Source organism: Vibrio sp. C8 (assembly GCF_054051265.1).
Map to the genome: position 1 here is coordinate 1 of NZ_JBPAOE010000049.1, position 115343 is coordinate 115343.

Consider the following 115343-nt stretch of genomic DNA (forward strand, 5'->3'; position numbering starts at 1 on the left):
GATTAAACAAATCTCTGTCCCAGAGACATCCTCAATCTTTTATCCATCTGTCAAGCTCATGTAACCGGAGAAGAACCCTTGAATTACGTTCATTATTCATAATATTACATGAGTTCACGGAGCGATTTGTCTATCTGAAGACAGCGCTATTGTTTATTACGCTGTTTATTGGTGTAAAAATGCTATTGGTGGATTCTTAATGGGTAATTCTGACTAATATACCCCTGATTGTTCTTTCACTGACAATCACTATGGCAGTGCTGTGTTCGGTCATAAAACAAAATCCGTCAGGGGAAAATGAATTAATTCATGTAAAATCAGTGGAATAGGGTTTTATCTTACAGAGTGTCAGTTGCAGAGAAGTTCTGGGGTAGGGTTGGAAAATATTTAAAATTTCATTTGTTAATAAGCTGTATAAACTTATTGGCCCATAATTATTTGCGGAATAATTAGTCACACTTTAGTTGGTTTGATGGTTTTTTAGTCATGTAATTTGATTTTATATTTTTTGGTATGTAAACAACTTGTTTCATTAGAATATCTAATTCGAATATCCAAATTTTGTCATTTTTTAACGGACAAATTATTACCTATCATTGTTGCAAATACAGAAAGTTACCGGATTTATTAAGAGAGGCTATCATGGCACAAGCAATGTATATGGGTAGTGTAACAACGACCACCTCTATGGATAAAAAAACCTATGCGGTTAACTTCAAAGGATTGATTGCTCATCTGATTGATATTTTGTTTGTAGACAACAAACCAGCAGCTAATTACTACAGTGCTGATTTGTCTAGCCATATTCAACGTGATATTGGACTACAACGTTAATCAAATGCGTACGAATTAAAAAGCCGAAAACTCTAAGAGTCTTCGGCTTTTTTTGATCTCTGCGGTTCGTGGCTTGTGAAATGGCTGCATTAATATCAGCGATTTCACAAGCAACATCAGGCATTATTTTTTACGGCAGTACTCAGCAATAATGTACATTGACTGACCGTTAGCTTTACCAGAAATAAGTTTAGGATCATCAGCTAAGCTAATACCACGTACCACGGTACCTTGCTTAATCACTTGAGATGAACCTTTAATAGGCAGGTCTTTAATGATTGTTACGTTGTCACCTTTCTTAAGTTCTACACCGTTAACATCGCGTGGTTTCTCTGCGTCATCGTCCATGCCGATTGCAGCCCAGTTTGCGATTTCTTCTTCCATGTACATCATGTCTAGAAGATCTTGTGCCCAGCCTTCAGTCGCCGTTAGACGTTTAAGCTGACGCCATGCAAGCACTTGTACAGGTGGTACTTGGCTCCACATACTGTCATTCAGACAACGCCAGTGATTTGCATCTGCCGTATCTGGATCTTCGATTTGACTCTTACAAGTGTCACAAAGCATCGCAGAGTGATCTACGGTAACTTGTGTATGTGGCGCAACCACAAACGGAGTTAAAGAAGTTTCAGCAGAGCATAGCTCACATTTAGATTCGCAGCGTTCAAGCAAAGTTGCTTCAGTAGACATATTACCCACCTTTATAAATTTCGTGAGGGCGTATTATCCACTTTATGCACAGGATTTAAAGGGTTATTGATTCAATCTACAAATATCAGAGACATATAACCTATAGTTTTACGTTTATCTTACAAATGGCATAATCGCGCTCCAAGTTAAACTAAGAGTAGAACAGATTTGTGGAACTATTAAACACGGAATTACTCGGTCACCCTCTTCGTCTTGAAGGCTCTATGGCCGGATGGCAGCAATTGTTTTGGAACAATACCTTGGTCTCACAACGGGAAGCCCAAGTCGATGATTCGACTACAATCAATCATAACTTTAAGCTGCAAAGAGGCGAGCAGGTCATTGAATGTCGACTCGAAGTGGATTTAACATGGCAACCTTTTAGTTTTACCTATCGAATGTTGGTTGATGAACAACTTGTTGAAGAGAGCGTCAGAACGGAAAAGGACATAGAGCGACAGGTTCCCTTTACTACGCCACCTGCCGAAAAGCGTTTTAGTCTGATTGGTATTGTATCGCTTGGTATGAAAGCTCTGAAAAGTGCCAAGCTGATTAAAGTTGTGCTCGCTTCAGCAAGTCTTGCTGCATATTCGTGGTTATTTTCTTATCAGTTTGCTTTAGCTTTAATCCTTTGCTTAGTGTTTCATGAATATGGGCATGTAAAGGCAATGAAGTATTTCGGTATGCGTACCAAAGGGATTTATTTAGTTCCGTTTTTGGGTGGACTTGCATTGAGTGACGAAAAGATAAACACGCGCTGGCAAGATGTGGTTATCTCAATTATGGGGCCTTGTTTTGGTTTCGTACTGTCGCTGATTTTGTTAGTCATCTATTGGATAACAGGAAGTCAGCTCTGGGCTGCTCTTGCGGTGTTTAACGCGTTCTTAAACCTGTTTAATCTGTTGCCTATATTACCCTTAGATGGTGGGCACGTATTAAAGAGCATCAGCTTTTCGATGAACAGCCGAGTGGGGATGCTGATCTGTATCGTAGCCATTATAGGCGGTATTGCGCTTAGCTATGCATTGGGACTGACCCTACTGGGATTCCTGCTTATCATGGGGTCACTGGATTTAGTTTTCGAGTGGAAACACAGGCATCACAGCCATCTATTACCTTTAGATAGATATGGACAGATTGTTTCTTCAGTTTGGTATATAGGATTATTGATAGGCTTAATCAGTATTATTGTGGGCTTTGCGTCTACCGGTGACACCTTGCTCAGCTTACCACTATTGATACTTGGTACATAAAGCCTGGGGAAGAGAATCTAAAACTTATATTATCAAGGGAGCATGTGCTCCCTTTTCTATATTTGGCAATTTGGACGCTTAGCGCTGCTTGCGGGTAAAGTTTGGATTTTATTCGTCAACTCTTGAATCCGAGTGCTGTGAGATGGGTGAGTAGACAACAATTCTGGAGGAGCGTTTCCTCCTGAAGCTTTTGCCATGTTTTTCCACAAATCAATACTCTGTTTCGGATCAAAACCAGCTTTAGACATCAATTCTAAACCAACAACGTCGGCTTCTGATTCTTGCGTTCTTCCATAAGGAAGCAAAACGCCATATTGAACGCCGACACCAAGCGCAGCCATAGTTAATCCACGGTATTGAGAGTACTCAGAAGTACCAAGTGCAATATCAGTAATTTGCAGTCCTGCATTGGCGATCTGTGATTGTGATAGGCGCTCATTGCTATGATCGGCGAGGACGTGGGCAACTTCATGACCTATAACAGTAGCCAGCTGATCCTGATTAACAGCTACTTTTAATAACCCTGTGTAGACACCTATTTTGCCTCCAGGTAGCGCAAAAGCATTGACTTGGTCACTGTCAAAAACCACCACTTCCCATTGAGAAAAGTTTGGTTGTTTCGGCACATAAGCGGTAATGGTATTCGCCACACACTGCACATAAGCATTGGTTTTGGCATCTTTGCTTATAGGTGTATCGTTTTTCATCTGTTCAAATGACTTTGCTCCCAAACTGCTCATATCTTGATCAGAAAAAAGGATCAATTGATTTCGTCCTGTAGGAGACGAGCTGCAAGCGGCTAAACCGAGCGAGGTAAAGAGCAAGGAAGCTTTTATTATCTTATTCATCGTTCGTTCCCAGTCATAAATAATAGGGTTATAGTATCAATCCAAATCTTTACCACTACAATACTAAATCTTTAAATCGATTCAGGGCGTTACGATGGAAATATGGAAGAAACCAATAAGCTTAGAGATCCTCAATGCAAGCAACAAAAATACGCTAATGGAACATCTCAACATTGTGTATACCGCTTTTACTGAGAATACAGTTACCGCAACCATGCCCGTTTGTCATTTTACTCATCAACCTTTAGGCATGTTGCACGGTGGCGCTTCAGTTGTCTTAGCTGAAACTTTGGGTTCAGTTGCGGCAAACTTCGCTGTGGACGATGAGAGTTATTGCGTTGGTTTAGACATCAACGCAAACCATATTCGTTCGATGCGTTCAGGACTCGTTATCGGTACTGCTCATCCAGTGCATATTGGCGTTTCAACCCAAGTCTGGCAAATCAATATTACAGATGATCGCGAACGTTTAGTTTGTACAAGCCGCCTGACTATTGCGGTAAAGAAAAAGCGCAATGAACGCCAGCAATTGCGTACAGAGGAATAAATGGTTATTGAATTCAAATTCGGTAAAATTATCGCAACTCAGCACGAAATTGTGATTCGTCTCGACGGTGAACATCGTGTCACGCTGCAGGCGAGCGCGGATGCGGTTCAACTGCTGGGCAATGGCGCAAATGTGATTGTGGTTAATTGCAGTGAAGCTAAATGGTCAATGAAACTGGATAATCAAACACAGTTGGAACAACTAGCTGAATGTTTAGGTTGTTCTATTCACTAAAATTATTATCAACTCACTTGCATCAATAAATGAAAATAGGGAAACTCACTACAAGATTGAGTTATGTGAGATTTCCTCTTTATGAGCAGCCCCCGCTTAAGAGTTCAGTTCGAAACGTTGTTTGAGCACTTCCATGGTCAAGATGCTGATGCTCAGCTAGAAGATGTCGTTGATATTCTGTTTTGTACACGCCGAAATGCGCGAATTGTACTTAATAAAATGGAAGAGGAAGGCTGGATAGAATGGCATCCAGCAGCAGGACGAGGAAAGCTATCCAAGCTCATATTTAAGCGAAGTAGGGCTGACGTCAGTGAAAATCTTGCTCGTCGATATCTTGATGAAGGTAAAATAGCTCAGGCTTTCTCTGTGCTTGACCATGATGCCAGCAAGTTAACTCAAGTTATTCAAAGCTATCTTGGCGTTCAACACCAAGAGGGGCTGCAAGTCGTTCGTCTTCCTTACTATCGTCCGCTTTCGGTGCTTAATCCATTAAAACCGATGCGTCGTTCAGAACAACATATTGTTCGACAAATATACAGTGGCTTAACTCGCTTTGACGAAGAAGAACAGTTACAACCAGATTTGGCACATGCATGGCAACCGATTACTCCTCAGCATTGGCGGTTTTACTTGCGTCCGGGTATCCGTTTCCACAATGGAAATCTTTTGACGACAGAAATGGTTGTTGAAAGCTTATGGAATCTTCGCTTCGTTAATTTATTTTCACACATCGATAAAGTTGAATCGCCGGCGGACTGCATCGTCGATATCTGGTTACAGAAACCTGATACTCGCATGCCGTTGCTGTTAGCAGAATGTTGTGCAAAGGTGCTTATACCTGAATCGGAACGTGGTGAAACCTTTGATTTGCTGCCGATTGGTACTGGTCCGTACAAAGTGGTGTTGAATGATGATAAACGACTTGTTCTGCAAGCGTTTGACAACTATTTCGGCTTTCGTCCCTTGCTTGACCGAGTTGAGGTGTGGGTCATTGATGAAGCACATTCGTCGATGGTCTTTCCCAGCCTTTCTAATCCCGTTAAAAATAAAAGGGGCTCATCGACTGAAGATGTGGACTTAGACCCTGGCTGTACTTATTTGCTACTTAACCGTCGCGATGGTATTGCCGCAGATGAAACATGGGCTGAATACTTGTGTCACAAGTTAAGTGCAATGAACCTGTTTAAGTTGATGCCTGAACAAAATATTGTAGAGCTAGGGGTTTTGCCTGCTCACGGTCTGAAACCCGGCTGGTATCATCAAGTCCCTGTAAGTCACAGTGTCACACCTACGGAACCTAAGCGACTTACCGTTGCTTATCATGCTCAGCACCCTACGTTTCCTATGATTGCTAAAGCGATCGAGCAACTTCTTAAGGAAGACGGTATCGGCGTTGATTTTATTAAATATGAACTTACGGTTGAAAATGCCAGAGAAGTGGATATTTGGATTAAGCCTATGGGGATTGCTAGTCATAGAGATGATGCCTTAGCCGGGTGGCTTCTCAATGATTCTGATATTGAACATTTGAGCCGACCAGAGGATTTCCGCAGATGGTCTGGTTTAATTGACCAATGGCGAGCTGAATCGCAAGCAAACTTTCCGGGTAAAGAGATCGGTAAGTCTCTTGTAGAATCACGACAGGTTATTCCGATGTTTCACTGTTGGTTAGGCGTCAGCAAAGACCAATGTGGTTCCTTACAGAACGCTAAATGTAATGCTTTAGGTTGGTTCGATTTTAGTCAGGTATGGGTCAAGCCTGAATTTGAATCAGGTTTTGCCGAGTAGACTTAGTAATGGCAAAACCTAACAAAAAACAACCAGAAAAAAGTATCGATATCTACTGCAGAAAATGTCGCACACAACTATTTAAGTACAAGAAAGGCGGCAAAGGTGCACTAGTAAAATGCTTCAAAGAGCGGATTGTACAAAACTACGTACAAGAAGCGTGTAAATGTCCAAGTTGTGCCAGTGAATTTGCTCGGGAATGTATCATAAGAGGCGCTCCCGCCTACAAAATTGTCGGTGGGAAAGTCACGACAAAGTAGTTCTTTCGCATTATTTCATGTTGCTAAAAAGGTTAAGTAAGCGAATGAAAAATTAAATTTTTTAACAGGAATGTACGGAAATTGATCAAGGTCGATAAAATCGTTAATTTTTGTTCTTAAGGGTAGCTTAAGTTCATATAAGTGTTAGTATTGCGCCGTTAAATTTATTAGGCCAAATCATTTTCAATTTCTTGGAGTTGTCATGGAATTAGCGCTTATCATCACTTTTATCGTCGCGGCTTTAGTCATGGTGAAAAAAGAGATGGCAGAAAACAAATAATTTATCGCATTTACTTCATTTATCTATACCTTTTTGAATGCAATAAATCACTATCATGAAGCCAGCTTTTGCTGGCTTCATTCGTTTTAGCCTCAGTAAAACAACTTCTTAAGTATAATTTCTTAGCAAATGTCGCTAATATCGAATTCTCATTCATTTATGTAATCTATAAGAGATTTGCAAACTTATCTGCGAATTGACTTTGAGTGTTACTTTTAGAATAAGGATATCGTTTTGCACAGCCCGATTACTCTTGAAGCACTGCATATTCTCGATGCAATTGATAGAAGAGGTAGCTTCGCATCTGCTGCCAATGAACTGAATAGAGCGCCTAGTTCTTTGAGTTATCAGATTCAAAAGCTTGAGCAAGATCTCGATATCATGATTTTTGACCGTTCAGGGCATAAAGCCAATTTCACTGAAGCAGGCAAGTTGCTTTTAGAGCGCGGTAGGGCAATTCTATCCGCAACTGAAAAACTGGTTAATGATGCGACTTTGTTGGCCAACGGATGGGAGCTCGATATTACTGTCGCTTTCGATGGCATTATTCCGGTGGCTTGTTTTTTCCCTATGGTTGAAGAGTTGGGCAATGTAAGTAAGACACGCATTAGGCTACAAGAAGAAATTCTTGCCGGTTGTTGGGAGTCTCTAGCAACTGATCGTTCCGATTTACTCGTTTGTCCAAAAGTGGATACGCTACCTCAAGATGTTAAATCTGAAACGCTGGGAACTATGTCGATGGTTTGGGTTGCCGCAACTAATCACTATGTTCACAAACGAAGTGGTGAGTTTAATGAAGAAGCAAGACAAAAATATCGAGTTATCGCTATTGCCGACACAGCTAGAGATCAGCCTGCAATGAGTGTAAATATTCTTCAGAAGCAACCTCGTCTAACGGTGACAAATTTTAATGCTAAATGTCAGGCTCTAGTAGAAGGTCTGGGTATTGGGTCTTTGCCAAAACATGTCGCAGAACCTTTGATTAAAGAAGGTAAACTTAAAATCATCAACGGTACTCAAGCATGGGATATGGAACTGATCATGGCGTGGCGAAGAAATAAGATTGGCGAAGCGAAATCTTGGTGTATTAAATACCTCAAGAAAAATTGGAAGCTCGTTTAAGATCGAAGCAAGGCAATAGGATCTTAATGAACTTATTGCCCTGTTCATGATTATTAAGGGTTGAGAGGCAATACCATGTCAGCTGTACCATCTTCAAAGTGCACATCAATCTCAAAACCTAATCTTTGAGCTAGTGTTAACATTCCCCGATTGGTTGGCATTGTCATGCCAGACATTTGCTTAGTGCCTTTAGCCTTACAGTAATCGATGATTCTACTCATCAATATTTTGCCAAGACCTTTTCCTTTTACATCGGTACGAATGAGTATTGCAAACTCCGCATCGGTATTTTCTGGGTTAATCAACGCTCTTGATACGCCAATAATTTCTTCTTTGGTACCGTTTTTGGTTACGGCGACAAAAGCCATCTCTCTGTCGTAATCAATTTGAGTTAAATTTGCTAAAGCTTCATGGTTGAACTCGCCAACATCGGAGAAGAATCGTTTATATAAATCTTCTTTGCTTACTTTTTTGATGAACTCAGCGTGATGCGGTTCATCTTCCGGAAGAATCGGCCTCACGGTGATGAGCTCTCCATCTTTAGCCATGCATTCCTCAACCAGTTCTGTGGGGTAAGGGCGTATAGCTAGTCGGCTTTGTGCATCACCTTTAAATTTTTTCAAAGTTAAGTCGGCGTCAAGTATGGTGAATTGGTCACCGTTTACCAGTACAGGATGAATGTCCAATTCAAAGACTTGAGGACATTCAACTACCATCTGTGAGATACGTACAAGGAACTCAGAAAGCCCGTTAATATCAATCGGCACAGGAAGTTTTTGCAGACGAATTTTCCCGCTGCGAATAGCTCGCACGATAAGGTAACGTGCAAGAGTCATGTTTAGAGGAGGAAGTGCTGCCGCAGCATCCGTAGCTTCGTTCCATTCTGAACCACCCTGACCAAGCAAAATGACAGGGCCAAAAGTACTATCGTGTTTTACTTTGATTCTTAACTCTTCACCGCCAGCAAGCTTAGCCATGCCTTGAACGAGTAGACCGTGGATATTAGCTGAAGGGTAGTGAAGCTGCGCACGGTCAAATATAGCATCAGCCGCGCTGGATACCTCGTGCGATGTTCTTAGATTCAACATCACTCCTTGAACATCTGACTTATGTGCGATGTCCGGAGATCTTAATTTTACTGCTACGGGATATCCGATCGTTTCTGCAATATGTACAGCTTCACTGGCGTCACTTGCTATCCATGTCGGCAGCAAGTTGAAGTTGAAACACTTCAGAAAGCTACCTATCTGATGAGTATCTAGATGTAGCTTATCGTTATTGTCTAGATGTTCATCAATCCACAATTTCGCCGTATTGATTTCGGACACGTGCACAGCTTCAGAGGTTGTTGGTGTCTCCATCAGTTGTTTTTGGTTTCTTCGATATTCAACCAGGTGCATGAATGCCACTACAGCGCTTTCAGGCGTTCTGTATGTTGGAATGCCCGCTTGGTTAAATAATTGCCTTGCTGGTCTCGCAGTCAGTTCACCGGACCAGTTCGTTAGAATGTTAAACCGTCTTGCTCTTGGATGAGATTTAACTAGGTCTATGACCGCTTGTGCGGTTTGTTCTGACTGAGCAATGGCTGAAGGGCTGTGCATGATCAATATGGCGTCGGCGTTATCACTATCCAGCACCGCTTTTAACGCATTGATATAGCGATTATGATCTGCGTCACCAACGATATCGATGGGATTTCCGTGTGACCAACTTTGCGGAAGACATTGGTTCAATACATCGTATACAGAGTCTTCCAACTCGGCTAAACGTCCACCGTGGTCTAACAAAGTGTCGGTTGCCATGATTGCAGGACCACCACCGTTGGTGATAATAGCAAGTCGTTCACCGCGTAATGGAACTGAGTGGGTCAAGGTTTCTACAGCAGCAAATAATTCATGGGTATTGTTTACTCTCAGCATACCTGTACGGCGAATTGCAGAATCGTAAATGATATCGAGCGTATCATCTCCACCCGTGTGCATTTGTGCCGCTTTCTTGCCTGCTTTCGTTCGCCCGCCTTTTAAAACAAGTATTCTTCTATTACGCGACGCAGCTCGTGCTGCAGACATAAACCTTCTGGCGTCTCTGATCGTATCGACATACAACAAAATTGCGTCTGTATGTTTATCTGTACTCAGGCAATCGAGTAAGTCTGAGAAATCTATGTCTGTTGCGTTCCCCAAAGATACAAATGCAGAGAAGCCAATTTGTTTGTCGTTGGCCCAGTCAAGAATCGTTGTACAGACAGCGGCAGATTGAGAAATAAAAGAAATATTGCCCTTAGTTGCCGTGACGGGTGAAAAAGATCCGTTGAAATTTGCCCAAGGTAAAATCATGCCTAGGCTATTAGGTCCTAAGATTCGCATACCTGACTGCTTTGCTATTTCATTACATTGAGCTTGTATCTCAAAACCTTGAGCATCCAAAGTGTACATATCGGACGACAACACAATGACATTGGCAACGCCAAGGTCAGCTAATTGCCTAATTATGGTCACATTTCGGCTGGCATGAGTGCATAGAATGGCGATGTCTGGTACTAAGGGCAGTGAAGCAATAGTTTTGTAGGCCAGTACACCACACACAGAAGGATAGTAGGGAGTAACTGGCATAATGGCTCCGTCAAAACCGCCCTGAAGAAGGTTCTTCATAACGATGTTGCCCGAGCGAAATGGGCGAATAGAAGCACCAATTACAGCGACTGATTGAGGTTTAAGTAACTGACTCAAATTGTTCATAATGATCACGCCATAAATTGACAGTGCTTACATCCTAACCAATTAATGATGTATCTGTTTGCGTATTTAGTATCACTGTGATCATAACAACACAGTTCAAAGGCTACTTTGTGTTCTAAATCACACGTTACAGTTATATATTAGTGGCCTAAGCTTGATTCTAAGCGCCTCAATCGGCATGATTTAATTAATTACAATCAGAGCGTTAATAATTCCATGAAAAAAATTTCAATAGTAGGCTTGTCAGCAGTTTTAGCTGCATGTTCATCAGGTTCATATACCACCGATGTTACTTCAGAAAGTCACCGTGAAGATTACAATGTCGCTACAGTTCAACAGCCTGTTGTCTCTGATTCAGGCATGGCGACAGGTATCACAGAGTCAAACGTAGAACCTCAGGTCATTCAAACTGCTCCACAGCCAGTGGAGAAAAAAGTAGTTAAGATGAGCCCTAAAGCTGCTACGGTTTCTATTACTCCACCTACGGCAAAACAAGTTGCGATGAATCCTCGTTATGGATATACAATTCAAGTTGTTGCTGTTGGTAGCCAAAACAAAGTTGACCAATTTGCCAGCAAGTTGCCAAAAGATGGCCAGCCAATTTGGGAAAACTACAAAGTGGTTAATGGTACAAAGTGGTACACGATTCTTTTTGGTGACTATGCAACACGTAAAGACGCTGTAAAGGCAATCTCTGAGTTGCCTGCAGACTTTCAATCTTTGAAACCGTTTGCTAAAAGTATCGACTCTATCAAGAATTCAGAATTTCCAACACTTAACAAATTAAATTAAGCATCGGTGATTCAATAGAAGGGGCAATTTTGCCCCTTTTGGCTGTTATATAAGCAGTTAAAACAAACAATCGCTAATAACGGTGTAAGTTCCACATGAATTTACTATGATAGACGGGCAATTTACATCAAAGATGTCACGGATATATCAATGACAAAGACAAAAATCCTTCTTTTATGCGGCGGCGGATCTTCAGAGCATGCTGTATCTCTTGTTTCTGCTAATTATTTGCAGCAGCAATTAGCATTAACTCCTGAGTTCGAAGTCATTCGTGTCGAAATGAATCAAGATGGTTGGTTCGCAGATAACAACGAACTTGTCTATTTAGATACCAATACGGCTACAATAAATAGCGACAGCTTTGTGAAGAAAGTAGATTTTGTCGTTCCATGTATTCATGGATATCCGGGCGAGACGGGTGATATTCAGTCAATGTTAGAATTGGCAGGAATTCCTTACCTAGGTTGTGCTCCCGAATCAAGCAGTAATAGCTTTAACAAAATCACATCTAAGTTGTGGTACGACGCTTTAGGTATTCCAAATACGCCTTATTTGTTCTTAACGGAGAACACTCAAGAGTCCTATGAGCTCGCAAAAAAAGCGTTCAATAAATGGGGTAAAGTGTTTATCAAAGCAGCGAGGCAGGGTTCATCTGTTGGCTGTTACAAGGTCACAAGTGTTGAAGGTGTCGCTGAGGCCGTTGATTCTGCATTTGGATATTCTGAGCAGGTTCTAGTAGAAAAAGCAGTGAAACCTCGTGAACTTGAAGTGGCAGCATATGAGATTAATGGTGAACTACACATATCTAAACCTGGTGAAATCATCGCTCCAGAGGATGCTTTCTATACCTATGAAGAAAAATACAGTGCAGAAAGCCACTCAACTACAGAAGTAGAAGCTAAAAACCTAACAGAGAAACAACGACAAGTTATTCATGAAAGTGCTGTGAAAGTGTTTAAACATATGAAGTTAAGACACCTTTCACGTATCGACTTTTTCCTTACTTCAGAAGGGGAAGTGTATTTAAATGAAGTTAACACCTTCCCAGGAATGACTCCAATTTCTATGTTCCCTAAAATGCTTGAGCACAACGGACATAAGTTTTCCGACTTTTTGGCCCAGTGTGTAAAGAGTTCTATTACTCCCAAGGCTTAAATGAGAAAAATTTAAGCTTCTCTTGTTCAGCTGTGCCTTTGTTACCTACATATTGGTAAGGCATAGCTGGACTAAGCCATCTTCCAAACTCCTGTATTTCTTTTATTTTATAGCCTTGTTCAGACAATTCCTGAACAGCACCAACTCTCGCCGATTGGCCAGAAAATTTAAGTTCAGGTTTGCCTAGCAAAGTGCCAGCATTTCTTAGAATTCTAAATATTGACGAGTCATTGAGAATATTGTTTGCAACATTACCGTGTTTATCAATCGAACGAAAAACATAATGACAATCACGCGTGACTAATCGTAACCATTTATTCAAACAATTTGTTGCATTAAGTGAAAGTTGGTAATGAGATTCCCCAAACGATAGAACCAAATATTCACCATTGGTGTTAATTTGATTAAATGTAAGATTTTTTAATTCAGAACGCTTCAACGCACATTCAAACATCACATGATAAATCGCTAAGTCTCGAATTTCTTTTACCGATTTGCTCGTTGAGTATTTTGAATATAGTGTCTGTAAGTGAACACTGGTAAAGCTTGTTGCCTGTTCTTCATCGCCCTTTTTATTGAGACGAAGAGACATAAGTGATTGTCTTACTTTGGGATTATTTGTAGGGTCTTTAAGAGACAATAAGCGATGAATAAGGCTAATAGTGACACTGTAGCGTCTAATAGAGCTATATTTACGCGTCTTGGCTTCAGATTCGAGGAACAAGCGAGTAGCTGTCACTGAAGCGGGGAGTGCCGAAACAGACTTACTTAGGCAGAAGCTGACAAACAGATTCCAGTCATTTTTAAGGGCTAATAGCGAGTTATGTGCATAAGAGTGTTGTGTTAAGTCATCCATTTGCTCTAGACTTATTGTCTTACTAAACTCAGTAACCTTATGTTTTAGAATGTTTTGATCTGTGACGTAAGTTAGCTTTTTTCTCATTCTGAGGCACTATAACTTATCATTTTTCTAAATAATATACTTGATAACCATGCATATACAATTATTATTTAGTTAATACATTAATATGAGCAGATTAAAGTATGGCTAATGCAAGTTATCGAGGTTTCACACTTCAAACAGCTAAACAATCCGCAGATATATGGCAGGTTCGAATTAAGAATCACGTATTGTCGGGTAACTTAGCCGCAGTTAAAAAAAGCATCGACTGGTGGTGTGATACTGCATCATTAATTGACCCTAGTGAATTTGAGTCTGTAGGTAAGACAAGAGAAGTTCAGGGCTCAAAAGAAGAGAACTTTAATGGATTTACCTTAAAGAACGATACTGGACAAGCTAACGGCTGGTACTGCTTTTTTAATGGACGTTTGATTAAAGGCTCTAAATTGGCGTTACAAAAACATATTGAAGCACACTTATTGGCAAAACAAAGAGCAGCCGCTCAGCAGAGAAAGTAGTATGACTCTAGTATATTCGACCGAGATTGGTCGTATTAAGAACGAACCTGAAAAAGTTGAAAAACCTAAAGGGGATGGCATTGTTCGAATTCACCGTGAAACAAAAGGCCGGAAAGGAAAAGGAGTAAGCATTGTTAAAGGGTTAGATCTAGATGATGCGCCTTTAAAATTGTTAGCTGCAGAGCTTAAGAAAATATGCGGATGTGGCGGTGCTGTCAAAGATGGTGAAATAGAAATTCAAGGTGATATGCGCGATAAAATCAAAGCACATCTTGAGAAAAAAGGTATGAAAGTAAAACTTGCTGGTAGTTAATTTTTACCTCTTTAAATCTAGTAAAGAAAACTTCATGGTTAAATTCTTTACTAGATTTCACTAAATCAGGAAGCTTAAACTTTCGTCAATAATTTTTTCCATCCGTTTAAGTCCCCGTAATACTGCTCATGTGGCAACTTAATAAGAGAACCTTCATGCTCTGCAATTAGGGTGGGGTATCCCGACACAGCTAAGGTTTGCATTAATGAATGAGTATGAACAATATTCTCATCAAGTGACGTATTGCTCGAATCTGAGTTCATGAGTTCAAGCCAGACAGACATATCAATATCGAACTGACTCAATATGTTTTGTAGTTCTTCAAGCTTATAAACTTCCGATCCTTGGACATAATGAGCATGTTGAATTGCCTTCAATGTATTAAAGCAACTTACGCCAAGAGATTCTGCAACTAGAATCGCCTTAGTAGTTAAGTAGGAATCAACAATAAATTCTTCTCTATCCCTTAGACGAGAAATGTAGCTTTCACCAAACTCGACCCCCGTCAAAGCAGCAATTCGAGGGTCTGCTGTCATGATGTGTTGCTTAAATTGTTCAGAAATACTTCTTTTTTCAATCATTCCACCTGGATGAAAAATTAATTTCATCGATGGATTTTCTTCTATTGCTTGAATTAAAGCTGTAGCTCCGTAACACCAACCGCACATAGGGTCATAGAAATAGTGAATATTAGTCATGTTGTCGTTCCCAAATGATGTTTTCATTAATACGCTAGCTAATATATTAAATTGATAAGTTCAGAAAAATATCTAATTATAGACATCAGTGTTTCATAAAACGTACTAATCATATGGATAGATTAAAAGCCGCAAGAGTGTTTATCGATGTCGCACAATCAGGTAACTTCACTGTTACAGCGGACAGGCTGAGTATGTCACGACCTATGGTTACCCGTTATATAGAGTCGATGGAAGAGTGGCTAAACGTTCGGTTGCTACATCGCACAACGAGAAAGGTGACTTTAACGTCAGCAGGTAAAAACTGTTTAACACAGGTGGAAAACTGGCTGCTTGCAGGTGAAGCTCTTGCCGATCTCACTCATTCTGGGTCAAAGGATTCACTAAAAGGCAGAATAAAAGTTTCAACCAGTATGTCTTTTGGATTTTCCCAGTTAGTACCAGCCACAAAGCTCTTTATGGACAATTATCCAGATATAGTTGTAGATATTAATGTCGAAGATACTGTCACTGATCTGGTTGAGCAGCAAATAGACTTAGCGATAAGAATCTCTTCAAACCCTGATCCTTCCTTGATTGGTAAACCAATTGGCGATTGCCAATCTGTTTTGGTCGCTTCACCAGAGTATATCGCTGAGCATACGACAATTAATAACCCTAAAGATTTGTTGAATCATAAATGTCTTGGTTATAAACACTTCGAACAACATGTATGGCATTTGAGCTATCGTGAGCAGCATGAGTCTATTGAAATTGAACCTTGCTTATCTGCAAATGAGGCTACAGTACTATTACATGCTGCAAAGTGTGGAATGGGGGTGACGCTTCAACCTACGTATCTAGTTTCTTCAGAGATCGAATCTGGTTCACTGGTTCATGTTTTACCTGATTGGCAACCAAGCGAACTCAAGATTTATGCTTTATATTCATCAAGAAAATACCTATCTCAAGCTGTCAGGGCTTATATCGATTTTATCTCTAAGTATTTTTCAAAGCGTCGTTGGTAGGAAGAACAGTGGAGGCGATAAAGACGAATACCTAAAGCCTTTTGCTTAAACCGATGCGCATCAATGAAATCTCATCAGTTATAGAAAGGCTTTCAGCCTAATAACTACATTTTTAATCACAGATGATAAATGTAGTTATTAGGTATTTTATGGTAAATGATAATTATGTAAAACGCAGAGGGAACAGAGTAGTTATCCGCACAATACAGGTATGATGTTCGAATCTAGAAAGTGTTATTTAACATAATACATATAATGCGCACTCATTAATAGATTGTTGAATCACACCATATCCCATAACAATTGCTCCGTAACTCATTGATATTAAATTATGTATTTTTCCAACATGACAATGTAATGATTGTTGAGCTTCAAGTCTATTAATGTAAAGCAGCCTTTCTTTCGCTTCCCCATTTCGGTAACTAGCTAAACGGGGTTTTTATCCATATCAAGTAAAGTGTTTAATAAAACCATCAAAGGTTATCCATGGTTGAGCAATTGCTTCCAATTCAATTAGACCTTGGATGTGGCTAACTTTCGGAGTAGATATCAGAAATATATTAGTATTTCCTCAAGTAATTATGGCAAAAGTACGCATATAACCCATACTTTTTCCATGGATTAAGCCCTTATCTGGGCATTCTTTTTTGTTAAGGAAGCCAATTATGATTAAAACCATTTTTCATCAACAAATGGCAGACAATGCAAACCTTAGAATTGATTCTCTGGGAGAAATACCTTCTCCACGCCCCATTTATGAACAGAACAATAGTAGCTTAAATATTGGCTTCCAAGCTTTAGATTGTCATTTGAACGAGCCTATCAGAAATAAACTGGCATTACGTTGGATCAGTAAAAACGATGAAATTATCGATTACAGTTACCTTGAATTAAGCCAACAAACCAGCCGATTTTCCGACATGTTGTCGCAACTTGGCCTTCCTCAAGGTAGCCGTGTGTACAGTCTCGCTGGGCGTCGACCTGAACTTTATATCGCAGCTTTGGGTACGTTAAAAGCCGGTTGTGTTTTTACTCCGCTGTTTTCAGCATTTGGTCCGGAACCCATTCGTTCCAGAATGGAAATAGGCGATGCTAACCTTATTATCACTACTCACAGTTTGTATCGTAAAAAGCTCAAAAATTGGTGGCGAGAGTTACCAAGCATGAAAGCAGTGTTGCTTATCGACGGTAATCCAGATGATGAACCCGGTTGCTACGACTATGTGAGTTTGATGTCGGATGCAGACCCTGAACGCACAAGTGAATACACTCAAGCTGAAGATATGGCGTTACTTCACTTCACCAGCGGAACAACGGGTAAACCTAAAGGTGTCATTCATGTACATGAAGCCGTGAAACATCACATCAGTTCATCCTTTTATGCGCTGGATTTAAAACCTGACGATATCTATTGGTGTACTGCGGATCCCGGTTGGGTAACAGGAACGACCTATGGAATTATTGCACCGCTTTGTCACGGTGTAACAATGATTGTTGACGAAGCGGAGTTTGATGCTGAACGTTGGTATCGGATTCTACAAGATCAACAAGTGACCGTCTGGTATACCGCTCCAACGGCTATCCGGATGCTAATGAAGGTTGGCGAGACGCTTCCAACACAATTTGATCTTTCTCACCTACGATTCATGGCCAGTGTCGGTGAACCTCTAAATCCTGAAGCGGTTGAATGGAGTGAAAAAGTTCTAGGTATGCCCTTCCATGATAATTGGTGGCAAACCGAGACGGGCGGAATAATGATTGCCAATGTACCCAGTAGACCAGTTAAGCCAGGTTCGATGGGTAAACCACTTCCAGGTATTGAGGCGGGAATTTTAAATTCCGATAGTAATGGTGTCCTTCAAGTTGAAACCAAACCCATGACGGTCGGTGAGCTGGCTGTCAAACCGGGTTGGCCTTCAATGTTTCGTGGTTACTTGAATCAACCAGAAAAGTACCAGTCGTGTTTTACAGATGATTGGTATCTCAGTGGCGATTTAGCAATGAAAGATGAAGATGGTTATTTCTGGTTTGTTGGTCGAAAAGACGATCTGATCAAATCTTCGGGTCATTTAATTGGTCCTTTTGAAGTTGAAAGTGTTCTGATGGAACATCCCGCTGTCAGTGAAGCAGGCGTTATCGGCATCCCCGACCCTGTAGCTGGCCAAATAGTCAAAGCGTTCGTCGCCCTTAAACCAAATTTTGCCGCGGATGATGACCTACTACAGTCTCTTCTAGCATTGGCGCGAAAACGTCTTGGTGCCGCTGTCGCACCGAAAGAAATTGTGTTCCGTAACAATCTGCCTAAAACTCGTAGCGGCAAGATCATGCGCCGCTTACTCAAAGCAAGAGAACTTGGTCTGCCGGAAGGTGACATTTCTACCTTGGAGAGCGATGAACGATGAAACAAAGAATCCATATCAATCGTCAGCACTTACTTGGTCAACTAGAGCAAATGCTACGAATTCGCCGTTTTGAAGAAAAATGTGCCGAGCTCTACGCTCAGGAAAAAATACGCGGATTTCTTCATCTTTATATTGGTGAGGAAGCAATAGCGGTTGGCGTTATGTCTACGCTAAGTAAACAAGATCAGATCGTTGCGACTTATCGAGAACACGGGCATGCATTAGCGCGTGGTATGAACATGGGCAGCATATTGGCTGAGATGTATGGGCGCACTAATGGCTGTAGTCATGGTCGTGGTGGTTCGATGCATTTGTTTGATAAAAACCTGCGTTTTTATGGAGGTAATGCCATAGTCGGTGGTGGTCTTCCGCTTGCTACTGGGCTGGCGATGTCTAACAAGAAAATGGAACGAGATGCTATCGCCGTCTGTTTTTTCGGTGAAGGTGCTGTTGCTGAGGGAGAGTTTCATGAAAGTCTGAATTTAGCGGCATTATGGAATCTTCCTGTACTTTTTGTCTGCGAGAACAATCAATACGCGATGGGTACTGCCCTTGCCTTTTCTGAATCAGAGATCAATATCTCTAAAAAGGCGCAGAGTTACGGCATAAAATCTGTACAGGTTGATGGCATGAATGTTGTCGATGTTGAGGCAGCAGCATCAGAGGCTGTAGAATTTATTCGAGAGAATAAACGCCCTTATTTCATTGAATGTAAGACCTATCGTTTCCGCGGGCATTCCAGCTTTGATACTCAGCTATATCGCGACAAACAAGAGATTGCACAGTGGGAAGAAAAAGGTCCAGTCAAACAACTGATCAAATGGTTACAAGACAATTCACATTTCCAATCTCAGGAACTATCTGACATTGAAGAAAGAGTTGCTCTGGAAATTAGTGATGCCATAGCGTTTGCGGAAGCTGGAGAATGGGAACCAGTTGAACAATTAACTCGTTTTGTACATAGCCCTCAACTTAGTTCGTCTTTGAGTATCGAAAAGTCACATCAACCACCAGTGAACATGACATACCGTGAAGCACTGCGTGAAGGTATCCGCGAAGCGCTAGAGACAGATTCACGTGTATATCTTATGGGTGAAGATGTCGGGCGATACGGGGGCTGCTATGCCGTGAGTAAAGGCTTGCTCGATCAGTTTGGCTCAGAAAGGATCATTGATACACCCCTTAGCGAATCGGGTTTTGTCGGGATTGGTGTGGGGACGGCGTTGGGTGACATGCGGCCTATTATTGAAGTGATGACCGTTAACTTTAGCCTGCTTGCCATGGATCAAATCATTAATACCGCGGCTACCATACTGCATATGTCCGGTGGTCAATTCAATGTTCCTGTTGTGGTGAGAATGGCTTGCGGTGCTGGTAAACAATTGGCTGCCCAACATTCACATAGCTGGGAAAATTTCTATGCTCATGTTCCGGGGCTAAAAGTCCTTAGCCCGGCAACGCACAACGATGCCCGCCATATGTTGAGTCAGGCGTTAGCCGATCCTGATCCTGTCCTTATTTTTGAACACGTTATGTTACTTAATGAGCAAGGAGATGTTTTGGATACGCCAGACGCGCCAATGGATAAAGCTTTGGTGCGCCGAGATGGAAATGACATCACATTAATTACCTATGGAGGGAGTTTGAATAAAACGCTTCAAGCCGCTACTCAGCTTGAAAGCGACGGTATCTCAGCTGAGGTTATTGATCTTCGATCACTAAGGCCACTAGATAAAGACACTATTATTTCGAGCGTTAATAAAACGCATCGAGCCGTGGTTATTGATGAAGGTTGGTATACCGGAAGTTTGGCTGGAGAGATCAGTGCAATCATTATGGAACAGGCTTTCTGGCAACTGGATGCACCTGTTGCAAGGGTTTGCACACAAGAAGTTCCGATTCCTTATCCTCAACATCTTGAGCAAGCTGCCATTCCTCAGTGTGACAAAATTGTACGCGCTGTTAAGGCAACACTACAGGCCCCAGATTGGCAAACTGAGGGAGGTAAAGATAAAAATGGATAACAATAAAAAACCAGATACCGTTATTGATATCACGATGCCTGCCCTCGGTGCCGATATGAGCGAAGGAACACTGGTCGAATGGCTAGTTAAACCTAATGACTTTGTAGACAAAGGCGCCATTATCGCAGTGATAGAAACCAGTAAAGGTGCAATAGATATGGAGTCTTACTATCAGGGTACGATTCTTGAGCTATTGGTTGCCCCCGGAACTAAGCTTGCTGTCGGCAGTGTGATGGCTCATATGGATAGTAACGAAAAGCTAGCAAAGGTGAGGTCTGTCGCCCCTGCTTCTCCTACGCCTATTCTGGAAGCACCCGTTGAAATTAAACCGGAATCACCGATTGAGCAAGCCGCCGTTGTTAATGGGGAACACAACACTTCGTTCAACGAGACGAAACGAACTCTTGCGTCGCCACTGGTTCGTAAAACGGCTCACTTATCAGGAATTAATTTGAGTGGCTTAACAGGTAGTGGTCCACAAGGAGCGATCGTATATCGAGATCTAACCAATGTTGCTAGTTTGCGAGAAGCTAAAGAGCCAGAACCAAATTTACAATCCGATTCATCGAATATGTCTCCGATGCGTCAGGCGATCAGTGATGCAATGAGCCGTTCTAAACGAGAGATACCTCATTATTACATCTCGCTAGAGATTGATTTAACCAAAGCACAAGAATGGTTGGGTGAACAAAACCAGCAGAGAGAACCTGAGCAAAGGTTATTGCTTCCAGCCCTGTTGCTAAGGGCAATTGCTGATCAACTCACTCACTTCCCTGAACTCAATGGTTTTTATGTTGATGGACGTTTCACGCCTTCGCCATCCGTTAACATTGGTAATACGATAAGTTTACGAGAAGGTGGACTTGTTATCCCTGCAATTATCAATGCCGACCAATTACCGCTAGACCAATTGATGGAGGCATTACGAGATCTTGCTGAACGTAGTCGTCGTGGGCGGCTACGCAGTTCCGAAATTAGTGAAGGCACAATTACAGTGACGAGTATTGGTGATCGTGGAGCAGACAGTATTACCGGAGTCATTTATCCGCCTCAGGTTGCGATAATTGGCTTGGGACGGCTTCGTCAGTCTGCAATTGTCAAAGACGACCACCTAGACATTGGCGAAATGATGACGGTAACGCTCGCTGCTGACCATCGTGTTAGTGATGGTATTACCGGTGCACGTTTTTTAAGAGCACTCGCTAAACAACTTCAACATCCGGAGGCTTTATGAACAGCAATAACGTTGCGTCTCTTATCGCAGAGGCGATAACACACATCGCACCAGAAATTGAGATAGACGACATCGATCATGATGAAGACCTCAGAGAAGAATGCGATCTCGATTCAATGGATTTTTTGAATTTACTCACTTCACTTAAAAAAAGTACGCAAGTCAGTATTCCTGAAAGTGACTACAACAAAGTTCGTAGTTTTAACCAACTGTTGAACTATATCCAGGAGCGCCGTACTTAGGATAGAGCTGAGTGCTTTCAAATGGACGTACTTTGATATAAATGCGTGGGTTGTTCATCGCGCTAAGTATTGTTATGGACTTAGCGCATGTTATTGATCAATCCTTTTTATCGAACCTTAATGTTCAAGTAACACTGCCAACTAAATGTGACAATGTCACCACCCCAGAATACCTGCTATTTGCTTGACGTCATAGTAACGCTATCTATTTTTCGCCTACCAACACTTTTTCATTCTAGATTTCCGACCTATTGACCTCACTTTACTTTGATTTAAATGATCAACCTATTGGTTATATCACTTATAGCAGTAGTAAGTAATCACACCGTAACGTCACAACATAAAACACCACGACAAATCTTGTGTTGTAATTTGACTTGTAATTAAATTACAACCAGAAAAAATAACAAGCCATTGCAGATGAATATTCTGCTACAACTTATTGAAATATATATTATTAGGTGAAGATTTATGTGTTCGGAATGTTTTTAGAGGTATTTGAGAGCTGGTAATGAGATACAAAAAAAGGCACTTACGTGCCCTATTTGATTACTGTTCGTTTTGTTGGCTTTTCTCTTGCCTTATTTGCTGTGCAATAATCTTTATTGCCTCTGCGGTACTTATGCCCTGCGCCATGAGAGCTTGTATTTTTTCAACTGCCTCTTGTTGTTCGGCATGGCTAAGTTGTGGAATATCATCAAACATAAAAAAGGCTCCTGAATAAGGAGCCCTACTATAGAGAGTTGACTAGTAACTCGCAAGGAAGTTGATGTATGCACCCATGGCATTTTCATTAGTGTAACTTGCTGCCAAATCTAACTGGAACAAATTCAATGGTGAAATACCAACACCAGCGGTTATTGTCCCCTCGCTATTGTCGTAAGCAAGATTCTTGTAATAACCAGCTCTAAGTTTTAGTTGTCGAAGGATATCAATTTCGCCACCAACCCGAATCATCTGCGTGTTGTCATTAAAATCTACGTAGCGTTCTTTTTCATTGAGATCGTAATCAACACTCAGTGTAAAGTAATCAGCAACGATACCTGCACCCACTGTATATTGAGGTCGCATTTCGTATTGGTAGCTAATGGAAGGATTACCTGACACTGTAGATGGTATGGTCAGTGTTTGTACGTCACGACTAACCATGTCACTTGCAGCTATACCAACTCGAAATGGTCCATAAAACCAAAGTGCACCGGCATCAAGGTTAAACATAGTTTCACCATTGCCGTTGTCTGCAACATCTGCCAAATCGTAATTTGACATGCTTGCTTCATAAACATAAGTATAGATACGTTGTAACTTTGGAGTTACGCCAAACGCAATATGTTGTCCAAGAAAGGTTTGGTATTTGGCTAATGATATCCCTACTTCTGTAACTGCTACTGATACTGCATTTACAGTACTGCGTTGCGCTCGGTCAACTGTACATTGCTCAGTTGTAAGTGACGGAGCACAAGAACTCGCGATCGCTATTTTCGGGTTAGAGAATGTTTCTGAGTATGCTTTACCGTATAAGTTCGCAGCTATGAATTGGTTTGGAATAGCAAATGCCACCACACCACCTAACTCGGCATTAAGAATACTGCCGTTGATATGATCCAACGTAGAGTTGAGTTCATCAATACGTGATGCGTCTGGATTATCGAGAATATCTGAAATGGTGTCTAAATCATCAATCATTCCATCTTGGTCATCATAAGAAAAACCAATACTAGGGAGGATCATACCTACATCGTCATTGCGGCGATATATTGCAACTAATGCAGGGTTATAAAATGGGCCAGTAAGAAAGTTTCCGGATACGACACCGACACCACCCATTGCGTCACCGCGAGCTTCGATTGCATAGTTAGCTGCAAACGCCGTAGGAGCGCTTAGCATAATAGAAAGTGTGAGAAGTTTAATTTTATTATTCATGACGATATAAAGCGTTAGTTCCTTTTCGTTTATAACGGCATATTGTGGACTAACTTTAGTTATTCCTCTACGGAAATATCATATGTCTTACTGATAACCTGAGATTGCTCAATAGAAATTGGACCTTGCCAGCGAAGGTGTGTCATTGATACCGCTAAAATGTATCTATCGGGAGACAGATCGGTTGCTTCCAAAGTTGTCGGATAATCGGACTCGTACTCTTTTGACCACACTTCTTTATATTTTCCATCAATGTAGTCATAGACATTAATGTCTAGCTTAGGTAAAGGACAAAAACGATTAAGTAATGCGTTCTTATCTACGGTCCATTGATCTTTGGAAGCCCAACGAACGGTCTGTTTTGCTCTACTCTCGGTAAAAATAACCCAAGTACTCCATGACTCGTTTTCTGACGTTGAAATGTCCAAACGATATAAGCCCATATCTGGCTTATTGTTCAAGTTATAGCGTTTGATAAATGAGGTTGAGCCTAGAGTGACGTTGTCACGGTTTATTTTACTGAACGTTGTATCACCAGATAATGGCTTATCCACCCATTGTGTTAGTTCAATGGATTTGAGTTCTTTAGGACTTTTTGCGTCAACCAATACTTGGTAGGCATCTCTACCCGGGCTTCTAATATCGAGACGTCTAATATTGATTGATGAGATCCAGCTAGGTAAAGGGTTGGCATCTAGTCCTTTGCCGCAATCAACAGTTAAGGCTTGGAGCAGTAAGTCATTAAGGTGATTTTTGATATTTTTGTTATGTTCGAGCTGCCACACTTCTACAAGTGAAACGAACATATTTTCGAGGTCATTATTTAGAAGGCGCTGATGCGCTTGCGTCAGCGGCGAATTACTTTCAAACCACTCTACACTATTTGCAGTTAATGGCACGCAACATAGCGTGCCAACGATGAATGCTATTTTGGGCATTGATTACGCTTTCATCTTATACCCTACGCCGCGTAATGTTTCGATCTCAAGACCTGGCAATTTTTGGCGTAGTTGAAGAACGTGTGTATCTACGGTTCGCGTAGTTGGGAAATGGTTGTAACCCCAAACATGATCCAATAGTTCATCACGCGTAAATACTCGACCTAAGTTGCTCGCTAAGAAAAGCAACAAATCAAACTCAGTACGTGTAAGTGTTACAGATTCACCTTTGTAAAACACGTCACGAGTTGCTTTATCTATTGTTAATTCTGGCAACACAACTTTAGTGTCGTCTTGACCATCTGATTCCGGAGAACGTAACTGAGCGCGAATGCGTGCGAACAATTCTGCTTCAGCAAAAGGTTTTGTCAGATAGTCGTTAGCACCTGCATCTAGGCCTGCTACTTTATCTTTTACTGTTACTAACGCGGTTAATAAGATGACGGGTACATCTTTTAACTTTTTCCAATCTGGCAAATGTTGAACAGAATCACCATCTGGAAGCTGGCGATCTAGAATCACTAAATCAGCTTTTTCCCAATGCTGCTTAACATCTGCGATTGTTTCTGCATGTAAACAGTCATATCCTGCTTGCTCTAAGCTTACTAAAAGACCATCAGCTAGGTTTTTGTCATCTTCAACAAGAAGCAACGTCTGTTTCACAGGGTATCTCCAATATAAAAGTAGTTGGTGGGCCAATAAGGGTCATTCTGCCGCCCATTCTATCGACCATCGATTCTACTATAGTTAAGCCAAGTCCTAAGCCACTCTTACTTACAAATGGCTTACGTAGGTGACGCCAATCCTTGTTTGTTAGTGTCCCTTGATCGGTTACTTTAATTGTAACTGAGTCAGATTTTGTTATTACTTCTAACGTCACAGGTGCAACACCGTACTTCACGGCATTACGTATTAAATTGTCTATGCATGTGCCTAGCCAATATACATTTAATTTCGCAGCAATATCATCATTAATGACGAGTTCAATACCATTATTAAACTCTTCTTCTACTTTATACTGCAACCATTCTTGCACCGATGGAACCCAATCAGTTGCAAGTGGTTTATTGTCTGATTGCAAATAGTCTTTGCTTGCTTCCGCCAACTGTCTTAAACGTCTTGAGTCTTCACACAATCGGCGAAATTCATCGTATAAGGAATCGGGTAACCGTTCGAACTCTCGCCTAAAACCTTCAACAGTAAGAGACAGACTCGCTATCGGAGTTCTTAGTTCATGCGTCAATATTTGCAGTACCAGCATACGACTTTTCATTTCTTGTCGTTTACTGTTCCAACGATAAATAGACCAACCGATCACCAAAAAAATGTTGGCAATAACAAGTCCGATCATACTCATACGTAAAAGATCGGAATGATCTTCAACGTTCCAGCAAATATTTCCTCGTTGAACAAAACAAGTATTGTCGAGAGAAGCAATACTGTATGTTAATCCCGCCTGAGTTGAATTCGCATCCCACGTATCTTTATCGAAAATGTAATACTCGTCGCCTTTTCTAAGCCAAAGCTCCTCTCCTTGTGCGAACATCATCGCTCCAGAGATCAATGCTGTTATAGATTCTTCATCCATCGCTTGTAAGCGCCCTAACAAAGTATTAGGTTCCGCTTTTGCTCGTTCCTGAATATGCATGTATTGTTCAAGCTCATTGAGCTTTTCAGGATACTTTTTTACATAACGTTCAGCATAGGTGCCTCCCCCCGGGTGAATCAGACCACTTCGAGCAAACCAACGTGAAGACAATTGAGTGCCTTTACATGTTGCTCTGGTGAAAACAAGTGGTTCGGTTACTAATGGATTTAGCGGAAGGTTCCCTGCACAATTCAATGCCAGCTTATACAACATTTGAATATCTTTTATTGGATATTGAGCTGTTTGAGGAAGCATGCTTTCAGGAGTAAGTAAACGAGTTGGGTAATCGGTTTGTATTCCTCTGATATCGTAAAAATCGACGGCGGAATCATAATCAAATAGCGACACAAACAGATCAATACGCTCTGGGAGCGAATCTGCAAGAGTAGTAGCCGAAAAAGTCGTCACAATTAGGGCTAATGTTAATTTTATCGCTTTTATCAATTTGATTGTTCGTTAAATCATAAGTTTAAAAAACTATAACGTATTATGCTTAAAATGAACATCTAGCATGTTATATCGATGTCAATAATACTTATTTACGGTTTTATTGATTGCAATATGTAAAATGTCAGATTTTGCTGAAACTATACTTTTGTACCAAGTTTGTTTCAGAGTACGGACTACTCCAAGCAAAAAAAGAGAGCAACATAAGTTGCTCTCTTTCGTTTCAATAAAGGTCAGCCAATTAGATGTGGCTCAAAATATCATTACAGCTCTGTTTTGCATCGCCGAACAACATTTGTGTATTCTCTTTAAAGAACAATGGATTCTGAACACCTGCATAGCCTGTATTCATTGAACGTTTAAACACGATAACGTTTTGTGCATTCCAAACCTCAAGTACAGGCATTCCTGCAATTGGGCTGTTTGGATCTTCTAGAGCTGCAGGGTTAACAGTATCGTTTGCGCCGATAACCAACACAGTATCTGTGTCAGAGAAGTCATCGTTGATTTCATCCATTTCCAGAACGATATCGTACGGTACTTTTGCTTCGGCCAATAACACGTTCATGTGCCCCGGGAGGCGTCCCGCAACTGGGTGAATACCAAAGCGAACCGTGACACCTAGTGCTCTTAGTTTCTCAGTAATCTCATAAACAGGGTATTGAGCTTGCGCTACCGCCATTCCATATCCAGGAGTAATGATGACAGACTTAGAGTTTTTAAGCATATCGGCAACATCTTCCGCATTTGTTTCACGGTGCTCCCCTTGCTCTTCATCTTCACTGATTACGACTTCTTGACCAAAGCCGCCTGCGATAACACTGACGAAAGAGCGGTTCATCGCTTTACACATAATGTATGAAAGGATTGCACCCGAAGAACCTACTAATGCGCCCGTAACAATCAATAGATCATTTGCTAACATGAAACCAGCTGCTGCTGCTGCCCAGCCAGAATATGAGTTCAGCATAGAAACGACTACTGGCATATCGGCACCGCCGATGGATGCAACCAAGTGGTAACCAAAAGCAAAAGCGATAAGTGTCATCACGATCATGGCAAACATGCTGCCATCAACATTAATGAAATAAATCATTAGCAGTGTCGAGATAACAATTGCAGCCAAGTTCAGCTTATGTTTGTGTGGCAAGTTTAGCGGAGAAGATTTAATGATCCCGCGAAGCTTAGCGAACGCAACGATAGAACCAGTAAATGTTACTGCACCGATGAACACACCAACGAAAACTTCAACCATATGGATAACGTGTTCAGCATGCGTTGCCACTTCTGGAGCATCTAAAAAGCTGTTGTAACCAACTAGTACTGCCGCCATACCCACGAAGCTATGAAGAATTGCCACTAGCTCCGGCATTTCTGTCATTTCAACTTTCTTGGCGAAATGGATACCAATTCCACCACCAATCACCATTGCGATGATGACCCAAGTAGTTCCTTCAGCATTAGGGCTAAAGATAGTCGCAATCAATGCGATTGCCATGCCCGTGATACCGTAGTAGTTACCTGCTCTAGCCGATTGTTGTTTCGACAACCCAGCCAAACTCATAATAAAGAATAAAGCAGCAACAATATAAGCTGCTTGTACCAATCCTGCAGACATTGCTTACTCCTTTAGTCTTTACGGAACATTTCAAGCATACGTTTGGTTACAGTAAAGCCACCAAAGATGTTAATGCTTGCGATAAGAATGGCGATAAATGCCAAGAAGCTTACAAAGCCATTGCCTTGCCCGATTTGTAGCAATGCGCCCACAACGATAATGCCTGAAATTGCGTTGGTTACTGACATTAGAGGAGTGTGCAGAGAGTGAGTAACGTTCCATACAACGTAGTAACCCACCACACATGCAAGTACAAACACAGTGAAATGACCTAAGAAAGCAGCAGGAGCAACACTTGCAACCCATGCAAACGCACCAAGAGCGGAGGCTAAACCAACAATTTTCTTAACCGGAGATGTCGGCTCTTCCACTTTTGCTTGCTTAATTTCTACTTGTGGTTTCGCTTTAGGTTGTGCGGAAACTTGAATTGGTGGAGCCGGCCATGTGATTTCACCGTCTTTAACAACAGTAACGCCACGCAGTACTACGTCTTCAAAATCGATGTCGATGTTGCCGTCTTTTTCTTTGCACAACAGTTTTAATAAATTCACTAAGTTAGTTGCGTAAAGTTGCGAAGACTGAGTTGGTAATCTACCGACCATATCGGTATAACCGATAACTTTTACGCCATTCGGAGTGGTAATCACTTGGTCTTTCACTGTGTATTCACAGTTACCGCCATTCGCTGCTGCTAAATCGACAATAACACTACCCGCTTTCATTGAGTCAACCATCTCTTTGGTGACTAATTTTGGCGCTGGACGTCCTGGAATAAGCGCAGTAGTAATAATGATATCTACATCTTTAGCTTGCTCTGCATAAAGTTCTGCTGCTTTTTTATTAAACTCATCAGACATTTCTTTTGCATAGCCGTCACCTGAGCCCGAGTTCTCTTGGTAATCAACTTCCAAGAACTCTGCACCCATTGACTGAACTTGCTCTTTTACTTCTGGGCGTACGTCAAATGCTCGAACAATCGCACCAAGGCTACCAGCGGCGCCAATAGCAGCCAAGCCTGCAACGCCTGCACCAGCAACAAAGACTTTAGCTGGTGGAACTTTACCTGCAGCGGTAATTTGTCCAGTGAAGAATCGACCAAACTCGTGTGCCGCTTCAACGACAGCGCGATAACCCGCGATGTTAGCCATTGAAGACAAAGCATCTAAAGACTGAGCACGAGAGATACGAGGCACAGAGTCCATAGCCAGCACGTTAATGCTTTTTGTGGATAGTTTTTCCATTAACTCTGGATTTTGTGCTGGCCAGATAAAGCTAACTAATGTTGCGCCTTGTTTAATAAGAGCAATTTCATCAGATTCATCATTAGATAGCGGTGCATTAACTTTCAGAATGAGATCCGAATTCCACACTTCATCTTTTGAAACGATTTTGGCTCCAGCCTGTTCGTAAGATGCGTTATCGAAACTAGCTAGATCACCGGCATGAGATTCGATTGAAACCTCAAAGCCCAGTTTAACAAGCTGCTGAACCGATGAAGGAGAAGCAGCGACCCGCGTTTCGCCCGCGAGTATTTCTTTTGGTACACCAATCTGCATAGCGATTCCTTGACTATTGGCACTGTGAATAATCTTTTTTATCTAACGCCTAATTCAAACTCAAGATATTTATAACAATATTTTAGTCTTGTTAGTTATAACGTTAAGTTGCGACTGTTTATCAATTTTGCTGAAATTACAAAGCGTTTATTTGAAGTAAGAGCTCAAACCAGTATAGGCAAGTCTTGAAATTTCGTAGTGCCAAAATAAATAAAGAGCTACAAGACTATACACTTGTAGCTCTTAAATTCATGATTTCTGTCAACGACTTGATGGGTAACTAAAAGATCCGACCAGACATTTGATCTATGAACATTTGTGCTTTCTTTAGCATGAGTTCTTCTGCATCAGCTTTGTTAGACAGTACATCTGAACGAATGAAACGGTGAGTTTTAAGTTCTCCGTCTTCTTCTTTGGTTATTCTGCCTGCAACTCGATACTGCCCACCCTCAGAAATCACTTCTTGGTAAATTAAAAACTCTTTGTACTCTACGGGTTCAACCGGCGCTTCTTTTGCTTCAGCATTACTGCCGAAAAAACGAGAAAAAAATCCCACAATTACTCCTTAGGATAAGTTGTGCTGCTTGTGGCCAAGAATAGGTTTTTCATACCACTCTAACTCTGCATCTTCATCAAACTGTGTTTGAGACATTACAATAGGTATATCTGCATCTCGATCCTTACGTCTATCATCAATGATCATACTTTCTGCCGCTTCTATTGCTGTCTGAGCATGTTCTTTTAAAATGACGAGACGCTCTTCGGGTAAAGCAGAGAGAAAATCAATGTCAAATCGAATATAGATTGGACGAAGTTGACTGAGAGCCAAGCACGCGAGATCTGCTAACTGATCATGATTATATGTCGTAGCATACTTGTCTTGTGCTATCACTTGTCCAACGAGTGTTTCCATATAATTATGCACTTCAACATTCAGTTGCATACAAATTCTCCTATACCGAGGTGTCGGTTTGATACGTTCAAGTAAAGTTATTGCATCAATGATCTTTAATCAAACGAAGATCGAGCTTACTTGAGTATTCTTTGCTCAAGCGCGCGCTTTTATAACTAAAGTTTAGCAAAAAGCTTGGAAATTCATTAAATAAAGTTATTCTTAGTTTATTAATCATAAACACAATTAGTAGTTATTCTGTTGGCTAGTTTATAAGCATGTCGTCGAGTTTAGTTACGTCGCCTTGGTTTCGTTTTACATTCCCTTTGATGCTCTTGGCAGCTATATGGTATGGAATGAACAACGTTATTGTTCTTACCCGATCCAATAGTGGTTTAGCGGGTGGTTTACCTTACGCGTTATTTCTCAGTTCGATTGCTATTGCATTTATCTTTAAACAAAGCCGAATGGCAATGGTCGCTTGCGCCATGCTTATCAGTTATTGGGTTATTCAGTGCCGTTTACAATCGCCTCTTTATACGGGGTCTACCCTGCTTGAACTCTCAATTCTCAGCTTTGTATTACCAGTCGCCTGCTTACTAAGTTATGCATTTAAAAATGGCGATTTAGTTAGTAGAACATTTTTTGTTTACTTATTACTATTGGCATGCTTTGGGCTTTGGGCGTATGTAACGGTTGATTACTATGTCTCTGGTGGGTACGGCAGCCTCAAAGATACCTTCTTGTTTTCTGTTCCTGAAATATCAAAGCTTCCATTTATATTGGTACTCTACTTGCTCGCAATGGTTGGTATTACTGGTATCTTTGTTTTGACAAAGAACCGAATTATGGATGTATTCATCTATACCGCCATTTTAATGTCTTCGACCACTTTTATATTTTTTCAACTTCAGTTTGTTTCCAGCACGATGTTTTCGTTGTCTGGTGCTCTGATGATGCTCTACTTAATCTCAGCGAGCCACGAGATGGCGTTTAACGATCAATTGACGCAGCTACCCGGACGACACGCACTCGAAATCGACTTACGAAGCCCTGGACGCAAGTTCGCCATCGCTATGGTTGATATTGACCATTTCAAATCATTCAATGATTCCTATGGGCATGATATTGGTGATGATGTATTGAAACTTGTTGCAAGTCGCATTCGTCTTGTTAAAGGAAAGGCGAAGATCTATCGCTACGGTGGTGAGGAGTTTACGATTCTGTTCAAAGGGAAAACAGCAGACCAAGCTAAGGAATATCTAGAGCATATCAGGCAAGATATTGAACAGTATGACCTAGTGATTCGAGATTCAGATAGTCGTCCGAAAGATGATAAATATGGTGCGACTAAGCGTTCAGATAATCGCAGCCAATCCGTGAACATTACGATCAGTGTTGGTGTGTGTGATAGCTCTTTAGAAAAAAGAGCAAAAGAAGCAATTAAGCGAGCAGACGAAGCACTTTATCAAGCCAAAAAAGCTGGCAGAAACAGAATCAAAATTGCTTCTTAATCTTGATTGAAGAACAACACCAAGCTCCCGCCTTTAAAAGCGCTTCCGTAGTTGAATGTTAATCCTAAACCTATATTGTCTACAAAACTGATCTCAAATGGTGGCGTCATCAACCATCCGACCGTTGCTTCGTAATAGAAAGTAGTACCAAGAGGTCGTGCCACATCACTGCCTACATCAACCCTTCGGATAGTACTATAGACCGATTGAATAGAACGCCCTATTTGCTCTATATCGTATACGAGCGTAGCGCTGTTAACGATATACCATCCTTCAGTATTGCCGATTTCGCCTTGGTTTGCTTCACCCCATCCGTAGCCATAGAAATAGTGTCCGGCAGAGGAAACTTGCCATTTGCCCCAATCTTCATTTTTCTTATAGCTGAGCTTTAAATGGGGTTCGTAGATGTTGGCCCAAGCTGTGGTGTTAAACAACACCCCATCCAAAATGGGAGCGTATGATTTACCTGTGGCACTGTTGTAGTCCATGGTATTTTCATAACGCATTAAATGCGTACCTATCCCCGGGGTAATCGTCCAGTGTTCGTCGAACTTGTACTCATATCGATAAGCGGTATACACATCTAAGATGACTTGACGGAAATCGTCAAAGACAGTTTCGTTGCCCCATTTAACATTTTCATCTGTCGCTAGACCTGACATTCGGAAAAAGAGTTCATGCTTGTTTTTCTCTTCTTCGTCATTTAGGCGAAAATACATTGGTAACGTAGATATTCCATATTTCTTGCGATTGGCAACTGAATCTTCAGTCCCCAACTCTGGATTGTCAGTATTGAAGAGCTCGTTTGGATTGAAATCCTTAATCCCAACGGTGAAAACATCGCTATCACTCAGTACCACTGTATAGGCAAAACTCTGCTCTAAAAAATTTTCAATGACATCAAACCCTTTTGCATGAACATCGCAGGCAAAGGCAAGAGAACAAAGTGAAAACAGTGTGGTTCTTTTAACAAACACTTATTACAGATCCTTTGTGATTGGAAATCAAACTAAACTTTACTGGAAGTATGCATCTATAGTAATAATTTAGCAGTATAAATCTCATTTACTGCCTTAAGTGTCAGTAAAAGTGGCGATATTTGAAACCTAAAGCTAATCTTGGAATGGTACAACTCAATAATTAAATAAATTCGTTAAATTTTAGAACAATAGAGTGCTTTCCCCAAAAAAACTAAAAGCAAATATAAAGGACGTAAAGGGATGGAAGGATCTTGCCCAGAAAGACATTCAAGGTTTGGAAATAAGTGGTTTAATACGATATCTAAACCTGTACTCATTACAGTAGCTTGGATATTACTGTGGCGAGCGGCAGCACTTATGGAATATGCACCGCACGCGAGTATATGGTTTCCACCCTCTGGAGTCACATACGCTGTATTTCTTATTTTCGGCTGGCGCGCCATTCCAATCGTTCTATTTGCTTCGATCACAACCACATTCTGGGAAGACAGCATCTATCAAGGCCATCAAAGCAGTTCCACTTTATTACTGACCGGACTGCTCTTTGCTACTTCACATTGCGTTTCTTATTGGCTTGGTGCCACCATTTTACGAAAGCTTAGCCGCACAGGAAAACAATTCCGAATCCCCTACTTAATTTTGATGTTTCTCATCATTGCAGCAACCTCATCGCTAATTGCGGCGATTGGTGGATCGAATGTTCTGGCTATTACAGGCATCATTTTACCTAGTGAAATCATGTCACTTTGGGGCCCTTGGTGGGTGGGAGATCTAGTCGGTGTCGTAGTTATAGCTCCCATCACGGTTGCGATATTGTCAAATTACTACCCCAAAGAAAGCCATTGGTTGGTTGAAAATTTTAAATCTGTGTATGAGCAGTCGTCATTGTCGCACTACCTGTATAAGCAGGCCATAGCGATTGTTGTGCTGGCTCTCATTAGTGTTTTAGTTTCTATATATCCTGCATCCAGCGTAGTGTTTTGTGTTTTCTTTTTAGGCATAGCTCAAATGTGGATTGTATTTACAGAAAGTGCTGGTCGCGCCTTTCTAAGTTTGGGAATACTGAGTACAACGACTGCTATCTTAGTCTCGTGGTTACAGTTAGGAGATCACGCGATGGTTTATCAATTTACGATATCTCTACTTGCTGCAAACACCTATTTTGGTTTATGGGTCCCCCACATATTGCTCGATAACCGAAACCTGCGAATTCTTGCTGAGAGAGACGTACTGACTGGAGCTCAGACAAGGCAATATTTTATTAAAAATGTGAAGAATGAAATTAGCCGCTGTCGTCGGATTAACCAACCACTGTCTTTGGCTCTATTTGATATTGATGGCTTCAAACAAATCAACGATACCTTTGGTCACACAATTGGAGACAAAGTGCTAACCACAATTTCGGAGCATGTAAGGAAAGAGATTCGACCTGCCGATCTGATTGGGCGATTTGGTGGTGATGAGTTTATGCTGCTATTACCAAGTGATGATTTACCCCATGCGGTTCAAGCAGCAGAACGTATCCGAAATGGTATTGAGTGTTTGAGGATACCCTCTTTAGAAAGAACCATCACATGCAGCTTTGGGGTTGTGGAAATTGCATCAAACGATACTTTTGTCTCTGCTTTTGAGCGTGCAGATAACTTCCTGCTAGAAGCTAAAAAATGCGGAAAAAACCAAGTAAAGCCTATTTTACAATAAGTTAGGTTTCTAAAAATGGTGCGACTCATTTTGTGACACTGTAGCAAAACGAGTTGCACCATTAGTCACTTCTTAAATCCAAGACTTAACTTTCTCTTCAGAGGGAACACCACCTGCGTGAATGACTTGCTCATTCAAAACAACCGCCGGTGTTGACATAACACCGTAGTTCATAATGGTTTCCATATCCGTGACTTTTTCTACCTTCACTTCAACCCCTACCGCTTCTGCCACATTCTCAATCAGTTTTGCTGTGTTGATGCAATTTGCGCAGCCAGAACCAAGCACTTTAAAAACTTTCATATACAACCTCTTCAAATTTCCCAACTAATTAAATTAAACATCCACCCGATGATCGTGAATGCGCTAAGTAATAGAGCAAAAAGAATCCCTAGCAAACGCCATTGCATAACCTGTTTCAACATCACAAACTCAGGAATGCTTGCAGCGACCGTACTCATACAAAACGCTAGCGTTGTGCCGACGGGCAACCCGTTACGTAGCAGGCTTTCCATAATTGGAATAACACCCGTCGCATTTGAGTAGAGAGGTATACCAATGAGTACCGAAGCAGGAACAGACCACCACTGCCTGCTCCCTAAATGGCTTTCAATCCAACCGTCTGGTACGTAACCATGTAATGCAGCACCAACACCAACACCTATCAAAACCCACTTCCACACTCGACTGAAAATTTCGTGTGTTTCATTTTTCGCAAATTCATTACGTTGTTTGAATGTCATCGGGCTGGTTTCGTTTTGATTAACGGCTCCAGAATCAACATTAGGTGCATTGTTCATCGCTTTAGCTGCAAAAGGTTGAAGCCAACGTTCAGCACCTAGCAAATCAAGTAACCAACCACTGAACATGCCAATAACCATACCGGCGAATACATACAGAAGAGTAAACTTCCACCCCAAGAGACTGATGAGGAGTAATACTGCTATTTCGTTCACCAAGGGAGAAGTAATAAGAAAAGCCATGGTGATACCTAGTGGTATGCCCGCTGTCGTAAAACCAAGAAATACCGGAATACTTGAACATGAACAAAATGGAGTAATAGCACCAAAAACACTCCCCATAAAATAACCAACAACGCGTTTTTTACCAGAGAGATAATCTCTCACTTTTTCCACATTGAGAGAGGCGCGCAAAAGAGCTATCAAATAAATCATTACAGCCAATAAAACGAGGATCTTACTGGTGTCTTCAACAAAAAAATGGACCGCTTGTCCTAACCGAGTCTCGGCGTCTAATCCCAATAGTTGGTAAGTAAACCAATCAGCTAATGACGTAAAAACCCAGAACATCTCGCACTCTCCTTACATTAAACATTAAAAAGCCAACGGCTCTTTGCTTGTTTATTAAGACGAAGTCAGCGCTGAAAAGACGCAATAAATCTGCCTGTAGATATGAAAATAATGAGATTAAGGCTTACTAAGAGCGTTTAGGTGTGAAGCAACAGACTTTATGCTGTTCATCAAAGGTAATGTGACAGTTTACTTTTAGTTGTGCGCGAAGTTTTGGTCGCGCTCTCTGAATACGAGATTTTACTGCCGTTAAAGTTAAATGGTGGAGTTTCGCAAATTCTTGCTGACTGTGTCCTTGTAAATCACAAAACTCGATAACAGAACGGTCTTCTTCACTCAAACATGCCAGAGCTTTAGGAAGACATTGAGCAAGACTGTCAATTGGCTCCCGCTCTGCTCTAAAGTCCAACGTGTATAGATCATTACTCTCTGAAATAGATTCTAGCCTTCCCGATTTCCGCCATTCATCAATAAGTAAGTTTTTCGCAACCGTGAACAACCAAGCTTTTTGATTTTCAATATCACAAAATGCTCGCTCTCTTTGTAAAGCTCGAAGAAAGGTTTCTTGCAACAAGTCATACGCTAAATCTTGGCAGGAACAATGCTGAGTTAGCCATCTATACAGAGCGGTTTCGTTTGTCGCCCAAGTATCTAATAGACAAGGAACTGGTGAATGTTGAGTTGAGTTCATAGTTCAAACATGCTCCAAAGCTTTCTGTGACGACCTGAGTTACGCATTCAGTATTTAAATCATAGGTCCTATTTCAGCCCTTTTATGGGATCTGGCGCATTATCTGGTAATAAGCTTGTGGTGTTTAAGTTAATCACTGGTGTTGCGTGGTTTGAGGATGTGAGATGTTCGCTTATCCATTTATAACTTAACAAACTAAGATTAAGTTATAGTGCATTAAAGGTGTTAAAAATAGCCGGATGCTAACTTGCATCCGGCTTAGTTCAATATGTTATGCGTCAGGTCTTAAAGCGTACTTACCTGAACCCAAGAACAACGTCGCTATACCTGCAAACAGATATACAGCAATTCCCTCAACGGCCCAACCGCCAAACTTGTTTAAACTGAAAAAGTCATTCATGTGCAATAGGTAAATTACCACCAAACAGGTACCGATAACGAATATTGACGACAAACGAGTAAAAACACCGACGATAATTAGAAGCGGAGCAAGAACCTCCCCTAGGTAAACACCATAAGCGATAAAGGCTGGTAAACCGTGTCCAACCAGTAATCCTTGAATGGAATCTGTCCCACCGTAGATTTTGTGAATACCGTGCAGTAAAAACATAAGTGCGAAGCTAACACGTAATACAAGCTTACCAATATCCGGTTTTGCTAACTGCTTATCTAGTTGATTTAAAATGTCTAGCATGACAACCATCCTTTTAGGTCTAATAATCTTAACTATAGAAGGCTATAGCGCACTGTATCACCTAAAAGTATTAACCATCTTCATCAATTTTTCTGAATAATATCATTGATATAAATCAATATCTTATCTTAACGTGTACAGTATAAATAAACCGCCACATATCATATATTGATTAATTGAATATCAACTTTAGTTCATCGAATAACCAACTGAAAACAGGTCCTTTATCTTTACCTTTACTGCAAACTAAATCTACTGGCACGTTCCAGGCTTTGTGGTCAAAAGCGATGCTCACTTTCTGAAGTTCCCCTGTTGCCAGTAGCTCTTCAACCAAAAATAAGGGTAAGTAAGCCCAACCAACTTGTTGTTTTACCAATTCCAACACATTGTAGTGGCTTGAACTCCACCAAACTTTAGGACTTATACTGGTTAAGTTGTGAGACTCTTGTTTCAACCTTCCTCGTACAGCAATCTGACGATATGAAGACAAATCGGATGGAAGTTTCACTTCTATTTGGGAAAGCGGATAAAGAGGATGACAAACAGCAATGTAATCGACACTGCCGACATAACAGAAGTCTACTTCTTTTGTCATATCTAGCTCAGTAAACATCACGCCTAGATCGACATTGTTAGACGCAATTTCCTGACAAATATCCGTAGACGCTATGGTTAAAACATCGATCTGAGTTGAAGGAAACTTATCATCTAAGCGCTTAAACAGCTCAGCCAGTTTCTTATTCATCACACCATCATCAATAGCTATGGTTAATGCACCTTCCTCTTTTTTCTCTATCGATTGAGCGATTTTCTCAAACTCATCCGCTTGTGCGAGCAAATTTCTTGCGCTTCGAATCAAGCGTTCACCGGCAACGGTTAGTTTGGGATTTCGAGAAGAGCGGTCAAAAAGCTCTACCCCTAAATCTATTTCTAAAGAGCTTATGCCATGACTTACCGCAGACTGCACCTTTCCCATTTTGCGCGCACTGGCAGAAAACGAACCGAGTTCCGCTGCGAGTACCATCATTTTGATTTGTTCAAGACTCAACATATGAATTTATTAGATAGGTATTAACTTTTATCTATCATAGATACGGATACCATTAGCCGCAAATCATGTTTGTTAAATTGAGAGCGTATTGTTTATGAGTTGGTTGTATTTGGTTTTGGCTGGGATAACAGAAATCGGCTGGCCAGTTGGCCTAAAGCTTGCGCAAAGCGGACAATACAAATGGCTGGGGATTATTATGGCCATTAGCTTTATGGCAATCAGTGGAACACTGTTATTTCTGGCACAAAGAGTAATACCTATGGGCACTGCCTACGCGGTTTGGACAGGTATCGGCGCAGCTGGCACCTTCCTCGTTGGTGTATTTGTCTATGGGGATGCTTCTTCACTGGTTCGCTATCTTGGTGTGTTCTTGATTTTATCAGGGGTTGTTTTACTGAAAGTTGGGCATTAATTGAAATAAAGATCCTTAAGGATGAGGATTCAAAAAACTGAATATCTATTCACAACCAATCATTATCTTTTCGATAAAAAATTTTTAGTTTTATCAGGATATTTTTTATTGCGTGAGAAAAAGTATGACCTTATTATCGCCCTGCTTCTTGATGATAGCCAATCCGAGTACATCACAGCAGTTTTGTGGCAAGGCGATAGAGCAACTATCCAAGAGTGACTTTGACGGTGCAAACGCGCTTTTATTGACGCTCCACTTTTCATCATCCAAGACCATGAAAAGTGCCTTGTTATTTTGGAGAATTGCTATGGCTAATTCAGCTTCTGTATTGGATTTTCAATCTTTTTCTTCTCAAGCTTTGTCTGCAGAAAATATCGACTTAATCGAAACCTCTGTTGCACAGTTTGGTGCTCCTCTACTGATTCTTGATTGCGATATTATTCGCTCTCAATATCGTGCGCTAAGCAATGCATTACCAAATGTCGCACTGCACTTTGCTCTTAAGCCTCTACCTCATCCAAATGTTGTTAAAACACTTTTGGAAGAAGGTGCATGCTTCGATTTAGCTACTACTGGTGAAGTTGAACTTGTTCAGCAACAAGGTGTACCTGCTGAGCGCACAATCCACACACACCCAATCAAGCGTGACCGCGATATTCGCGACGCACTAGCCTACGGTTGCAATGTGTTTGTGGTAGATAACCTTAATGAGTTAGAAAAGTTCAAACCGTATAAAGATCAAGTTGAACTACTTGTTCGCCTGAGCTTCCGTAACACTGAAGCTTTTGCTGATCTATCTAAAAAGTTTGGTTGTTCTGCTGAGCAGGCGTTAGTGATCATTGAAACCGCAAAAGAGTGGAACATTCACATTAAAGGTCTGTCATTCCATGTCGGTTCTCAAACAACTAACCCACAAAAATACGTAGATGCAATTCGCAGCTGTAAACAAGTGATGGATCAAGTGTTTGAACGCGGTCTTCCAGCGTTAAGCACACTCGACATTGGTGGTGGTTTCCCTGTTACTTACACAAAACAGGTGATGCCTATCGACCAATTCTGCAAGCCGATTAACGAAGCGTTAAACGAGTTACCAGAAACAGTACAAGTAATTGCTGAACCTGGTCGTTTCATTGTTGCTCCTGCAGTAACCAGCGTTGCGTCAGTAATGGGACAAGCAGAACGTGAAGGCCAGATTTGGTACTACCTAGACGATGGTGTATACGGCTCTTTCAGTGGTTTGATATTTGATCACTCTGAATACCCTATCGTGACGTTAAAGCAAGACGGTGAATTTGTACCTAGCGTATTGTCAGGCCCAACCTGTGACAGCATTGATGTGATTGCAGAAAACATCATGCTACCTAAACTGGAAAATGGCGATTTGATTATCGGTCGCGTGATGGGTGCATACACAAGTGCAACTGCAACAGATTTTAACTTCTTCAAACGCGCTCAAACTATTGTGATTAATGAGAGTGAAGCAAGCAGCCAACGCATGATTGGCTAACATTGAAAAGAATCCACAAAGCTCCCTTGAAGGGAGCTTTTTCGTTTTTGCTTTGTTTAAGCATTGTGCCAACGATGTCCATAAGCGGCGCTATAATCAGGCGTTTCTACAACATCACTTAACTCATCAACCGCTTTTAGTGGCCCAACCACGGTTCGATAAGGCAAATAACCAGCCCATACAGGCAGATCCAAATCCTCTTTATCGTCATTAACCACCCCTTTACTGACTTTAACCGATGCTTCGGTTAGCGGAATGCGCAGTAACATGGTTGCACTAAGTTCTCTATCGTTGCTCAAACGCACTTCTTGCGTACGCCCAGGAGCAATGTGTTCTACAAAATGATTCAGCAAACGATCTTTTTCTCTGTTGTCATCTACGACTGTAAAGTGACCAAAGACAACAGCAGAGCGATAATGAGCGCTGTGATGAAAAGCAGACCGAGCCAGTATCCATCCGTCAAACAAGGTGAAAGTTAAACAGGTTTGCACCCCGTTTTTCAGTGAACGTAGCAAGCGGCTGTTATTGGCACCATGGATATAGACATGATCGTCCACCCGCCAAGCTAACATCGGAATAACCACCGGTCCCTGTTCATTATTAATCGCAATATGTGTGATTAGGCTTTCATCAATAATTTGGTGAAGACTCTCCAAATCAAACTGAGCTTTGTGTACTGCTTTTTTAATCTGCGTTCTCGGTGTAATTGAAAGCATCATCTATCCCTATCTAAATCTGACTCCATGGTTGCAATGTAGCAACACACTGGTACCTTAAGAAGTACCACTTTTGGATTAAGGACAGATCCACTTTGCAACCCATCGACTCAGGTGATTTAGTACTTCAAAACGACAAATCATCGAAACAGGAAAGCCTGTTCCACGCTATACGCGAAAAAATAGTAAAGCAGCTTTGGCATAAAGGAGGAAGGCTTCCTTCAACACGTAAGCTTGCCGAAGAACTTCAACTCAGCAGAAATACTGTTACTGCGGCCTATGAACAGCTCGCAGCAGAAGGATACATTGAAGCACGCTCCGGTTCTGGCTTCTACGTTATGGTTGAACTGCCTGATCACTACTTGCCATGTGCAGACATCGTCAAATCAACCGAGACCAACAAAAGCATACCTTCTATTAACAGCGCTTTTGCTCCGGGTGTTCCAGATCTGCATCAGTTCCCTATTGCCAAATGGCACAAGTATGTTCAGCTACACTCCACCCGCCAACACTTACTTGGCAATAATGGTATTCAAGGTGATAGTGCTCTTAGAATGGCCTTGAGAGATTATCTTGCTACCAGTCGCTCTGTACATTGCGATGCCAGCCAAATCATTATTACGTCGGGCGCACAACAAGCGTTAATGATAGCTCTGATGGCAGTAATGGAGAGCCATGATTCAGTATTGATGGAACAACCGGGCTATTCCAAAATGCGCAAAATTATTGAGCTTTTAAACTACCGGTTTGAGCCTGTCCATGTCGAAGAGTATGTGGGTTTTAACTTGGAGGATATTCTCAACAGTAAAGCCCGCGCTATATACATTACGCCAAGTAACCAATACCCAATGGGCACAACGTTAAATACGGAGCAACGTTTAAAGCTGATTGAATGGGCAACTCATGGTAATCACTGGATTATTGAAGACGACTATGACAGTGAGTTTCAGTTCGCACATCGTCCTTACACCAGTCTGCAAGGTCTATCGTCTGAAATCGGCCACGATTCGCGAGTTATCTATATCGGGTCGTTGAGCAAAACTATGTTCAACAGTTTGAGAATGGGCTATCTCATCGTTCCTTCCGCTTTGGTTGAGAAATGCTTAGCAATAAAAGATGCATTGACCGGAGACTCCCCTGCACACATCCAAGCCGCCCTTGCTGATTTCATAAGTTCAGGCGATTTTCTGCGCCATATCAGAAAGATGCGTAGACTTTATAAAGAAAAACATCATCAGATGATTCTCTCCATAAACCAGCATTTTGGTGATGATGCTGAGGTTATCAGCCAAGCCGCGGGCCTTCACGTTACGCTTAAGTGGCTAAAAGATGTTAATGAGGTGACATTGTCACAAAATGCGTTCAAAAAAGGAATTATCATAAGGCCATTAAGTTACTACGAGCATCCAGGTTTCAAGCTGCGCAACTGGCAAGGTGCAGTTCTCGGATTTGGTAATATTTCAGTGGACGATATCGACAATAAAATCAAACAGATTGCCGATCTGTTTTACAACTTAGATAGCCAACTGTGACCCATAGGAACCTTTTTGTTACACTCCGTTCACCCACATGGATTTGGACCTTTTATGTCGCAAAGCAATAAAAAGATAACCATTACAGACGTTGCTCAACACGCCAATGTTTCGGTTACCACCGTATCACTTGTACTGAGTCAAAAAGGTCGAATTTCAGCCCAGACAATCGCTCGTGTTCAAAAAGCCATTGATGAGTTGGGGTTTGTTCGAAATCAGACTGCAGCAAACTTACGTACCCAATCAACCAAAACGGTTGGTTTGATGGTCAACAACAAAAATGACTTTTTGACTTATCGTATGGTGGCTGGAATTAGCGACGTTCTTGAGCAAAATGGATACATGCTCTATCTGACACAATGCGGCCAAAATGCAGAGGTCTATGATCAAAAGCTTCTCACCCTATATCAGCAAGGGGTCGAAGGGATCATTATGTCTCCTATCGATGATCAGCATCTGCTATCACTTCGAAAACCAGAAAGCTTTCAAATACCGTTAGTGTGTCTATCTTCAGCAAAACTCGATAGCGATATTGATTACATCACTCCAGACAATACACATAGCGCAAAATTGGCGACAGAGCACCTGATTCGCCAAGGCCATAGACGTATCGCTTATGTTGGTGGAACAACAGGATCTCCATGCAGAGATGAACGCATCGCTAGCTACCGTTACACGCTAAGCCAATATGGATTACCTTCGAAACAAGAATGGATTTTAGACGGAGATTTCATCTCCGAAGATTTGGTTCAAGCCGTGAATATGCTACTTACAGAGCAAACTCAAATTACAGCAATACTCTGTCACGATGCTTCCAGCGCTCTAAGCTGCGTTAACGGTGTTCGAAAAAGTGGTCGAGAGATAGGAAAAGAACTGTTTATTGATGAGCGTCTAGCCTTAATCAGCTTTGATGATTCTGAACAGCTTATGCTTAATCACCCCTCTTTGACTTGTGTCTACACAGATCCTTATTCTGTTGGGGAATCTGCGGCACTGCGTTTGCTAGACAGTATTCGCAACCCTTCCGATTCCGATCATAAAAGCATGCTACTGCCAGCTAAGTTCATTCATCGGAACTCCGCATAGAAAAAGCGATAGGATAACCCATCGCTTTGCATTATGTTACCGTGTCACTATGCCATTTGCTGTTGCAGTGACTCTATTTGGTCAGAAAGGAACTGTGCTCGTGCACCAAATATGATTTGAATACCCGTATCGCCAACATAAACCACGCCTTTCGCGCCCAAGTCGCTCAACGCATCGCGATTCACTTTATCCTTATCTTTCACTTGCAAACGTAGGCGCGTAATACACGCGGTTGAGCTTGCAATATTGTCCATTCCACCAATGGCTAACAAAATTTGTGTCGTGAGTTCTTCATCAGTAATTTCATCCAGATTGTTAGAAACATCCGTTCTACCCGGCGTTTTTACATCTAGCTTACGGATCACTACTCGGAAGACTCCGTAATAGATCATCGCCATAGGGATACCAATGAAGATTACTTTGACCCAATTGGTTTCAAAACCATTTAGTGAAGGCATGATGCCAAAAGAAATATAGTCTATCAGCCCAGCCGAGAATGACTTGGCGATATGTGCATCAAGCGCATACATGGTCATGTATGACAAACCCGCCATTACGGCATTAAACACATACAAAATTGGCGCAACAAATATAAAGGTAAACTCAACAGGCTCCGTAATTCCAGTGATGAAACAGGTCAACGCTGCCGAAAACAAAATACCCGCTGCTATTTTTTTGTTCTTCGTGTGTGCTTCGTGATACATCGCCAAACATGCGGCAGGTAATGCAAAAAGCATCAGAGGGAATTCCCCTTGCATAAACTTGCCTGCATCGTTGTACGTATCAGAGCTGAATGATTTCACACCGTCTGTCAGCATCTTAAACCAGATAGTTTGGTCACCATTAATAACAGCGCCTGTTGGTGTCACATACTCACCAAAAGTGAACCAGAATGATGGATACCATACATGGTGTAAACCCAATGGAATCAGTGCCCTTTCTGTCAGTCCAAATATGAAGGTTGATAGCATTTGGTTGTCGCCATTAACCACGGTTGATAAAGCATCAATGCCATTCTGAACGTATTGCCAAACGTAGGGTAAAACTAAACCTAATAGAAAAGAGTAAAACGCACATGAAATGGCTACGAATCGTTTGCCAGAAAAAAAGCCTAAAAATTCAGGCAATCGAATGTCGTGATAACGCTTATAGCAGTAGGCCGCTAAGATACCTGAAATCAGGCCTCCAAATACGCCCATTTGTAGCGAAGGAATACCAAGCACTAATGCGTATTTACCACCTGCACTTGCCATTTCCGGAGTAATGCCAAGTAAGGCGCTAATTGTTGAGTTGATAATCAGAATTGAAACGGCTGCTGATAGTGCAGCGATCCCGGATTCTGAAGCCAAACCTACCGCAGAACCAATAGCAAAAAGTAACGGCAAGTTGTCAAATACCACACCACCAGCATGCATCATTAATGGCATGCCAAACTTATCACCAAACGCAAGTAATAATCCTGCGGCTGGGAGTAATGATATTGGCAACATCAGTGCGCGCCCTATGAGCGATAACTGAGATAGAGGGGATGCCAAAGCCCGCAAATATTTCGTCATATTCATTCCTTAAATTTATAGCTACCATGGGAAACACCATGTTTCATCTATAATATGACTTGCTAACAAACTGATTTACAAAGCAATCGAATCAAGTAAAACGTTTTACCTCGCAAACAATGGTTATAGATAAAACGTTTTACTAACTTAATTGGTTATATACAAAAGTTTATCGAAGGTAGTTTCGAATATGACCATAACAGTCGAACTAAGCGTTTCATTCCCCGTTTTATACCATTCGCGACGGACAATAAAGACACTATTGAAACTCTGCTTTTATAGCGAGCCGATCCAAATATAAAAAAGAGATGGAGTCGCCATCTCTTATTCATTACCGAGAAGTGCTTTCGTTCTGGCTACAATGACAATCCTTTAACTGATTCAGAAACCAGATTTGCTTCCATTACAATTTCGTCGATAACCGCTTTGATCTCGACAGCCTGAGTTTCACCGTAGTTGGTTTTCTCCAGCGCAGCTTGAATGTGTGTGTCGATGCTTTGGGTGATCGTGGTGTTCTTTGTAATCACTTCAGCAATTTCAGCTGTTGATTGAGATGTTCGGGCGGCTAACTTGCGAACTTCATCAGCGACTACGGCAAAACCTCTCCCTTGATCGCCAGCTCTAGCAGCCTCAATAGCAGCGTTAAGTGCAAGTAAATTGGTTTGCTCGGCAATGGCCGTAATGGTTGAAATGATCGCATTTACACTCTGTGCTTGTTCATTAAGTTGCGCAATTAACGCGCCTACCCCTTGAACAGAACCATTAATATCTTCTGAGTTAGAAAGTAGAATCTCAACTCTCTCCTTACCCTTTTGTGAAATATTGACGGTTTCCTGAGCAGTATTACATGCGATTAATGCGGCCTCTTTCACCTTCATCGCCTTTTCAACTCGTTCAGTAATATCACTCGCCAACTTAATGATTTTAACGACCTGATTGGCATGGTTATAAATAGGATTATAAGTGGCTTCAAGCCAGATGGTTCGCCCATGCTTATCAATGCGTTTAAAAAGACCTCTTTTGATATTTCCTGTGGTGAGATCTTTCCAGAAATTAGGATTTTCTCGATAGAACTCTTCATCACAGAACTGTCGGTGGTGTTTGCCCACTACCTCATTCAATGAATATCCAAGGCAATTAAGAAAGTTTTTGTTCGCTCCCAGCACAATGCCGTCCGGTGAAAAATCAATCACAGCCAGAGACTTATCCAACGCCTTCAACAGGGCTTGGTTTCTTTCTAGTTCAGCTTGCTCGGTCGTCACATCAGAAGCAACTTTAGCGACAGATTCCACTTTGCCATTTTTGATAATCGGGAAATAGGTGGCTTCTAGCCATACCGCATTACCAGCTTTATCTTTGCGGATAAATGTTCCATTGGTAGGCTCACCTTTCGCCAAAGACTGCCATAGCTCTTTATACTCCCGCTTTTCCACATCTTCTGGAAAACACAGCACGCTATGATGTTTGTTGAGAACCTCTTCCAGTTGATAGCCGAATGAATTCAGTAAAAGATCGTTGGCATATAAGACGTTCCCTGTAGGGGTAAATTCGATATAGGGAACCGTTTTTTTGAGGGAATCTCTAAAAGCGCTTGTTGAAGCGGATTGATCCTTTAAATCTGCAACAATCTTTTTGTGATAATTGCTTGAGACAAACATTGTTCACTCCTGTTAAACAACACATCGTTATGTTTAGCCTATAGTTATGCGAGTATCAACGTGAATTCAATCTTTTTCGTGACTTACGAATCATTGGTGAAACTGAATTTGAGCTTGAGTCAGAAAACGGTATCAACCTAAAGTAATTAGTTGCCTATTCTATAAAGCTAGTGAACCTAAATTTCTCATCTGCTTTAGTACCCACTGAACTCGCTGCTGCACGTAAGGAGTCATGGGTACAGGCTGAATTCTGTAGGGATTTGGTAATACAACCGCCAATTGTGCGGCTTGATAAGGCGTTAACTGATGCGCCGAAACACCAAAATAATGCTCACTTGCCGCCTGAACGCCATAAATACCAGGTCCAAACTCAACAACGTTCAAATACATTTCCATGATTCGTTCTTTGCCCCAGACTAACTCGAGCAGCAACGCGATATAAAGTTCGTAAGCTTTGCGCAGATAAGTATGGCTTGGGAACAGGAAGATATTCTTTGCTGTCTGCTGGGTAATTGTGCTGGCTCCCCTTTTAGGTCCTTGGTCTCCACTGCTACTGATCACAGACAGTAATGCCGAAACATCGACGCCCCAATGATAGGGAAATCTCTGGTCTTCCGATGCCATAATCGCTAAAGACAACGACGGAGATGTGGAATCTATCGATACCCATTGGTGATGAATCTGCTCTGGGTATCCCTTGGGAGGAAACAAGGTACGGGATACCTGCCAGCCCCAAGTCGGCGGGTTCACAAACTTCAAGATAACAACCAGCACCAAAGGCAGACAGAAAGCCACAGTGATCAATGTGACCAATAATCTTCCAATTCGTCTCTTCAATTTTCGGGCAATACCTTTCAAATCTGTACCTTTATATAGAATTGCAATGCTAAGTCATTCACGATCCTTACTTTTCCTAACACTGTAATTGGTTAAGCTATATTGAGGTCCAATCTCGCGCGCTAGGTTACACGAGATCACCAAACACAATGTTCAGCGCATGTAAATTTCATCACTCATTTGTTTTTTGCATGTTTACTATTGAGCAGCAACAGCCCCTGATTTAGTGCTATCCTCGCCTTGCAACGGCAAAGCTCTCTAATAAATAAGGAATGTTTAATGGTCTTAACCCCTGCCATCTGGATATGGTTACCTCTGATTGCAGCAATCTTCAGCGGGTTCACTCGCCATAAACTCATTACCTTTGTTTTATTGGCGGTAGCATTAGTATGCGCGCTTATCTTTGAGCGTATAGAACCGTTGGCAATAGGTATTTCCACCGTTTTACTTTTGGTTGCTTATTGCATTCCTACTTTAGTGAATCAAAAGCACAGTAAGCTGCTTATCTACCTTTGTTGGACAATTGTTCTCCTGACTTGTGGCCTTCTATTCTTGCATCGCCTACCCGGATTTAACAATTTACTGGTTTTGGATCATGTCTATGCGGGTCCGCAAAGTCTGCCATTTACGATGTACTTAAATTTGGACAAACCAATTGCGTTTTTCGTCCTGCTGTTAGCTTATCCGCAGCTTGTGGGTAATAAACAGAACCTTCATTTCAAAGGTATCTTGCTAGCTCCAGTTTTGCTAGTAAGCTTGCTCCCTTTAGCCTCTTTAACTGAAGCCTTAAAAGTAGAACTTAGCCTTCCTGACTGGTGGTGGCTTTTTGCACTCAACAACTTGATGATTACCTGTGTCGCGGAAGAAGCGTTATTTCGCGGGTTAATTCAACAGTCTCTTTCTCGCCGCTACGCTTGGTGGATCGGTCTGGTTACCGCCAGCGTGTTGTTTGGGTTGGCTCATATTGGTGGTGGAATGTTACTTCCGCTGTTCGCGACGTTCGCAGGTTTAGGATATGGACTGATATTCCATTTCACCGGACGACTTTGGTGCTCAGTACTTGCCCACTTTGCATTTAACTTTGCTCATCTTGTTTTCTTTACTTATCCTGCATTGGCACATTGAGTGGCGTTTGTAGTAACTATGCACTCAACGAGTTCAGGCAGAATTCTAAGTAACTGGTTTATTCTGCACTTATCATTTGTTTCGATACGTTGTATCGTACGCAGTCTTAACAGGATTAACGTCTTAATTTCCGTAGCCAAACGCATTCAAACAAGAGAATTCAATATATGTCACAACGTAACATAAAATTTATTGCAACCGATATGGACGGAACACTTCTCAACAGCCGCGGACAGCTTGACCCTGAATTTTTTACGCTTCACCCAAAACTCGTCGAGAAAAATATCATATTTGCCGCGGCTTCAGGCCGTCAGTACTACAGCTTGCTGGATACCTTTTCAGATGTGAAAGACCAGATCATGTTTATTGCTGAGAACGGCACCTTGGTGATGCATAAAGGCCAAGAGCTTTACAGTCTGCCTTTAGACTCAGTAGTCATTAATGATTTGATTGCAGCTGCACGCTCGATTGACGGCGCACATATTGTTCTTTGTGGTAAACGTTCGGCCTACATAGAAACGGAAGATCAACGTGCTCGAGAGGAAGTGCAGAAATACTACCACCGCTGTGAAATCGTTGAAGATTTAACGACTATCAAAGACGATTTCTTGAAAGTTGCAATTTGTCACTTTGAAGGTTCAGAAAAACATGTTTTCCCTGTGATTAACCCTGCTTTCAGTGATACTCAAAAGGTCGTGGTCAGTGCAAAAATCTGGCTAGATGTAATGAACCCTGCCGCTTCCAAGGGCGACGCCATTGCCTATCTGCAAAATCAACTTGGCTTTACTTCCCAAGAAACCATGAGCTTCGGTGACTACTTTAATGATGTGGAGATGCTACAAGCCAGCTACCACTCTTATGCTGTAGAAAACGCCCATGAAGAGGTTAAATCTTTTGCTCGCTTCAGCGCACCGAGCAACGACGACAGTGGCGTCCTAGTGGTGCTAAAAGAATTATTAAAAGAACTCGACTAACGATAACTAGCAAGTAAAGGGCAAGAAGAGAGCCATACAGTCTTAAAGCTCATTTTCATCTCGTGCTAAACGGGCTTGTGCAATAGTACAGCCCGTTTTGTCCATCAATTCTGCCAGAGTAATATTTTCATTTTTTGAAATCAGAGCGGCTAACCGTTCAGGAAGAGAAGCTTGCTCATAAGGTTTCAGAGCCTCACTGATTTTTTCAACGATGAATGGCGTATCTGTAACTATGCCAGCGACTTTAAGCTGTTGGTTGTATTCAGATAGTTGCTCGAAAAAACCTGATATCTGCCAGTTCCTGGAACGTCGGATTCTTTTAAGCTCACATTTGTGCTTAGACGCAATTGCTTTTAACTCTTTCGCTTTTTCGCCGCCGATACGTCGAACTAAAGAAGGAAAAAAGATCGTTATTTTTTCGCGCTCAGCACTCAAGGTTTTCAAAACCACAACCAACACCTTTAAAACACATTGCGCCAATTATCCCGTCACTCATCTCCAAACACAACTTTGTTTACCTTCTCCGATTACTAGCACTTTGCTTGTGTATATTGGCTCAACGGCTCAACGGCTCAACTACCCAACTCATTATCAAGCCAACGTTTTCCTCACACATCCTTGCCAAGTCGCACTGGTCACACATTAAACTGCAATGGGTGAAATATTGTTCTATTTATGAAACAAGTACATATTCCACAACACCAATAACAACAAGCCGATAATATGAACATATGTTTGATAGACGGACATATGTTTGTGACACCTAGAGAGCAGCAGATACTCGCCATATTGCGCGAGAACCCAATGATTCAACAACAGGAACTGGCGGATCAACTGATGATCAGTCGCAGTGCGATTGCCGGACACATCATGAACTTAACCAATAAAGGACTAATTAAAGGCAAAGGTTATATTCTCGCCTCGCAAAAAACTGCGATTGTTATTGGCGGTGCCAATATGGATCTTTGTGGCAAAGCTTCTGTACCTTTGCTCAATGGTGATTCTAATCCGGGCACACTTCACTACAGCCCTGGAGGTGTTGCTCGTAACATTGCGGACAACCTAGCTCGACTTGGTAGTAAAGTCGAATTGATCAGCAGCATTGGCAACGACCAGTGGGGAGAGCAACTAGTCTCTGCCTGCATAGATGCAGGGGTTGGTGTTAGCCACCTTCTACGCTGCCAACAAGGTAGAACGGCGACCTATCTCTCTATTCATGACAATGAAGGTGAAATGCAAATTGCACTGAATGACATGAAAGTATTAGAGCAACTCAATGCTGAACAACTGACCAAGCATAAGTCTCTTATCTCACACAGTGATTTAGTTGTAATCGATGCCAACCTGAGTGAAGACGCGCTCTCGTACCTGTTTAACTGTATCGACAATACACTTATCTATGTCGATCCTGTTTCTGCAAACAAAGCGTTAAAACTTAAACCCTATTTATCTCAAATCGATTTATTAAAACCCAATCTTATTGAGGCCGAGCTTCTTTCCGGTATCCAAGTGACTTCTGAAGATGATTTCCCTCGAATTTGCGATGCGCTACATCATCTTGGTGTAAAAGAAGTGGTTCTCAGCCTTGGTTCAAAAGGCATCTTTGCTAGCAACCAAAAAGAGAGCCTTAGACTCAAACCAAGAACCACCAGCGTAACTAACGTTACAGGTGCTGGCGATGCATTAATGGCTGGGCTAGCACACGCCACTTTAGAGATGTGGTCTTGGAAAAAGAGTATTGAATTTGCTTTTAGTTGCGCTGAACTTGCAACGCAATCTTATGACACTATCAACCCGCGCATGTCAGACCGCGCAGTCCAACGTTTAATGGAGATGAACCATGCTGAATGATTTTCTTGATATCCACCCTGAAGTACGCGCTGCATTAGACAATAATCAGCCTGTGGTTGCCCTAGAATCAACCATCATTTCTCATGGTATGCCTTACCCACAAAACGTAGAAACTGCATTAAAGGTTTCGAATACCGTACGAGAAGCTGGTGCAACACCAGCGACAATCGCAATCATCAACGGTCGTCTTAAGGTCGGTTTAACTCCGGAAGAAATTGAACTGCTGGGTAAAGCGGGTCAAAGCGTGGCTAAGGTAAGCCGTCGAGATATCCCATTTATTGTAGCAGCAGGAAAACACGGAGCAACAACGGTGGCCGCGACCATGATCTTAGCGGATATGGCTGGCGTTCGTGTATTTGCTACTGGCGGTATCGGTGGCGTGCATCGTGGCGCAGAAACCACCTTTGATGTATCCGCTGATCTTCAAGAACTTGCTCAAACCAATGTAGCCGTTATTTGTGCTGGCGCTAAATCGATACTCGATCTTGGTCTGACTCTAGAGTACTTAGAAACTCATGGCGTACCTGTGATTGGATATCAAACTGAAAGTTTGCCTGCGTTTTATACTCAATCAAGTGACTTCAAAGTTGACTACCGATTAGATTCAGCGAGCGATATTGCTTCTGTACTAAAAGCCAAGCAGAAATTGGGTTTAAAAGGCGGAGCCGTCATTACCAATCCAATTCCTACTGAATTTGCAATGCCTAAGGATGTGATTGATAGTGCAATCGAACAAGCATTGCGCGAAGCTGACGAGCAAGGTATTCAAGGCAAAGCATCAACACCTTTCCTACTCGCACGTGTATGTGAACTCACTGGTGGAGACAGCTTAAACAGCAATATTCAACTTGTGCTTAACAATGCAAGACTGGCATCCGCTATCGCTATCGCTTATTGCGCATAGACTGGATAAATACCACCCCAAATTGGTGCCCACTTATTGAGTGGGCATTACCATATTTTTAGCAGCCTCAAATACCAGACATACTGTTTAAAATGATCTTCGATTTGATCATTTGGGAACAACTAATCAAGATTCCTTGTCGGTTCAGGAATGAAACGATTCAGTCGGTCAACTTTACGATTTTTTGAAAAGAAAGCTTCAAACTCAACAAAAATACCTGGGTTAAGTTTGTAATCATATTCTCGGGGCACTTCTAATTGAGGCGTTACGGTCAAAAATAGCCAATTCTTGTAGAGCTTTTGTATCCATGAGGCTGATAACCAAATATTGCTCACTTCATCTTCATCGTAAGGCAAAATGCTGATACCTAATGAATACTGCAAAAGTTGCTTTTCATTAAGACGATCAAAGTATTGAGCTTGATGAAGAACTTCCCATTTGTCATCATCGTAAAGATATTGAGCGCTAGTCCCGATCGTGAAAATCTGCCCCGCAGCTTTATCCACATCGTAGTAAAAATTCAGAGCACTGAATGAACCCAACCCTTTGGAATTAAAGTAGAAAAATTCTTGACTCACCTTGGTTGTCCAGAATTCAGAAAACTGTGCCACCCTGTAAATTTCTGTCCTAGCAAATGGATCTAAAGGCAGTCTTATCTTTATGCCGATGTCAAAACTGGTTCTCCAGTGACTGATTTGCTCATCTTGAAGACGAATACCACCAAACGCGCCTTTAGAATCAGGACTGGACGTATTCAGACCACGCTGTTTACTCTCTAAATCATCATAATCATCAGGGTCAGTTTCAAATATAATTTTCCAGTTATGTTCGGTATGAGGTAAATCGATACGAACCGCAATACTCTCATCGGTATCCAAATCTCCACGATATGAGTACTTTCCGGCCGAAATAATCTTGATATAACTTTTGTTCGGGAAAGGTTCTTCATCCTCTGCCTTAGCGAGGCCATGATCGATGAACTCACTAAAATCCAGTACCAATTCAGACAGGAACTCGTTAGTTTCATCAACCCACGAGAACTCTTCTTCAGTAAGCGGTACTGAATAACGCAAGTCTGAGTTCGATCGCTCGAAATCAGTGGTATCTGGAACGGCTCCAGTTGGTATTGCTAGCGCACAAAATGGCAGAGCTGCAAGTATGGCAATATAAGCGTGTCGAACTATTGCTTTGCAAATTTTTCTTCCCCAAAAAACCTGAACAATCTCTGAATTTTGATGCCTAATACCTGTACGTTTACAAATATTTATATGCAACATAAGTCCTTATTATTTTTTGTATCAGTTAGGACAATTTCATTAATTCGTATAGATTTATAAATATGGTTGTAGCTTAGCCAGCCTTTAAATGTGGGTCTTATGATAACTAAACATTTATCTATTTTATTACTGCTTTCCTTTGTTACTCTCACTAGCCGCGCGCAAGCTGTTGAGGGTGTAAATGGCGAATTTTCTGTTGATATTGGCCCTGTTAACTTAGGTCAGGTAGTCATGTCATCTACTTGTAAAGATAGCACCTGTTTTTATAAGTCGCGTGCTTATGGTGCTTTTTTATTTATCAAAGCGAATGTGATTGAACTGGGTTCATATCAAGAACTTGATGGCCAAATTGTTCCTCTTTCGTCCAATTACTCTGAGCGAATAGGTTCGGACAGAGAGGCATATACCTACAATTTTAGTTCCCTTGAGATAACCGACCAAGACAGCAAAGCAAAGGTATCTGAGTTGGATAAAAATGCTTATCCATTTATTCCATTGCTAAACCAAGTAACGCTTGATTTAGCGCACGGAGCGCTGAAGAAGTCATATCAATATGTACTTAAAGAGAAGGTTAAAGATATTGAAGTCGAATCCTATTCCACGACTCAAACGGACAAAGGAATGCTCCATCGCATCACAGTAAAAAACAAAAATCGTGAGATGGAGTTCTTATTTGTAAACAACGGACAAAAACTTCAGTTTGAGGAATTCAATTATCGTGGCTTCAAAATGTCGCGGATCAAATGAACTCAGTGAGTAAATACGTTTACAAAACAACTCTTCAAAGAAAAAGCCGCTGATCAGCAGCGGCTTTTACAATAGCTTTCACACTCAAAAATCGACTAATCGAATTTCTTGTTTTTGAAATAGAATTCTTTATCGCGCTCGCCAATCTCGCGCAGCACTTTGCATGGGTTGCCCACCGCGATAACATTGGCGGGAATATCTTTTGTGACGACACTGCCCGCACCAATCACGCTGTTTTCACCAATAGTGATACCCGGTAATACAACAGAGTTCGCACCAATCCAGACATTGTCTCCAATAATTACTGGGATATTAAATTGTGCAACTTTTCTTCGCATTTCTGGGTCAACTGGGTGACCTGCCGTCGCAATGGTGACATTTGGGCCAATCATCACATAGTCACCAATATAGATATGAGTATCGTCCACCAGCGTTAGATTGAAATTGGCGTATACATTTTTACCCAAATGAGTATGAACCCCCCAATTGGCACGCAAAGGAGGTTCGATGTAGCAACCTTCGCCAACTTCGGCAAACAACTTCTCCATGATGGCTTTACGCTTTTCAACTTCACTCGGACGTGTCTGGTTGAAATCGTAAAGAACTTCAAGGCACTGCATTTGCGCCTTAGCAAGCTCTTCATCATCACAGAAGTAGACCTTCTGACTATGCATTATGTGGGAATTATCCATAAGAGACCTTTGCTTCAAAAAGAAATCAAAGCACGTAAGTTACTAAATTGATTTTACGATTAATCAGAACTATCTCTCACCTAGGTGATTCAGCTTACTTTTAGTGGTAGAAACTAATAGGTTTAAGGATCAAATATTTAATGATCATTGAATTTGTCTTTCACTTCTAAAATAGCGGGAAGCTGTTCTACAAAAAGCGTTACCAGCTGTGGATCAAAGTGTTTCTCGGACTGACATTTCAAGAACTCAAACGCATCATCTATGGACCATGCTTTTTTATACGGTCGCTCACTGGTTAACGCATCAAATACATCCGCAATTGCCGCTATCCGTCCTTCGACAGGAATGGCTTCACCAACTAAGCCATTGGGATACCCTGAACCATCCCATTTTTCATGGTGAGAGGTAGCAACAATATAGGCCAACGAAATCAACGAGGAACGCGGATTAGAGAGAATATTTCCGCCGATTTGTACATGCTTTTTCATTTCGACAAACTCTAGTTCGTCAAGTTTGCCCGGCTTGAGTAAAATGTTATCGGGAATACCTATCTTGCCAATATCATGCATAGTGGTCGCCATTCGTAACTCTTCGGCTTGTTCTTCTGCCATCCCCGCTGCCATAGCAAGAATTTTGGTGTAGTGACTCATGCGCTGAACATGCATACCTGTTTCGTTATCTTTGTATTCTGCTGCGCGCCCTAGCCTTTGAATTAAGTCAATTTGAGTTTCACGCAAGACTTCAATTTTAACTAAAGACAAATGTGTTTTTACCCGAGCCCGAACAATCGCAGGAATAATCGGTTTAACGATATAGTCAACGCCGCCGAGAGCAAAACCTTTCTCTTCATCGATTGAGTCTCGAAGTGCAGTCACAAATATCACAGGAATACAGGCTGTACTTGGATTATCTTTAAGCAACTTACATAGCTCAAACCCTGTCATTTCGGGCATCATGACATCCAGAAGAATTAAATCGACGCTCTCTTGTTCTAAACGCGCTAGCGCTTCTTGACCAGAACGAGCGAATGTCAGTCGGTAATCCTCTTGCAGCACTTGGCGAATCACTTTGAGGTTGGCGGGTTCGTCATCAACAACAAGAACTCGAGGTAATTGTTTGGCAAACAAAGTCATGAATTATCCTTCTTGCTGTAACGCTTCTATTGCGTTTTTAATGACTTTTTCTGCGGAGGCAAAGTCAAATTCTTCAATAGCATTGGCTGCATCATTAATATCTTTCTTGATTACATCTGGCGATCCTTGCTTAAGTTTAGCCACAATCTCATCTCGCAGTTCACCGGATTTGGTTGCAGCTAGCCAATCTTCAAGTAGATCCTGTAAATTTGTTTTATCTAATACTAATTCTGACTCAGCTACCTCTGCCTTTGGATAGATGCTTTGCAATTGCTCTATATCGTGAATCAAATCTTTCCAGATTTTTTCAATTTGCACGACTGCTGATTGGGCTTGCGCAAGCATATGAGAATCAACAGCTCTCTCTAGGTCAGCAAATGCATGGGAAAGAGAAATAAGAGCCAGATTACCTGTTAAACCTTTCAGCGCATGAGCTTGTTCACCCAGTGCAGACCAATTTTGTTCAGCGACTAACTGTTTGAGCGCGCTATTTAACATTTCATGTTTATTAGTTAAACGAATAAGCTCTGCCAGATATAAGTGTTCATCTCCCCAAAGTTTCAACGCTTTACTCAAGCTAACAACTTTATAATTACCAAAGGTAATATCTGTTATTGAAGTAGCGTCGTGTTCGTCCTGAAATTTTGCTTCAAAACGCAGTACTCGTGCCATTTCTTGGGTTAGAAGAGCAAAATCTACAGGTTTGTTTGCAAACCCCTCCATACCAGATTCACGAGCTTCCACTCGATCTTCAGCAAGGACACTGGCGGTTAAAGCAATGATTGGTGTACCTACCAAGTTGTGCTGCTTTTCCCACTCACGAATATGTTTGCTTGCACCCAAGCCATCTAAGTTAGGCATTTGAATATCCATTAAGATGATATCTGGATGCACGGCTTTAAATTGAGCAACAGCTTCATGCCCATCTTGAGCGGTGAATACTATGTGATTTTGACGTTCGAGAAGAATTCTCAGCAAGTTAATGTTTTGCTCTATATCATCACACACCAACACTTTCAGTGTCGGTAACGCGACGACATGAGAAAAGCTCGTTATGGTTTCAGCTTCACTTTTTTCCAACGGTAACTCAATGCTAAAACAACTCCCTTTCCCCAATTCGCTGGAAGCCTCAATCGTGCCACCCATTAACTCAACCAGTTGTTGGGAAATTGTGGTCCCCAACCCTGTTCCTCCAAAGCGCCGGCTCATTGATGCATCAGCCTGCGTGAATGGTTCAAATATGGATTTGAGATGAGAAGGATCGATCCCTATACCTGTATCAACCACACTAAAACGAATCCAATCAGCTTTGTGTTCGACCGTAGAGACCGTTAGGGATACACCACCACTTTCAGTAAATTTGATGCCATTGCCGAGAAGGTTCATTAACACTTGGCGAATACGGTCTTCGGCACCAACGACCACTTGGGGCAAATCATCTGCCATATTGAGATTAAGTTCTATTCCCTTATTTTTTGCCGTTAGCCATAGGGTAGAAATAACGGTATCGACACAGGCAGCAAGCTTAAAAGGCACCCGTTCAATTTCTAGCTTGTTTTTCTCTAATTTGGCACTATCGAGAATATCGTTAATCAGGTGCAGTAACGAGCGAGATGATTGCGAAATGGTTTGTAGGTGTTTGCGCTCTTCTCCTTTGATATCTGAATCCAGAAGAATATCGGTAAAGCCGATGATGGCGTTCATTGGAGTACGAATTTCATGGCTCATATTAGCCAAAAACGCAGCTTTGCTCTCCGCCGCATGCTCAGCACGTTGTTTTGCATCAACTAACTCTTTCTCTATCTGTTTACGACTTGATATATCAACCATGACACCGTCAGCCCACACAGCTTTGTTTTCCTCATCCCGAACAACCATGCCGTTTTCTAACACCCAGACGGTATTGCCATTCTTATGATGAATGCGGTATTCAATTTCGTAAGTATCACGTTCATCAATGTTCGCGCGCATATTGGCGCATAAATCACTGTCTTTACCTTCGAAAATGCAGTTCGCAAATGCAACACTGCCTGATAAAAACTCATCCGCACTGTAACCAGTGAGCTCCACAATGCCTTCACTAAGAAATACAGGTGTCCAATTATGATCGAGCAAACGTCGAAACGATGCTCCCGGAATATTTTGCATAAGTGAACTTAAACGCTGTTCGCTCTCTCTGAGCTTTTCTTCCATTGCTTTGCGTTCTGAAATATCTGATACGAAGCCAACAAACAGAGTTTCACCATTGTCCAGATCGACACGCCCTACAGCCAAACGGATAGGAATTAAATCACCAGAACGATGGAGAGCGTATAATTCTCTTGGCGAGCCGATTATTTTTGCGTTATCTATATGGAGGTAGTTTTTTAAGTAGGAGTCATGATGAACTTGATGGTTGGATGGCATTAACATAGATACATTACGTCCAATGACTTCATGCTCTAACCAACCAAATATTGTGCAAGCTGCACCATTGATACCACGTACAATACCATTCGCATCTATTGTAATAACACCATCAGCTGCTGTATCGAGAATAGCCTGAAGTCTCGCTTCACTCGCAGTTTTCTCTCTCAATAACTGACGGTATCGAAGCTGAGAACTGACGTTAACCGCTAAAGTAGAAATAAGCAGCGTAAAGATTGAAACAATGATGGCCAATTGTGTGTTGTCTTGTTCGGTAAATGCAGGGGTAACACACTCCATCTCTTCAATAAATCGAGCCGCTTCCATACCGGTATAATGCATGCCAGAAATTGCACTGCCCATAATTGCAGCGCTAATTAATTTAACGTGTATTGAACTTAAAGCAGGAAATCCATTACGGAGTCTTGATCGAGCTGTCAAAGCGATTGTCGCCAATCCGACAGATACAACAATAGACAAAGCAAACCAGTATGGATCGTAGCGAAGATCGAGATCCATAATCATCGCTTCCATACCGATATAGTGCATCGCGCCGATTCCCGCCCCCACAATAAACCCATTTCTTAATGTAACTTTCAGAGAATACGTTTCATTAATTAGAGACTTGAGGACGAAGTAACTTGCCAATACAGCAGGCACGAAAGATAACGCGGTAATATGGTGGTCATATTCCATTGTATGAGGCATAGCAAAAGCTAGCATACCGACGAAATGCATACTCCAAATGCCACCAGCCATAACAAACGAACCTGACAGCAAAGCTATCAGTCTATGGCTTGCAAGCTGAATATGCCTTGCAGTAGAAGCTAAACGCAAAGCGAAAAATGAAGCCATGGAAGCAAGGAAAACCGATACCACCACCAGCCAAACATTGTACGTACCTGTCACAAGCTTATCTGGGCTAACATCTACAACAAAAAAGTGGTCAAACATAATTAATAACTCAATAAAACAGGCACTGACTTAAGGTAATATCACCTCTTGAACGTGCACGTTACTATTGTTCACACATAAAGTTAAGCACGACGTAGGAGGTCTACGTACAATAATAAACCCTTATTTTTATTATGGTTTATTGGTGATGTGACGTTGAAATAATAACTGACTGAAGATAAAGCAAAAAAGCTATCACTTTTAATTATGGTGATAACTGTCGGATGGTTTTTAATACAGCGGGATTATTTGAGACTAATGAATCTTTAAACTTTGCACGATTTTCTTAACCAACTTCTCTAAACATTCTTTTGACGGCTTAGTGGTAGCAAAAGATCTTAAACCATAGATATTCATAACCAGAAAATCACCAAGCAACTCGCAATCTGTATCCGATGGCAGTTCACCATGAATCTTAGCTATCTCAATTTTTTCTCTGATATTAACTTTCCATTGATTCAGCATGCCGCAGATGATTGCTTCTACTTCTTCATCTTGCTGCTCAAGTTCACTCAGCGACTTCTGAAGCAAGCAGCCTTTGTTTTCGTGGCACTCTTTAAACTCAATAATGTCATTCAGATATTTTTCAAAGCCGTGCAGGATGGAATCACTATCAACAAAGAACTCTTCAAACGACTTAGATTTGGTTTCTGCATAATGATTAAGAGACGCAAGCAACAAACCACGTTTATTTTCGAAAGCACAGTAGATTGACCCCGGATGTAAGCCCGTTGCTCGTTTCAAATCCTGCATACTGGTTTTGTTATAACCTTTGGCGATGAACTCATTCATCGCTGAGCGTAAAACATACTCACGGTCAAATTCTGCACTTCTCATTACACTTTGCTCTTCAGCTTTAAGACCCACTTAGTGTACTGGTTTGAATACCCTTTCACAAGATACTTGAACGATCATTCAAAAAATAACTTGAATGTTCATTCAAGAAAAGGTTAGCATGTGCACATAAAGTCCATGTAGGGCATAAAAGGAACATCAAAATGACAACAACACTATTTGAAAGCTATAAGCTCAACGACAAAATTACACTTAAAAACCGTATTGCAATGGCTCCTCTGACTCGTTGTATGGCAGACGCGAACCTTGTTCCGACGGATGCAATGGTTGAGTACTACGCAAAACGTGCTGACGCAGGTTTGATCATTTCAGAAGCGACCATTATTCGTCCTGACGGTCAAGGCTATCCAAATACTCCGGGACTTTACAATGATGCGCAAATTGCTGGCTGGAAAAAAGTAACAGAAGCTGTACACGCTAATGGCGGTAAGATCTTTGCTCAGCTATGGCATACTGGCCGAGTGGCTCACCCACATTTTTGGGGTGGTGAATATGTATTGGCTCCTTCAGCTGTAGCATTCGATGGAACCGTTCCTCGTATGCGTGAATTGGTTTACACCGTTCCTAAAGAAGCAACGAGCGAAGAAATCGCACAACTGGTTGAAGACTACGCACAAGCTGCTCAAAACGCGATTGAAGCAGGTTTTGATGGTGTTGAAATTCACGGTGCTAACGGTTACTTGATTGACCAATTCCTACATTACGATACTAACCGTAGAACCGATGAATTTGGTCAAACAGCTGAGAATATGTCTCGCTTCCCTCTTGCGGTTATTGATGCTGTAATTGCACGAATAGGTAAAGAACTAACCGGTCTACGTGTTTCACCAGCTGGTTATGCTCATATGGCTACAGATGCACGCGATCGTCAGGTGTTCGACTACTTCCTTAAAGAAGTAGAAAAGCGCGATTTAGCCTACCTTCACGAAGGTATGTTTGACGACAGCATGGAATTTGATTTTCTAGGCGGCAAAGTATCTGAATACATGCGCAAAACATATTCTAAAACCTTAATGGCGGTTGGCGGATACAATGCAGAAACAGGTGCTGAAGCAATTAATGCGAACAAATTTGACCTGTTGGCTATTGGCCGTCCATTCATTGCAAACCCAGACTACGTTACTCGTGTACAACAAAATAAAGAACTTGTTGAATACGATGCTGCAATGTTAGAAACCTTAGTGTAAGGTTCGAATACTTTGAATATTTAACGGCCCTTAACGGGCCGTTAATCTATCTTTAAGATACAAAGAAATTGAGAACTCTGAACTCACTATCAGGAATTTTGAGCAATGGATCTAGCTACCCGACTCGTCATGCTTTTAGAAGTGCATCAACAAGGCTCATTTGCCAAAGCCGCAGACATTAGAGGTATAGATCGCTCAGTTCTTTCAAAGCAGATAAAAAAACTAGAAGATTCGTTAGGTTTACGACTTTTGAACCGCTCAACTCGCTCATTATCATTTACCACCGCCGGACTCGAAATCGTTAAACAAGCGCAAAAAATCCGAGATACCCTCGATGAGACTCATCATCTTGCGAATACTTTTAACGAAGAGCCTAGAGGCATTTTAAGGCTCTCTAGCACTCAACTATTTGGCCGAACCTATCTTAAAAAAGCGGTCGTCAAATTCCTGAAAAAATACTCGCAAGTCAGTATTGAAGTCATTCTAGATGATAGGAAAGTTGACCTTATCAGTGACCGATTCGATATTGCATTTAGAATTGGCATTCCTGATGATTCCAACCTTGTAGCGAAGAAACTTGCTGACCACAAAATGGCTATATTAGCGTCGAAAGACTTCATTGAAGAGCATGGTTATCCAGAGAATCCAGAACAACTCGCGGCACTTCCTTCGGTTATCTATTCAAACCGTTCTTTTACATTAGACAAGGTAAAACTTTTCTCTGAAACTGAAGACGAATCGTTCACTCTTAATGCCCAAGGGCGTTACCGCGTGAATGAAGTTGAGCTGTTAATGGATGCCGCTCAAGAAGGATTAGGCTACGTCATTGTTGGACAGATGATGTTAACCAAAAATATTGATGATTTAGGGTTAATCAAACTGTTACCTGATTTTCAGGTCTCATTCACTGGTGGCCTGTACGCTCTTTACTCACATCGTAATCCACCGCCATTAGTCAAACTTTTCATTGAAACCGTTCAAGACACCATAGGAACCCCACCAGTTTGGGAATCCTACCTCAACGATTGACTCGCCCGCCCTTCATCTTTCAATAAAATTCTTACTAAAATTCAATAGGTAAGAATTTTTTGTACGTTTTTGTACGACAAATATTTCCCTCACGCAGTTAGCCAATGTTTGTAAACTATTTAAGAAAAGTATTTTAATGACGAGTAGATCATTGGTTGAAATTTCAACCCCTTTATTGGTGCCATTTTGTCCATAGTAAAATGCCAAAAGTGATCTTCATCACACTTAAATAATTGCTCATAATGCACCCATCGAATGACAGACAAATCTGACATTCCGTAAGAAACAATCAAGTCTATTCTTCAAAGGTAAATATTATGAACAAACTAATGACCGTAACAGCAGGCCTACTTTTATCAACATCAGCTTTTGCTTCTAACGTGACACTTCACAACGATACAACTGTAACTACTTCAAGTTTTGCTACTGAAGCAGAGGCGTTGAATGCGGGATTAAATGTTGCTCAAAATCTATCAGACATGAGCCAAACCGAACTACGTATCCAACTACCCGTTAGCGCTTACCAAAATGTAAACAACATCAGCATCGATAACACTGAAGTAAAAGTTGAAGAGTTCGCACTAGTACGTGGCGAAGTTCAATACCGCGCTATCGTAGATGTGGATTACCACTTCAACGCAAAAGAATCACGTTAATCAACACATTTAAACAACTTATAAAATTCAGAATTCAAAGGGCATTTATCATGAAAAACACAATTATCCTTACAACAGGTTTATTACTTGCTTCATCAGCGTTCGCTTCAACTACGACTGTAAGTGACAACGCAACTTTTAAAACTGACACTTACAGCTCTAAAGCTGAAGCTTACAATGCGGGTTTCGACCTTTCAGATTCAGTTAAAACGATGGAGCAATCTCAACTTCGCTTCAAGCTTCCAGTGCAATCATACACATTGGTTAAGAATATCAATGTTGGTCAATCTGAAGTAACTGTTGAAGAGTTTGCAAACAGCAACGGCGACATTCAATACCGCGCTATCGTTGATGTGGACTATCAATTCAACGCAAAAGAAACAAACTAAGTGTCATTAAGCTTTGGGGATATGGATATCCCTCGGCTTGCTTTCTTCTCCATAATTTAACCCTGACTTAACTCACTAATCTAAATTTCCTTCCTTCCCGTTATTTGTTTTAAGTTGCTCTCACTTTTTCAACCAAAAACGACTGATAAAAAAATAAACCTTAGTACCAATTAATGTCACATCAAAATGAAACGTGTCGCAATAAAACACCATATAGTGATATATTCAACGAAGTTAAGAGCTGTTAAACAAGGCCTAGCCTATTAACAGAAAAAGGAATTTATAAAGGTAATGCCGTGGAACTAAAAAATCTCTCTCGACCTGAATTAGCTATTGTTTGTAAGCTTTTTGGTGCTCTCTTTTACTACCCTCCCAGAGATTTTAACCAATTCCCTTTTGGAACTTACTTTGAGGAAGACGAAGTTGAAACACCGATTCAAGAAGTGAATCAGGTTTTGAACAGCTTTAAGTTTACCAATCAACAAGCGTTGCAAAGCGAACACGACCGCTTATTCACCATGAATGATGATATGCCAGCTCCTCCTTGGTCTTCTATGTATCTGGATAGAGAGTCGATTCTCTTTGGTCAAGCACATAAAAAATACTGCGACTTCATTGAACACTGCGGTTTAGGGCTTCGTGAAGAGACAACCGATCCAGAAGACCATATCGGCCTGATGCTAATCATTTTGGGTATGCTGATCGAAGATGAACAAGAACAACACGTCAAAGAGATGTTAGGTGATTATCTTGTGACATGGTCTGGCTACTACTTCACCAATCTTAAAAAGTGTTCAGCAGGCAGCGTCTACTCAGAGCTTGCAGATCAAGTAAAACGTCTTCTAGAACTACTTTGCACAAACTATTCGGCTCAAGTACAAATTAAGAATAACTACTTTCATCCGGTTAAGGCTTAGTCATTTTTCTATGCAACAAATCTACTTAGCAGGTGGCTGCCTTTGGGGAGTTCAGGAGTTCATTAAGTATGTTCCCGGCGTTATTGATACCTTAGCAGGGCGTGCCAATGGCACCACTCACTCAACCCAAACTGAATATGACGGATATGCAGAATGCGTTCGAGTTCAATTTGACGAAACGATGCTTTCAGTTGAACAGTTAGTTGAACATCTTTTTGAGATCATTGACCCTTACAGTGTTAATCAACAAGGTCATGACATAGGTTTAAAGTACCGCACGGGCATATATAGCGATGACCCATCTCATTTAGATAAAGCAAATCAGTATATTACCTCACGAACTGACTCAAAAAAGATAGCGGTTGAAGTGTTACCTTTGACTAACTTTGTCCCTAGTGATGACGAGCATCAACATCGCTTAACCCGAGTCCAAGAAGATCACTACTTGTGTCATATTCCTTGGGATCTGTTACATAAATACCGCAACTCAAAAACCGAATAAAAATGGCTCGCGAGTTAAACGGCGCGAGCCACTTCTTTGACTAATAATTTCTAGCTAATACTATTATAAATAGTGCGCGGCACAAAGCTTATTTCCGGATGGATCTCGAAGGTAAGCCAGATATAGCTTTCTTTCGGCACTTACGCGCAATCCCGGTGGATCTTCACACGTAACACCACCATTTTCGATACCTGCTGCATGCCACGCATCTACCAGCTCAGCACTATCAACTTTAAAGCCGATAGTCATACCGTTACCATGTGTAGCGGCTTCTCCGTTAATAGGCTTAGTCAAACCCAACACACCATGTGAGTTGATGTATAAACAGCGGCCTTTCGCATCAATAACGCCATGCGGATAACCTAAAACACTTAGAATCGCGTCATAAAACGCTTTTGATTTTTCAATATCGTTGGAGCCAACCATAATATGACTAAACATTTTTCTTCCTTAATGACTGAGTATAAGTAGACTCATTGCATGTATAGTTACCGTATATCTCAACTATCAGAAATAATATCTAATTGAGTTAATCTGTAAACTTTAACTTGATTTCTACCAGCTTTCTTAGCTTGATACAAAGCTTCATCTGACTGTTGAATAGCGTTTTCAAACTCAGCTTTATTGAACGGTCTAGCGCAGACACCAAAGCTAGCAGTCACTTGTTCATTCACCGGCAACATATTCGCATTCTGCAAATTAGTTCTCAAATTTTCCGCAATCATGCAAGCTTGTTCAATGGTGACGTTGGTTAACAAGATAAGAAACTCCTCACCGCCCCATCGAATAAGTAAGTCACTTTCACGAATATCAGACAAACATGTACTAGCTGCTGCTAATACTTCATCACCGACCTGATGACCAAATCTATCGTTAATCGATTTAAACCGATCAAGATCGATCAGAATAGAGACAAGTTCCTGATTCCGATTTTGCATCGCCAACCACTGTTCAAGCATTAAGCGATTACCTAAACCTGTTAACTGATCTTTTGTTGCTATGCTTTCTAGCTCTTTTACTGCTAGTTCAAGCGCTTCCGTACGCTCCTGAACAATCTGTTCCAGAGTCTCATTATTTCGTTCTAACTCTTTTGATGTCCTTTCTAATTGACGTTCAAAGCGTTTGTTAAGGGTAATGTCACTAAAGCTTCCAACCATGCGCATAGGCTTGCCATTCCTATCGTATTCCACCACACGCCCGCGGTCATGGACCCATAAAACTTCACCATTGGTACGTACCATTCGATGTTCACTATCGTATAGACCATCAACTTCCAATGCCTTGCCAACCGCCATCATCATTCTTTCTGCGTCATTGGGATGAATGAATTTCTCTAGCACCGACATGTCGTGGATACGCATATTGCTTTCTAAGCCCAGAATGTCACACCACTTGCTATTGTGATGAACTTTGTTATCGACAATGTTCCAATCCCAAATGCCAACATTTGAAGCTTCCATTGCAAAGTTATAACGTTTTTCACTTTCTTCAACCGATTGATAGGCATTTTTTAGCTCAGTGATGTCATGTGCGATAACCAATAGTAGCTTGTTGCTTCCTTCCGGACCGAGTATTGGTTTTTTAACAGATTGGAAGTAACGAATATCACCAGTTTCAGTATGAGTAGACATTTCTATGGTAGTTGTTGTTTTCCCTGACTCTAAAACTTCACGAGCGCTTTGCTCATAGGAAGCAACTTGCTCTACGTTGTCGTTAAAGTCAGCATCCGTTTTACCTACCATTTGCTCAGGTGTTGTGCCATACAAATTAGCCAAAGCTTCATTACAGAGTAAAAAATCCCCTTGCCAATTTTTTATAAAAATCACATCTGGAGACTCATCGATCACCGTCCTAAGTAGGTTATATCCAGACACAGATGCCATCATCACTGGTAGCTCGTCTATATTTGACTGAGGTCCTCGAGCCCCACAGTGACTACATTCCAATGCATGCATATCAACGGCGTATTTTTTCACATGTAAAGTATCGTTCTTACAATGTGGGCATTTTTTCATATTCGAGTGAAATAAAGTGCTAAAAACCATGCTCTACCAAGGACATATTTATTGAATTATTGAGCATGTTAACAATTCACTCATTAGTGCAGTATCGGGATATAGTTTAGGGGAATGTAGGAAAAAGGCGAACCATCCTATTTTGTGAAATTAACTAAAAACCCTCTAGATAGATGAACACTTGACGCTCTATACAAACATCAACTGACAGAATAATCAGTACATCCCAAGAGTTCAAACTTCATCACAATTACAGTTTTTCATTTTGTTGGATTATTACATCATTGTTAGGTTGTTATTGTTACATGATTTGTATGTAAACAAACCGAACAGTGCACCTTTTAAGCATGTTACCCCTTAAAAACATCTGGGTATTACTCGTTTTTCCAATGAATATTTATAGATTAGATTAAATTGTTGTTAAAAATATTTATAAAATTGTGTAACATTCAACCCTGTTTTGGTTGTTTACTTACTACAGAAACATCCAAAATCGGGAGTTTTTCTACAGACAATGCTCAAAGCTAATATACAACTAAAATATCGAGCATTCAGTGTCGGTGACTGTAGAAAACTAAAGATAGTTAAACACTTGTAATGTTTGCGATTTAGAGAGATTTAGCCCCAAAATGAGTAACGTAACTGGTCATAAAGGATTCAGCCAGCTTAGTTCTAATGCTGCAGAAAAACTGGTCGATGTGGTTTTAATCGGTGGTGGTATTATGAGCGCAACGCTCGGTACTTTTATCCAACAATTAGAACCTAATTGGAGTATCAACATGTTTGAGCGACTTGATAAGGTCGCAGAAGAGAGCTCCAATGGATGGAACAATGCCGGAACAGGCCATTCCTCTTTAGCTGAGTCAAACTACACCCCTCAGACTTCCGATGGCGAAGTGACTATGGGTAAAGCGTTAGATATCTACGAACAATTTCAACTTTCCCGTCAATTTTGGGCGTATTTGGTAGAACAAGGTTTAATCCGCGATCCTAGTACCTTTATCAACAGTGTTCCCCATATGAGTTTTGTCACTGGTGAGAACAACGTAGACTTCCTTCGCAAGCGTTATAATACTCTGCGCAGCTCACCACTTTTCGATGGGATGGTTTACTCAGAAGACAGAGAGCAGATTAAGTCATGGGCGCCATTGCTCATTCAAGATCGTGACGAAAACCAACCTGTTGCTGCAACACGTTCTCGTTTTGGTACAGATGTGAATTTTGGTGCGCTTACTCACCATATGGTCGATATTTTAAACCAGAATGAAAACTTCACGTTGAACACAAAACATGAAGTAAAAACGTTGCACCGTCAGTCTGACGGTACTTGGAAGATCACCGTCAAGAATTTAGACAACAACAGTGTTCGTACCGTACACACTAAGTATGTCTTTATCGGCGCTGGTGGTGCTTCTCTGACATTGCTGCAAAAATCTGGTATCCCTGAATCTCGCCAATATGGTGGTTTCCCTGTGGGCGGTCAGTTCCTTGTGACCGAAAACCCTGAAATCGTAAAACAGCATCGTGCAAAAGTGTATGGAAAAGCAGCTGTAGGTGCGCCACCTATGTCTGTTCCACACATGGACACTCGTTTCATCGATGGTAAAGAAGTGGTACTTTTCGGGCCTTTCGCTAGCTTCTCTAGTAAGTTTTTAAAACAAGGATCGCTGCTTGATTTGTTCGGTTCGGTGACGCCATCAAACTTGATTCCAATGACTCAAGTCGGTTTAAAAAGCTTTGATTTGATCAAATACCTTGTTGGCGAACTGCTGCAAAGCAATGAAGATCGAATGAAAGCGTTGAGAGAGTTTTTTCCTACCGCTAAAACTGAAGATTGGTCGTTGTGGCAAGCTGGGCAACGCGTACAAATCATCAAAAAAGTGGCAGGTAAAAGCGGCGAATTGCATCTTGGTTCTGAACTCGTTCACGCAGCGGACGGAAGCTTAACTGCACTTCTGGGTGCTTCGCCTGGTGCATCTGTGTCAGCGGCGGTGATGCTTGAGTTACTGCAACGTTGCTTTGCAGAACAAATGGCAACTGAAGAGTGGCAACAAAAGATCAAACGGATGATCCCTTCATATGGCGTTACTTTGAATGAGCACCCTGAACTTAATCAAGAGATCTTGTTGAACACCAGTAAAGTTCTCAAACTGACTCAAGATCTTGTTGAAGTTCGCTCAATAAAAGAAGAGGTCGAAGAATCTGAACAGCCGGCTTTGGCAACCACAGCCTAGGAGCAATACTCAAACCTAAAAGCACTAGCTGAATGGTTGGTGCTTTTTCCATTTATTCTATTGCAAAGACTTAATATAGACATGGGTTGTCTTACTTCTTTCAAATCCCACTTTGGGATAGAACAGATGCGATTCCTCTCTTTCAACATTGGATCTCACAACCATTGTCTCTAATCCCTGCTCAATAGCCCACTCTTGTGCAGCTCGCACCAACGCTTGCGCGATACCAAGACATCGATTTTGTTTACCTACTACCAACCCCGTGATTTCAGCTTTGGTGCCAGACTCTAAGAACATTCGTTTCTCAACCACCAGCCAACCGTATACTTGGTTATCGACTACTGCGATATAAACACAATGCAGAGGTGAACGACTCAATTGCGTTAACCAAGTTTCTGTGTCTTTCGTATTTGCTGTATAACCGAGTTCTTTCGTTAACGTTGCTATCTGGTTGGCATACTCAGAACGTGCAGTCGTGATTTCAAATTTCATTAACGTCCCTTGTTACGGTCGAAATAAACATCAAACATGGCAGTATTCGAGAATCTTGGCAACAAATCTCACACAAAATAAAACCTCAGTTAAGAGGTTTTATTTTCGTTTCAACTTATCTTTATTCAGCAAAATTTGGATAATCCGTTAACCCTTTTTCTGCACCGCCAAATAAAGTATTAGGATCATGGGCTGCCCAAGGTTGACCATTTTTAATGCGCTCAGACAGATCTGGGTTTGATACATACGGGCGACCGAACGCAACCATATCTGCTAAACCTGAATCTAAAGCCAAAAGCGCTTTCTCAACATTGTATTTGCCAGCGTAGATCAAAGTGCCAGTAAAGGCTTCGCGTAACGCCTGTTTAAACGCTACTGGCATTAACGGTGCGTCGTCCCAGTCAGCTTCTGCAATATGTAAGTATGCGATTCCGTGTTTATTGAGAACTTTCGCTGCTGCCACATAGGTTTCTTCAGGGTTCGCATCAACCGTACCGTTTAGGGTTGTTAACGGAGCAAGACGCACACCGACGCGGTCAGAACCAATGGCATCACATAATGTCGCTACCACTTCATCAAGGAAACGCAGGCGATTTTCAAGGCTACCACCGTACATATCGGTACGATTGTTTGATTCAGAGTCAATAAATTGATTGACCAAATAGCCATTAGCCGCGTGAAGTTCGATACCGTCAAAGCCTGCCAACAGCGCATTCTTTGCAGCTTGGTGGAACTGCTTAATCACAAGTTCAATATCATCTTGAGTCATTTCACGAGGCATTGCCGTATCAACGAAACCTGGCTCATCAGTGCCGTTATCAACAAACACTTTCACACCTTCAGCTTTAATAGCAGAAGAAGATATTGGTTGCTCGCCGTTAATGTTGTCAGGATGAGTGACACGCCCCACATGCCAAAGCTGGGCGAAAATAATACCGCCTTTCGCATGTACTGCATCCGTTACCTTCTTCCAACCTGCCACTTGTTCGTCACTGTAGATACCCGGAGTCCATGCGTACCCTTTTGCGTTTGGCGCTATTTGAGTACCTTCACTCACAATCAAACCAGCACTAGCGCGTTGTGCGTAGTACTTAGCCATTAAATCGTTGGCCACATCGTTTGGCTGGCTTGCTCGTGAGCGAGTCATCGGAGGCATAACAATACGGTTCGCTAATTGAAAACGACCTACTTGAATCGGTTGAAACAATGCGTCAGTCATAAGTTCCTCGGTTGGATAAGTGAATACTTTTATTGGAAGATTCTAACAGTGAACTAGGAGCTGATTAATCAACGAACGGACAAAACATTTTTGCAAATTTGACAAAATTAAACTGATGATAGTCATTTTAAAATAAAAACGAAACCCAACACCTCACTCAACAGAGAGCAATATATTGGGTTTCGTTGATATTTTTACGTAAACGGTAAGTGGTTAAATCACACACTCTTTAACTGAATTGGCTTTACCAACACCTTTTTCGATGATGGCTAGCATTTGGTCGTTCTTTACTGAAGAAACAATCTTGTCCAGTAGATTCTCCGCCGTCTCCTGAGAGGAAACTTCAACCAAGCAATAATATGAGTTGGAAATCTGCTCAGTCACGTTGCGGATTGCCTCTTGGTCGCCCAGCTCGGTTTTCATAAGCGTATCGATTGATTGAGTAAACTCTTTAGCTCTTTGGGCAGCATCTCCGAAAACCTCAAGATTCAGACTGCTGAGATCGATTGACTGAGCTTGCAGTTGCAAAGTATCCACGGCTTTATTTGCGACCTCTTGAGCTTGGTCGATCACCTTACTCGCATCATCACAACCAACCAGAGCAAGGGTTAAAGTCAATGTCATTACCGATTTTTTCATTTTTAGCCTCTGAGGAATAATTGACGCTTCGATACTAAACCAAGCTAAAAAGCCATTGAACTAAAATAGCGTAACAAAATGCGAGACTATACCTTTCCAACAGGTGTTCGCAGGTAACTTCTCACTTCTCTATATCAGCCACTTAAAAGACCTAGTTAAAAACTCATCGGTATTTTCTGTGACAATTTCACCATGTGCCATAACTAAAGCCTTGGTGTCCCAACTCAATAACCTATCAAGATGTGTACGTGCATCTCGTTTGCCGAACATAAAACTTAAACGCCAATCCAGGGGTGTTTTGCCGTTAGGAGCAAGGATTCCAGCGCCCTTTGCTGCCAATCTTTGCCAATAATTAAAGCTATGTCCTGAAAAATTTTCTACCAAATCGGTCACGATTAAAGTCCCAGAGACTTTGTGAAAAAACACACACTCTTCCATCAAGGGAGAACCCGAAAATAACTCTTGCTCGATATCGTCTTCCCAAACCCAGCTTTGCTGATGATTCAATGAACCATGAAAAGTAATATCACTGCGCTTTTTAATTACTTCATTGGTTCCAAACACTTGAACCTCTGGATACGCCGAAATCCACTCAGGCAAGAACAAGTGGTGTAGATGATTAGGGGCTATTAAGTACTTCACGCAGCCAAGTGCTTCTACCTGACCTTTGATTGATTCAGACAGTTTGATCGGGCTATGCACCCAGAGATCACCGTTGGACAAACGAACAACGGTCATACGAGTGGAATAAGGCAGACCGAAGAATTGAACAGGTTCACCGTTAAATATCCAAATTTCATTAGCTAACTTTTCCATATTCCTCCAATAACACAAAGTCACCGAAAATGAGGATTAAGCTAGATAGCTAAACACGGTGGTTGTGTTTTTATCAATAACACCAGACATCAGTATTGGTGTCGGAAGCTCCAAAAGAACAAAATACTATGCACTTAGTTGCTCTACATTAAACTATTTTAAGGTAAAGCTAAACTATCGCTTGGTGACAACAGTCTTTATTGAGACAATCCATGCTGTCACTCCCATATTAACGGACAACTATGAAACTATTAGTACGCAACCTTGCTCGTACAACGACAGAACAAGACATTCGTAAACTATTCTCAGAACACGGAACGGTCACTGAATGCACTCTCGTTTTAGATCAAGAAACGGGTATCTCAAAAGGTTTTGCTTTCGTCGAAATGCCAGACGTTTCAGAAGCTAAATCTGCGATTGCTGCCCTTAATCTTACCAGCGTTGCTAAAAGTAAGATTCGAGTCAAAACGGCTCAATAAAACGAATTATCAAGCCAGCCGAAACGCTGGTTTTTTATTGCCAGAAACTCTGTGTTTTCTGATGTTTCAAATGCATCGAGCTCCCTACAAGAAACACTAACAGCAACAGACTAAACTCTATTGATTTGCTAACAGAATTGTTTATTGCTGAGAAAGCTGCTTAACATGAGCCCTTAGTTTTTTCAAAGCCCAGTCGTAGTGGCTTGGCATTGCTGAAACACAGTAACTTCCAAGGGTTGTAGATCCAGTCCAATTAAAAAACTGCTTAGTAAATAGCTCCTGATCAGAAAAACTCAATACTCGTTCAAGAGCAGCTTGATGGCTTGTGGTAACCAGCTTTCTTGCATCAGATAGCTCAGTGGTTTGGTGTTTCTTCCAAAACTCTACATTCAGTTCGCCGTACGTTTTCCAGTTGTAGGGTTCAGGGAGAAAATCTGCTTTTTGGCCAAGCTTGTTAGAATCAATCCACTTTATTAATAGCTGATGCCACTCATAAAGATGGATCAAAACGTCTCTCAGGTTACGATCGCGCTCCCAGTGCTGCTCTTTCTTGTTCGGGTCACCGGAAAAATTAAATTCCGTATTCAACGCCAGCGCAGTCAACGAGTCGATGTAGTTCCAAAGCTTAGAAAAGTTTTGTTCTGCTTGAGAGATCAGTTCTTCTTTTGTTTTTGCTCTTGCCATATGTTAGCCGTCTACTGAGGTAACCAATTAGTTACATAGCCCTGAAAGAATCTTGGGTTTATTGGATTCGATGTATTCTATGTCTCGTAGATAGGATTTAAGGTGGCCTTGATCAATATTCTCACAAAACTGTTGATTACCTTTGTTAGCTTCCTGACGCATAAAGTCAACAAGAGCGTTTAGCCGTTTAACCATGAAATCGGGAATTTGTTTTTTCTGCTCTTCGGAAGTTCCATAGCTGTCGCAGAACAACTTTGCCCTTGATATTTGTTCTTCTAGCGTGCCGAGCTTGTCGTCACTGTTGGTCTTAAAAGGCGCCCAACAGTAGATTGAATACGCGAGATCCCACACTCTAGGCGCTGGGTGTGCTGTGTCGAAATCAAAAACGCCTGTTACTGAATTGCCTGATAGCGCGACATTATAGGGGGCGAAGTCACCATGACATATGACCTCGTAGGGTTCCTGAGGAGGTAGCATCCAAGAAAAATTCGATAGATCACCCTGCTCCACCAATTCCACTGAAGCATCATGAATTTTTCGCAGCAGCTTAGCTGCGGATACCAGACCTTCCGTGCTCGCAATAGCATTGGTTAACGGATAGTTGTACGTGTCGCCGACGACGAAACTCAAAATCTCTTGGTCACCATCGATACCAATAAACTTAGGCGACTCAGTTAAACCGGCTGCTTGTAGATGATTGAGGAGGCTATGTATTGTTGAACTCCAAGGCTGAAGTGGACGATAAACTCTATCACCCACTCGATATATTGACTCTCGTCCGCCTGTCAGTTCTTGCGCGTCTTGCACTGTATCTCCTTCATCGAAATGGCAACTATTCACTGTTGGAACTCCCTATTGGAAGTGCCGTTCAATCAAATGCCACTTCTTGGAAATGAGGATTATCCATTGTGACTTTCATCTTAGCGATTGAATCCAATACCACTAATAGCTCACTGTCTTGAATGAACAATTTTATACATTCTTCTCCGAGATTGTTTTTCACTGTATCCAGCGATTTGCCAGAAACAACGTCTCCTGATTTTAAAGTAATTTCAATCGGATACTTGAACAAACAGACTATCTCTATGTAGTCGTAGTTACCACAGCTAATCATAAATGCACCCTATTAATAGAGATGAACAATTCACTCTTACTAAACTAGACTACCAAGATAACGGATGTGATTCATTCTTTTCCAAAATTTGAATACGTTTGAAAGTGAAAGATAGGAATAAGTAGGCTGGTTAGCTTAACAAGGTCGGAGATAAGGAACCTTGAAACTTTTCTTGGGCGGACGAATTAATCGCTAACCAGCCATAATCTTAAAATAACATCTAAACCTGTCGTTAAGCTGACAAATTCAAAATTAACTCATCATCCATAAAGGAATATTTGAGCGCATCAATAGTTTTTGCGTCACACCACCAAATACTTTCTGATGTATTTTTTGGTGAGCAAAAGCACCTGAAACAATAACATCGGCATTAATTTCAGACGCGACTTCCAACAACTGAGAACCAGTATTTCTACTTTTATGAGTGAATGTTATGCACTCTACATCAATGTTATGACGAGCCATATAACGAGCTAAGTCCACTTGAGTTGGTTGCTTTGGTAGATATTTTTCACTCGTTACCACCACGACTTGTTTGGCTTTTTTCAGTAGCGGAAGTGCACTATTTACTGCATTCGCACCGGGTTTATCACCATTCCATGCAATCATAATCGTTTCTGGATTAAAGAATGTTTGCTTGCGAGGCATAACCAGAATAGGTTTGCCTCCATGGTTAACCGCAGCCTCAAAACTTACACTGGTTTGACCGTTAAGAGATTGGGGAATAATAATCAAATCTGATACTTTCCCCCAAACTGCAACGATTTCGCCTCTGTAACCAAAAATGTCGTGCCATTTGGCACTCGACTTGTTCGAACCAACGACTTCATCACCAATGTTTAGCAGTGCACATAAACGTTCGAAACTTTGTTTTGCTTGCACCATGTCATCATGAACATAATCGCGAACAAGCTTGTCTATCTGATCGTAAAATTTTCTTGTAACTAACAGCTTCTCACTGGGCATCAACTTCTCTGTTCCCACTTGAGCATGTAAAACATCCAAATGAGCGTCAAAGAATCTTGCGACATTCAATGCCCCTTCTAGGCGCTGTTCGCCATCTTCTTTTGACGCAAATGGCATAATAATTGATTTTACTGACATTTTGCTCTCCTTACCCTAACGGCCATGGTAGCGAAACAGTTTCTTGTAGTATGCCTGAAGGCAGATCAAGCATCATTAGGTGAGTCAGCCCAAGTAGAAAACCTGATGCCGCAGTTGTCACAGTCAATGAGCGCCACAGACTCATCCCCGCCTTGTTCATTAAGAACGCACAGAAAAACAAAGAAATAGCGATAATGTAGCCAACTAAATAGCTACCTAAGATAAGTGCTGCAATCCAGTATACGTAGTGCATAATCGACGCAGTATTACTGTCGTATGCGTATCCCTGTACATATTCATTGTCGTAGCAAACCGCAGAGTCATCTGGGCGAGTAAGAAGTTGTACCACAACAATTGCAGACAGTAGCCACATACCACTAGCAACAAAGATGGGGAAAATGCCGCCTAAGAAGCTATGTTGGTAACCGTCATAAATCCCATATGCGAAGACAATATTAACTAAGACAGCAAACAGCACTTGAGGTTTACGAGTAGGTGCTTTATATGTTTGCTGCGTTTTACCAACAGTATCTGCATCTACTGAATTTTCCTTTTTCATATTCTGGCGAATCATGAATACGAGCGACAAGATAGTAATTGCACCGATTATCATCACTCCAGGACGAAGCAAAAATCCTACGCCGTCAAACTGAATTGCTTGGTATAAATAAGTTTCCATTCCTGATGCGAGTACAAAACCGATGAGAAAAGCAGGTCGAGGCCAGTCAAATCTTTTCATCAATACACCAAGAACACCGATAGCCAACAACGTTACTAAATCCGCCAAGTCACGAGTCGCTTGGAATGCTGCAAAGCAAATAACCATCACCATGAAAGGTGCTAAGAGCGCATATCGAACGGTTGTGAGTCTTGCTACCCAAGGAGAGATAAGCATACACGCTGCCGCGCCAAAAATGTTGGCTAACGCAAGCGACCATACAATCGTATAAGTAATGTGCAGGTCATTACCCACCATCGCAGGACCTGGCTCTAGTCCAACCAGCACCATTCCGCCAAGGAATACCGCCATACTACCTGAACCGGGAATGCCAAATAGCAGCGTTGGCACTAAGCCGCCACCCTCTTTAGCATTATTGGATGACTCTGGTGCAAGAACACCTCTTACATCACCATGGCCAAAATTAGGTTTATCTTTCGTGGTTTGAACAGCGTGCCCATAAGCAATCCAGTCGACAACACTTCCTCCTAAACCAGGAAGTGCACCAATAATACAGCCGATCACACTACAACGCAGAGCTAGCCATTTGTTTTCAAAGAAATCCTTGACCCCTGTTAGCCAGCCTGATCCCAATTTGCTGGCATTCGCTATCGGTTTGTTTTGACGTAGCAGGTCAATTATCTCGGGCAAAGCAAAAATACCAAGGCCTACAACAACTAAAGGTATTCCATCCATCAAATAGAAGTTTTCAAATGTCATTCGGTATTCACCAGTAGCGGGTGCACTACCGACACTTCCTAACAGGATTCCAAGCCCACATGCAGACAGACCTTTGACCAAACTTTTTCCTGCTAATGAACCAACCATGGTTAATCCAAGCAGTGTTAGCATAAACAGCTCACCGGAACCAAAAGCAAGAATCACCGGTCGCGCGATGAGAACAAAACCTGTTAGGACAACGGCACCAAACAAGCCGCCAAATAACGAAGCAGTAAACGCAGCAGAGAGTGCGCGTGCTGCTTGACCATTTTTAGCCATTGGGAAACCGTCTAGCACAGTCGCTTGCGACCCACTAGACCCGGGTATCCCCATCAATACTGAAGTAAAAGTGTCTGAAGTTGGGATAACCGCAACTAGGCCTACTAGCATTGCTAAAGCAGACACGGGGTCCATTCCATACAAGAATGGTAGCAATAAAGATAAACCGGCTATTCCTCCCAATCCTGGGAAAATACCTATTGCTAGCCCCAACATGACACCACCGAGCATATAGGTAAGGTGATGTAATGTTAAAATTGTCTGCAAAGCGGTAAGTAATTCACTAAACATCCTTGAATCCTTATATATTCACATTGCGCTAAGGTGAATCTGAGCATCGCACTGCTTGTTATATCAGTGCGATGTTAGATATTATTTTGCGTTGTACGGTGAGAGCATCAACATTAGAGGTTGGTGTTGTATTTATCTTTCAACCACTTAGCAACCCACTTTTTGCTCTCTTCGTCCAGAGAAAGGATGGCATCAACCGCTTGATCCGCTTCGTTTCCGGTGAGCTGTTTATAGTTACCTAGAACCTCTTCAGCTCGATCTAGAAAAGCAGGATCTTCTACAAGTTTGGTCATTGAATCGCGCCAAGCTATCTGGATATCTTCTGGTGTTGATTTTGGTAGGAAGAACACTTTTTGAGCAACGAAACCAGCCACAAAGAACGAACGCCAAACTTTAAATCCTTGTGAGGTTTCTATATCGCCTTTTACAAGTTGATAAACTTCACCAAAATGAGGAATATCTGGGAAATTTGGATCGCGTTGCAGCTTACCTTTCTCATCGATCACACCGAAACTAAACAAAGGGACAGCCTTACCTTCTTCAACAAGTGGGAGCACCTTTTTCAAGTAAGCTGAGCTTGTTTGAGAATCGAGATTTACTTCGCCTCTTTCAAACGCAAGTCTACCTGCGCCACGCCCTTTCATACCGAAAACAGCTTGTACATCAGCACCAATTAGGTCGAGGGCTAAAAGTGGAACTAAATCAATGGTTGTTGCCCCTTGGCTCGCATACTTAAATTGAAGTTTGTCTAGATTTTGCGCGAACTGTTCAGCATTGTTAATCCCTTCGTTCGATGAGATATAAACGACCCCGCCCGTTGGCGTTGCAAGTACCGCTTTCCAATCGTTATAGTCATATTTAACACGGCGATCATTGAGTAAATAGGTATAGTGAGTTGAAGCAGAGCTAGCTAAGATGTCCAAACCGTTGTCTTGTGCGCGGCGTGCGAACTGGTTTGCTCCTTTGGTTGAGCCACCACCAGGTATGTTTTTAATCATAACAACAGGCTCGCCAGGAAGAGATTGCGTCATGTAAGGGCCGAAGAAGCGTGCCCAAGTGTCCGTACCACCGCCTTCCTTATAAGGTACGGTCATTTCAATTCGTTCACCTTCAAAACTCACCGGTTTTGCATTCACTTGTGATGTTACACAGAATGTTGTTAAGGCAGCGAATGTGATATGGCGGCTGACTTGTAACATTGTTTTGTTAAATTTATGGTTAAGCAGCATAGCGCCTCCTAAAACTCTTTTGGCAGTATTTAATGTCAATCGCGTCATTGCGATGTGTATACCGTAAGAATCCAAACTGTCACCAAACTGACACATGCACACACCATTAACATTTTTGCTACATAGGTCTCAACTTACCCTAGGTTGATAAGATGCAACTTGCATAATCTAAGCAACGTAAACATCCCCTTTGAATAGTGGTCTTGCCGTTCTGACCAACGCCGCTTGAGCTATAACAGGCTCAAACTCCCCTTCAATCAAAGTGATTTTTACATCAATTTTTCCGCTTGGATGTTCAATGACTACCGTAGACGAAGGAACTTTAGCTTGCTGATGAGTCACCGTTCCTTCAATCAAACTTGCCGCACCGACACAGATAGCGCCAGTAACAGCATGGCTTGCATGACAGTTATGCGGAACCAGATAACGAGAAGTGATGCTACCGACACCATGAGGAGGAGAAACAATAGCGACTTTTGGAATAACGCTGCCGCTAACATCCCCTAAACCCATTTTTTCACCGGCTATGATACGAATTGACTCAATCTTTTTGAGTAACTCAGCGTTGCTGTCTATCTCCAGTTTGGTTTCGTTACCAACTAAGCCTAGGGCACTGGCTGGGATATGAACCATGGGAACGGCGGCATCAATACAAGTAACTTCAATACCGTTGATGTCTTGTTTAAGAAGCCCTGTTGGAAATAACTTGCCCGTTTTTGATCCACCGACATCTAAAAAGTTGAGTAATACTGGCGACCCTGTACCCGGTACTCCATCAATTGAAGTGGTACCATCAATTTTGAGTTTCTTATTCGGCGTTTCTGCTGTTACTTCAATAATAGTATTGGTGTTGATATTTTTAACGCGTATCGTCGTCGAACCGTCATTCAGTTTAACTAAGCCTTTTTCTGAAGCGAACGCGATAACACCGGAGAGTATGTTTCCGCAGGACGGTTTGGTATCAACGGTTTTATTTTCAACGCCTACCTGAGCAAAGAGATAGTCTATTTCAGCGTCACTAGATTGGGATGACGAAATGATCGCAACTTTACTGGTTAAAGTTGTACCACCACCTATACCGTTGATTTGCTGTATATCGCCAGAACCCATAATTTTGATCAGCAATTGATCTCTAGCTTCTGGTGATTGAGGAAGGTCACTTGCGAGAAAATAGGCACCTTTTGAAGTACCGCCGCGGATAAGCATGCAAGGAATGTATTGAGATTGTGTCATTTTTAGCTCCTTTACCATTATTTCCACTTTCAAGTCCCAAAAGTGGTGGTATCAAGCTACAAAATGAACCTGTCAAATCACTGACTCATCATACAGCAAAATCACTTAACGTAATGTCAGTCATAGTTTTTCAGCGCGTTCTCCCATTCAGTAGTCACTATCTGACGCTTACTTTTGTCTGTAAATACCAGCAGACGAACATCTAATGGCATAGGTTTCAGCTCTTCAGCATATTGTTCCCGCATATAGGAAGCTGAATTGACGATATTAATATCAGAACGTATCGATGGCATGTTCGTTTGTTCAGCCATCACCCACTGGCCAGAAGAAGAAAGCAGATAATCAATGAATCTTTTTGCTTCGAGTTGGTTCTCAGTCGTCTTATTAATCAGTGCGGTTCGAATGATCACGGGTGTGTAATCCTTCATAGTCGCGATGGTGACGTTATCGTTCAGCTTTTGCCAACTGCGTGCATAAGAACCCAGGATGTTATAGGCCATAGAAATCTCACCTCTGCTTAGCGCATCCAACATCGCTCGTGAGCTACCGAATGTGCGTGCATTATGGTAGTTGAACAGCTCTAAAAACTGCCCATAGTTACGCGCTTGTTGACGTTCAAAAGCCCACAACAAATACCCAATGCCTACAGTGCGAATATCGTAGAGACCAATTTTCCCCATAAGCTCATCACTATGACGTCGAATAAACGACAACAGTTCAATACGATTAGAAGGAACTTGTTTGCCCTCAAGAAACGAACGATTAAACACAATAACCGCAGGTTCAAAACTAAAGCCAAAAAGTTCATCCCGCCATTGGCTCCATTCGGGTAAAGCACGAGGATAACTTTCGCCACTTTTAATCTCTCTTTTGTGTTCGAGAGAATAACCATCGTTTACTAAGCCAATCTGTAAGTGCATGACAGAACTAATAGTGATATCGGGCTGTGGTTCTTTCTGCTCACGTATGTAATTGTCGAGAACTTCACTACTCATCCAACGATATTCAATCTCTATGTTGGGGTTACGTATAGAGAAATCGTCAAGCAAGGGTTGCATCTCCTCCTGATAAGCAGCACCAAAGATGCGGAGCGTTTTAGGTGAATCACTGATCGCGTAAGCATTCGAAACGCCGAACAAAAACACTACAAATAAACATACAGACCGAAATTTACTCATTGAATTTCCTCCCATTTCCGGTAGGGAAATTGTATTTCGACAGTTAATCCTCGCGGCTCAGTGTCTCGCAACATCAACCGAGCGTGATACTTTTCAGCCACATCAGCGGCAATGCTCATTCCTAAGCCAGTACCCGAGTGCTTATTTTCAGATGTTCGGTAAAACCGCTTAAATACATGTGGTTTATCTTTATCTTTAATTCCGATACCAAAGTCTCTTATCAAGATAATGGCTTTCGTTCCTCGTAGAGCCACTTCAGCTTCTACGACACTATCATCTGGCGAATACTTAATCGCATTTTCTATTAAGTTGGATAACATTTGTTTCAACGCAAATTCATCCCCTTTAATTTGATACTTTCCGTCTTGCTGGAAGCTTAGACTTATATTCCTTTTTAGAGCATTGATAGCAAGCTCTCTACATACAGACTGTACAAGTTTGTTAATGTTGATATTCGTGGGCTCTATGCTACGAAAACGGTGTTTGATAGTGGCATGATTCAAAAGTTGTTCGATTGTACGTTCCAAAATACCGCATGCTTCTAAAACGCGTTTTAACGATTGAGCCGTCTGAGGAGAACTGTCCCGACTCAATATCAGTTCAACCTGAGATCTCATTCCCGCAAGCGGTGTTTTCAACTGATGCGCCGCTTCACTGGTAAAATTTTTCAAGTTAACTAAGGTTTCATCCAATTGATACATAAAGCTATTTATCGTATTGACCAGATGCATCACTTCTTCTGGTCCCTCCACTTCTATTGGCGTCAGGTCAATGTTTGATCGCTGGGAAATTTTTCTATTGATACTTTTAATTGGCTTCAAGACCTGGATGATCAAAATAATAATGACGATAACAGTACAGATTACGACTCCAATAATGAGCTGAATTGCCGCACTCGACAATTGTTGCTCCCATTCCTTCCTAGCTTCTGTCGTTTGTCCAACCAACACATAGACATGATGCGGTCCTTGTCTGGTATTAATAACACGACCAACTAAGGAAAAGCGTACATGCTGTTGTTTAAACTTTAAATCAAAGAAATGAGGCACAACTTCCAATCTAAGAGGGTTCGAATCGATTTGCGAGGTAACAACATCTTCGTTCAGTAAGAACTCGTATCCGGTCACATATTCTTTTTGCCTGGTCGTTATCAAATAAAAAACTTTGTCTCGCTGTGAATCAGCAAGCCCACTAAATGCGGAAAATGGCAAATCAACACTCAACTCATCACCTTCAAGTCTCACTTCTTCCAGAATTTGTAGTGCGGTGTTTGCCAGAGGACTATCAAAGATCAATTGAGCCGTTTCATACGCATAACGCTTTACCGCCAGCATTGAAATCAAGCCAATAAACAGCAACGCGCTTGCAGAATAAGCAAACAGTTGGAAGCGAAGCGAACGTGTTGAAATGGATAGACCAAACATTATGATTGCACAGCCAACACATAACCCAGACCACGTAGAGTTTTAATCTCTACATTGCTGCTAGCTAGTGCTTTACGTAATCGACCAACATAAGTTTCGATGGCGTTATGATTGGGAGGATTGTCGTAACCGTATAAGTGGTCGATGATTTCCTCTTTGCTCAACACTCGGTTTGGGTGGCTAATAAACACTTCGAGTAAGCGATATTCACGCTGTTTGAGTTTTATACTTTCACCGTTCACCAGTACTGTTGCAGTAGCAGAATCAAAACTTAGGTTCCCTAACTCAATTACATTGTGGTCGTTACCTTGGCTACGACGAACAATACTGCGGCAGCGAGCCTCTAGCTCCCCTAAGTCAAACGGTTTACTTAAAAAATCATCAGCGCCGAGATCAAGCAAGTTGATACGATCGTGAACCTCTTTTCGTGCAGTCAGTATCAAAATCGGAGTGTTTGAGCGTTGTCGAATCTTTTTGGTAATTTCTTCACCAGATCGATTAGGGAGATTTAAATCTAAAATAATCAAATCGTATTGAGTATGACAAACCAGTGAATAGGCAACAGCACCATCATACGCACAGTCTACGCCATGCCCAAGATCGTGAAATCGTTGCTCAAGTGATTCACTGATTAATCGGTCATCCTCTACAATCAATATTCGCATTAGCTTGATAACATCCTTGAAAATCAATTTGCGAAGTTAGCGCACCGCCAACCTGCAAAATATCCAAACGCCTAACCTGTCACTTTCTATACCGAGTGCATGGTTCGGACTAACGTTACACCAATCAACGCTTGTTAAAATACTTTTGTTAAATTATTTCTAATAGTAGTCACAGTTATGAGTATTTTGTCAAAAAATAGATCGCTAAGTCAGCGAAATGACAGGTTTGCAACACCCTAATTTTAAAACATTCTTCATGATTGGGATGCAAACTGACTGGTTGGAAAATTGCCTTCAGAACTATATAAAAAAGGCGTTATTTCAGTGAAATAGCGCCTCTTTAAGTTGCAGTTGAAATCATCTAGACAAGATGAGCTTTGATATAAGAAAAATACTTAAACAGTCTGGCTGCAAAGGTGTTCATCAGTGCTGCAAACACAATCAGCGCTATTCCGACTACCTGATGTTTGGTAAAACTTTCATCAAAAAACAGAACCTGCCAAATCATCGTAAACAACAAATTGGTGAAAATAAGTGGCGCAAGCTGAGAGCTGCTTTCCACCAGCTTGTACGCTTTCGAACGTAAAATTTGATTCCCTACAACGGTGACTGAAAGACCCAATAAACATACCCATACAAATACGTTATTTTGAGGCTCCAGCAGTATCTGAGTATCAAGATCAGATAACCCAAAGATAAACGCCAAAGGAAGCACGCTTACCGCTGCGATGAGAAATGTCCAGCTATTGAGCACTGACGCTTTAACCTCACCTTTGCTGGCGCGAAATAAACTTACTTGCGATCCTGCATTGAACAAGCCAGCACCCAAGCCAATGAGTAATTCTGGTCGGAACTGAATTCCAGATACATCCCCTGCCAACATTAAAACCCCAGCGAAAGTGGCAACTAGGCCAAACTTTGTTTCAGTCTTAATTTTTACTTTAAAAATCAGCTTTTCCAAAACGGCGATAAATATAGGGCCAGTTGCAAACAACACGCTTGTCTCTACAAGAGACAGAGTGTTCAGTGACGCGATAAAGCAAAGTTGACATGCCGCTATACACAGACCCCGAATGATCAATGCTTTAATGACCGAGCGAGGTGGTAAAGGTAATCTGGAAACCCCCACGATGGCAAAAAGCAATAATGCAGGCATAAAGAATCGTAGAAATGTTAGAAGTTCAATCCCCATCATTTCGGTAAGTTTTTTTAATACAAGCCCAGTTAACGACATACTGAATGTTGAAATGAGCATATAAGGTACAGCGCGATTTTTTAACAACATAATCTTCCCCTATTGACCGGCTCATAGTAGAGCAATGACAACAAAGAAAAAAACGAATATATTTAAACAAACCTGTTAGATAAACTTACATATGAATAGACGACCACCACTCAAATCTCTTTACGCATTTGTCGCTGTCGCTGAGACGGGTAGCATGACTGAAGCGGCTAATTTACTTAGCGTAAGCCATTCTGCAATCAGCCAAGCTGTTAAAAATCTTGAATCATTGATTGGCCAACCACTGTTTCAGAGAATTGGCAGACAGGTTCAGCTTAATGCCATAGGTCAGAGGTACTACAACGACATAGCTCCTGCATTAAAGGCAATTATCACAGCGACGGAATCGGTCACTCAACAACCTCAGTCAAACCGAATTACGGTGAATATGGTCAACTCACTGGCGATGCACTGGTGGGTGCCACGAGTCGATAACTTCCAACAATATGCACCCAACGTCGATATTCGACTTTCCAACTTAATTGGTTCATTTGACTTAAACCAAGAAGGTGTAGATGTCGCGATCCTTCATGGCAAAACTGACGAGTGGCAAGATTACTATTGTGAAAAGCTCGGTGACGATGAATTGCTGTTAGTATGCAGCCCTGAATTGCTGGATTCGTTTGAAGCAAGCCCCTCCGCAGCTGATCTTCTAGCACATTACCCTGCCATTTATGCTGAAAACTTGCGCAGAAAACATGACTGGAGTGTTTGGTGCGAAGGAAATACACTTCCCGTGCCTAAGCAAAACAAGAACCTTAACTTCATCGCCTCCATTCATGCGGTACAAGCCGCGATTCGCAAGCTGGGTGTCTTGGTCACTCATCGCTTGTTTGTTCGCGATGATATTAAACACGGCATGTTGGTCGAAATCGGCACACCAGTGAATAACCCGCATCAGGAGTTTTTCTTCGTATGTAGACCAGAAAAACTGCGCAACGAAAATGTCGTCACCCTAAAATCTTGGTTACAGAAAGAGTTTAGCGAAACGCCAAACAGACAGTGAGCGTTACTTAGTGGGAGCACTGGAGAAGAGAAAATAATCTGTCAGTGGTGAGCCATTTAAAGTTTCGCCACTGACAGAAAAATAAATAGGTCGAAATTACAAAGTAGTGACGACTTCTTCTAGCGCTAAACGCGATTTTGGCAGAGCGTGGTTATAATCTTCATCTTCTTTGTGATAACCGATCGCCAACGCAACTTCACAAACATGGCCTTCTAGTTCTTGTTTGAACTCTTCACCAATAAGATCCGCATCAACACCTTCCATAGGCGTAGAGTCAATGCCTAGACGAGCCAATGTGTGCAGCAAGTTACCCAACGCAATGTAAACCTGAGCTTTGGTCCAGTTGCTATTACTACCCGTTTCATCAGTATTTAGCTCGGCAAACGCGTAAGCGCCCATACGTGCATCGAATTTCTCTGGCGACAGACGACCCGCAACAACTTCAGCGTCTAGGCGTTTAGCGTATTTTTCTTTGGTGAACTTTGGATCATGCGCAAGCAGAATCGTGTGTGACGCTGTTTTTGCATGTGGTTGGTTGAACTGGTGTTTATTGGCAAACGTGTTGTAGAAGCGCTGCTTCGCTTCATCACTTTCAATAACAATAAACTTCCATGGCTGAGAGTTAATTGATGATGCTGATAAACGAATTGCTTCTTTGATCACAGCCATATCTTCTTGAGAAATGCGTTTCTCTTCATCGTATTTTTTAGTTGTATAGCGTTTGCTTAAATCTTTGATAATTTGATGAGACATTACTGCTCTCCTTAACATCAATTATTAAAGGTACGTTGGGTATCAAAACCGTCACGGACCTCAGAGTTTGCCCTATGATATAGGCTCGTCAAAAATTGAGAATACTTTGTTTTCTATAATCACTTTATTCATTTCGTTGAAAATAAAAATCAGTAATTTTTCGCTAAGTCCTTAATATACCTGAGGCTCATACGACAACTTCTGTCATTGCGATTAACACACTTTCCTGAAGGCAAACAAAGTGAATACTTGTAGAGTTAAGAAGGATTCACATCGTTTAGTTCGTTTTCCCAGTAAGCAGGCTGTCCGTAATACTCCGAAAAGTAATCGATAAAGGCTCTGACCTTTAACGCGATCAAGCGAGAGCTTGGATAAACAGCCCAGATACTCGCTTCCATCGCCAGTGGGTAATCTTGCAGTATTTCCACCAGCTCTCCACTTTTCAGCTGCTTATAGACACTCCAAATAGAGTTTATGGAAATGCCCAAACCACCCGTTGTCGCATCTCTCATCGCATCACCGTTATCGCATCGAAGTCGGCCTGAAGTTTTAACACTTACAACCCCCTCGTCAGTTTTAAACGTCCAGTTATCTAAGCCGATCAAATTAATACATTGATGATTGACCAGATCTTGCGGTTTTTCTGGAGCGCCAAATTGATTCAGGTACGCGGGAGAAGCAACGACAATGCGGCGGTCCGGAGCAAGTTTTCGAGCCACCAATGAAGAGTCTTTAAGTTCGGCTGCTCGAATAGCCACGTCAAAGCCACCTTCCACCATGTCAATGATTGAATCTGAAAATCGAAACTCAATATTAAGTTCAGGGTAACGTTGCATAAATCCGTTCATTGCCGGTATCAGATGCATACGACCAAACGATGCAGGCGCAGTAACCCGCAGAGTACCAGTTGGGTTACTGTGACCAACACCAACCGCGCCTTTTGCGGCTTCTACCGATGCCAGTACCTCTTCTGCGTAAGGCAGAAAAGCTCGACCTTCGGCAGTGATAGAGACTTTGCGAGTGGTTCTATGCACAAGGCGAACCCCAAGGCTTTCCTCAAGTTTATTGATATGCGAACTTGCTACAGCCGGAGACAAACCTAACTCCTGCCCAGCCATGCTGATACTTTGGCTGGAAGCCAAGCGCACAAACAGCTTTAAGTGCTCTACATTCATTTTCAGTCTACTTGTTCTTTATGTACACAGAGTGTTGAAAGGCGAATGCCTGTCAACTTGGTTTCAAGATAGTACGGTAAATCAGGTATGTTTTTCCATTCGGACTTATCTTTAAACATTTAATATCGTGTAAGTTGTTGACATTGCCCTAGGGGAAAGCTTTATATTCTAGCCAAATTTACAGATTCGGTTTGTCATGCGCTTAAACATCATTTCAACAACTTGGATTACAATCCTGACATTAGCAGCCTTGCTTATGTCCGGCTTTGCTTCAAGTGCAGGAATGATGACCAGCCCTATGTCGCATGATATGAAAACCTATTCTCCTCCTTGCCAAACACAGCAAATGTCTGCGCATCACAAAATGCAGATGGAGCAAGACTCCATAGGCAGCCAATGTGAAATGTCGAAGGACATCATTCATAACTGTTGTGACACCACTTGCACCACAGCCGCAGCTATTTTGCTTGTTCCAGATGTTTTAATAACAGCAGAAACCTCATTAGCTCTGTTCACATCGCCAAAATCCGGTGATGTTGTTCATACCCCTAGAAGTCTAGAACGGCCGCCCAGCGCTTAAATCCATCAATCATATTTAGGTTCCGTAGATTCATGCGGAAGAATTCTCGTGCGCATCATGCGCTCAGTGATGGATTTATAACTCGTGAAAATTCAACAATGCCTTTTGGCGCTGTCTATCAGCGCAGCGGTATTGGCGACTACACCTCTATACGCTGGTGAACCGCTCGTAAATGAGCAAACCGCGGGCAGTGTATCGTCAACATCCGAAAAAACGCTATCGCAGTTAATTGAAGCTGCACTTTCTAATGACGGAACACGCCGTCAGTACTACGCAGAAGCTCAGGCAATGCGCGAAACGGGTAAAGCCAGTGCAACCCAAATGGACCCAAAACTTAAATTTGGCGTCACTGGATTACCAACAGATAGCTTCGCGTTCGATGAAGACCCTATGACCAATATTTCCGTTGGTCTTATGCAGCAATTCAACCGTGGCGACACCTCAGATCTCAACGATAGAAAAGCAAGTCAGCAAGCTGGCGGGCTGGAAGTGAAAGTCTCAGCAAGAGAGCTGGAAGTCGCAAACGCCATTACTCAGATATGGCTTGAACTCGGCTATCAGCAAGTGGCAAACAAAGTTCTGCTTGAAAACCGATCGCTATTAAGCGAGATGGAAAGATTCATTCAAACAAATTATTCAATTGGTAAAAGTGAAGCTCAAGACCTAATCAATGCACAACTGCAAGTCGCTAAACTGGATGAAAAGATCCAAGCGAATGAGCAAACGCAACAACGCTTGAAGGCTCAGTTATCTGAGTGGTTAGGTTCAGATTGGCTTATCAATACAGACCAGCTTGAAGCTTCCAATCAATTGGACTGGCGCGCACTGCAAAATATTGAAAATACCGCGAGCAACAGTAATTTCTACTCACAACTGAATCAGAACCCCGCTGTGCGAATGGTGGATTCTTCAATTGATGCACGTCGTACTCAAGTCGATATTGCTCGCGAATCTTATGCTCCGCAGTTCGGCGTCGAAGTAATGTATGCCTATCGTCAATCAAACAACATGCGTGGTGAGCCGGCATCTGATTTAGTCAGCGCCTATATCACTATGGATATCCCTCTTTTCACGGGTAATAAGCAAGATAAGAACTTAGCCGCGGCTCAATACCAAGTGGGTGCAGCTCAGTCTCAGAAAGACACCTTGCTGAAACAAATGAACGCCAAAGTCAACGCTCTGCTTGTTGACAAAAATAACCTCACTCAACGTCTCGAACGCTTCGAATCGACTTTGCTTCCGCAAGCGGATTCACGTGTGAAAGCAACTGAGAGAGGTTACCAAAATAACACTGCTCAATTTAATGACGTGATTTTAGCGACTCGTGATGAACTTGCATTAAAGCTGGAATTTCAGCGCCTGATCACCGACCTGAATCTGGTTAATAACAACTTATCCGCATTACTCAATAGCTACAGCTATCAAGTTGATAAACCAGAAATTACTACAACGTCAGAGCAGCAATAACAAGGCAGAACAACAATGAAAACAATTCAAGTAACAACACTCGCGCTTGTTATCGGCGCAACTCTGGGCTTTGGTGCACAAACACTCTTGTCTCAAACACACACTTCTCAAGCAGAGGATACTGGGCACGAACAACTATCAAGCCAAGCTAAATCCAATAAAGAGCCGCTGTATTGGGTTGCTCCTATGGACCCGAACTATAAACGCGACAAACCGGGCAAATCACCTATGGGTATGGATTTGATCCCTGTTTATGCAGAAGATGCGGCGCAAGACCAAGCGCCGGGAACCGTTAAAATCGACCCAGCCGTTGAAAATAATTTAGGGGTAAAAGTGGCGTCTGCGCAGATGACACCTCTTACACCAAGTATTGAAACCGTGGGTTATGTGGCTTTCGACGAAAGCCAGTTATGGCAAACCAACGTGCGCGTAGCAGGCTGGGTTGAAAAGCTGAACGTCAACGCAATCGGCGATAAAGTAAACAAAGGCGATGTGTTGTTTACTCTTTACTCGCCTGAGTTGGTCAAAGCTCAAGAAGAACTGATTAATGCCTATCGCACAGGCAGAGAAGGATTGGTCAAAGGCGCGACCGAAAGACTGGTTACGCTAGGCGTAGATCGTCAACAAATTCAATCTATCGTCAAACGTGGCAAAGCGTCTCAGTCGATTGATATCAAAGCAAAGGCTGACGGAATCATCGCTAATCTCAATGTTCGTGAAGGCGGATACTTGTCACCCGCTCAGGCTGTGATCAGTGCTGGCCCACTTGAGAATGTATGGGTTGATGCGGAAGTCTTCGAGCGCCAGTCACACTGGGTTAAAGCTGGCAGCACCGCCAAGATGACGCTAGATGCTTTACCGGGCAAAGAATGGCAAGGCGAAATTGACTACGTCTACCCTATCTTAGATCCGCAAACCCGTACTTTACGTCTGCGTCTGAAATTCCCTAACCCACAAGGCGAGCTAAAGCCAAATATGTTCGCCAATATTTCGCTACAACCAGTAACAGAAGAATCGGTACTGACGATTCCTAAATCATCAGTGATCCGTTCAGGCGGAATGACTCGAGTAGTCTTGTCTGAAGGCGACGGCAAGTATCGCTCGGCACGCGTTCAAATCGGACGTGAGGCTGGTGACAAAGTGGAAGTATTGCAAGGCCTAACTGAGCAAAGCAAAGTTGTAACATCAGCGCACTTCTTACTTGATTCTGAATCGAGCCAAACGGCAGATCTGGCTCGTATCGATGGTATTGCAGTAGATATGGAAAGTGTGTGGGCGAAAGGCGAAATCAGCGATGTTTTATCCTCTTCTCGCACTCTCACGATTAACCACCAGCCTGTACCAGAATGGAATTGGCCGGGCATGACCATGAACTTCACTGCTGGCGAGAATGTTGATATTGATGCGCTGAAGTCCGGACAAGTGGTCGAGTTTGAACTGCAAAAAACACCGGATGGACAGTATCAGGTCATCGATATTAAATCAGACGGCAGCGTCGTAGCGGGTGAAGTGTGGCTGGAAGGCGACATCACAATGCTGATGCAAGACTTCGGAATGATCACGCTTCAACACTTACCGGTTTCAGAATGGAACTGGGAAGCGGGCGAAATGAACTTCACTGTCGATCCTGATATTAAGCTTTCCGGTCTTGAGGAAGGTGACCGTGTTCGATTTCTAGTACAGAAACAGAACAACGACTTCACCCTGAAGAGTATTGAGCGAATCGGAGGCAAACAATGATCAATGCCATTATTCGCTGGTCTCTGAAAAACCGCTTTATTGTCCTTCTGGCAACCGTTGCGCTTATGGCTGGCGGCTTATTTAGTGTGAAAAACACACCTGTCGATGCGATTCCCGATCTCTCTGATGTGCAGGTGATCATCAAAACCAGCTTTCCTGGACAAGCACCGCAAGTGGTTGAAGATCAGGTGACTTACCCGCTCACAACCGCAATGCTGGCGGTACCTGGGGCTGAAACCGTACGTGGCTACTCGTTCTTTGGTGACTCTTATGTGTATATCATTTTCAATGATAAAACCGACATGTACTGGGCTCGTTCGCGAGTGTTGGAATATTTGAGCCAAGTTGCGCCTAAGCTACCAGCCAATGCCAAACCAACACTGGGACCAGATGCGACAGGTGTGGGTTGGGTGTTCAGTTATGTGTTGCAAGATAAAACAGGCCAACATGATTTGGCTCAGCTACGCAGCCTGCAAGACTGGTTCTTAAAATACGAACTACAAACTGTTGATGGCGTCTCTGAAGTGGCCACCGTAGGCGGCATGGTTAAGCAGTATCAGATCCAGATTGATCCGGCTAAATTGCGCGCTTACAACTTGACGCTTCAACAAGTCAACATGGCGATTCAAAACGGCAACCAAGAGACTGGCGCTTCGGTTATAGAAGTGGCAGAAGCCGAACATATGGTTCGTACCACCGGCTATCTGACCAATATTGAAGATATTCAGTCTCTGCCGCTTAAAGTGACCAACAAAGGTACACCGTTACTGCTTGGCGATATTGCAGACATTTCATTAGGTCCACAAATGCGTCGTGGCATCTCTGAACTCAATGGCGAAGGTGAAGCGGTTGGTGGCGTGATTGTGATGCGCTTTGGCGAGAACGCGAGCCAAGTGATCGACAACGTAAAAACCAAGCTTGAAGAGCTTCAGCGCGGCCTGCCTGATGGTGTGGAAATCGTACCCACATATGACCGCTCTACGCTTATCAATGCAGCCGTTGAGAACCTTTGGAAGAAGTTAGCGGAAGAGTTCATCGTGGTAGCGATTGTGTGTGCGCTGTTCCTGTTCCACATTCGTTCGTCTTTAGTCATTGCTCTGAGTCTGCCTGTCGGCATCTTGTCTGCTTTCATTGTCATGCACTGGCAAGGTATTAACGCCAACATCATGTCTCTGGGCGGCATAGCCATCGCCATCGGTGCCATGGTGGATGGCGCAATCGTCATGATTGAAAACGTACACAAGCATATAGAACGCACCCCACTAACGGATAAAAACCGCTGGCAAGTCATTGGTGATGCCGCTCAGGAAGTCGGCCCACCGCTGTTCTTCTCGCTGCTTATCATTACGTTAAGCTTTGTGCCTGTGTTCGCTCTTGAAGGCCAAGAAGGGAAAATGTTCTCTCCTCTCGCCTTCACTAAAACATACGCGATGGCGGCTTCAGCAGGTTTAGCCATTACCCTAGTTCCGGTATTAATGGGGTATTTTATTCGCGGAAAGATCCTTCCTGAGCATAAAAACCCAGTTAACCGAGCACTGGTAGGTCTTTACCGTCCTCTGCTTAACCTAAGCTTAAAATTCCCGAAATCGGTATTGGTATTGGCCGTTGCGCTAATGGCGTCCGCCTATTACCCAACCAGTAAACTGGGCAGCGAATTCATCCCACCATTGGATGAAGGCGATTTGATGTACATGCCGACCACCTATCCGGGTATTTCGATTGGTAAAGCACGTGAGTTACTGCAACAAACCAACAAACTGATCAAAACAGTACCTGAGGTAAAAACGGTATGGGGTAAAGTCGGCCGTGCAGATACGGCGACTGACCCGGCTCCGCTCACCATGATCGAAACCGTCATTCAGCTCAAACCTCGTGAAGAATGGCGTGAAGGTGTCACCACAGAATCACTACGTAAAGAGTTTGATAACCTGATTCAATTCCCCGGTTTAACTAACGCTTGGGTAATGCCAATCAAAACCCGAATCGATATGTTAGCCACCGGTATTAAAACACCAATTGGTATCAAAATCGTTGGTCCTGAACTAAGCACCATTGAACGTATCGGTTCACAGTTGGAGCCAATTCTTAACCAAGTCAAAGGTACTGCATCGGTTTACGCTGAACGCGTTGCGGGTGGCCGATACGTGACTGTTGATATCAAGCGTAAAGCAGCGGCACGTTACGGGCTAAATATCAAAGACGTACAACAAGTGGTTTCCACCGCCGTTGGCGGCATGAATGTGGGTGAAACCATTGAAGGATTGGAGCGTTACCCTATCAACGTTCGTTATCCGCAAGACTACCGTGATTCGGTAGTAAAACTGCAAAATCTGCCATTGGTGACACCAAACGGTGCTCGTATAGCATTAGCGGATGTGGCGGATATTCGCTACGAAGATGGTCCACCGATGATCAAAACAGAAAATGCGCGTCCTAACGGCTGGGTGTTTGTTGATATCGAAGGTCGAGATCTCGGTTCTTATGTATCTGAAGCGCAAAAACGCGTAGCAGAGGAACTGAAACTGCCAGCAGGTTACTCACTCGCATGGTCTGGTCAGTACGAGTATATGGAGCGTGCGAAAGAGCGTTTAAGTGTCGTCGTTCCAATTACATTGACCATCATCACCCTGCTGCTCTATTTCAGCTTCCGACGTGTCGGTGAAGTGCTGATTATCATGGCAACCCTGCCATTGGCTATGGTTGGCGGCTTATGGTTGATGTACTCACTCAATTACAACATGTCTATTGCTGTGGGAGTCGGCTTTATCGCCCTTTCCGGCGTGGCGGTTGAAATAGGCGTCATCATGCTGGTTTACCTGAACCAAGCATGGCACTACACCAAGCTCAAAGCCGAAGAGCGGAACATTCCGCTCAGCAAAGATGACCTGAATAACGCGATTCGCGAAGGTGCTGGGCTGCGTGTTCGCCCAGTAATGATGACCGTTATCACCGTAATCATTGGCTTAATACCCATCATGTATGGCCATGGTACGGGTTCGCAAATTATGCAACGCATCGCGGCCCCGATGATTGGCGGAATGGCTTCAGCCTTACTACTTACCCTGCTGGTGATACCTGCAATCTTTAAGCTGTGGAAGCAGCGTGAAACCAAATAAATACCGAATTAATGAATAAGGAATTAATGATGAAAAAACTTACTCTAGCTATCGCACTAACCATCAGCTCTTCTATCGCTTTTGCTGATATGAACCACTCAAATTCAAATGACCATGGTTCTTCAGATCATAGTTCCATGAACAGTTCTAACAACCGTTCAATGGACCACAGTAAAATGGATCACAGCCAAATGTCACCAACCGCTAAGAAGAATGACATGAAGATGGATCATGGCAATATGATGAACATGGAAGGGATGTCTGATGTCGGTATGCCAGCCATGGGTTCAAAACCGGACAAAGTGGTTCACGTGATGCTTTCTGATGACATGAAAATCACCTTCAAAAAAGAAGTGAAAATTGAACCGAATGATGTCGTGCAGTTTGTTGTGATGAATACAGGCAAAATCAATCATGAGTTCACCATCGGCTCAGTGACAGAGCAAATTGAACACCGTGAAATGATGAAAAACATGAACGGTCAACACATGCATGATATGGGCAACGCAGTAACCGTAGAACCGGGCAAAGCGAAGCAAATTACATGGCACTTCCACGGCGACAAAAATGTTGAGTTTGCCTGTAACATTCCGGGTCATGCTGAAGCTGGCATGATGAAGAGTATCAGCCTGTAATAGCAAGAAGCCCCAACAGTAAGCTGTTGGGGCTCTATTGGAGAAATGAACAATTCCATGAACAGTGTAAAAAACCTGATAGTCGGCGCCTTGTTTTCTTTGGTCAGCTTAACGGCTCAAGCAGAAACATCGCCTAATGTGGAAACCGATATGCAGCTTTTCAGAACCGCTGGCGGTTATGGCTGCGTTGCTTGTCACGGTCAGTTTGCCAACGGCGCAGGCAATGTTGGTGGAAACATTCGTGGCAAAACGCTGAATGACATCAACGACAGCTTGGCTAACGAACCAACCATGCAGCTTCTCGCCAGTACACTGTCAAACAGTGACAGAGAAAATCTAGCCGCATACCTTGAAACGTTAGGGCAAACCACCCTGGTGGAGTGGACGATAGAAGACACCGCGACCAGCTCAAGCGTCACTATTGACGCAGATAGCCCTGCCCAGTTGGTTGTTTTTAACAAGCTATTTGAACCTGTTGAACTTTCCCTGCCTCAGTTAACTTCTGAGAAAACCGTTCAACTTAACCCGTATGAGACTAAAGCGATTGATTGGACTCCGAGTAAAGGGGCTATCACGCTAAACTACAATCAAAGTTACTTGACCATTGATGTGAAGTGAAACTTTTACACAAGAGGATGAATGATGAAAACCTTATTAAAAGCGATAACTCTGTCTGCACTAACATTCAGCTTTTCGGCGTTTGCAAAACCGACGATTGAGCTCTACAAATCCCCTACTTGTGGCTGCTGTAAAGAGTGGGCAGCAATCATGGAAGAGAAAGGCTACGAAGTGAACGTGCATCATCAAAACGATTGGAGCTCAGTGAAAAAGCAATTTGGTATGCCGAATCAGTTGATGTCTTGCCACACGGCGGTGATTGATGGCTACATGGTTGAAGGCCATGTACCAGAATCAGATATCGCGCGCTTGCTTACTGAGCGTCCAGTGAACATTTCAGGCTTAGCCGCACCGGGAATGCCACAACATTCACCGGGTATGGCTGCGCCCAATCAGCCTTATAAAGATTTCAATGTGATTGCGTTTGATAAAAACGGCAAACTTTCTCTGTATAAGAAGTACTGATCGTTCAACAGTACTAACCGCGCAACTATGCTGGCTGGGTATATCTCTTACCCAGCCTTTTTCTTAATTCTCTCTTCATCAACGAAAACTCAACCAAATTTCGATTTCAAAACGTACCTCAGGTTGGTAGAGTCTACTTCGTGATCACCTTTAAACTTTTGCAAACAAAAAAAGTGATAAGTGTTCATTTCTCCTCTCTAACAATGAAACAACACAACAAATATAAGAAACGTCAGCAATGCAGTTATATCAACATCTAAAGTGGTTTTTCCGCCAGCATCGTTTAACTTACGCCATCGCGTTATCGATGCTTTTTGCCGTCGCTATGCTCAACATGGCGGTACCGTGGCTTATTGGTAACGCCATAGACAAGCTCCTACAAACCAAAGATTTCTCGCAGGCTGAATTCTATTTATTTGCGTTGTTAGGCGTGAGTATTCTTGTCTACTTGCTGAGATACGGATGGCGGAGAATGCTGTTTGGCACCTCCTATAAATTGGGAAACATACTTCGCGAACAGTTCTATCATCGCCTTCTTCGCCAAGGTCAGGCGTTTTATAACATCCACTCGACTGGCGATTTAATGGCGAGAGCAACCAATGATATCGACGCCGTCGAAGTCGCGGCTGGCGAAGGTATCTTGTCTGGTTTCGACGGATTGCTGACCTTTATTCTAGTGCTGATCATGATGTTTATTTTCATTGACTGGCAACTGGCGATCTTAGCGATTATTCCGTTTCCGTTTATGGGGTATGGTTTTTACAAGCTGTCGAACCGAATCCATCATCAGTTCAAAGAAACACTGGACTCCTTCTCTACCTTAAATGAACAGACACAGCAGTCAGTAGCTGGCATTCGTTTGATCAAATCGATGGGGCGTGAAGAAATTGAGTCAGACAAGTTTGCACAAATTGCTCAGCAATCCGCTCGCACTACATACAATGTGCAGCGTTCAGAAGCCTTATTCGACCCGATCATTCAGCTCAGCCTAGGATCTGCACTGCTGATTGCTTTGATCGTGGGTGGCTGGCAGATTAGCCAAGAGAGATTGACCGTTGGTCAGCTCACCAGTTTCACTCTGTATTTGTCTGAACTGATTTGGCCAATGTACGCATTCGGCTGGCTAATGAACATTTTGCAACGAGGTAACGCGGCTATTGGTCGCTTGGAATCGTTATTGAAATTACCGGATTCCGTTGCAGATAAAGGAACACAAATACCTGAAGGCTATGCGCTTGCCGTAAAAGATCTAACATTTGATTACCCAGACACCAATCAAAGCACCCTGAAAAACCTCTCACTCAATGTTGAGCAAAATCGAGTGCTTGGTGTTACGGGAGCAACAGGTTCAGGGAAATCGACTCTGCTTCATTTGTTAATGCGTTATTGGGAATCTACCCAAGGTGATATTTCCGTTTCTGGTGTTTCGATAGCTGATATCCCTTTGGCGAAGTTGCGCGGTCTGTATGCCTACGTACCACAGGATGCATTCCTGTTCAGTATGACCATCATGGAGAACATCCGCATTGGTATGCCAAACGCAACCGATGAAGACGTCTATCACGCGGCGAAACTGGCGGCAATTCACGATGACATACTTCAGTTCCGTGACGGTTATCAGACCCTTGTGGGAGAACGAGGCGTCACACTCTCCGGTGGCCAACGACAACGTATTTCGATTGCCCGAGCTTTAATTAGCCAAGCGCCGATTTTGGTGTTGGATGATGCCCTGTCCGCCGTTGATATTAAAACTGAAAAACTCATCATTAAGCACCTTCAACAGCGTAGAGAACAAACCGTTGTTGTGGTCAGTCATCGCCTGTCTGCTATTGAACACGCGGATGAGATCATTGTGCTTTCTCATGGCGAAATCATTGAACGGGGTAAACATCATCAGCTTATTAGCCTAGATGGTTGGTATTCACGCATGGCGGCTTATCAGCAGATGGAGCAGGCTTTGGAGGAAGACCTGATATGAGCAAAGCAAACACAATGAAAGAGAAAAACAGCTCAGGCTCAATCAAACTCCTGATGAGCTATGTATTCGCTGAAAAAGCACTGTTTATAAAAACCTTATTACTGGTGGTGCTCGCCACTGGTTTTGACGTGCTTGGTCCTATGCTGAGCAAAGTGTTTATCGATGAATTCGTGATGCAGAATCACTACCCTGTTTGGCCTGTGGTTGGTGTTATCGCTCTGTTCATCATTTCTGTGTTATTGGGCACCTACTTAAAATATCAACAGACCCTGCGTTTTTTAGATATTGCGCTTAATGCGGTGTTAGACATACGTAAGCGATTGTTTAAACACGTGTTGACCTTGCCTGTAGCGTTTTTTGATTACTCACGGACAGGTCAGTTGGTGAGCCGTATTACCAACGACACCGAATCAATCAAAGATATCTATGTGCAGTTCTTATCGAACATCTTAGCCAACTTGGTTTTGCTGATTGGTATCTTGACCGCTATGGCAATACTGGATTTGCAATTGATGCTGGTGGCTCTGGCGTTGATACCCGCGGTTGTGAGCTTAATTTACCTCTATCAGAAATTCAGTGTTAAAGCGGTGACGCAAAGCCGCCAGCTACGCTCTGATATTAACTCGACTATGAATGAGTCGATCAGCGGTATGACGGTGATTCAAGCCACCAACCAACAGCAAAACAAACAGCAGCAGTTCGAACAGATTAACAGCCAGTATTACGATACGCGTTTAAAAGCGGTAATCGTCGGCTCAATGTTGCTTCGCCCTGCGATTAACTTGTTAAGCATCCTGATTTTAGCTGGCGTGGTGTGGTTCTTTGGCTTGCAAGTGGTAGAAGGCGTGGCGGAAGTCGGTGTTCTATACGCTTATTTGAGTTACTTAGGGCGTTTTACTGAACCTCTGGTCGAGATTACTCAGCGTTTCAGCCTTTATCAGCAGGCAGTCGTCGCTGGTGATCGTGTGTACGAGTTGCTGCAAGAGCCCTCTTCAGAACAAAAAGAAGTACGCTGGAATCACATTGAACAAGGTGATTTAAGTATTGAAAACCTGTCGTTCAGTTACCAAGCAGACAAGCCGGTGCTGCACAATATCAATGCCACCGTTGAGTCAGGTAAGTTCTTCGCGATTGTTGGCCATACGGGCAGCGGTAAATCAACGTTACTCAGCCTGCTGCTTAACTTCTATCAGTCGCAGTCAGGTTCAATCAAGATTGACGGGCATGAACTGAACCAATACGCACCCAAAACATTGCGCCAGTTGATTGGCTTTATCCCACAAGAGCCTTTTGTTCAGGCAACAACAGTGTTTGATAACATCGACATGGGTAGAAATTTAAGCCAAGAAGCTGTTGAACTGGCCGCCAAACAGGCACATTTGCACGATGTCATCATGCAAATGACTGACGGCTATCAAACTCAGTTAGGTGAAGGCGGATTAAGACTATCTACCGGACAAAGACAGCAGTTGATCATTGCTCGTGCGTTAGCCGGTTCACCAAAGATTTTGCTGCTCGATGAAGCAACAGCCAACATCGACAGCGAAACAGAACAAATCGTACAGAGAGCGTTAAATGAGTTGAGAGGCAAAGTGACGCTCATCGTTGTTGCGCACCGTCTCTCTACCATCCATCACGCTGACCGCATTTTGGTGCTGGATAAAGGCCATCTTATCGAACAAGGTAATCATCATCAGTTAATGCAAGTGGATCACGGGCGCTACAAAGCCATGTACCAACTTCAGCAGCAAGAACGAATGGTTGCAGAAGCGGAACGATAAGAGAAAAGAGTGGCTAATTAGCCACTCTTGTTTTTTCGGAATAGATAATACAACTCAACGTGTGACATTGTAACTAAATGCTCTAGTGCTATCGCTTAAAATGCCAATTTCAATTCAACCTAAAAGAAAGTTTTCACTGATTACTTAACACTCGTTCGCCTGCCCTACTTGAATAATTGCCTAATCATCCATAAATAGTCACAGTACGGTGTAAACAACTGGCATTTCAAAATACAGAGAGCTCTTCACTATTTAGCTTTAATACATAAATATCAATAAATTAATAATCAACATGGTACGACACACGTCACCTAAGTTAATTGCCGCTTGATTAAATAAATTTGCCTAATATTCTTACACTATTCACTTGCTCACAAATCTAGCCACAACGGTTCACAAATGGCTAAAAGGAAACACTATGAGTCTTACAGCAAATGTCTCCGAACCCCATTCTAAATTGGGTAGCTTAATTGAGAATTGGACCAGAGGTAGAAACCAGTTTGACACCCACACAGGCATTCCGGGGCTGAGGTTAAGCCGCTGGGAAGCACCAACCCCGCCCACCAGTTACACTCATAATCCGAGTATCTGCCTGATTGCTCAGGGTAAAAAACAGGTTCTATTAGGCGGAGACAGCTTCATTTACGACGCCAACCATTTTTTGATTTCGTCGGTTAATCTCCCTATCACCGCCAACATTATGGAAGCGAGCAAAGATAAGCCCTATTTGGGGCTGATTTTGGAACTGGATTTGCAGGAAATCTCCCAACTGATTGTCGACAGTGACTATTCTTTTACCCACTACAAAGAAGCACAGAAAGGCATCGCTGTCGGTACTCTTTCTCAACCGCTGCTTGACGCTTTTGTCCGTCTGCTTTCACTAATGGATGAACCTGAGTCGATCAAAGTTCTCGCTCCGGTGATTAAACGCGAGATTTTTTATCGACTTCTGATGAGTGAACAGGGATCGCGATTAAACCAAATCGTCACTGACGGTAGTCACAGTCATCAGATTTCTAAAGCTATTGAGTGGTTGAAAAGCAACTTTGTGAAACCGCTTAGTGTGGGAGAACTTGCCGCTTACAGTGGCATGAGCAAGTCTGCTTTTTATACGCACTTCCGCTCTATGACTTCTATGACCCCCCTTCAATTTCAGAAGCAGCTGCGCTTAAGCGAAGCACGACGTTTGATGCTAACAGAAAATCTTGATGCTATGGCGACGACCTTTAAAGTAGGCTATGAAAGCCCTTCTCAATTCAGTCGCGAGTACAGCCGCTTATTCGGTTCCCCACCTTCGAAAGACATCAAAGCATTGCGCGAATCCAACATGGTTGAAAGCCAATAACTAGTGCTGCTAAGTGATTTTTTGGAAGAATAGGCAAGACATAGAGAGGATCTGACATTCATCAACAGCCGTTCTGTATATAGAATATCTCTTATACTAAACGTCATCTACTTTAGAAATGTGGATGTATAACTCGGTTAGCGTCTGGCTTAGCCGATACGCGAACTGTAACTCTCAAGAAGGGTGTGACAATGCAATTAGATTTCTCTTACTACAACCCAACAACCATTCATTTTGGTAAAGACTCATTGGCGAAATTAGACAGCGAACTGCCGAAGTTCGGCGACACTGTTATGCTGGTTTATGGTCGCAATGCGATCAAATCAAACGGTTTGTACGACAAAGTTATCGCAAGCCTGAATGCTGCTGGTAAGAAAGTTGTTGAGCTTTCTGGTGTTATGCCAAACCCAACTTACAGCAAAATGATGGAAGGTGTTGAGCTTGTGCGTGAACACAAGGTTGACCTGATTCTAGCAGTAGGTGGCGGCTCAGTAGTTGACTGTGCAAAAGGCATTTCAGTCGCGGCACACTGTACTGACCAAGACCCATTCCAAAAATACTGGATTGAGTGGCAAGACGTTTCTAACGAAGTGGTACCTGTTGCTTCAATTCTGACTATGGTAGGTACGGGTTCAGAAATGAATGGTGGTTCGGTTATTACTCACGAAGAGAGCAAAACCAAAGCGGGTCGCGTATTCCCACCTATCGCTTATCCTAAGTTTTCTATTTTGAACCCAGAGTACACCTTCACGGTTTCTGAGTACCAAATGGTGAGTGGCGTATTCGATACAATGTCGCACCTGATGGAGCAGTACTTCTCTGACCAAGGTGCAAACACCACCGACTACGTCATCGAAAGCTTGCTGAAGTCTTCTATCGATAACCTACGTGTTGCGCTTAAAAATCCTCAGGATTACGAAGCTCGCAGTAACATTATGTGGAACGCTACCTTGGCACTCAATACAGTAACAGGTCTTTCTAAGACTCAAGACTGGCAAGTTCATATGATTGAACACCAGTTAGGTGCTTACACTGACTGTGCACACGGTATGGGTCTAGCGGCGGTTTCTCTTCCTTACTATCGCCTAATCTACAAATTTGGTTTGGATAAGTTTGTACGTTACGCAACTCAAGTTTGGGGTGTTTCAGCAGAAGGCAAAACCAAAGAGCAAATCGCACTTGAAGGTATTGATGCATTAGAAGCATTCACAAAAGAGTGTGGCATCGTAACGTCACTTGAAGAACTCGGTGCAACCAAAGAGATGCTGCCAAAAATCGCAGAATCTACCGTTATTCTAGGTAATGGCTACAAAAAACTGACAAAAGAAGAAGTACTGAACATTCTGGAAGAGTGTTACTAATACTTTGCTAATTGTGAGTTAAAAATAAAGGGTCAGATACGGGGTTTCCCGTATCTGATTTCTTCATTTAAAACAGTAATGTTAATCAAGGAGGATAAGATGAAACTTAAACGAACAGGTTTCGCCCTCTTCACTTCCCTACTAGCAGGTCTTTCGCTCATCGGCTGCACCGATAAAGATTGGCGTTCGGCTAGCCGAGAGCCAGCAGGTATTGCCCCTAATCCCAACGAAGTCAGTGAAGCTGTAATTGAGTTTTATGCAGCCGACGCATACAGTTGGCGCGGTTGGTTTGCTGTTCATTCATGGCTTGCGGTAAAGCCTCAAAACGCGAATAAATATACGGTTTATGAAGTTGTTGGCTGGCAGAAACCAGCGTTGAATGAATACACAACCGACACTCCGGATCGCTATTGGTATGGAGCTCGCCCAGAGAAAATTCTTTCTCTTCAGGGTGAAAAAGCAGAGTTACTCATCCCTAGAATTCAGCACGTTGTAGCCCTCTATCCTTGGGCAAATGAATATACTCTTTTCCCAGGCCCAAACAGCAATACATTTCCGGCTTGGGTTGGTAATCAAGTACCAGAGTTAGGGTTGAAAATGCCATTCAGAGCAATCGGTTCTGGCTACGCCGACTAATCTAGCCCCAAAATAAAAAAGCCGTCGCCAACAATATAGATGGCGACAGCTCTTAATTGCAGAGTATTAAGCAAGATCCGCCAAATGATCTTTGATATAGGTGTCTAAACTACGCGCTGGCTTACCGGTTAACACTTGTACCGCGTCGCTTATGCCCGCAGTCCAACCTTCGCGAACCGGATAGAAAATCGAAGTCAAAAATTCTGCGTAATCCGCTGGTACACCAACACCTTTCAGCATGTCGCAAAACGCGCCATCTTCCATAGCTTGATACCGCACAGGCTTACCTAACGCGGCACTGATTTTTGCTGCTACTTCTGCATAGCTGAAAGCTTCTGGCCCAGTTAAATTGAACGCTTGATTGTCGAATTTATCTGTGGTCAAAACTGCCGCTGCACTTTCAGCGATATCACGCACATCAATAAAGCTCGACTTGCCCTCTGCTGCTGGAACGGCAATCACACCTTGGTCAATACCCGCTTTCCAGTACGTATGGAAGTTATCTGAAAACCAGTTCGGACGAAGAATAACGTAAGGAACACCTGAGTTTTCTAATGCAATTTCAACCTGACGATATGGAATAGAATCATCAGCATCAACGCCTAAAACACTTTGGAAAACCACTTTGACATTGCGCGCTGCCGCAGCTTCAATTACTGGAATTAACAGTGCTTTAGATTCAACATAACCGCCCGCAAGCATGACGTATGCGCGATCAACACCGTCAAAGGCTGACTCAAATGTAGAAGGATCAGTGTAATCAAACACCACACCTTCTGCTGCACCGAACGATTTTCCACTGCGTGACGCAGCTTTCACTTGCTCACCCTTTGCCAATAATGCTTCTACTAAAGGGCGACCAACATTACCTGATGCGCCTAAGACCAATACTTTACTCATTTCTAATCTCCTAAGTATATTTAAGATACTATGTGGTTGAAGGATACTTGCTGATTAATCTATACTCTTCAAACTGAGTTGTGAAGAAGGCACTTTTGGGTAACAAGGTAACTTTGAAGTAACCATCCTGTGATTTGAGCATAGAGGATAAATCGTGGATTTTGCGTATGACGTTTATGAAAACCGCTGCCCGACGCGAGCAGTTTTGGATCGTATTGCTGACAAATGGGCGATGCTCATCTTAGATAAACTGAGCCATGAGCCGGTTCGGTTTAATCACTTAAAGCGAGATATCAAAGGCATATCTCAAAAGGTGCTATCGCAAACGTTGAAGAAATTAGAGCGGGATGGATTAGTCACAAGAACTGTCTTCCCAACGGTTCCAGTTACGGTTGAATATGCGTTGACCCCATTGGGAGGCACACTCACCGAAGCTGTCGCGGCACTCGCTCACTGGGCAGAGAAAAACATGGATGCCGTGATCACCGCTCAAGAGCACTATGATGCAAAACTGGCAGAAAGCTAAATCAGCCAGCAGCGGGAAACATGTAAGAAGAATGTTGAACTTGAATTCACTGTTTAACTGACAATAAAAAAACACCACTGCGATACACAGTGGTGATCCATACCTTAGGATAAGTTAATCATGTCAGGAGCAGCAGTCCCTCATTGGGGGTGTGAGACTGCTTTTATTATTAAAATAACTTAACGTTGTTTCTTCATCGCGCTGTCCATCCAGACCGCTAGCAGCAATACACCACCTTTAACAATGTATTGCCAGAAAGTCGGAACATCCATCATGCTCATACCGTTATCGAGTGACGCCATGATAAACGCACCGATAACCGCACCAAACACAGTCCCCACGCCACCAGCCATACTAGTACCGCCGATGACACAAGCTGCGATAGCATCTAACTCAGCAATGTTCCCTGCAGAAGGTGAACCTGCGCCTAAACGAGAACTCAAAACCAACCCAGCAACTGCGACTAAGAAACCGTTCATCGCGTAGACCAGAAGCTTGGTACGTTCAACATTAATGCCAGATAAACGGCTCGCTTCAATGTTGCCACCAATCGCGTAAATGCGGCGACCGAATCTCGATTTCGTTGCAATGAAAGAACCAACAAGAACAAAGAAAGTCAGCAATAGCACTGGTGTAGGTACGCCACGATATTCATTAAGAATAAAGATAACGGAAAGCACACCAAGACCAATTAATGTATTTTTGACCAGCGATACTTGCATTGAAGGCACAGACAGTTCGTATTTCTTACGCATAACATTGCGTTTTTTCTGCCAACCAAAGTAAACCGATAGGCAGCAAACGCCGGCAATAATACTCAACATGTTTGGCAGATAGCTTTGACCGATGACGCCCATCACTTCTGAAATCGGTGCCACTGTCGTACCGTTTGTAATACCTATTAGTATTCCTCGAAAAGCCAGATACCCTGCTAGAGTCACAATGAAAGAAGGCACTTTACGGTATGCGACCCACCAACCATTCCACGCACCCAAAATTAAACCAGAACAAAGCGTAATAAGAATGGTGACAGGTAGTGGTAAACCAAACCAGACATCGAGAATCGCCGCTAATCCACCAAGTAAGCCCATCATTGAACCGACCGACAGGTCAATTTCGCCACTGATAATGACAAAGACCATACCTATCGCCAGTATGCCGGTGATCGCAGTTTGTCTAAACAGGTTGGAAATGTTTCGCGGAGTTAAGTAGCTCCAATCTGTCATGATGCTGAAAAAGATCATGATAAATACGATAGCTAATGCCATTACCAGCATCTGAAAGTTGCCGCCTTTTAATCGACTTAGCAAGCTAGCGTTGGAGTCTTTAGTTAATTCTGTTGATTGTTCCATCACGCGGTTACTCCTTCTGATAATGCACAATCCATAATGATTTCTTGAGTCAGATCTTGGTTAATCAAATCACCTTTAATGACACCTTCGTGCATCACAAGCACACGGTCACTAATGCCCAGCACTTCAGGTAATTCGGAAGAAACCATGATGATGCTTATGCCCTGTTTAACTAATTTAAACATCAGCTTGTAGATTTCGTATTTTGCTCCGACATCGATACCCCGTGTTGGCTCATCCAAAATTAAGATGCTTGGATTAACCATTAGAAATCTTGCCAGTATGGCTTTCTGCTGGTTACCACCCGAGAGATTCTTAATAGCTAGCTCAGCATTGGGCGTTTTGACGGTAAGCTGTTTGATGTTTTCTTTGATAATGTTTGATTCGAGCGTGTCATTTAACACACCGTATTTTGATAGTGAATCGAGGGCTGACAGCGACATATTTTGCCCAACAGACATAATCGGCACTATGCCATTTCTCTTGCGATCTTCAGGCACCATCGCGATACCAAAATCCAAGGCATCCTTACTGTTGTTTATCTCTATTTTCTTTCCATGCAGGGAATATTGGCCTTCGTTTCTGCCAAGATAACTGCCGTACAAGCACTCCATTAACTCAGTGCGACCTGCACCCACCAGCCCTGAAATACCGAGGATTTCACCTTTACGTAATTGGAAACTCGCATTTTTTACTTTTGGAATAGCGGAATTTGATTTGTCCCAAGCGTTCACATTTTTGACTTCTAGTACAACGTCACCAATGTCGTGCTCTTCTCTTGGAAACAGTTGCTTCATCTCCCTACCAACCATCATGGTGATGATGTCATCAGTTGTCATATCGCTTGCTTGTTTAGTACCGATATGTACCCCATCGCGGATGATACAGATATGGTCAGAGATCTCTTTTACTTCACCAAGCTTGTGAGAGATATAGATACAACTCACCCCAGACTCTCTGAGTTCTTTTACCAGATTAAGTAAAATTTCTGTTTCCGATTCGGTTAAAGGCGCTGTTGGCTCATCAAGCACTAATAACTTGGCATTCTTGGACATCGCCTTGGCAATTTCTACCAACTGCTGTTGACCTACCCCCAAATCCCCAACTTTTGTTTCCGGTGATACAGGCAAATTAACCTTTTCTAATAATAGTTTTGCCTCGTAATGCATTAACTCGTGATTTAATATTCCGCGCGAGCAAATTTCTGAGCCAAGAAATAAATTTTCTAAGATACTCAGTTCTTTAACTAAGGTGAGTTCTTGGTGGATAATTGCAATACCAATACTTTCCGTATCAGAGATATTTTTTGGTTCAATCACTTTTCCGTTATATATAATTTCGCCTTCATAATCGCCATGAGGATAGATACCGCATAAGACTTTCATTAAGGTCGATTTACCTGAACCATTCTCACCGCACAAAGATAAAACTTCACCTTTATTAAGACTAATACTAATACCGTCAAGCGCTCTTACTGGGCCAAAGCACTTCACGATATTTCGCATTTCTAATAAAGAAGACATAGTTGCCACTCCCAATAAAAATAGCGTTAAGAGAGTCTCTTAACGCTTTTATTACCATTATTGATAAATTTCACTTTCAGCGTGGAATCCATCTCGAACAACCGTTGTTTTAATGTTTTTCGAAGTAACAGCGACAGGATCTAACAACCAAGCTGGTACATCTTTCATACCGTTGTTGAGGGAAGAGTTTTGTGATGGAGTCTTGCCATCCGCTAGTTCCACTGCAATTTCAGCAGCACGGCTTGCAAGAGTATTAATAGGTTTGTAAATCGTCATAGTTTGGGTGCCATCAACGATTCGACGTAAAGCTGCTAAGTCAGCATCTTGGCCTGAAATAGAGACTTTACCCGCTAAGCCTTGTGCTTCTAGCGCTTGGATAGCGCCACCTGCTGTTGAATCATTTGAAGCAACAACAACATCAATCTTGTTGTTATTTGCCGTTAAAGCGTTTTCCATAATTTTCAGAGCGTTTTCTGCTAGCCAATAGTTAACCCACTGATCGCCGACAACTTTAATATCGCCTGAATCGATTTTTGGCTGAAGAATATTCATTTGCCCCTTACGGAATAGTTTCGCGTTATTGTCCGTAGGAGCACCCCCCATTAGGAAGTAATTGCCTTTCGGTTTCACATCCAACATTGCTTGCGCCTGCATTTCACCCACTCTTTCATTGTCAAATGACAAGTAAAAGTCGATATCTGCATCACTAATTAGGCGGTCATACGCTAAAACTTTAATACCATCGCGTTTTGCATCACTAATTACGTTCGATAACACTCCGCCATTAGTTGGAATAATGACAAGTACATCTACGCCACGCGAGATCATATTTTCAATTTGAGAAATCTGAGTTTGCTCATTCCCATTTGCTGATTGAACATATACTTTTGCGCCCAGTTCTTCAGCTTTATCAACGAAAATATCTCGGTCTTTTTGCCAACGTTCTAGTCGTAAATCATCAATGACCATGCCTATTTTTAACGACTTAGCAAAGGCAGGGGAACTTAGACAAACAAGAACGGAGCATACAAGAATTAATAGCTTTTTCATTATACTTTCCTTTGTATTGCACTATTTATTTGTAGGGTTTATTCACGATTAAAAGTGAACAACAGAATTCTATGTAGAATAAGTTTCAAATGTCTTTTCTCTCATCTTATTTGTCTCTTATGTTTTTTGGTTTTTTATTTCAAATGTGATCATCATTAAAATATATGATTTAAATCACCACATAACCTCGAATCATGAATCCTTATGAAACCATTTAAAAACAACAAGTTAAATATTCACTAAATTATCAAAACCAAAAATATTCTGGTTATTTTTGACCAAAGTCTCATTAATAAAATAGGTAATATTGAAAACAAAAAAACATAATTGCCGAATAACTTTAATTCATAAAATATTGAATCTGCATTTAAGTCAAATGATTAACGGAGCCTCGACGATGACTGAATTTTTTAAGAATATAAACAAAATTAAATATGAAGGGACCGAATCAACCAACCCTTTAGCATTTAAACACTATGACGCAGACAAAATGATCTTAGGTAAAAGCATGAAAGATCATTTGCGTTTTGCAGCATGTTACTGGCACAACTTCTGCTGGCCAGGCAGTGACGTATTTGGCGCAGGTACTTTTGACCGTCCTTGGGCAAACGGCGCAAATGACATGGAAATGGCTAAGGTTAAAGCTGACCATGCTTTCGATTTCTTCACAAAATTAGGCGTTCCTTACTACTGTTTCCATGATGTTGACGTTGCACCAGAAGGTAACAACCTGAAAGAGTACATCAATAACTTCGCACAAATGGTTGATGTATTAGAGCAAAAACAAAGTGAAACCGGAATGCAGCTGCTTTGGGGTACTGCGAACGCTTTCTCTCACCCTCGCTACATGGCAGGTGCAGGCAGCAACCCAGATCCAAAAGTGTTTGCTTATGCTGCAACACAAATCTTCAACGCAATGAACGCGACACAACGCTTGGGTGGTCAAAACTACGTATTGTGGGGCGGCCGTGAAGGTTATGAAACACTACTGAATACGGATTTACGTCAAGAGCGCAAGCAACTTGGTCGTTTAATGCAGATGGTTGTTGAGCACAAACATAAAATTGGTTTCAAAGGCGCAATTTTGATTGAGCCAAAACCTCAAGAACCAACCAAACATCAATATGACTATGACACTGCGACCGTTTACGGTTTCCTAAAACAGTTCGGTCTTGAAAACGAAATCAAAGTAAACATTGAAGCAAACCACGCAACTCTTGCTGGACATAGCTTCCACCACGAAGTTGCAACTGCGACTTCATTAGGTCTATTTGGTTCTATCGACGCTAACCGCGGCGACGCTCAATTAGGTTGGGATACTGACCAGTTCCCTAACAGCGTTGAAGAAAACACTCTTATTATGTATGAAATCTTGAAAGCTGGTGGTTTCACTACAGGTGGTTTTAACTTCGATGCTCGTCTACGCCGTCCATCTATCGACGCTGAAGATCTTTTCCACGGCCATATTGGTGGTATGGATACCATGGCACTTTCACTAAAACGCGCAGCAGACATGATTGAGAACGACCTACTGTCTAAATCTATTTCGCAACGCTATGCAGGTTGGAACGAAGATTTAGGTAAGAAGATCCTTGCAGGCGATATGTCTTTAGAAGCAGTGGCTAAATACGCTGTGGACAATAACATTTCCCCAGTTAAAGAATCGGGTAAACAAGAGTTGCTAGAAAATATTGTGAATGGTTTTATTTACAAATAATTATTTCTAAATTCTGCAAAAAGCCAACCTTAAAATCTGAGGTTGGCTTTTTTATTTATTGCTCGGAATATGTCAATTAATGCTTATCAATTTTGGTTTATAAGCTTAGTTGCTTATATATATAAAAAGTGTTGCTTATAAATAAGCAACACTTGATTATTTATAAGCAACACTTGATTATTTAATTTGTTTACTTAACGACTAAAATAAATATTTCACTTGTGTATAAAGCGATTGGAATACCTTTCTCTTAGCCTGATAAAACTCTTTTTTGCTTTCATCAGGCAAGTGAGTTTGTACTAAATCAGGGACAGGACAAACATCTTGCACCGTTACACCGACTTCTGTACCCAACCTCGCCAACCTTGCCGCTCCTAATGCTGGGCCAACCTCGCCTCCTGAGCGATAGACCAGTTTCATACCAGAGATGTCAGCCAGCATTTGTCGCCAGTAGCTACTTTTTGCTCCGCCACCAATTAAGGAAATTTCATTCGGCTCAGAGCTCACTGAATGCTGTGCGTCAAGACCATCAGCCAAAGCGAAGCTCACGCCTTCTAATACCGCTAACGCTAGGTCAACCTTTGTTGTTGAATGAGTCATACCAAAAAACATGCCTTTGGCGTTAGGGTCGTTATGAGGCGTTCTCTCACCAGAAAGGTAAGGTAAGAAAATCACTTTTGATTTTGGATCAGCGTGCTGTTCAACGTCTTTTAACATGGTGCCTACGTCCGCTTGCCCTGTAAGATTGGCAACCCAATCCAGACAAGAAGCCGCACTAAGGATCACAGACATGGTATGCCAAGTTTTCGGTAAAGCATGACAGAAACTATGCAGTGCAGATTCTGGATTCGCGATAAAACCGTCACTCACCGCAAAATAAACACCCGAAGTACCAAGAGATAACATTGCCTGCCCCGGTTCTGTGATGCCAACTCCTACCGCTCCTGCGGCGTTGTCTCCTGCGCCAGCAACAATTGGTACACACGACATTCCCCATAACTCAGCGAGTTCTTTCTTCAGTTGTCCGGTAATCTCTGTGCCCTCATAGAGTTTAGGCATTTGCTCTCTGCCTAAGCCTGTCGCTTTGAGCAGCGCGTCACTCCAGTCTCGCTTATCAACATCCAGCCACATGGTTCCTGCCGAGTCAGACATATCAGATGCGTAATCGCCAGACAGTTTGAATCTTAGATAATCTTTAGGCAGTAGTACTTTATCAACCTTGCTGAAAATGTCTGGTTCATGTTTCTGTACCCATTTCAGTTTAGGTGCAGTAAATCCAGGCATCATCAGGTTGCCGGTAATTTCTCGGCTGTTAGGTACAAGCTGTTCTAACTCAATACATTCTTCAAAACATCGGCCGTCATTCCACAATATCGCGGGTCTTAGCACCTTGCCATTCTGGTCAAGCAGTGTCGCGCCATGCATCTGTCCAGATAACCCGATGGCGCGAACCTGAGAAAGTGCAAATTGATCTTTTAACTCGCCAATAATGCTTTCTGTTGCCGTCCACCAGTCTTCTGGATTTTGCTCCGACCAGAGTTCATGCGGCCTCGAGACCGTTAGGGACTTTGTTTTTGATGTAACGATTTTGTCATTTTCGTCCAGCAGAATTATTTTTACTCCGGACGTACCTAAATCGATCCCCATATACATGGTTAAACTCCTTCCAAAATTTGGATTTAATAAATAATTTGACCCATTTTAAATATTCATCCGGTTTGCTAGAGCGAACAATTATGTTTTTTTGTACCTCCATTCTTCAATTTGCTTATTGTGTTATAGATCACGTGAGCTAAGTGATTTCAAGTGTTAGTATTCTGGGTAAAAACCAAATAAATATAATATGAACAAACATTTTCGAATCACCCTGCTATTTAATGCCAATAAAGTATATGATCGCCAAGTTATAGAAGGTATTGGCGAATATTTACAAGCATCTCAATGTGCTTGGGATATATTTTTGGAAGAAGATTTCACCACTCATCTGGACAATTTAAAATATTGGAAAGGTGACGGGATTATTGCTGATTTTGACAACCCTAAAGTGGTTGAAAGCCTGAAAGATATCAACGTGCCGATAGTCGCTGTTGGCGGCTCGTATACCAAAGAAGAAGACTATCCCAACGTCCCTTATGTGGCGACTGACAACTACGCTCTGGTTGAGCTTGCCTTTCAACATCTCAAACAAAAAGGTTTAGAGAATTTCGCCTTCTACGGCATTCCTTCCCATTCTTGGAAAAGATGGGGACACGAAAGAGAAACCGCGTTTAAAGACATTCTTGCAAAGGAAGGCTACAAAGGCTCCATATTCAGAGGTAATCAAACTTCGTCTGACACATGGCAATACGACATGAACCGTCTTGCCGACTGGATTCAAATGCTGCCTACGCCTACCGGCATTATTGCGGTGACAGACTCACGAGCGCGCCATATCCTTCAGGTATGTGAACATCTCAATATTATGGTGCCGGACAAGATCTCCGTTATCGGCATCGATAACGAGGAACTGGCAAGTTACCTGACTCGGGTTTCACTGAGCTCAGTCGGTCAAGGGTGCAAGGAAATGGGTTTCCGCGCAGCTAAAATCCTTCACAAGCGACTCACTGAACATTCCGGAGAAGCTTCTCCATCGCAAGCTAAAATTCCTCGTATACTCGTCCCGCCGACCAAAGTATTTGAGAGACAAAGTACCGATTTCCACGCTTTGAAAGATTCTTATGTCATTCAAGCTATGCATTACATCAGGCACAACGCTTGTAAAGGCATTAAAGTCGATCAGGTGCTCGCGGCTGTAGGCATATCCAGATCCAACTTGGAATCAAGATTTAAGGAAGAGTGTGGGCACTCTATCCATGAAGAGATACACAATTCCAAGTTGAAACGCGCCTGTAATCTGCTCAAAACCACGTCTTTACCGATTAGTGAAATCGCGGAGTTGTGTGGCTACCCATCGTTGCAGTACATGTATACCGTGTTTAAGAAAAACCTCGACCAAACACCAAAAGATTACCGCAACAACGCTTCGAATGAAGATTAATGGTTAAACAGCGAAGATGGTCTAAACCGTCTTCGCATTGCCTTTTTCCAAGCTTAAACAAACCAAGCTGAAGAGAAGTTTTCATAGAGAAGCTTGCTGGTCATGATGAGGGTAACTGAGATAAACACCGGTCTCACAAGACGATTACCATACGAAATGACGCATTTGCTGCCAATAACCGACCCTATGATTTGTCCGCCAGCCATAACTAAGCCAAGTTGATAATCAACACTGTCTAACCAGATAAACAGAATCAAAGAAATAACGTTGCCAATAAGGTTCAGAGGCTTTGTCGCCATCGTTGCTTGCTTAATGGTGTACCCAAGCAAACTGATGAACGCCAACATCCAGAACGAGCCCGTGCCCGGTCCAAAGAAACCGTTATAAAAACCAATCAGCAAACCACATACCACCATAAAATGCGTATTTGATAGTACAGGTTCTGTTGCTTCGGTTGCTTTGAGTTTCTTGGCAAAGATCGAATACAAGGTGATCGCAACCATCAGTACAGGCAGTAGTTTTTCCAACACTTGTTTGTCGATGACTCCAACAGCAAGGGTTCCAATCACTGCGCCAATCGACGTAAAAATCAAACCTAATATAATACCTTGAACTGGAAACTGTTTGTTTCTCATAAACATCACAGATGTAGTCAGTTCGCCTATTACCGCTTGCAGTCGATTTGTGCCCAATACCGTCATCGGTGGTAATCCAACCAGCAGCAGACTTGGCACAGTGATCAGCCCTCCACCACCAGCAATAGCATCAACAACACCCGCAATAATCGAGATTAAAAATAAAAATACGTAAACCCAGTCCGCCGTACTGAATTGAAACACGTTGTCCATATCTCCATCACCTAGTCATAAATTTGTGTGCGTGACTATTTGTACCACTCGGCTATATGTAGTTAAATTAACGACAACTTACTTAATCATTAAGGTTGAACTTAATGCTATCGTCACAAGATATTGAATTTTTTATCACTGTAGCAGGCAGTCGTTCATTGGCTGCCGCGGCGC

The 115343-nt window shown here is 42.2% G+C and carries 108 protein-coding genes (1 of these 108 running past the window's edge); 53 read left to right on the top strand and 55 right to left on the bottom strand.

All coding sequences use genetic code 11. The features are described from left to right. Nucleotides 1-642 precede the first annotated feature (642 nt). A complete protein-coding gene (locus ACRQQK_RS16620) occupies nt 643-834 on the top strand; it encodes a hypothetical protein (RefSeq protein ID WP_457513223.1) in 192 nt (63 codons plus the stop codon). 123 nt (nt 835-957) lie between these two features. Here the strand turns inward: ACRQQK_RS16620 and ACRQQK_RS16625 are convergent, their stop codons facing one another. Next, complete coding sequence (locus ACRQQK_RS16625) at nt 958-1524, bottom strand: PhnA domain-containing protein (RefSeq protein WP_457513225.1); 567 nt, start codon at nt 1522-1524, stop codon at nt 958-960. A 170-nt stretch (nt 1525-1694) separates the two neighbouring features. Here ACRQQK_RS16625 and ACRQQK_RS16630 point away from each other — a divergent pair, with 170 nt between their 5' ends. Next, the gene (locus ACRQQK_RS16630) at nt 1695-2777 is read left to right on the top strand and encodes a metalloprotease (RefSeq protein WP_457513227.1); all 1083 of its coding nucleotides are present in this window, start codon (nt 1695-1697) and stop codon (nt 2775-2777) included. Nucleotides 2778-2833: 56 nt separating this feature from the next. Here the strand turns inward: ACRQQK_RS16630 and ACRQQK_RS16635 are convergent, their stop codons facing one another. Further along, entirely contained in the window at nt 2834-3625 is a 792-nt protein-coding gene (locus ACRQQK_RS16635) for a M48 family metallopeptidase (RefSeq protein ID WP_457513229.1), read from the bottom strand. A 94-nt stretch (nt 3626-3719) separates the two neighbouring features. On the opposite strand from ACRQQK_RS16635, the gene ACRQQK_RS16640 reads away from it, so the two are divergent. From ACRQQK_RS16640 to ACRQQK_RS16660, 5 genes are all read left to right on the top strand, one after another. Next, the gene (locus ACRQQK_RS16640) at nt 3720-4172 is read left to right on the top strand and encodes a hotdog fold thioesterase (RefSeq protein ID WP_457513231.1); all 453 of its coding nucleotides are present in this window, start codon (nt 3720-3722) and stop codon (nt 4170-4172) included. Beyond that, nucleotides 4173-4406 (top strand): DUF3389 domain-containing protein, encoded by a 234-nt coding sequence (locus ACRQQK_RS16645; protein ID WP_457513233.1) that lies wholly within the window; start codon nt 4173-4175, stop codon nt 4404-4406. It begins immediately after the preceding gene. Between the two features lie 81 nt (nt 4407-4487). Beyond that, nucleotides 4488-6194 (top strand): SgrR family transcriptional regulator, encoded by a 1707-nt coding sequence (locus tag ACRQQK_RS16650; RefSeq protein ID WP_457513235.1) that lies wholly within the window; start codon nt 4488-4490, stop codon nt 6192-6194. An 8-nt stretch (nt 6195-6202) separates the two neighbouring features. Then, the gene (locus ACRQQK_RS16655) at nt 6203-6454 is read left to right on the top strand and encodes a hypothetical protein (RefSeq protein ID WP_457513237.1); all 252 of its coding nucleotides are present in this window, start codon (nt 6203-6205) and stop codon (nt 6452-6454) included. A gap of 514 nt (nt 6455-6968) precedes the next feature. Next, nucleotides 6969-7856: a LysR family transcriptional regulator gene (locus ACRQQK_RS16660; protein ID WP_457513239.1), complete on the top strand. Its 888-nt coding sequence runs from the start codon at nt 6969-6971 to the stop codon at nt 7854-7856. Nucleotides 7857-7909: 53 nt separating this feature from the next. Here the strand turns inward: ACRQQK_RS16660 and ACRQQK_RS16665 are convergent, their stop codons facing one another. Next, entirely contained in the window at nt 7910-10594 is a 2685-nt protein-coding gene (locus ACRQQK_RS16665) for a bifunctional acetate--CoA ligase family protein/GNAT family N-acetyltransferase (protein ID WP_457513242.1), read from the bottom strand. A 216-nt stretch (nt 10595-10810) separates the two neighbouring features. Between ACRQQK_RS16665 and ACRQQK_RS16670 the strand changes: the two genes are divergently transcribed. Both ACRQQK_RS16670 and ACRQQK_RS16675 read left to right on the top strand, forming a co-directional pair. Next, the gene (locus ACRQQK_RS16670) at nt 10811-11386 is read left to right on the top strand and encodes an SPOR domain-containing protein (protein WP_457513244.1); all 576 of its coding nucleotides are present in this window, start codon (nt 10811-10813) and stop codon (nt 11384-11386) included. A gap of 150 nt (nt 11387-11536) precedes the next feature. Next, complete coding sequence (locus tag ACRQQK_RS16675; protein ID WP_457513246.1) at nt 11537-12541, top strand: D-alanine--D-alanine ligase; 1005 nt, start codon at nt 11537-11539, stop codon at nt 12539-12541. On the opposite strand, the gene ACRQQK_RS16680 is transcribed toward ACRQQK_RS16675, so the two are convergent. Further along, complete coding sequence (locus ACRQQK_RS16680; RefSeq protein WP_457513248.1) at nt 12525-13484, bottom strand: tyrosine-type recombinase/integrase; 960 nt, start codon at nt 13482-13484, stop codon at nt 12525-12527. The genes ACRQQK_RS16675 and ACRQQK_RS16680 overlap by 17 nt on opposite strands. Nucleotides 13485-13585: 101 nt before the next feature. Here ACRQQK_RS16680 and ACRQQK_RS16685 point away from each other — a divergent pair, with 101 nt between their 5' ends. Further along, nucleotides 13586-13960: a DUF3319 domain-containing protein gene (locus ACRQQK_RS16685; RefSeq protein ID WP_457513249.1), complete on the top strand. Its 375-nt coding sequence runs from the start codon at nt 13586-13588 to the stop codon at nt 13958-13960. Nucleotide 13961: 1 nt separating this feature from the next. Further along, nucleotides 13962-14273, top strand: coding sequence for a stress response translation initiation inhibitor YciH (gene yciH, locus ACRQQK_RS16690; protein WP_457513251.1), 312 nt, complete (start codon nt 13962-13964; stop codon nt 14271-14273). A 74-nt stretch (nt 14274-14347) separates the two neighbouring features. On the opposite strand, the gene ACRQQK_RS16695 is transcribed toward yciH, so the two are convergent. Further along, complete coding sequence (locus ACRQQK_RS16695; protein WP_457513253.1) at nt 14348-14971, bottom strand: DsbA family protein; 624 nt, start codon at nt 14969-14971, stop codon at nt 14348-14350. Between the two features lie 113 nt (nt 14972-15084). Here ACRQQK_RS16695 and ACRQQK_RS16700 point away from each other — a divergent pair, with 113 nt between their 5' ends. The 5 genes from ACRQQK_RS16700 (at nt 15085) to ACRQQK_RS16720 (ending at nt 21880) form a co-directional block, all read left to right on the top strand. After that, entirely contained in the window at nt 15085-15978 is an 894-nt protein-coding gene (locus tag ACRQQK_RS16700) for a LysR family transcriptional regulator (RefSeq protein WP_457513255.1), read from the top strand. A 665-nt stretch (nt 15979-16643) separates the two neighbouring features. Then, entirely contained in the window at nt 16644-18380 is a 1737-nt protein-coding gene (acsA, locus tag ACRQQK_RS16705; protein WP_457513257.1) for an acetate--CoA ligase, read from the top strand. Next, entirely contained in the window at nt 18377-20404 is a 2028-nt protein-coding gene (pdhA, locus tag ACRQQK_RS16710; RefSeq protein WP_457513259.1) for a pyruvate dehydrogenase (acetyl-transferring) E1 component subunit alpha, read from the top strand. Before acsA ends, pdhA begins: the two co-directional genes overlap by 4 nt. Beyond that, a complete protein-coding gene (locus ACRQQK_RS16715) occupies nt 20397-21638 on the top strand; it encodes a dihydrolipoamide acetyltransferase family protein (protein WP_457513260.1) in 1242 nt (413 codons plus the stop codon). The genes pdhA and ACRQQK_RS16715 overlap by 8 nt, the downstream gene beginning before the upstream one ends. Then, nucleotides 21635-21880, top strand: a complete 246-nt coding sequence (locus ACRQQK_RS16720) for an acyl carrier protein (protein WP_457513262.1) — start codon at nt 21635-21637, stop codon at nt 21878-21880. The genes ACRQQK_RS16715 and ACRQQK_RS16720 overlap by 4 nt, the downstream gene beginning before the upstream one ends. A 549-nt stretch (nt 21881-22429) precedes the next feature. Here ACRQQK_RS16720 and ACRQQK_RS16725 read toward each other — a convergent pair. The 9 genes from ACRQQK_RS16725 to ACRQQK_RS16765 form a co-directional block, all read right to left on the bottom strand. After that, nucleotides 22430-22585 (bottom strand): YoaH family protein, encoded by a 156-nt coding sequence (locus tag ACRQQK_RS16725; RefSeq protein WP_457513264.1) that lies wholly within the window; start codon nt 22583-22585, stop codon nt 22430-22432. Nucleotides 22586-22627: 42 nt separating this feature from the next. Next, a complete protein-coding gene (locus tag ACRQQK_RS16730; RefSeq protein ID WP_457513266.1) occupies nt 22628-23803 on the bottom strand; it encodes a conjugal transfer protein TraF in 1176 nt (391 codons plus the stop codon). A 59-nt stretch (nt 23804-23862) separates the two neighbouring features. Further along, a complete protein-coding gene (locus tag ACRQQK_RS16735) occupies nt 23863-24741 on the bottom strand; it encodes a DUF2861 family protein (protein ID WP_457513268.1) in 879 nt (292 codons plus the stop codon). A gap of 3 nt (nt 24742-24744) precedes the next feature. Next, nucleotides 24745-25404: a response regulator transcription factor VxrB gene (gene vxrB, locus ACRQQK_RS16740; protein ID WP_102941435.1), complete on the bottom strand. Its 660-nt coding sequence runs from the start codon at nt 25402-25404 to the stop codon at nt 24745-24747. Further along, nucleotides 25379-26833 (bottom strand): sensor histidine kinase VxrA, encoded by a 1455-nt coding sequence (gene vxrA / locus ACRQQK_RS16745; protein WP_457513270.1) that lies wholly within the window; start codon nt 26831-26833, stop codon nt 25379-25381. The genes vxrB and vxrA overlap by 26 nt, the downstream gene beginning before the upstream one ends. Nucleotides 26834-27077: 244 nt before the next feature. After that, complete coding sequence (gene pntB / locus ACRQQK_RS16750; RefSeq protein ID WP_457513272.1) at nt 27078-28454, bottom strand: Re/Si-specific NAD(P)(+) transhydrogenase subunit beta; 1377 nt, start codon at nt 28452-28454, stop codon at nt 27078-27080. A gap of 11 nt (nt 28455-28465) precedes the next feature. Continuing rightward, complete coding sequence (locus ACRQQK_RS16755; protein WP_457513273.1) at nt 28466-30010, bottom strand: Re/Si-specific NAD(P)(+) transhydrogenase subunit alpha; 1545 nt, start codon at nt 30008-30010, stop codon at nt 28466-28468. Between the two features lie 280 nt (nt 30011-30290). Next, nucleotides 30291-30566 (bottom strand): HlyU family transcriptional regulator, encoded by a 276-nt coding sequence (locus tag ACRQQK_RS16760; RefSeq protein ID WP_457513275.1) that lies wholly within the window; start codon nt 30564-30566, stop codon nt 30291-30293. A 9-nt stretch (nt 30567-30575) separates the two neighbouring features. Next, on the bottom strand, nt 30576-30953 hold the full coding sequence (locus tag ACRQQK_RS16765; RefSeq protein WP_457513277.1) for a late competence development ComFB family protein: 378 nt from the start codon (nt 30951-30953) through the stop codon (nt 30576-30578). Between the two features lie 227 nt (nt 30954-31180). Between ACRQQK_RS16765 and ACRQQK_RS16770 the strand changes: the two genes are divergently transcribed. After that, nucleotides 31181-32416, top strand: coding sequence for a GGDEF domain-containing protein (locus tag ACRQQK_RS16770; RefSeq protein WP_457513278.1), 1236 nt, complete (start codon nt 31181-31183; stop codon nt 32414-32416). On the opposite strand, the gene ACRQQK_RS16775 is transcribed toward ACRQQK_RS16770, so the two are convergent. Next, complete coding sequence (locus ACRQQK_RS16775; RefSeq protein WP_457513564.1) at nt 32413-33372, bottom strand: Solitary outer membrane autotransporter beta-barrel domain; 960 nt, start codon at nt 33370-33372, stop codon at nt 32413-32415. The genes ACRQQK_RS16770 and ACRQQK_RS16775 overlap by 4 nt on opposite strands. A gap of 264 nt (nt 33373-33636) precedes the next feature. Here ACRQQK_RS16775 and ACRQQK_RS16780 point away from each other — a divergent pair, with 264 nt between their 5' ends. Then, complete coding sequence (locus ACRQQK_RS16780) at nt 33637-35097, top strand: diguanylate cyclase (RefSeq protein ID WP_457513280.1); 1461 nt, start codon at nt 33637-33639, stop codon at nt 35095-35097. A 72-nt stretch (nt 35098-35169) separates the two neighbouring features. On the opposite strand, the gene ACRQQK_RS16785 is transcribed toward ACRQQK_RS16780, so the two are convergent. The 5 genes from ACRQQK_RS16785 to ACRQQK_RS16805 all read right to left on the bottom strand — a co-directional run bounded on the left by ACRQQK_RS16785 (nt 35170) and on the right by ACRQQK_RS16805 (nt 38843). After that, nucleotides 35170-35400, bottom strand: a complete 231-nt coding sequence (locus ACRQQK_RS16785) for a thioredoxin family protein (RefSeq protein ID WP_457513282.1) — start codon at nt 35398-35400, stop codon at nt 35170-35172. Between the two features lie 11 nt (nt 35401-35411). Beyond that, nucleotides 35412-36407 carry a permease gene (locus ACRQQK_RS16790; RefSeq protein ID WP_457513284.1) on the bottom strand — a complete coding sequence of 332 codons (996 nt, stop codon included), beginning with the start codon at nt 36405-36407 and terminating at the stop codon, nt 35412-35414. A 127-nt stretch (nt 36408-36534) separates the two neighbouring features. After that, nucleotides 36535-37098: a sigma-70 family RNA polymerase sigma factor gene (locus ACRQQK_RS16795; protein WP_457513286.1), complete on the bottom strand. Its 564-nt coding sequence runs from the start codon at nt 37096-37098 to the stop codon at nt 36535-36537. Nucleotides 37099-37369: 271 nt separating this feature from the next. Next, nucleotides 37370-37792: a DoxX family protein gene (locus ACRQQK_RS16800; RefSeq protein ID WP_457513288.1), complete on the bottom strand. Its 423-nt coding sequence runs from the start codon at nt 37790-37792 to the stop codon at nt 37370-37372. Between the two features lie 172 nt (nt 37793-37964). After that, a complete protein-coding gene (locus ACRQQK_RS16805; RefSeq protein ID WP_457513290.1) occupies nt 37965-38843 on the bottom strand; it encodes a LysR family transcriptional regulator in 879 nt (292 codons plus the stop codon). Between the two features lie 94 nt (nt 38844-38937). Here ACRQQK_RS16805 and ACRQQK_RS16810 point away from each other — a divergent pair, with 94 nt between their 5' ends. The 3 genes from ACRQQK_RS16810 (at nt 38938) to ACRQQK_RS16820 (ending at nt 40762) form a co-directional block, all read left to right on the top strand. Next, nucleotides 38938-39255: a DMT family transporter gene (locus ACRQQK_RS16810; RefSeq protein ID WP_457513292.1), complete on the top strand. Its 318-nt coding sequence runs from the start codon at nt 38938-38940 to the stop codon at nt 39253-39255. Between the two features lie 21 nt (nt 39256-39276). Next, on the top strand, nt 39277-39474 hold the full coding sequence (locus tag ACRQQK_RS16815; RefSeq protein WP_457513294.1) for a hypothetical protein: 198 nt from the start codon (nt 39277-39279) through the stop codon (nt 39472-39474). A gap of 88 nt (nt 39475-39562) precedes the next feature. Continuing rightward, on the top strand, nt 39563-40762 hold the full coding sequence (locus ACRQQK_RS16820; RefSeq protein ID WP_457513296.1) for a type III PLP-dependent enzyme: 1200 nt from the start codon (nt 39563-39565) through the stop codon (nt 40760-40762). Between the two features lie 56 nt (nt 40763-40818). Here the strand turns inward: ACRQQK_RS16820 and ACRQQK_RS16825 are convergent, their stop codons facing one another. Continuing rightward, nucleotides 40819-41478 (bottom strand): pyridoxamine 5'-phosphate oxidase family protein, encoded by a 660-nt coding sequence (locus ACRQQK_RS16825; RefSeq protein WP_457513298.1) that lies wholly within the window; start codon nt 41476-41478, stop codon nt 40819-40821. A gap of 95 nt (nt 41479-41573) precedes the next feature. On the opposite strand from ACRQQK_RS16825, the gene pdxR reads away from it, so the two are divergent. Both pdxR and malI read left to right on the top strand, forming a co-directional pair. After that, nucleotides 41574-43010: a MocR-like pyridoxine biosynthesis transcription factor PdxR gene (gene pdxR / locus ACRQQK_RS16830; RefSeq protein ID WP_457513300.1), complete on the top strand. Its 1437-nt coding sequence runs from the start codon at nt 41574-41576 to the stop codon at nt 43008-43010. A gap of 54 nt (nt 43011-43064) precedes the next feature. Continuing rightward, nucleotides 43065-44096 carry a Mal regulon transcriptional regulator MalI gene (gene malI, locus ACRQQK_RS16835; protein WP_457513302.1) on the top strand — a complete coding sequence of 344 codons (1032 nt, stop codon included), beginning with the start codon at nt 43065-43067 and terminating at the stop codon, nt 44094-44096. Between the two features lie 47 nt (nt 44097-44143). Here the strand turns inward: malI and ACRQQK_RS16840 are convergent, their stop codons facing one another. The 3 genes from ACRQQK_RS16840 to mtgA all read right to left on the bottom strand — a co-directional run bounded on the left by ACRQQK_RS16840 (nt 44144) and on the right by mtgA (nt 48147). Then, the gene (locus ACRQQK_RS16840; protein ID WP_457513304.1) at nt 44144-45652 is read right to left on the bottom strand and encodes a PTS transporter subunit EIIC; all 1509 of its coding nucleotides are present in this window, start codon (nt 45650-45652) and stop codon (nt 44144-44146) included. 356 nt (nt 45653-46008) lie between these two features. Further along, nucleotides 46009-47310, bottom strand: coding sequence for a methyl-accepting chemotaxis protein (locus ACRQQK_RS16845; protein WP_457513306.1), 1302 nt, complete (start codon nt 47308-47310; stop codon nt 46009-46011). 159 nt (nt 47311-47469) lie between these two features. Further along, on the bottom strand, nt 47470-48147 hold the full coding sequence (gene mtgA, locus ACRQQK_RS16850) for a monofunctional biosynthetic peptidoglycan transglycosylase (protein ID WP_457513566.1): 678 nt from the start codon (nt 48145-48147) through the stop codon (nt 47470-47472). 279 nt (nt 48148-48426) lie between these two features. On the opposite strand from mtgA, the gene ACRQQK_RS16855 reads away from it, so the two are divergent. Both ACRQQK_RS16855 and ACRQQK_RS16860 read left to right on the top strand, forming a co-directional pair. After that, nucleotides 48427-49272, top strand: a complete 846-nt coding sequence (locus ACRQQK_RS16855; protein WP_457513308.1) for a CPBP family intramembrane glutamic endopeptidase — start codon at nt 48427-48429, stop codon at nt 49270-49272. A gap of 167 nt (nt 49273-49439) precedes the next feature. Then, a complete protein-coding gene (locus ACRQQK_RS16860; RefSeq protein WP_457513310.1) occupies nt 49440-50246 on the top strand; it encodes a Cof-type HAD-IIB family hydrolase in 807 nt (268 codons plus the stop codon). Nucleotides 50247-50288: 42 nt separating this feature from the next. Here the strand turns inward: ACRQQK_RS16860 and ACRQQK_RS16865 are convergent, their stop codons facing one another. Beyond that, entirely contained in the window at nt 50289-50696 is a 408-nt protein-coding gene (locus ACRQQK_RS16865; protein WP_457513312.1) for a ribosome recycling factor family protein, read from the bottom strand. Nucleotides 50697-50996: 300 nt separating this feature from the next. Here ACRQQK_RS16865 and ACRQQK_RS16870 point away from each other — a divergent pair, with 300 nt between their 5' ends. Both ACRQQK_RS16870 and ACRQQK_RS16875 read left to right on the top strand, forming a co-directional pair. Next, nucleotides 50997-52097: a PfkB family carbohydrate kinase gene (locus ACRQQK_RS16870; protein WP_457513314.1), complete on the top strand. Its 1101-nt coding sequence runs from the start codon at nt 50997-50999 to the stop codon at nt 52095-52097. Then, nucleotides 52087-53001: a pseudouridine-5'-phosphate glycosidase gene (locus tag ACRQQK_RS16875; RefSeq protein ID WP_457513316.1), complete on the top strand. Its 915-nt coding sequence runs from the start codon at nt 52087-52089 to the stop codon at nt 52999-53001. The genes ACRQQK_RS16870 and ACRQQK_RS16875 overlap by 11 nt, the downstream gene beginning before the upstream one ends. Before the next feature lie 122 nt (nt 53002-53123). On the opposite strand, the gene ACRQQK_RS16880 is transcribed toward ACRQQK_RS16875, so the two are convergent. Then, nucleotides 53124-54275 carry a hypothetical protein gene (locus ACRQQK_RS16880; protein ID WP_457513318.1) on the bottom strand — a complete coding sequence of 384 codons (1152 nt, stop codon included), beginning with the start codon at nt 54273-54275 and terminating at the stop codon, nt 53124-53126. A gap of 102 nt (nt 54276-54377) precedes the next feature. On the opposite strand from ACRQQK_RS16880, the gene ACRQQK_RS16885 reads away from it, so the two are divergent. Continuing rightward, complete coding sequence (locus tag ACRQQK_RS16885; protein WP_457513320.1) at nt 54378-55025, top strand: hypothetical protein; 648 nt, start codon at nt 54378-54380, stop codon at nt 55023-55025. A 95-nt stretch (nt 55026-55120) separates the two neighbouring features. Here the strand turns inward: ACRQQK_RS16885 and ACRQQK_RS16890 are convergent, their stop codons facing one another. From ACRQQK_RS16890 to ACRQQK_RS16905, 4 genes are all read right to left on the bottom strand, one after another. Beyond that, nucleotides 55121-55717, bottom strand: coding sequence for a sugar O-acetyltransferase (locus ACRQQK_RS16890; RefSeq protein WP_457513322.1), 597 nt, complete (start codon nt 55715-55717; stop codon nt 55121-55123). A 137-nt stretch (nt 55718-55854) separates the two neighbouring features. Continuing rightward, entirely contained in the window at nt 55855-56850 is a 996-nt protein-coding gene (locus tag ACRQQK_RS16895; protein WP_457513324.1) for an HD domain-containing phosphohydrolase, read from the bottom strand. A 3-nt stretch (nt 56851-56853) separates the two neighbouring features. Further along, nucleotides 56854-60210: a PAS domain S-box protein gene (locus ACRQQK_RS16900; protein WP_457513326.1), complete on the bottom strand. Its 3357-nt coding sequence runs from the start codon at nt 60208-60210 to the stop codon at nt 56854-56856. Nucleotides 60211-60465: 255 nt separating this feature from the next. After that, nucleotides 60466-61047 (bottom strand): TetR/AcrR family transcriptional regulator, encoded by a 582-nt coding sequence (locus ACRQQK_RS16905; RefSeq protein WP_457513327.1) that lies wholly within the window; start codon nt 61045-61047, stop codon nt 60466-60468. Between the two features lie 161 nt (nt 61048-61208). Between ACRQQK_RS16905 and ACRQQK_RS16910 the strand changes: the two genes are divergently transcribed. The 6 genes from ACRQQK_RS16910 (at nt 61209) to ACRQQK_RS16935 (ending at nt 65745) form a co-directional block, all read left to right on the top strand. After that, on the top strand, nt 61209-62252 hold the full coding sequence (locus ACRQQK_RS16910) for an alkene reductase (RefSeq protein ID WP_457513329.1): 1044 nt from the start codon (nt 61209-61211) through the stop codon (nt 62250-62252). Between the two features lie 105 nt (nt 62253-62357). After that, nucleotides 62358-63281, top strand: a complete 924-nt coding sequence (locus ACRQQK_RS16915; protein WP_457513331.1) for a LysR family transcriptional regulator — start codon at nt 62358-62360, stop codon at nt 63279-63281. A 317-nt stretch (nt 63282-63598) separates the two neighbouring features. Continuing rightward, nucleotides 63599-63937 (top strand): DUF3316 domain-containing protein, encoded by a 339-nt coding sequence (locus ACRQQK_RS16920; protein WP_457513333.1) that lies wholly within the window; start codon nt 63599-63601, stop codon nt 63935-63937. 50 nt (nt 63938-63987) lie between these two features. After that, nucleotides 63988-64326 carry a DUF3316 domain-containing protein gene (locus ACRQQK_RS16925; RefSeq protein ID WP_457513335.1) on the top strand — a complete coding sequence of 113 codons (339 nt, stop codon included), beginning with the start codon at nt 63988-63990 and terminating at the stop codon, nt 64324-64326. A gap of 296 nt (nt 64327-64622) precedes the next feature. Next, nucleotides 64623-65243, top strand: coding sequence for a TorD/DmsD family molecular chaperone (locus ACRQQK_RS16930; RefSeq protein ID WP_457513337.1), 621 nt, complete (start codon nt 64623-64625; stop codon nt 65241-65243). Nucleotides 65244-65253: 10 nt separating this feature from the next. Then, nucleotides 65254-65745 (top strand): peptide-methionine (S)-S-oxide reductase, encoded by a 492-nt coding sequence (locus ACRQQK_RS16935; RefSeq protein WP_457513339.1) that lies wholly within the window; start codon nt 65254-65256, stop codon nt 65743-65745. 63 nt (nt 65746-65808) lie between these two features. Here the strand turns inward: ACRQQK_RS16935 and ACRQQK_RS16940 are convergent, their stop codons facing one another. Continuing rightward, nucleotides 65809-66186: a VOC family protein gene (locus ACRQQK_RS16940; protein WP_457513341.1), complete on the bottom strand. Its 378-nt coding sequence runs from the start codon at nt 66184-66186 to the stop codon at nt 65809-65811. 59 nt (nt 66187-66245) lie between these two features. After that, on the bottom strand, nt 66246-67721 hold the full coding sequence (locus ACRQQK_RS16945) for a sensor domain-containing diguanylate cyclase (protein WP_457513343.1): 1476 nt from the start codon (nt 67719-67721) through the stop codon (nt 66246-66248). A 668-nt stretch (nt 67722-68389) separates the two neighbouring features. On the opposite strand from ACRQQK_RS16945, the gene mqo reads away from it, so the two are divergent. Continuing rightward, nucleotides 68390-69994: a malate dehydrogenase (quinone) gene (mqo, locus tag ACRQQK_RS16950; RefSeq protein WP_457513345.1), complete on the top strand. Its 1605-nt coding sequence runs from the start codon at nt 68390-68392 to the stop codon at nt 69992-69994. 57 nt (nt 69995-70051) lie between these two features. On the opposite strand, the gene ACRQQK_RS16955 is transcribed toward mqo, so the two are convergent. The 4 genes from ACRQQK_RS16955 to ACRQQK_RS16970 all read right to left on the bottom strand — a co-directional run bounded on the left by ACRQQK_RS16955 (nt 70052) and on the right by ACRQQK_RS16970 (nt 73160). Continuing rightward, on the bottom strand, nt 70052-70486 hold the full coding sequence (locus ACRQQK_RS16955) for a GNAT family N-acetyltransferase (protein ID WP_457513347.1): 435 nt from the start codon (nt 70484-70486) through the stop codon (nt 70052-70054). 121 nt (nt 70487-70607) lie between these two features. Next, entirely contained in the window at nt 70608-71705 is a 1098-nt protein-coding gene (locus ACRQQK_RS16960; RefSeq protein ID WP_457513349.1) for an alkene reductase, read from the bottom strand. Nucleotides 71706-71918: 213 nt separating this feature from the next. Further along, on the bottom strand, nt 71919-72344 hold the full coding sequence (locus ACRQQK_RS16965; RefSeq protein ID WP_457513351.1) for a hypothetical protein: 426 nt from the start codon (nt 72342-72344) through the stop codon (nt 71919-71921). 129 nt (nt 72345-72473) lie between these two features. After that, entirely contained in the window at nt 72474-73160 is a 687-nt protein-coding gene (locus ACRQQK_RS16970; protein ID WP_457513353.1) for a DUF4336 domain-containing protein, read from the bottom strand. A 242-nt stretch (nt 73161-73402) separates the two neighbouring features. Between ACRQQK_RS16970 and ACRQQK_RS16975 the strand changes: the two genes are divergently transcribed. Continuing rightward, nucleotides 73403-73639 carry an RNA recognition motif domain-containing protein gene (locus ACRQQK_RS16975; protein WP_457513354.1) on the top strand — a complete coding sequence of 79 codons (237 nt, stop codon included), beginning with the start codon at nt 73403-73405 and terminating at the stop codon, nt 73637-73639. A gap of 141 nt (nt 73640-73780) precedes the next feature. Here ACRQQK_RS16975 and ACRQQK_RS16980 read toward each other — a convergent pair whose 3' ends face one another. The 11 genes from ACRQQK_RS16980 to ACRQQK_RS17030 all read right to left on the bottom strand — a co-directional run bounded on the left by ACRQQK_RS16980 (nt 73781) and on the right by ACRQQK_RS17030 (nt 85563). After that, nucleotides 73781-74323, bottom strand: a complete 543-nt coding sequence (locus ACRQQK_RS16980; protein WP_457513356.1) for a ClbS/DfsB family four-helix bundle protein — start codon at nt 74321-74323, stop codon at nt 73781-73783. Nucleotides 74324-74350: 27 nt separating this feature from the next. After that, complete coding sequence (locus tag ACRQQK_RS16985) at nt 74351-75130, bottom strand: phosphotransferase enzyme family protein (RefSeq protein WP_457513358.1); 780 nt, start codon at nt 75128-75130, stop codon at nt 74351-74353. A 61-nt stretch (nt 75131-75191) separates the two neighbouring features. Then, nucleotides 75192-75437 (bottom strand): Rho-binding antiterminator, encoded by a 246-nt coding sequence (locus tag ACRQQK_RS16990; protein ID WP_457513360.1) that lies wholly within the window; start codon nt 75435-75437, stop codon nt 75192-75194. A gap of 252 nt (nt 75438-75689) precedes the next feature. Further along, nucleotides 75690-76541 carry a universal stress protein gene (locus tag ACRQQK_RS16995; protein WP_457513362.1) on the bottom strand — a complete coding sequence of 284 codons (852 nt, stop codon included), beginning with the start codon at nt 76539-76541 and terminating at the stop codon, nt 75690-75692. A 10-nt stretch (nt 76542-76551) separates the two neighbouring features. Next, on the bottom strand, nt 76552-78549 hold the full coding sequence (locus ACRQQK_RS17000; protein ID WP_457513364.1) for a tripartite tricarboxylate transporter permease: 1998 nt from the start codon (nt 78547-78549) through the stop codon (nt 76552-76554). A 113-nt stretch (nt 78550-78662) separates the two neighbouring features. Continuing rightward, the gene (locus ACRQQK_RS17005; RefSeq protein ID WP_457513366.1) at nt 78663-79778 is read right to left on the bottom strand and encodes a Bug family tripartite tricarboxylate transporter substrate binding protein; all 1116 of its coding nucleotides are present in this window, start codon (nt 79776-79778) and stop codon (nt 78663-78665) included. Between the two features lie 168 nt (nt 79779-79946). Continuing rightward, a complete protein-coding gene (locus ACRQQK_RS17010; RefSeq protein ID WP_457513368.1) occupies nt 79947-81011 on the bottom strand; it encodes a 4-oxalomesaconate tautomerase in 1065 nt (354 codons plus the stop codon). A 116-nt stretch (nt 81012-81127) separates the two neighbouring features. Continuing rightward, on the bottom strand, nt 81128-82189 hold the full coding sequence (locus tag ACRQQK_RS17015) for an ABC transporter substrate-binding protein (protein WP_457513370.1): 1062 nt from the start codon (nt 82187-82189) through the stop codon (nt 81128-81130). Beyond that, nucleotides 82186-83613 (bottom strand): sensor histidine kinase, encoded by a 1428-nt coding sequence (locus tag ACRQQK_RS17020; RefSeq protein WP_457513372.1) that lies wholly within the window; start codon nt 83611-83613, stop codon nt 82186-82188. The genes ACRQQK_RS17015 and ACRQQK_RS17020 overlap by 4 nt, the downstream gene beginning before the upstream one ends. Further along, nucleotides 83613-84278 carry a response regulator transcription factor gene (locus ACRQQK_RS17025; RefSeq protein WP_102954488.1) on the bottom strand — a complete coding sequence of 222 codons (666 nt, stop codon included), beginning with the start codon at nt 84276-84278 and terminating at the stop codon, nt 83613-83615. The genes ACRQQK_RS17020 and ACRQQK_RS17025 overlap by 1 nt, the downstream gene beginning before the upstream one ends. Before the next feature lie 361 nt (nt 84279-84639). Beyond that, nucleotides 84640-85563, bottom strand: coding sequence for a DMT family transporter (locus ACRQQK_RS17030; protein ID WP_457513374.1), 924 nt, complete (start codon nt 85561-85563; stop codon nt 84640-84642). Nucleotides 85564-85654: 91 nt separating this feature from the next. Between ACRQQK_RS17030 and ACRQQK_RS17035 the strand changes: the two genes are divergently transcribed. Beyond that, complete coding sequence (locus tag ACRQQK_RS17035; protein WP_457513376.1) at nt 85655-86566, top strand: LysR substrate-binding domain-containing protein; 912 nt, start codon at nt 85655-85657, stop codon at nt 86564-86566. A 96-nt stretch (nt 86567-86662) separates the two neighbouring features. On the opposite strand, the gene ACRQQK_RS17040 is transcribed toward ACRQQK_RS17035, so the two are convergent. Both ACRQQK_RS17040 and ACRQQK_RS17045 read right to left on the bottom strand, forming a co-directional pair. After that, nucleotides 86663-87319 (bottom strand): nitroreductase family protein, encoded by a 657-nt coding sequence (locus ACRQQK_RS17040; protein WP_457513378.1) that lies wholly within the window; start codon nt 87317-87319, stop codon nt 86663-86665. A gap of 257 nt (nt 87320-87576) precedes the next feature. Next, on the bottom strand, nt 87577-88494 hold the full coding sequence (locus ACRQQK_RS17045; protein ID WP_457513379.1) for a LysR family transcriptional regulator: 918 nt from the start codon (nt 88492-88494) through the stop codon (nt 87577-87579). A 196-nt stretch (nt 88495-88690) separates the two neighbouring features. Between ACRQQK_RS17045 and ACRQQK_RS17050 the strand changes: the two genes are divergently transcribed. The 12 genes from ACRQQK_RS17050 (at nt 88691) to ACRQQK_RS17105 (ending at nt 104216) form a co-directional block, all read left to right on the top strand. Then, nucleotides 88691-89074: a hypothetical protein gene (locus tag ACRQQK_RS17050; protein WP_102941391.1), complete on the top strand. Its 384-nt coding sequence runs from the start codon at nt 88691-88693 to the stop codon at nt 89072-89074. 84 nt (nt 89075-89158) lie between these two features. Beyond that, complete coding sequence (locus tag ACRQQK_RS17055; protein WP_457513381.1) at nt 89159-90541, top strand: TolC family protein; 1383 nt, start codon at nt 89159-89161, stop codon at nt 90539-90541. Between the two features lie 15 nt (nt 90542-90556). Beyond that, on the top strand, nt 90557-92281 hold the full coding sequence (locus ACRQQK_RS17060; protein WP_457513383.1) for an efflux RND transporter periplasmic adaptor subunit: 1725 nt from the start codon (nt 90557-90559) through the stop codon (nt 92279-92281). Further along, nucleotides 92278-95397: an efflux RND transporter permease subunit gene (locus ACRQQK_RS17065; protein ID WP_457513385.1), complete on the top strand. Its 3120-nt coding sequence runs from the start codon at nt 92278-92280 to the stop codon at nt 95395-95397. Before ACRQQK_RS17060 ends, ACRQQK_RS17065 begins: the two co-directional genes overlap by 4 nt. A gap of 29 nt (nt 95398-95426) precedes the next feature. Beyond that, entirely contained in the window at nt 95427-96032 is a 606-nt protein-coding gene (copI, locus tag ACRQQK_RS17070; protein WP_457513387.1) for a copper-resistant cuproprotein CopI, read from the top strand. A 57-nt stretch (nt 96033-96089) separates the two neighbouring features. Then, on the top strand, nt 96090-96650 hold the full coding sequence (locus ACRQQK_RS17075) for a c-type cytochrome (RefSeq protein ID WP_457513389.1): 561 nt from the start codon (nt 96090-96092) through the stop codon (nt 96648-96650). 24 nt (nt 96651-96674) lie between these two features. Beyond that, nucleotides 96675-97115 (top strand): DUF411 domain-containing protein, encoded by a 441-nt coding sequence (locus tag ACRQQK_RS17080; protein WP_457513391.1) that lies wholly within the window; start codon nt 96675-96677, stop codon nt 97113-97115. Between the two features lie 238 nt (nt 97116-97353). Further along, nucleotides 97354-99093 (top strand): ABC transporter ATP-binding protein, encoded by a 1740-nt coding sequence (locus ACRQQK_RS17085; RefSeq protein ID WP_457513393.1) that lies wholly within the window; start codon nt 97354-97356, stop codon nt 99091-99093. Continuing rightward, nucleotides 99090-100874 carry an ABC transporter ATP-binding protein gene (locus ACRQQK_RS17090; protein WP_457513394.1) on the top strand — a complete coding sequence of 595 codons (1785 nt, stop codon included), beginning with the start codon at nt 99090-99092 and terminating at the stop codon, nt 100872-100874. Before ACRQQK_RS17085 ends, ACRQQK_RS17090 begins: the two co-directional genes overlap by 4 nt. A 418-nt stretch (nt 100875-101292) precedes the next feature. Beyond that, nucleotides 101293-102219: an AraC family transcriptional regulator N-terminal domain-containing protein gene (locus ACRQQK_RS17095; protein ID WP_457513396.1), complete on the top strand. Its 927-nt coding sequence runs from the start codon at nt 101293-101295 to the stop codon at nt 102217-102219. Between the two features lie 191 nt (nt 102220-102410). Continuing rightward, the gene (locus tag ACRQQK_RS17100; RefSeq protein WP_457513398.1) at nt 102411-103580 is read left to right on the top strand and encodes an iron-containing alcohol dehydrogenase; all 1170 of its coding nucleotides are present in this window, start codon (nt 102411-102413) and stop codon (nt 103578-103580) included. Between the two features lie 99 nt (nt 103581-103679). Beyond that, nucleotides 103680-104216 (top strand): DUF3750 domain-containing protein, encoded by a 537-nt coding sequence (locus tag ACRQQK_RS17105; RefSeq protein WP_457513400.1) that lies wholly within the window; start codon nt 103680-103682, stop codon nt 104214-104216. Between the two features lie 66 nt (nt 104217-104282). Here the strand turns inward: ACRQQK_RS17105 and ACRQQK_RS17110 are convergent, their stop codons facing one another. After that, nucleotides 104283-105116, bottom strand: coding sequence for an SDR family oxidoreductase (locus ACRQQK_RS17110; RefSeq protein WP_457513402.1), 834 nt, complete (start codon nt 105114-105116; stop codon nt 104283-104285). Nucleotides 105117-105270: 154 nt separating this feature from the next. Between ACRQQK_RS17110 and ACRQQK_RS17115 the strand changes: the two genes are divergently transcribed. Further along, a complete protein-coding gene (locus ACRQQK_RS17115; RefSeq protein WP_457513404.1) occupies nt 105271-105642 on the top strand; it encodes a winged helix-turn-helix transcriptional regulator in 372 nt (123 codons plus the stop codon). 179 nt (nt 105643-105821) lie between these two features. On the opposite strand, the gene ACRQQK_RS17120 is transcribed toward ACRQQK_RS17115, so the two are convergent. The 3 genes from ACRQQK_RS17120 to xylF are packed head-to-tail and all read right to left on the bottom strand — an operon-like array spanning nt 105822 to nt 109567. Further along, nucleotides 105822-106994, bottom strand: coding sequence for a sugar ABC transporter permease (locus tag ACRQQK_RS17120; RefSeq protein ID WP_042483297.1), 1173 nt, complete (start codon nt 106992-106994; stop codon nt 105822-105824). Next, complete coding sequence (locus ACRQQK_RS17125; RefSeq protein ID WP_457513406.1) at nt 106994-108517, bottom strand: xylose ABC transporter ATP-binding protein; 1524 nt, start codon at nt 108515-108517, stop codon at nt 106994-106996. The genes ACRQQK_RS17120 and ACRQQK_RS17125 overlap by 1 nt, the downstream gene beginning before the upstream one ends. Before the next feature lie 57 nt (nt 108518-108574). Continuing rightward, a complete protein-coding gene (gene xylF / locus ACRQQK_RS17130) occupies nt 108575-109567 on the bottom strand; it encodes a D-xylose ABC transporter substrate-binding protein (protein WP_457513408.1) in 993 nt (330 codons plus the stop codon). A gap of 397 nt (nt 109568-109964) precedes the next feature. Between xylF and xylA the strand changes: the two genes are divergently transcribed. Next, entirely contained in the window at nt 109965-111284 is a 1320-nt protein-coding gene (gene xylA, locus ACRQQK_RS17135) for a xylose isomerase (RefSeq protein ID WP_457513410.1), read from the top strand. A 201-nt stretch (nt 111285-111485) separates the two neighbouring features. Here xylA and xylB read toward each other — a convergent pair whose 3' ends face one another. Then, complete coding sequence (gene xylB / locus ACRQQK_RS17140) at nt 111486-112937, bottom strand: xylulokinase (RefSeq protein ID WP_457513412.1); 1452 nt, start codon at nt 112935-112937, stop codon at nt 111486-111488. A gap of 190 nt (nt 112938-113127) precedes the next feature. Here xylB and ACRQQK_RS17145 point away from each other — a divergent pair, with 190 nt between their 5' ends. Beyond that, the gene (locus ACRQQK_RS17145; protein WP_102954467.1) at nt 113128-114321 is read left to right on the top strand and encodes a XylR family transcriptional regulator; all 1194 of its coding nucleotides are present in this window, start codon (nt 113128-113130) and stop codon (nt 114319-114321) included. A 53-nt stretch (nt 114322-114374) separates the two neighbouring features. On the opposite strand, the gene ACRQQK_RS17150 is transcribed toward ACRQQK_RS17145, so the two are convergent. Further along, complete coding sequence (locus ACRQQK_RS17150; protein WP_457513414.1) at nt 114375-115169, bottom strand: TSUP family transporter; 795 nt, start codon at nt 115167-115169, stop codon at nt 114375-114377. Between the two features lie 104 nt (nt 115170-115273). On the opposite strand from ACRQQK_RS17150, the gene ACRQQK_RS17155 reads away from it, so the two are divergent. Continuing rightward, nucleotides 115274-115343, top strand: partial view of a LysR family transcriptional regulator gene (locus ACRQQK_RS17155; protein WP_457513416.1) — the 5' portion only. 842 nt of this gene lie beyond the right edge of the window; the window shows 70 of its 912 coding nt (coding positions 1-70); the start codon lies at nt 115274-115276; the stop codon falls past the right edge of the window.

What these genes read in the sequence shown, in the direction of transcription:
- ACRQQK_RS16620 (WP_457513223.1), top strand. Translation starts at nt 643, where the DNA reads ATGGCACAAGCAATGTATATGGGTAGTGTAACAACGACCACCTCTATG.
- ACRQQK_RS16625 (WP_457513225.1), bottom strand. Translation starts at nt 1,524, where the DNA reads ATGTCTACTGAAGCAACTTTGCTTGAACGCTGCGAATCTAAATGTGAG.
- ACRQQK_RS16635 (WP_457513229.1), bottom strand. Translation starts at nt 3,625, where the DNA reads ATGAATAAGATAATAAAAGCTTCCTTGCTCTTTACCTCGCTCGGTTTA.
- ACRQQK_RS16640 (WP_457513231.1), top strand. Translation starts at nt 3,720, where the DNA reads ATGGAAATATGGAAGAAACCAATAAGCTTAGAGATCCTCAATGCAAGC.
- ACRQQK_RS16645 (WP_457513233.1), top strand. Translation starts at nt 4,173, where the DNA reads ATGGTTATTGAATTCAAATTCGGTAAAATTATCGCAACTCAGCACGAA.
- ACRQQK_RS16650 (WP_457513235.1), top strand. Translation starts at nt 4,488, where the DNA reads ATGAGCAGCCCCCGCTTAAGAGTTCAGTTCGAAACGTTGTTTGAGCAC.
- ACRQQK_RS16655 (WP_457513237.1), top strand. Translation starts at nt 6,203, where the DNA reads ATGGCAAAACCTAACAAAAAACAACCAGAAAAAAGTATCGATATCTAC.
- ACRQQK_RS16665 (WP_457513242.1), bottom strand. Translation starts at nt 10,594, where the DNA reads ATGAACAATTTGAGTCAGTTACTTAAACCTCAATCAGTCGCTGTAATT.
- ACRQQK_RS16670 (WP_457513244.1), top strand. Translation starts at nt 10,811, where the DNA reads ATGAAAAAAATTTCAATAGTAGGCTTGTCAGCAGTTTTAGCTGCATGT.
- ACRQQK_RS16675 (WP_457513246.1), top strand. Translation starts at nt 11,537, where the DNA reads ATGACAAAGACAAAAATCCTTCTTTTATGCGGCGGCGGATCTTCAGAG.
- ACRQQK_RS16680 (WP_457513248.1), bottom strand. Translation starts at nt 13,484, where the DNA reads ATGAGAAAAAAGCTAACTTACGTCACAGATCAAAACATTCTAAAACAT.
- ACRQQK_RS16685 (WP_457513249.1), top strand. Translation starts at nt 13,586, where the DNA reads ATGGCTAATGCAAGTTATCGAGGTTTCACACTTCAAACAGCTAAACAA.
- yciH (WP_457513251.1), top strand. Translation starts at nt 13,962, where the DNA reads ATGACTCTAGTATATTCGACCGAGATTGGTCGTATTAAGAACGAACCT.
- ACRQQK_RS16695 (WP_457513253.1), bottom strand. Translation starts at nt 14,971, where the DNA reads ATGACTAATATTCACTATTTCTATGACCCTATGTGCGGTTGGTGTTAC.
- ACRQQK_RS16700 (WP_457513255.1), top strand. Translation starts at nt 15,085, where the DNA reads ATGGATAGATTAAAAGCCGCAAGAGTGTTTATCGATGTCGCACAATCA.
- acsA (WP_457513257.1), top strand. Translation starts at nt 16,644, where the DNA reads ATGATTAAAACCATTTTTCATCAACAAATGGCAGACAATGCAAACCTT.
- pdhA (WP_457513259.1), top strand. Translation starts at nt 18,377, where the DNA reads ATGAAACAAAGAATCCATATCAATCGTCAGCACTTACTTGGTCAACTA.
- ACRQQK_RS16715 (WP_457513260.1), top strand. Translation starts at nt 20,397, where the DNA reads ATGGATAACAATAAAAAACCAGATACCGTTATTGATATCACGATGCCT.
- ACRQQK_RS16720 (WP_457513262.1), top strand. Translation starts at nt 21,635, where the DNA reads ATGAACAGCAATAACGTTGCGTCTCTTATCGCAGAGGCGATAACACAC.
- ACRQQK_RS16725 (WP_457513264.1), bottom strand. Translation starts at nt 22,585, where the DNA reads ATGTTTGATGATATTCCACAACTTAGCCATGCCGAACAACAAGAGGCA.
- ACRQQK_RS16730 (WP_457513266.1), bottom strand. Translation starts at nt 23,803, where the DNA reads ATGAATAATAAAATTAAACTTCTCACACTTTCTATTATGCTAAGCGCT.
- ACRQQK_RS16735 (WP_457513268.1), bottom strand. Translation starts at nt 24,741, where the DNA reads ATGCCCAAAATAGCATTCATCGTTGGCACGCTATGTTGCGTGCCATTA.
- pntB (WP_457513272.1), bottom strand. Translation starts at nt 28,454, where the DNA reads ATGTCTGCAGGATTGGTACAAGCAGCTTATATTGTTGCTGCTTTATTC.
- ACRQQK_RS16755 (WP_457513273.1), bottom strand. Translation starts at nt 30,010, where the DNA reads ATGCAGATTGGTGTACCAAAAGAAATACTCGCGGGCGAAACGCGGGTC.
- ACRQQK_RS16765 (WP_457513277.1), bottom strand. Translation starts at nt 30,953, where the DNA reads ATGCAACTGAATGTTGAAGTGCATAATTATATGGAAACACTCGTTGGA.
- ACRQQK_RS16770 (WP_457513278.1), top strand. Translation starts at nt 31,181, where the DNA reads ATGTCGTCGAGTTTAGTTACGTCGCCTTGGTTTCGTTTTACATTCCCT.
- ACRQQK_RS16780 (WP_457513280.1), top strand. Translation starts at nt 33,637, where the DNA reads ATGGAAGGATCTTGCCCAGAAAGACATTCAAGGTTTGGAAATAAGTGG.
- ACRQQK_RS16785 (WP_457513282.1), bottom strand. Translation starts at nt 35,400, where the DNA reads ATGAAAGTTTTTAAAGTGCTTGGTTCTGGCTGCGCAAATTGCATCAAC.
- ACRQQK_RS16790 (WP_457513284.1), bottom strand. Translation starts at nt 36,407, where the DNA reads ATGTTCTGGGTTTTTACGTCATTAGCTGATTGGTTTACTTACCAACTA.
- ACRQQK_RS16795 (WP_457513286.1), bottom strand. Translation starts at nt 37,098, where the DNA reads ATGAACTCAACTCAACATTCACCAGTTCCTTGTCTATTAGATACTTGG.
- ACRQQK_RS16800 (WP_457513288.1), bottom strand. Translation starts at nt 37,792, where the DNA reads ATGCTAGACATTTTAAATCAACTAGATAAGCAGTTAGCAAAACCGGAT.
- ACRQQK_RS16805 (WP_457513290.1), bottom strand. Translation starts at nt 38,843, where the DNA reads ATGTTGAGTCTTGAACAAATCAAAATGATGGTACTCGCAGCGGAACTC.
- ACRQQK_RS16810 (WP_457513292.1), top strand. Translation starts at nt 38,938, where the DNA reads ATGAGTTGGTTGTATTTGGTTTTGGCTGGGATAACAGAAATCGGCTGG.
- ACRQQK_RS16815 (WP_457513294.1), top strand. Translation starts at nt 39,277, where the DNA reads ATGAGGATTCAAAAAACTGAATATCTATTCACAACCAATCATTATCTT.
- ACRQQK_RS16820 (WP_457513296.1), top strand. Translation starts at nt 39,563, where the DNA reads ATGGCTAATTCAGCTTCTGTATTGGATTTTCAATCTTTTTCTTCTCAA.
- ACRQQK_RS16825 (WP_457513298.1), bottom strand. Translation starts at nt 41,478, where the DNA reads ATGCTTTCAATTACACCGAGAACGCAGATTAAAAAAGCAGTACACAAA.
- malI (WP_457513302.1), top strand. Translation starts at nt 43,065, where the DNA reads ATGTCGCAAAGCAATAAAAAGATAACCATTACAGACGTTGCTCAACAC.
- ACRQQK_RS16840 (WP_457513304.1), bottom strand. Translation starts at nt 45,652, where the DNA reads ATGACGAAATATTTGCGGGCTTTGGCATCCCCTCTATCTCAGTTATCG.
- ACRQQK_RS16845 (WP_457513306.1), bottom strand. Translation starts at nt 47,310, where the DNA reads ATGTTTGTCTCAAGCAATTATCACAAAAAGATTGTTGCAGATTTAAAG.
- ACRQQK_RS16855 (WP_457513308.1), top strand. Translation starts at nt 48,427, where the DNA reads ATGGTCTTAACCCCTGCCATCTGGATATGGTTACCTCTGATTGCAGCA.
- ACRQQK_RS16860 (WP_457513310.1), top strand. Translation starts at nt 49,440, where the DNA reads ATGTCACAACGTAACATAAAATTTATTGCAACCGATATGGACGGAACA.
- ACRQQK_RS16870 (WP_457513314.1), top strand. Translation starts at nt 50,997, where the DNA reads ATGTTTGTGACACCTAGAGAGCAGCAGATACTCGCCATATTGCGCGAG.
- ACRQQK_RS16875 (WP_457513316.1), top strand. Translation starts at nt 52,087, where the DNA reads ATGCTGAATGATTTTCTTGATATCCACCCTGAAGTACGCGCTGCATTA.
- ACRQQK_RS16885 (WP_457513320.1), top strand. Translation starts at nt 54,378, where the DNA reads ATGATAACTAAACATTTATCTATTTTATTACTGCTTTCCTTTGTTACT.
- ACRQQK_RS16890 (WP_457513322.1), bottom strand. Translation starts at nt 55,717, where the DNA reads ATGGATAATTCCCACATAATGCATAGTCAGAAGGTCTACTTCTGTGAT.
- ACRQQK_RS16895 (WP_457513324.1), bottom strand. Translation starts at nt 56,850, where the DNA reads ATGACTTTGTTTGCCAAACAATTACCTCGAGTTCTTGTTGTTGATGAC.
- ACRQQK_RS16900 (WP_457513326.1), bottom strand. Translation starts at nt 60,210, where the DNA reads ATGTTTGACCACTTTTTTGTTGTAGATGTTAGCCCAGATAAGCTTGTG.
- ACRQQK_RS16905 (WP_457513327.1), bottom strand. Translation starts at nt 61,047, where the DNA reads ATGAGAAGTGCAGAATTTGACCGTGAGTATGTTTTACGCTCAGCGATG.
- ACRQQK_RS16910 (WP_457513329.1), top strand. Translation starts at nt 61,209, where the DNA reads ATGACAACAACACTATTTGAAAGCTATAAGCTCAACGACAAAATTACA.
- ACRQQK_RS16915 (WP_457513331.1), top strand. Translation starts at nt 62,358, where the DNA reads ATGGATCTAGCTACCCGACTCGTCATGCTTTTAGAAGTGCATCAACAA.
- ACRQQK_RS16920 (WP_457513333.1), top strand. Translation starts at nt 63,599, where the DNA reads ATGAACAAACTAATGACCGTAACAGCAGGCCTACTTTTATCAACATCA.
- ACRQQK_RS16925 (WP_457513335.1), top strand. Translation starts at nt 63,988, where the DNA reads ATGAAAAACACAATTATCCTTACAACAGGTTTATTACTTGCTTCATCA.
- ACRQQK_RS16935 (WP_457513339.1), top strand. Translation starts at nt 65,254, where the DNA reads ATGCAACAAATCTACTTAGCAGGTGGCTGCCTTTGGGGAGTTCAGGAG.
- ACRQQK_RS16940 (WP_457513341.1), bottom strand. Translation starts at nt 66,186, where the DNA reads ATGTTTAGTCATATTATGGTTGGCTCCAACGATATTGAAAAATCAAAA.
- mqo (WP_457513345.1), top strand. Translation starts at nt 68,390, where the DNA reads ATGAGTAACGTAACTGGTCATAAAGGATTCAGCCAGCTTAGTTCTAAT.
- ACRQQK_RS16955 (WP_457513347.1), bottom strand. Translation starts at nt 70,486, where the DNA reads ATGAAATTTGAAATCACGACTGCACGTTCTGAGTATGCCAACCAGATA.
- ACRQQK_RS16960 (WP_457513349.1), bottom strand. Translation starts at nt 71,705, where the DNA reads ATGACTGACGCATTGTTTCAACCGATTCAAGTAGGTCGTTTTCAATTA.
- ACRQQK_RS16965 (WP_457513351.1), bottom strand. Translation starts at nt 72,344, where the DNA reads ATGAAAAAATCGGTAATGACATTGACTTTAACCCTTGCTCTGGTTGGT.
- ACRQQK_RS16970 (WP_457513353.1), bottom strand. Translation starts at nt 73,160, where the DNA reads ATGGAAAAGTTAGCTAATGAAATTTGGATATTTAACGGTGAACCTGTT.
- ACRQQK_RS16975 (WP_457513354.1), top strand. Translation starts at nt 73,403, where the DNA reads ATGAAACTATTAGTACGCAACCTTGCTCGTACAACGACAGAACAAGAC.
- ACRQQK_RS16980 (WP_457513356.1), bottom strand. Translation starts at nt 74,323, where the DNA reads ATGGCAAGAGCAAAAACAAAAGAAGAACTGATCTCTCAAGCAGAACAA.
- ACRQQK_RS16990 (WP_457513360.1), bottom strand. Translation starts at nt 75,437, where the DNA reads ATGATTAGCTGTGGTAACTACGACTACATAGAGATAGTCTGTTTGTTC.
- ACRQQK_RS16995 (WP_457513362.1), bottom strand. Translation starts at nt 76,541, where the DNA reads ATGTCAGTAAAATCAATTATTATGCCATTTGCGTCAAAAGAAGATGGC.
- ACRQQK_RS17000 (WP_457513364.1), bottom strand. Translation starts at nt 78,549, where the DNA reads ATGTTTAGTGAATTACTTACCGCTTTGCAGACAATTTTAACATTACAT.
- ACRQQK_RS17005 (WP_457513366.1), bottom strand. Translation starts at nt 79,778, where the DNA reads ATGCTGCTTAACCATAAATTTAACAAAACAATGTTACAAGTCAGCCGC.
- ACRQQK_RS17010 (WP_457513368.1), bottom strand. Translation starts at nt 81,011, where the DNA reads ATGACACAATCTCAATACATTCCTTGCATGCTTATCCGCGGCGGTACT.
- ACRQQK_RS17015 (WP_457513370.1), bottom strand. Translation starts at nt 82,189, where the DNA reads ATGAGTAAATTTCGGTCTGTATGTTTATTTGTAGTGTTTTTGTTCGGC.
- ACRQQK_RS17020 (WP_457513372.1), bottom strand. Translation starts at nt 83,613, where the DNA reads ATGTTTGGTCTATCCATTTCAACACGTTCGCTTCGCTTCCAACTGTTT.
- ACRQQK_RS17025 (WP_102954488.1), bottom strand. Translation starts at nt 84,278, where the DNA reads ATGCGAATATTGATTGTAGAGGATGACCGATTAATCAGTGAATCACTT.
- ACRQQK_RS17030 (WP_457513374.1), bottom strand. Translation starts at nt 85,563, where the DNA reads ATGTTGTTAAAAAATCGCGCTGTACCTTATATGCTCATTTCAACATTC.
- ACRQQK_RS17035 (WP_457513376.1), top strand. Translation starts at nt 85,655, where the DNA reads ATGAATAGACGACCACCACTCAAATCTCTTTACGCATTTGTCGCTGTC.
- ACRQQK_RS17040 (WP_457513378.1), bottom strand. Translation starts at nt 87,319, where the DNA reads ATGTCTCATCAAATTATCAAAGATTTAAGCAAACGCTATACAACTAAA.
- ACRQQK_RS17045 (WP_457513379.1), bottom strand. Translation starts at nt 88,494, where the DNA reads ATGAATGTAGAGCACTTAAAGCTGTTTGTGCGCTTGGCTTCCAGCCAA.
- ACRQQK_RS17050 (WP_102941391.1), top strand. Translation starts at nt 88,691, where the DNA reads ATGCGCTTAAACATCATTTCAACAACTTGGATTACAATCCTGACATTA.
- ACRQQK_RS17060 (WP_457513383.1), top strand. Translation starts at nt 90,557, where the DNA reads ATGAAAACAATTCAAGTAACAACACTCGCGCTTGTTATCGGCGCAACT.
- ACRQQK_RS17065 (WP_457513385.1), top strand. Translation starts at nt 92,278, where the DNA reads ATGATCAATGCCATTATTCGCTGGTCTCTGAAAAACCGCTTTATTGTC.
- copI (WP_457513387.1), top strand. Translation starts at nt 95,427, where the DNA reads ATGAAAAAACTTACTCTAGCTATCGCACTAACCATCAGCTCTTCTATC.
- ACRQQK_RS17075 (WP_457513389.1), top strand. Translation starts at nt 96,090, where the DNA reads ATGAACAGTGTAAAAAACCTGATAGTCGGCGCCTTGTTTTCTTTGGTC.
- ACRQQK_RS17080 (WP_457513391.1), top strand. Translation starts at nt 96,675, where the DNA reads ATGAAAACCTTATTAAAAGCGATAACTCTGTCTGCACTAACATTCAGC.
- ACRQQK_RS17085 (WP_457513393.1), top strand. Translation starts at nt 97,354, where the DNA reads ATGCAGTTATATCAACATCTAAAGTGGTTTTTCCGCCAGCATCGTTTA.
- ACRQQK_RS17090 (WP_457513394.1), top strand. Translation starts at nt 99,090, where the DNA reads ATGAGCAAAGCAAACACAATGAAAGAGAAAAACAGCTCAGGCTCAATC.
- ACRQQK_RS17095 (WP_457513396.1), top strand. Translation starts at nt 101,293, where the DNA reads ATGAGTCTTACAGCAAATGTCTCCGAACCCCATTCTAAATTGGGTAGC.
- ACRQQK_RS17100 (WP_457513398.1), top strand. Translation starts at nt 102,411, where the DNA reads ATGCAATTAGATTTCTCTTACTACAACCCAACAACCATTCATTTTGGT.
- ACRQQK_RS17105 (WP_457513400.1), top strand. Translation starts at nt 103,680, where the DNA reads ATGAAACTTAAACGAACAGGTTTCGCCCTCTTCACTTCCCTACTAGCA.
- ACRQQK_RS17110 (WP_457513402.1), bottom strand. Translation starts at nt 105,116, where the DNA reads ATGAGTAAAGTATTGGTCTTAGGCGCATCAGGTAATGTTGGTCGCCCT.
- ACRQQK_RS17120 (WP_042483297.1), bottom strand. Translation starts at nt 106,994, where the DNA reads ATGGAACAATCAACAGAATTAACTAAAGACTCCAACGCTAGCTTGCTA.
- ACRQQK_RS17125 (WP_457513406.1), bottom strand. Translation starts at nt 108,517, where the DNA reads ATGTCTTCTTTATTAGAAATGCGAAATATCGTGAAGTGCTTTGGCCCA.
- xylF (WP_457513408.1), bottom strand. Translation starts at nt 109,567, where the DNA reads ATGAAAAAGCTATTAATTCTTGTATGCTCCGTTCTTGTTTGTCTAAGT.
- xylA (WP_457513410.1), top strand. Translation starts at nt 109,965, where the DNA reads ATGACTGAATTTTTTAAGAATATAAACAAAATTAAATATGAAGGGACC.
- xylB (WP_457513412.1), bottom strand. Translation starts at nt 112,937, where the DNA reads ATGTATATGGGGATCGATTTAGGTACGTCCGGAGTAAAAATAATTCTG.
- ACRQQK_RS17145 (WP_102954467.1), top strand. Translation starts at nt 113,128, where the DNA reads ATGAACAAACATTTTCGAATCACCCTGCTATTTAATGCCAATAAAGTA.
- ACRQQK_RS17150 (WP_457513414.1), bottom strand. Translation starts at nt 115,169, where the DNA reads ATGGACAACGTGTTTCAATTCAGTACGGCGGACTGGGTTTACGTATTT.